Raw genomic sequence first — 112,260 nt, 5'->3', positions numbered from 1 at the left:
TGGCAACAAACCTTCCGCCTTACTTGGCTGCCTTCTCGTCGCCGGGCAGCACGTAGTCAGTGCCTTCCCAGGGCGAGAGGAAGTCGAAATTCCGGAACTCCTGCTTGAGTTCGACCGGCTCGTAGACAACGCGCTTGGCATTGTCGTCGTAACGAACCTCGACGAAACCGGTCGTCGGGAAGTCCTTGCGCAGCGGGTGCCCCTCGAAACCGTAGTCGGTGAGGATGCGGCGCAGGTCCGGATGATCGGTGAACAGGATGCCGTACATGTCCCAGGTCTCGCGCTCGAACCAGTCGGCGCCCGGGAAGACGGGACAGGCCGACGGGACCGGCTTGTCCTCGGCGGTCGCGACCTTGATGCGGACGCGCAGGTTCTGCCGGGGCGACTGCAAGTGATAGACCACGTCGAAGCGGTCGGCCCGCTTCGGATAGTCAACGCCGCAGATGTCGATCAGATTGACGAACCCGCACTGCACGTCGTCGCGCAGGAAGGTCAACAGCGCGATCAGGTTCTCCGCCTTCACCGTCAGGTTCAGCTCGCCGTAGCGCATCTCCGAGGAGGCGATGAGCGCACCGCGAACCTCGGAGAGGTAGGATGCAAGCTCGTTCAGGGCTTCACTCATTTGTCTCGTCCCTTCGCCTTACCGCTCGATGGTGCCGGTGCGGCGGATCTTCTTCTGCAGCAGAAGCACGCCGTAGAGCAGCGCCTCTGCCGTGGGCGGACAGCCCGGCACGTAGATGTCGACCGGCACGACGCGGTCACAGCCGCGAACCACCGAGTAGGAATAGTGATAGTAGCCGCCGCCATTGGCACAGGAGCCCATCGAGATGACGTAACGCGGCTCCGGCATCTGGTCGTAGACCTTGCGGAGCGCGGGGGCCATCTTGTTGGTCAGCGTGCCGGCGACGATCATCACGTCCGACTGGCGCGGCGAGGCGCGCGGCGCGAAACCGAAACGCTCGACGTCGTAGCGCGGCATGGACAGCTGCATCATCTCGACGGCGCAGCAGGCGAGACCGAAGGTCATCCACATCAGCGAGCCGGTGCGGGCCCAATTGATAAGCTCGTCGGTCGACGTGACCAGAAAGCCCTTGTCGGCGAGCTCGTTGTTGATCTCGCCAAAGAAGGCGTCATCGGCGCCGACCGGCTTGCCGGTGTTCGGATCGATGATGCCCTTGGCCTGCGGCGCAACGAGCGTCGTGTTGGACTGGATCACTCCCATTCGAGCGCCCCCTTCTTCCATTCGTAGATAAAGCCGACGGTCAGCACACCGAGGAACACCATCATGGACCAGAAACCGAACCAGCCGAGTTCACCGAACGAAACCGCCCAGGGGAAAAGGAACGCCACTTCGAGGTCGAAGATGATGAAGAGGATCGACACCAGGTAGAAGCGGATGTCGAATTTCATGCGCGCATCGTCGAAAGCATTGAAGCCGCATTCGTAAGCCGAGAGCTTTTCCGAGTCGGGCGCCTTGAAGGCGACGGCAAACGGCGCAATCAGCAGCGCCAGGCCGATAACAAGGGCAATACCGATGAAGATAGCGATCGGAACGTAGGAACTGAGCAGTTCAGTCATCATGTCCATCCCTGCTTGTATCGAATGCCGGGCGGCATTTCGGGCACAAGGCCAACAAGCCGAAAAGAGTGTTGCAACGAGCCGTGGTTAGCGCAGCCCGCCCGCTTGCGCAAGACCGACCGAGGGCTTTTCACCCGATACCGCCAGGACTTTACCAGCCGGTAAAAACCGTGTCTCGCCAATTCGGTTAATTATAACCTTGCGGCGCAACAAAACACCAAATTCTGGGAAAGGAAATGGCGCGAGTGACGGGGCTCGAACCCGCGACCTCCGGCGTGACAGGCCGGCACTCTAACCGACTGAGCTACACCCGCGCATAGATGGATCACTTCGAATGACCCTACCCGATCGATTCGCCTTGCGGCAAATGCCCGACCGGGCCGTTTGTTCGAGAATGGCGCGAGTGACGGGGCTCGAACCCGCGACCTCCGGCGTGACAGGCCGGCACTCTAACCGACTGAGCTACACCCGCACATTTCTCATTCAGGAGCCGAAGCCCCTCCCCGAGCGGCACTGGGCCGTTCGATGAGCGGCTAACTACGGGGTTCGTTTATTGGTGTCAAGCACGTTCGAAGACAATTCCGTGACGGATCGAAATTTGTTCGTCGCGGCCCACCTCTTCCTCGACAGGCGGTGGAAAAGCAAATCGGAGGGACATTTGAAAAAGCCCGAAAAGACTGGACTTCGCGCATGAGCACGAACAGCGGGCAGCAAAAAAATCAAAAAATCTTCACAAACACTCTTGCGGATTTTTCCCGATCCGCATAGATCACGGCCACCGACGCAGCGGGCTCGACCCGGCTAGCGGAAGGGCGATTAGCTCAGTTGGTAGAGCGCCTCGTTTACACCGAGGATGTCGGGAGTTCGAGTCTCTCATCGCCCACCATTTTTCTCCTTTACAGTCATGACGCTTCGCTTTGCTCATCGTGCAAGCTCGCCTCGCAGCCTTTGCTGTTCGGCGTGATCCAGCGAAAAGCGCCACATCAGTGCGATTGCCGCGAGTTTCGGCAGAATCGGCAGCCACGCATAGAGGATACCGAGCGTGTCGAGGGCTACGGCATCTTGCACCTGGCCGGCCGTCGTCGAAAAGCCGGCAAAGCCCAGAATCGGAAAAACTACCCCGGCCGAGAGCGCCAGCGACAGCTTGGTGATGAAACTCCAGGCCGCGAAATAGAGCCCGGATCGCTGCTCGCCGGAACGGACCGTGTCGTGGTCGATGACGTCAGCCTGGATCGCCGGCGGAAGTGCGAGATCGAATCCGAGGAGCACGCCGGTGACAACGCATATCGTTGCGAAGAGACCGACGTCCCCTTCCCCGAGAAAGCCGGCACCGGAAAAGACGAAGCAGGCGAGCGCCATCGAGACCGACCAGGCGCGATGCTTGCCCCAGCGGGAGGATGCCCATACCGCGACCGGCACACCGAGGATCGCGGCCAGAAAATAGGCAAACAGCAGCGGCCCTTCGTAACCGGGTGCGGCAAGCCGCTCAGTGACGAAATAGATGAACAGCGACGCGGGGACCGCATTGGCGAAGCTGTTGAGCAGGAAAGCGGCGCCCAACCGCAGGAAGGGTCGATTCGCTGTCAGATGCGAGAGGGTTTCGCGCAAAGTCAGGCGACGCACCGACCGATCTACGGGTTCCGGTACCCGCCAGGCGGCCAGCATGCCGGTCAGCGGCAGAAGCGTTACGATGAGAATGGCGATCCATGCGAGGCCGTGTAAACCGTCGGCACGCTCAAGCCCGCCGGCAAAGGGCAGCGAGATCGCCAGAAGCGAGCCGACCAGGGTCGCGCCCTCCCGCCAGGCGGAGACCCGCACGCGCTCGTGATACTCCCCGGACAGTTCGGCGCCCCAGGCGGTATAGGGCAGGATCGTCCAGGTGGTACCGATTGAAAGCGCCACTCCCCAGATCGCCAGATGCGCAAGGCCCGCATCGGCCGGGGGCCAGAACAGCATGAAGGCCGCAAGCGCCGTCAAGGGCAGCGAGGCGAGGAAAAAGCCGCGCCTGCGCCCGATCGGCGAAGACACGCGGTCGGCCAGCCAGCCGAAGACGGGATCGGTCACGGCATCGATCAGGCGGATGGCCAGGAGCACCACGCCGATGGCCTGGAGCGGCAGCGCAAAGCTTGCCGCATAGAAGCTCGGGACGATGATATAAAGCGGCAGCGCGATCGCGGCGAGCGGCAGCGCCGGTAGGGCATAGAAGAAGAAGACAGGCGTCGTCTGCCGGGTCTCGGGGGCAAAAATGGTCATGCGATATCTGCTCCCGCCGCCCTTTGAGCGGGCGCGTCTTAAGCATCTACGGCAAAAGGAGCAGAGCGGATCTTGCCGAAACGTCCTGTTGCCCGGCAATTTGAACATTCGCTAGCCGAGCACTCCCCGAAAGCCACGTGTCAAATGATTCGCAGGGCGGCACGCAAGACGGGCCGACGGGACGGATCGTGCCGCGCCGACCGCAAGAACAGGCGGACGGTAATCCGAATCACCAGACGCCCAACGAAAAGCAGTGCGGCCAACAGCGCACCCGCTATGGCGCTCGCGATTGCATAGAGGGCGGTGCCGACCTCGAGCATCCCTCGCCCCAGGAATTTCATCACGGCAAATGTGCCATCCCCGAAATGGGTTGCCACCCGTTGGAGCTTGCGCAGGTCCTTCGGCCCGTCGGCAATCGAAAGGGCCGCAAGGGCGCTGCGCATGCCGCCCCTGGCGTGGATCGTGCCGAGGACGGCCGCATCATCCGCGAGCGAGGCCGCAAGCTTGGCGTCGACCGAGCGAGCGGCAACCGTCTTCAGCCGCGACAGACCGAAGGCACCGTCATCAACCGCTGCGGCGAGCTCGGCCTTGAGGATGCGCGTATTGACCAAGCCTGATGCACTCTTCGCCAGATAGGTCCGCAGCGGACGGGAAATACGCCCGGCACGGTAGGCATTCTTCAAGACCGACAGTCCGGTATCCGGGAGGGCCGATGCGCCGGCAGTGCCAAACGTGGAGACGGTGAGGCCGACGCCGACGGCCGAGAGACCGAGCAGAACCGGATCATAGCCTTCCCCCTTGAGATAGCTCAGCCCCTGCATGGAGAAATCGCGCACATCTCCGACGCCGATCAAGTCGCTCGTCACGGAACCGGCAATTTCGGCGCCGCTGTCCAGCGAGCCGAAGACGAAGCCTTTCGCCACGCCACTGCCCGTCACCAAGGCACGGCCGATCCATGTACCCTCGGCCCGCTCCCGCAGATCCGCAGGCAACGCGTGCCCGTGGCGCAGGGCAAGATCGTAGAGCGCGACGGCCATGTCATGGTCGCCATCGGCGATGGCCCTTTCGATCTCCGAGACAAAGGAGGCGCTTGAAGCGGCATAGAGCCGGTATTCGGCAAGCGAGACCGGATCGATGATCCCCAGCATCAGGCCGGTGCGATGCACAACAGCCGCGGCGTTCCACACTGCGAGCCCGAGCGCCAGCAGCGAGACGAAACGCAAGATCTTCAACGCGGCAGACAGCAGTCTCACATCTTCATCCGGGAGTGCGGGCAACGGGCGCAGCCTTTTTCCCTAATCCCGTTTCACGGTGAATTTGCGGCGACACCCGTGAAGACCATGGCGCAACCGGCAATCGGCTGCGGGGCTTGACCTTGTCCGGAGGGACAGTGCTTGCTAACGGCAACGATGCAGAACGCCACAAACGAGGAGAGATTGGTGATGCGACAGCACTCTTTCGGAAGAACTGAATTCACCGTCGGCGACATCGGCTTCGGCGCCTGGCAGATCGGCGGCTCCTGGGGCGAAGTGTCCGAGGCCGACGGCCGTGCCGCACTCAACGCTGCGCTCGATGCCGGCGTGACCTTCATCGACACGGCCGACGTCTATGGCGACGGCCGTTCCGAACGCATCATCGCCGATGTGCTGAAAGCCCGCGGCGGCAAGCGGCCTATGGTCGCCACCAAGGCCGGCCGACGGCTCAGCCCCCATGTCGCCGACGGCTATACCCGAACCAATATTGAAGCCTTCGTCGACCGCTCGCTCATGAACCTCGATGTCGAGCGTCTTGACCTCGTGCAACTGCACTGCCCGCCGACGGAGGTCTATTATCGGCCGGAGGTATTCGAGGGGCTCGAGGAGATCCGCCGCGCCGGAAAGATCGCCAACTATGGTGTCAGCGTCGAAAGGGTGGAGGAGGCGTTGAAGGCGATCGAGTATCCCGGCGTTGTCAGCGTGCAGATCATCTTCAACATGTTTCGCCAGCGGCCGGCTGGATTGTTCTTTGCGGAGGCCAAGCGGCGCAATGTCGCGATCATCGCCCGCGTGCCGCTGGCCAGCGGCCTGTTGTCTGGCAAGATCACTGCAGCCACACAGTTTGCAGCCGAAGATCACCGAAACTTCAATCGTCATGGCGAGGCCTTCGATGTCGGCGAGACCTTCGCGGGGGTGCCGCTGGAAACGGGCCTGGAGGCCGTCGAGGCAGCGCGGGAGTTGGTCCCGGCCGACGCGACAATGGCCGCCTTCGCATTGCGCTGGATCCTGATGCACGATGCCGTCACGGTCGTCATTCCCGGCGCGCGCAATGCCGCCCAGGCCAACGCCAACGCGGCAGCATCCGACCTGCCCGCCCTTCCGGCCGATGTGATGGCCGCCGCGCGATCCGTCTACGACCGCCTCATCGCCCCGCACGTGCACCAGCGCTGGTAACGGCTGCCGTGTGGGCCTCAAAAAAACAGAGGAGGCCGGGTGATCGCTCACCCGGCCTCCAATCGTCTTGGGAGGACGATCTTGATCAGTTGGTGCCCTTGAGGTCGACCGGGAAGAACAGGGTCTCGCCGGAAGAGTCGTCAACGCCGTCGTTGTCGGTGACGGCAAAGGCCTTGCCTTCCGCGTCGAAGGCGAAACCTTCGAGCTTGTCGACGACGTAGCCGTTCGTGGCGGCCTTCAGGTCTGGCAGGAAGTCGTGGGCTTCTTCCTTCTTGACGAGCGGCAGTTCACCGCCGAGGGCTGCCGGCTTCAGATCGGCGATCGCCACACGGTAGAGCTTCTTGATCTTGGCGGCATTGCCGACCTGGTTGTCACGTTCGACGATGTAGACGTGGTCGCCATGGGCGGTGATTTCAGAGAGCCCGACCCAGCCTTCCTCGGCCTTGTCGAGCGGATAGCGCACAGCACCCCATTCCTTCGACTTCGGCTTGTAGGAGAGCAGCTTCACGGTGCCCTTTTCGTCATCGGCCCATTCGCGCTGGACGGCCATCCAGAGCGTAAGGTCGTCGCCTTCGCCGACGGAGGTGATGCCTTCCAGGCCGAAGCGGGTCTGGCCGGCGAGGAGTTCGACGGGGAAGCCGATCTCCGCCTTGATCTCACCCTTGGCGTCGACATTGTAGATGCCGTGGCCGACGAGCTTGGCAGGATCACCTTCGGAGGCGAGCCAGTAGCCGCCCTTGCCGTCGAGCGTGATGCCTTCGATGTCGAGCTTCTGTGCCGGCTGGCCGGCGCGGGTGACCGGCAGGGCAGCGGTGATGGCGGCCGGCTTGCTGGTCGCGTCGAGCGTGAAGATGGTCGGCTGCATGGCGTAGAAGCTGTCGTTGACGGCGTAGAGCGTGCCTGCCTTCTCGGCGTCGCCGACCAGACCGGACAGCGCGCCCCAGCCGATCGGAGCACCGTCGACGGTCTCCGAGCGCACCATCGGATAGGTCGCTTCACCTTCGCCGCGCTCGTAGATCATGACGTGCGAGCGAGGGCCGCCGTCTTCGCCGAGATCGACTTCATTGGCGGTCGCCAAGAGGTTGCGGCCGGGAATGGCGACGGCGCCTTCGGGCGAGACGCCGGAGGGCAGCAGCTGAACGAGTTCGGGCTCCGCTCCGGTATCCTTGTAGACGGCGGCAATGGAGGCGCGCTCCGAGAGCACGAAGAAGTATTTCTGGTCGCCGAAGGTGGCTGCTTCCAGGCCTTCGAGCTCGACGCCCTTGGACTTTGCGCGCTTGTCGGGGAAATGGCCGATGCGGGCAATCTCGAGCTCGAGCGACGGGCCGGATTCGAAGAGAACCTTGCCGGTCTTGTCGAAGATGGTGAAGCTGCGCGAACCGCCTTCATAGTCGCCTTCGTTGGCAACGACGAAACGGTTGTCGTCAAGCCACTTCAGAGCGTCGGGCTCACGCAGGACGCCTTCCTTCTTGCCGGTGAACTTCAGCGCACCGTCCGACTTGGTGTCGATGCCGGCCAGATCGATCGCGCCGGCAGAGAAATGCGTCTTCACCGCGCCGGTCTTGCCGTCGATGATGGCGATGTGGTTGTTTTCCTGCAACGTGACGGCGATCTCGCCGAGGCTGTTGATCGAGACGAATTCCGGTTCCGGATCTTCGGGTGCCACTTCGGCGATACCGGTCAGGTCGACATGCTTGACCGAGGCGCAATCGGCGACGCCGTCCTTCAACGACACGATCGCGAGATCGCCGGCCGGCATCTGCGGGATCTTGCCCTCGTCGACATCCTCGTCGCGTTCGTTCTCGATGGCGATCGCGGCAAAGCTCTTGTCGGCCGATACAGCGACGGAATCAGGCTGGCCGCCCAAATCGCAGGTGGCGTCGATCGCCTTGGATGCGAGATCGACGATGGCAAGCTTACCCGACGGCTTGGCCTTGCTTTCGGAGGTGTTGACGGCAACCAGAACCTTGCCGCCGACGACGGTGACGGAGGTCGGTTCGCCGTCCATCATCAGCGCGCCACCGGCCTTCGGTGCCTTGGCGTCGGAGATGTCGACGAAGCCGATCGCGCCGAGCGGGCTGTCGGAATAGACCAGCGTATTGCCGTCTTCACTTGCCGTGACGATCTCTGCGGACGTGGTCGAGAGCTTGTCCTTGTCGGCCGGCAGGTTCGCGGCAACGGGGAAGGACGAGATGCGGTTGAAAACCTGCTCGGCGCCGGCCGGTGCGGCGACGGAGGCGAGAAGGGCGGCGGTCAGGGCCGCGCGCGTAAAGCCATAGGTCATGGGAAAACCTCCTGTTTCCATTCGATAAGGAACAGGAGGCTTTTGCGTCATGCCGATGACAGGCGGATGACAACGGAAGGGATTGTCGGTGCCCTCCTTTGATTACCGGACCTGTCGCTCCCTGCGCAGTTCGGCCGTCATCAGGAAAAGCGATGCCCCGAGGATCAGCAGGGCGCCGAGCCAGAGATAGCCGGCCGGCGCATAACCGAAAACCAGCCAGCCGGCGAGCACATTGAGCGGGAGTTTCAGGTCATCGAAGGGTTGGACATAGGCGGCATCAGCCGCATTGTAGGCGAGTGTCAGCAGATACTGACCGACCACGGTCAGGAGACCGGCGGCCAGCAACAGCGCGAGCGCAAGCCCGGACGGAACAACAAAGCCGGACGCCAGGGCAAGGCCGGCATTGATCGGCGTCAGCAGCACCAGAAGCCAGACGGTGATGGTTTCCGGCGGTTCGAAGGCCGTCAGGTTCTTCATCAGAAGCGACGAACCGCCCCAGAGCAACGCGGACAGCACCGGCAGCAGGGCGGCCGGCGAGAAACTATCGGCCCAAGGCTGCAGGATAATCATGGCGCCGGCAAATCCGGTGAAAGTCGCTGCCCAGCGGGCACGGCCGACCGTCTCGCCGAGAAACAGGCGCGCCCCGATGATGATGAAGAAGGGAGAGGTCATCACGAGCGCGATCGCCTGCCAGATCGGCACCGACGCGAGGCCTGCGACCCAGGTCTGGACGCCGAGGGCCGCGAGGACGACGCGCAGCAGATGACGCCCGGCAAAACGCGTGCGCATCGATTTCCACCCCAGCCTGAAGAGCAGCGGCGCGGAAAGCACGAGGGCGAAGGCATATTGCCAGAACGCGGTTGCGGCCGGCGGAAAGGACAGGGTCATGGCAAGCCACTGGGTGGCGACGTTGAGCAACGCAAAGGCGATGCCGGCCAGAACCATATACGAGGCCCCGGCAAAAGCGCGGGAGCGGGAGAGCGACAAGGAGCTCTGATTCATGTCTTCATTCCTTCAAAAGGACCAACACAAATCAGGACGCATGAGGAAGCGTGTCACGGATCCGCCGGAGCGAACCGCTTCGCGGACGGTGCCGGTCGTGCAACCGGCAACCGTCATCGATCGCAACCACGTATCGCGCATGACGCACGATCACACGGCACTGCGATCACCTGCCTCATTCTCTTTCATCCGGACTATGACCGTCGGCTCCGGATTTCGACCGGATCTGCTGACCCTTCCGGCGCGTTGACGAAAGGCGCTCGCGGGCTCGGGAGAGATCTCCCCTACCGCCGGTGGGGACTTTCACCCCGCCCTGAGAACGAATGCCGGACGAACCGGCGGATTTTCGATACGGCAAGCTTCCGAACGAGGCAAGCCGACGCACGAAAAAAGCCCGGCACGAAGCCGGGCTTTAACATTCGGTGCGCCCGGTCCCTCCCCTTAGAGGAGCATACGGGCTAGACCGATCAGCTGTTTACAGCGTCCTTCAGGCCCTTGCCGGCCGTGAACTTCGGAACGTTGCGAGCCGGGATGTCGACTTCTGCGCCGGTCGACGGGTTACGGCCCTTGGAAGCTTCGCGGCGAGCAACCGTGAAAGCACCAAAGCCAGCGAGGCGAACGTCGCCGCCGTTCTTCAGCTCGGCCTGAACCGTTTCGAAAACGGCGTCAACGGCGGAAGCTGCATCGGCCTTGGTGAGGCCGGCCTTTTCGGCAACCGCGGATACGAGTTCGTTCTTGTTCATGTTTCCACCCTTTCTGATTGGTATGAAACGACTCAATGGATAAGTCGGGCGGAGAATACGTAAGCATCTGCCCTAGGCAACTGAAAAGCACCGCAATCGCCCGGAAAACAAGCCTTTTCCGGCTCTTTGCACAAAAAAGGCTGGCTTTTTTGCCAGCCTTTTTGTCGTCAATGTGCCAATTTGGCAAGAGTGAGGCAAAAAGGCCTCAATGGGCGATCGCCGACCCGGTTTCCTCCGCACCTTCGACGGTGCCGATAGCCGGAGTTTCAACCGTTCCGTCCCATTCAATCGGTTCAGGTACGCGCACGAGAGCGTGGCGGATGACCTCACCCATGCGGGAGACGGGAACGATCTCAAGACTGTTCTTCACGTTGTCCGGAATGTCCGCCAGATCCTTGGCATTCTCTTCCGGGATCAGAACCTTCTTGATGCCGCCGCGAAGAGCCGCGAGCAGCTTCTCCTTGAGACCGCCGATCGGCAAGACGCGGCCACGCAGCGTGATTTCGCCCGTCATTGCCACGTCCTTGTTGACCGGGATGCCGGTCATGATCGAGACGATGGCGGTTGCCATGGCAACGCCGGCCGACGGACCGTCCTTCGGGGTTGCCCCTTCCGGAACGTGCACGTGAATGTCGGACTTGTCGAAGCGCGGCGGCTCGATGCCGAAGTCCACGGCCCGCGAGCGGACATAGGACGCGGCAGCCGAAATCGACTCCTTCATAACATCCTTCAGGTTGCCCGTGACGGTCATCCGGCCCTTGCCCGGCATCATCACGCCTTCGATCGTCAGCAGTTCGCCGCCGACCTCGGTCCAGGCGAGACCCGTGACGATGCCGACCTGGTCCTCGCCCTCGGCTTCGCCGTGACGGTAACGCGGGACGCCGAGATAGTCGTGGATGTTCTCGGCGGTGACCGCGATCGACTTGACCTTGCCCTTGATGATCTCGGTGACGGCCTTGCGGGCGAGCTTCATCAGCTCACGCTCGAAGCTGCGCACACCGGCTTCGCGGGTATACTGCTGGATGATGGCGACGATCGCGCTGTCGGCAACCGAGAACTCCTCGGGCCGCAGGGCGTGTTCCCTGATCGCCTTGGGCAGCAGGTGCCGCTTGGCGATTTCCAGCTTCTCGTCCTCGGTGTAGCCGGCGATCCGGATGATCTCCATGCGGTCCATCAGCGGGCCCGGGATGTTGAGCGTGTTCGCCGTGGTGATGAACATCACGTTCGACAGGTCGTACTCAACTTCCAGGTAGTGGTCCATGAAGGTCGAGTTCTGTTCCGGATCCAGCACCTCGAGAAGCGCCGACGACGGATCGCCGCGATAGTCCTGGCCCAGCTTGTCGATCTCGTCGAGAAGGAAGAGCGGGTTGGACTTCTTCGCTTTCTTCATCGACTGGATGACCTTGCCGGGCATGGAACCGATATAGGTACGGCGGTGACCGCGGATCTCGGCTTCGTCACGCACGCCGCCCAGCGCCATACGGATGTATTCGCGTCCGGTCGCCTTGGCGATCGACTTGGCGAGCGAGGTCTTGCCGACGCCCGGAGGGCCGACGAGGCAAAGGATCGGGCCCTTGAGCTTCGTGGCGCGCGCCTGAACGGCGAGATACTCGACGATGCGCTCCTTGACCTTGTCGAGACCGAAATGATCCTCGTCGAGGATCTTTTCCGCCGCATTGAGGTCGACCTTGACCTTCGACTTCTTGCCCCAGGGCAGGCCAAGCAGCCAGTCGAGGTAGTTGCGGACAACCGTTGCCTCGGCCGACATGGGGCTCATGTGGCGAAGCTTCTTCAGTTCCGCGTCGGCCTTTTCCTTGGCTTCCTTGGACAGCTTGGTCTTGGCGATGCGTTCTTCCAGTTCGGCCATCTCGTCGCGGCCGTCTTCGCCGTCGCCGAGCTCCTTCTGGATCGCCTTCATCTGTTCGTTGAGGTAGTATTCGCGCTGGGTCTTTTCCATCTGGCGCTTGACACGCGAGCGGATGCGCTTTTCCACCTGGAGAACCGAGATTTCCCCCTCCATGAAGCCGAGCGCCTTTTCCAGGCGCGTCTTCACGCTCACCGTCTCCAGCATTTCCTGCTTCTCGGTGATCTTGATGGAGAGGTGCGATGCGACCGTGTCGGCAAGCTTCGAGTAATCCTCGATCTGGCTCGCGGCACCGACGACCTCGGGGGAGATCTTCTTGTTCAGCTTGACATAGTTCTCGAACTCCGAGACCACCGAGCGCGACAGCGCCTCGATCTCGACCGGATCTTCCGCCGGCTCGGCCAGGATCTGGGCGGTGGCTTCGTAGAACTCTTCGCGGCTCGTATAGGCTCCGATCTTCGCACGGGCGCGGCCCTCGATGAGGACTTTCACCGTGCCGTCCGGAAGCTTCAGCAGCTGAAGGACGTTGGCGACGGTGCCGACTTCGTAGATGGCGTCCGGCGACGGATCATCGTCTCCGGCATTGATCTGGGTTGCCAGCATGATCTGCTTGTCGGAACCCATCACCTCTTCGAGAGCGCGTATGGATTTCTCTCGCCCGACGAACAGAGGCACGATCATGTGTGGAAACACCACTATGTCGCGCAGAGGCAATACCGGGTAGATATTCCCTTCATTTGCTGCAGACGTTTTCGACATTTCAGTTCCTTTCCGACGTCCCGGCAGGGACCGGGACCTGGTGCCAGTCCCCTGAGGCAACTGGCACATCTCTTGCTCCTCCAACAAGTGGAGTTGCGCGACAATGAATTCAAGCCTGTCGAAACAGCGGCCGCCGGCAAATATGACAGCCACGCTACAGTCGGCTACTCAAAGCTACACGCGGGCTTGCGCGACGAACCCGATACGAACCTGCCCTGCCCGAGGGCGAACGACAGTCTGCAGCGAAGCACCTATCCCTTTGTAGACTAAGCCGTCCCCCTCGAAAACTGGAGAACGGCAAAATCACTGTTCTTCCCGATCATTTATCCACCCAAGACGAAAAAAGCCCGCCAAAGGCGGGCTTTTCAGATCAATCGATCAACCGGATCAGGCGGAGGCGTTGGCCTTCTCTTCCTGGCGATCGGCATAGATGTAGAGCGGACGCGAAGATTCGCGGGCGACGTCCTCGGAGATGACAACCTCGCGAACGCCTTCGAGCTCCGGCAGTTCGAACATGGTGTCGAGCAGGATCTTCTCCATGATCGAACGCAGGCCGCGGGCGCCGGTCTTGCGGACGATCGCCTTGCGGGCGATCTCGCGAAGCGCGTCCTCGTGGAATGTCAGTTCGACATCCTCCATCTCGAACAGGCGCTGGTACTGCTTGACGAGGGCGTTCTTCGGTTCCGACAGGATCTGGATCAGCGCATCCTCGTCGAGGTCCTCGAGCGTCGCCAGGACGGGCAGACGGCCGATGAATTCCGGAATGAGGCCGAACTTCACCAGATCTTCCGGCTCGAGGTCCCGCAGGACGGCGCCGACGCGGCGGTCATCCGGAGCAGCAACGCTTGCGCCAAAACCGATCGAGGTCTTCTCGCCACGGGCGGAGATGATCTTGTCGAGGCCGGCGAAGGCGCCGCCGCAGATGAACAGGATGTTCGTCGTATCGACCTGCAGGAATTCCTGCTGCGGATGCTTACGGCCACCTTGGGGCGGAACCGAAGCGACGGTACCTTCCATGATCTTGAGCAGAGCCTGCTGGACGCCCTCGCCCGACACGTCGCGGGTGATGGACGGGTTGTCAGACTTGCGGCTGATCTTGTCGACTTCATCGATGTAGACGATGCCGCGCTGGGCGCGCTCGACGTTGTAATCGGCAGCCTGGAGCAGCTTCAGGATGATGTTCTCGACGTCCTCGCCGACATAGCCGGCTTCGGTGAGCGTCGTCGCATCCGCCATGGTGAAGGGCACGTCGATGATGCGTGCGAGCGTCTGGGCCAGGTAGGTCTTGCCGCAGCCGGTGGGGCCGACGAGCAGGATGTTCGACTTAGCAAGCTCGACGTCGCCGCCTTTGGAGGCATGCGACAGGCGCTTATAGTGGTTGTGGACCGCGACCGAGAGGATCTTCTTGGCCTGCTTCTGGCCGATCACGTATTCGTCGAGGATCTTGATGATGTCCTGGGGCGTGGGAACGCCGTCTCGGGACTTCACCATCGAGCTCTTGTTCTCCTCGCGGATGATGTCCATGCACAATTCGACGCATTCATCGCAGATGAACACCGTCGGTCCGGCAATCAGCTTGCGGACCTCGTGCTGGCTCTTGCCGCAGAAGGAACAATAAAGGGTATTCTTCGAGTCACCGCCGTTGCTACCGCTGACCTTGCTCATGTCTTTATCCTTCCAGCACGCCGCACCTCCGACTAACGGAGGACGGTCACTCTCACCGCCCGGCGCCGGCCGCAACGCGCGGCCGGAACCTCACCCGATTTGGAGGTACTTGCCGATCCATTCAATCCAGTTTCAGGATCGGCGGCAACGAAAACCCCTTCAAATCGTCAGGCTACGTCATAAAAGCACAACATAGCCTTAATAGTACTAATAGCGCTTTCCCCACCAGATTAAACCCCTACGATAATCACAAGCGGTTCAGACGTCGGAACCGACTGTGGTCGCAGGGATCAAACTCAGGCCGCAGGCGCGCCTTCCATCTCTACGCGCGAGGTCAGGATCTTGTCGATCAGACCCCAGTCCTTCGCTTCACCGGCTTCCATGAAATGGTCGCGATCGAGGGTCTGTTCCACCTCTTCGAGCGTGCGGCCGGTGTGCTTTACATAAACTTCGTTCAGGCGACGCTTCATCTTGATGATGTCGCGTGCGTGGCGCTCGATGTCCGATGCCTGGCCCTGGAAACCGCCGGACGGCTGGTGAACCATGATGCGGGCGTTCGGGGTGGCAAAGCGCATGCCCTTTTCACCGGCGGCCAGTAGCAGCGAACCCATCGATGCAGCCTGGCCGACGCAGAGCGTCGAAACGGCCGGACGAATGAATTGCATCGTATCATAGATCGCCATGCCGGCGGTGACCACACCACCCGGCGAATTGATGTAGAGGGCAATCTCTTTCTTCGGGTTTTCCGCTTCGAGGAAGAGAAGCTGGGCGCAGACCAGCGAAGCCATGGTGTCTTCGACCGGACCGGTCAGGAAGATGATGCGCTCCTTCAGGAGGCGGGAAAAGATGTCATAGGAGCGCTCGCCGCGGTTCGTCTGCTCCACGACCATCGGCACCAGTGCCATGGCGGTATCAACTGGATTTCTCATGTCCGTCCTTTATCAACCTCATCCCCAAACACTCGATGCGCGGCGGGAATCAAACAAAAACCTGTCAATCCCTACATAGAGTGTCCGCACCCTGACATTCAAGACATGCGGCTCGGTTATCCTTAATGCCCCGGGTACTCAGGAAGACGCATAAACGCTCCCTTCTTTCATCACCATGCCGGCGGACACCGCAGACACAGCTATTGCAAAGCACTTGGTAAACCAATTGCTAATAAATACCCCCAAGCTTGCGCGAGCCTGCGAATGGCCACAATTCGGTAATCTCTCGTTAAAGGGACTGTCGCATCTTGCGACAATTCCAAAGGAACACAGGCAAGGCCTCAATCGTGCTCGACATAAAGACCGCATTGCTCCTGTGGGCGATGGAAGCCGCGACGCTGGCCGTGCTGCTGGCAGCCGTCTGGGTCCACGACCGGACCCAGCGTCATATCGCCCTGTGGGCGCTCGGATTCCTGTGCCAGGGCACGGGAATCGCCCTGGTCGGGTTCCGCGGCGCGATCCCGGACCTCGTATCGATAGAGGTTGCCAACGCGGTTGCCCTGCTCGCCTTCTTCTTCTGGATCGGCGGGCTTCTGCACCTTGCCAGGCAACCGCTTGCCGGCTGGGCGTCGATCCCGATGCTGCTTTGGATCGCCGGCGTGCTGGTACCGGCCATCCGCGACGATATCGCCTACCGGATCGCCCTCTACAATGTTGGCGCCGCCTGCGGCCACATGCTGCTCGCCGTGGTGGCCGCGCAGTTCGAGATCGCCAGGAAACGCTATCGCCGGCTGCTGACCGGAATCTGGACCGTACAGGCGACCACCGACCTGTTCGCCGCAGTGTCGAGCGCCATGGCGCTGCCATCCACGATCCAGGGCGCTCCGTTCGCCACAATGGTGGCGCTCATCAACCTGTTCGGCTTCCTGTCCGCCATCCTGATCGGTGCCAAGATTGTCATGGACCGCTCCGAAGAGCGGCTGCAGCACCTCATCCGAACGGATCCGCTGACGGGCGCCCTCAACCGTCGCGGGCTCACCGAAGCCTTTGAACGGGCTGCCGCCCCCGCACCCGGTGCCGCCCCGGACGTGGCGCTGCTGCTGTTCGACCTCGATCATTTCAAGCGCATCAACGATACGCACGGGCACCAGGCCGGCGACGCGGTCCTCGTGACGTTTGCTGAAATCTGCCGCAAGCTCACGCCGAAGGCCGCCATCTTCGGCCGCACCGGCGGCGAAGAATTTATGCTGGTGGCGCGGATCGCGGACATGCGGGAGGCGGCACTCATGGCCGAAGCCATCCGCATGGCGCTTGCCGCGGCGAAGATCGCTGCCAGCGAGCTCACGATCGACGTCACCGTCAGCATCGGTATCGCCACCGCAGCCGCCAGCGAAGCGGATCTAGACAAGCTGATGAGCGGCGCCGACCGGGCGCTCTACAAGGCGAAGGCGCGCGGGCGCAACCGAAGTGCCGTGCTCGTCGGCGAAAAGGTGCTCACCGTTCCTGCCCAGGGGCCGGAGGGCCTCGACGAGCAGACGGACCGCCAGGTCGCCGCACTTCGCAAACTGGCAACGAAGGCAACACTGCAGACCGGCCTGTCGAAGCCCTGATCGCCCTTTCCGGCGGCCACGGAATTCGATAGAGACAGGCTATGAGCACACTCCCCTTCCTCACCATCGACCGCGCTTCGCGCCGCGTCAGCCTCGACGGCCGCGATCCGTCCTTCTATTCCGACCCGAACAGGGTCTATGCCGCGCTGCATGCCGAGTGCCCCACCTTCTACTGGGAGCAGCAGAAGCAGTGGTTCTTCACCGGCTACGACCACGTCAACGGCCTGCTGCGCGACCGGCGCTTCGGCCGCCAGATCCTGCATATCGCAACGCGCGAAGAACTCGGCATGCCGGAGCCGGCCGCCCATACCCGCCATTTCGATGCCGCGGAGGCCAACTCGCTGCTTGAGCTGGAACCGCCGGAGCATACCCGCCTCCGGACGCTGGTGAACCGCGCCTTCGTGTCGCGACACGTCGAGAAGATGAAGCCGGAGATCGAGGAGCTGGCGAACCGGCTGATCGACGGCTTCGAGAAGGACGGCCGCACCGAATTGCTGTCCACCTTCGCCGACATAATCCCCGTCACGATGATTGCCCGGATGATCGGTATTCCGGAAGAAATGGGTCCGCAGCTGCTCAAATGGTCCCACGACTATGTCGGGATGTACATGTTCAAGCGCAGCCGGGCCGACGAGGACGCCGCCGACCGCTCGGCCAGAGAATTCGCGGACTATGTTCGGGGCATGATCGCCGAGCGGCGCGCCAATCCGCGTGACGATCTGCTGACGCACATGATCCACACCGAGCACAAGGGACAGTTCCTGACCGAGGACGAGCTGATCTCGACCACGATCGTGCTGCTCAATGCCGGTCATGAGGCAACCGTGCACCAGATCGGTAACTCCGTCCGGATCATCCTGGAGAGCGGACTTTCGACATCCGAGATGTTCCGCGACGAGGCGGCAACGGAGCGAACGGTCGAAGAAACGCTGCGCATCTGCGCCCCGGTCCATATCTTCCAGCGCTATTGCCTGGAGCCTGCGGAAATCGACGGGGTCCGCTTCGAGCGCGGCGACAAGGTCAGCATGATTCTTGCGGCTGCCAATCTCGACCCGGCCAAGTTCCAGGATCCCCTCACCTTCCGACCGGAGCGCAACGAAGCGCCCAACCTCTCCTTCGGCGCCGGGATCCACTTCTGCATCGGCGCACCGCTGGCGAGGCTGGAACTCAACATCGTGCTGCCGCTCTTGTTCAGGCGACTGCCCGGCTTGAGGATCGCTGCGCAGCCCAAGGTCAAGGACGTCTATCATTTCCACGGGCTTGAGCGGCTCGACCTTACCTGGTGACGGGACGGATCAGGCGGGCTGCGCCGCAGGCGTGCCCCCTGCCCCACGACGAACCAGGAGTACCGAGCCGGCGGCCAGCAGGCACATAAAACCAGCAATATAGACGGCCGGCAGGAAGGTCTCGAAGTCGGTGCGGATGAATCCCGCCCCGAAGGTTGCCGTCGCGGCTCCCAGCTGGTGGGCCGCGAACACCCAGCCAAAGACGATGTTGGCCCTGTCGCGCCCAAAATTGTCGACCGTCAGCCTGACCGTTGGCGGGACCGTCGCGACCCAGTCCAGACCATAGAAGACGGCGAACACGGACAAGGTGACGTAGTCGAAACCGGACACTGAGAGGAAGATCAGCGACAGCCCGCGCAGGCCGTAGAACCAGAACAGGAGCCAACGGTTGTCATAGCGGTCTGAGAGCCAGCCGGCGCCGAGGGTGCCGATGAAGTCGAAGATGCCGATCATGGCCAGCATTCCGGCAGCGGCCACGGGCACGATGCCGAAATCGCCGCAGAGCGAGATCCAGTGGGTCTGGATTAGCCCGTTGGTGCTCAGGCCGCAGACGAAGAAGGTGAAGAACAGAATCCAGAAGACCGGCTTGCCGACCGCGTCCTTCAAGACCAACAGCGGTGCCGCCAGCATGGCGGCAAAGCCGGTCGTGCGCTGCGGGGCGGGCTGGATCTCCCTGCCGCCATAGGGGGCAAGCCCGAGATCGGCCGGGTAGTTGCGCATGAAGAGCAGCATGCCGACAAGGGCAAACGCCAGCACGCCGACCGTCACCGACAAGGCGAAACGCCAGCCGAAGTGCTCGGTCAGGCTGGCCAGCAGCGGCAGGAAGATCAACTGGCCGGTAGCATTGCTGACCGTCATCAGGCCGACGACCAAGCCGCGGCGGGCGACGAACCAGCGCGTGGCGACGGTCGCCCCGAGCACGAGAGCAGTCATTCCGGTACCGATGCCGACCACGATCCCCCAAAGGGCGATAAGGTGCCAGAGCTCGGTCATGAAGAAGGAGAGGAATATGCCACCGCTGATCAGGCCGACGGCGACAGCCACGACGCTGCGGATACCGAAATAGTTCAGGAGTGCAGCGGCAAACGGCCCCAGAAGGCCGAACAATGCGAGCCGGATCGCCATCGCGGTCGAGATTTCCTCGGTCGTCCAGCCAAACTCCTTTCCGAGCGGGCCGATCAGGACGCCCGCGGAGCCCATGGCCCCGGCCGTCGCCAGCATCGTCAGGAAGGTCACCGCCACCACCACCCAACCATAGTGGACACCCCGTGCGGCGAGAAATACCGCCAGTCTTGTCGAGATCATGAGCAAGTGCCTTCTAACTTGCGGGTAGATACCCGCTTCAAATCAAAAAGAGAGACGAACTGAATCGTTAAAGCGTCTCGAGGCTTTCCAACAGTTGGTCAAGCACCACGGGATCGAACCTCTGTTCGAAGCGGGCCTGAACCGCATCCCAGGCAGGCGTTGCCTCGGCAAGCACCGAAAGCGCGGCAGGGGTCAGACTGAAAGCACTTTCACGTCGGTCATCGGTCTCGACCGTTTCAACGTAACCCATCCGCTCCAGCACACGTGTGTTGCGCCCCACCGTCGACCGATCAAGGTCGAGCGCGATGGCCAGATCGCTCAACGAAACCGGCTGCATGGCGCGAATTCGGCGCAACTCGCTGAACTGGTTGACCGAAATGCCGAAAGGCTCGAGGGCGGCATCGTAGATCGCCGTCACCTTCCGGGATGCCTTTCTGAGCGCGAGACAGTGGCAGACATGTTTCTTCATGGTGCGGGTATATACCCGCACCATGAAGAAAGCAACACCGGGAGGCACCAGCGTCAGGCGTCGACTTTCGCTTTCGAGGCCGAGGCATAACGCGACGCAGGACGGCTGAGAGTCAGATAAGGCCCCATGGCGTTGCGGGCGGACACGTAGGCTTCGTAGAGGCCATGATCCTCGAGCGACGGGATCGTGACAAGCTCGCCGCGATCGAAGCCGGCAAGTGCCGCATCGACGAGATCACCAACCTCCATGACCTTGGCCGGATCGATGTGATCGAAGGAACTGCCGACCCGATCGAAGATTTCCGTGCGGGTCAATCCGGGGAGGACGGCCTGCAGGCGGACACCCGTGCCCTGCAGTTCCTGTGCGAGCGACTCGGTAAGCGCCAGGACGAAGGCCTTGCTGGCGGTGTAGGTGCCGTTGAAGAACTGCGGCGCAAGTGCCACGACCGATGCCGTATTGATGATCGCCCCCGTGCCACGTGCAATGAACGCCTGGGCGGCAATCGTCGCGAGCCTGTTCGCGGCCAGCACATTCAATTCGACCATGCGATCGAGATAGTCGAGGTCATTCTCGTGTTTGAGCGGTCCCTTCGGCCCGATGCCGGCATTATTGACGAGAAGAGAAATCGCCGGGTCAGCGCGAAGGCGTTCGGCGACCTTCAACACCTCGGGACGCTGCGTAAGATCGGCCGCCAGGACGTCAGCCTTTACACCATAGGCTTCACTCAGGCGGGCAGCGAGAAGGGCCAGCCTGTCCGTGTCGCGGGCGACCAGAACAAGGTCATGACCCCGGCGGGCGAGTCGGTCGGCATAGGTGGCGCCGATGCCGGACGAGGCACCGGTGACAAGGGCAGTTCCAAGGGTGGTGGACATAGGCTTTTTCCTTAGGTTGGCATTTACTGGCATATGCCACTATATTTGTGCCATGCCTTTCGGCTTGCAAGCCCCCCTGCCGATTTTTTTCACGCAGAGCCGCAGATTTGGGCTAGTTGAGACGAGTTGGGATGGCGTTGCGATCGAAGAGGACACCATGAGCAACATTGAGGATGACGGCATCTGGCAGCATTGCAGCAGCAGCGCGGTGCGACGCGCGGCGCGGCAACTCGGACAGCTCTACGATGAAGTGCTGGGCGATAGCGGGCTGCGCGGCACCCAGTTCTCCCTGCTGTCCCAGATCGGCCACGCGGGCGACCCGACGCAGAAGGTTCTCGCCGACGCGATGGTGATGGATCTCTCGGCACTCGGCCACACCCTGAAGCCGCTTGTTCGCGACGGACTGGTCGAGCTGGTGCCGGACGAAAAGGACCGCCGGGCAAAAAGGGTACGCCTCACCGCCGCGGGCAAGGCGCGGCAGCGGGAGATGACGGAACGCTGGAAAATTGCCCAGGCACGATTCGACGCCGCCTTCGGCAAGGAGCGCTCAGAGGAGTTGCGGCGCACCCTCTCCTTCATCGCCTCGAAGGACTTTGCCGAGGCATTTCTCCTCGGCAACAAGGATTGACGGATCTCAAGGCACGGCAGAGACAGCCCGTACCTACATCCACGGCTTCGGATCGGCTTCGCTTTCACAGCCCATGGGAGGAAACGTGTTGCCGAAAGTCTGGTAGAGCCTGTCGCTCCGCATTTGCGCAGGGGCTCGGGCATGGAGCCAGACGGCGCGCGCGGAAGATGCGCGCGCCGGAATGCTGGTGTCAGAGCCGGATGACGTAATCCTTGCGAGTCGTTTCAACGACTTCCCAGGTTCCCTTGAAGCCGGGTCTGAGGACCAGACGATCGCCGGCCCGAAGATGGATAGGCTCGCCGCCATCCTCGGTAACGATCGAATGGCCCTCGAGCATGTGGAAATATTCCCACTCGTCGTAGGATATCCGCCACTTGCCGGGCGTCGACTGCCAGATGCCGGCATAGACACCACCCGGCGCCTCCTCGAAGTTCCAGGTGGTGAAACGCGGACTGCCGGAAATCAGGCGGTCCGCAACCGGCTCCCCCTCCTCCGGCAGAACCGTGGAGGGGTCGAATTTCAGAACATTGGACATTTGACCCCCTCGCCGCGGTTCTGGCCGCGGCTTCTCCATGTCAGACCTTCGACAGCGATTGCTCGAGGTCGCCGATGATGTCGTCTGCGTCCTCAATCCCGACCGACAGACGGACGACATCCGGACCGGCACCGGCCGCAATCTGCTGCGCCTCGGTGAGCTGGGCATGCGTCGTCGAGGCCGGATGGATGACGAGCGAACGTGTGTCACCGATATTGGCGAGATGCGAGAAGAGCTGAAGACCCTCCACCAGCGCCTTGCCGGCCGCATACCCCCCCTTCACGCCGAAGGTGAAGACGGCGCCCGCGCCCTTCGGAGAATAGCGCTTCTGCAGGGCATGGTTCGGGTCGCTGTCGAGGCCCGCATAATTGACCCAGGCGACTTTCGGATGCTGTTTCAACCAGGTGGCCACCTTGAGCGCGTTGTCGCAATGGCGCTGCATGCGAAGCGGCAGCGTCTCGATGCCGGTGAGGATCAGGAAGGCGTTCATCGGGGCGATTGCCGGACCGAGGTCGCGCAGGCCCAGCACGCGGCAGGCGATCGCGAAGGCGAAGTTGCCGAAAGCCTGATGCAGCACCACGCCGGAATATTCCGGCCGGGGTTCGGAGAGCATCGGGAACTTGCCGGATGCCGACCAGTCGAAGGTACCGCCGTCAACGATCACCCCGCCCATCGAATTGCCGTGGCCGCCGAGGAATTTCGTCGCGGAATGCACGACGATGTCCGCACCGTGTTCGAGCGGCCGCAGCAGGTAGGGGCTGGCCATCGTGTTGTCGACGATCAGCGGCAGGCCATGCGCCTTCGCCACCTCGGCAATCGCCGCGATGTCGACGAAGGTTCCGCCCGGATTAGCAAGGCTTTCGATGTAGATCGCCCTCGTCCGCTCGTCGATCTGCGAGGCGAAGCTCGCCGTGTCGGCTGGATCGGCCCAGCGCACCTGCCAGCCGAAGTTCTTGAAGGCGTGACCGAACTGATTGATGGAGCCGCCGTAGAGCTTCTTGGCGGCGACGAAATTGTCGCCGGGCTGCATCAACGTGTGGAAGATCAGCATCTGCGCGGCATGGCCGGATGCGACCGCAAGCGCCGCCGTGCCGCCCTCAAGGGCCGCAACGCGCTCCTCAAGCACGGCTTGAGTCGGGTTCATGATGCGGGTGTAGATGTTTCCGAATTGCTTCAGACCGAACAGGGCCGCCGCATGGTCGGCATCGTTGAAGACATAGGCCGTGGTCTGGTAGATCGGCGTCACGCGCGCGCCGGTCGCGGGATCGGGCTGGGCTCCGGCATGAACTGCCAGCGTTGCGAAACCCGGGTTATTCTTGGACATTTCTCGCCTCCACTTGTTTTTTGTCGGCGCGATCATAGCGACTGCCGGGCCATTGTCAGCCCGGAAATTTTCGCCTGCGGCGACACGTCGTCGTGAGATTTGTTGATCGAAATCAATGCAACCGGCGCGCCTCGTCCGCATCCTCACGTTACAAACCGGAGGCTGTCCATGAACACTGTCGTCAACGATCCGACTCGCACCGTTCTGTCGCGCGTCATCGGCTGGTTCGCCAAGGGATGGGAAAACAGCGCGGAGGCGGACATGATCGCCTCGCTGGACGATTTTACCATCCAGAGCATCGCCCATGACTGCGGCATCTCACCCGACCAGCTGATAGAACTGGCGAAGGCCGGCCCACACGCCGCTGACGAGATGCTTGAGATGATGCGGGCGCTCAACATTGACCCCGCGGAAGTCGAAATGCGACTGCGCGCCCAGTTCCGCGACATGCAGATCAACTGTGCGCATTGCGCTTCGAAGGGCGAATGCAGGCGGGATCTTGCCAACGGCAACGCGGCGGCGAACTTCGCGCAATACTGCGCGAATTCTCAGGACCTCAACGCATTGCGGGCAAGCCCGGACTTCCTGGCCGGCTGAATAGGCTAAAGGCCGAGGCGCGGCATTTCGATCGCCGGGCAGCGGTCCATGACGACGGCGATACCCGCGGCCTCGGCCTCGCGCGCGGCTTCATCGTCACGCACGGAGAGCTGCCCCCAGATCACCTTCGGCCGCGGCGAAAGCGCCACCGTTTCCGCGACCACCGCCTTGAGAAATTCGGAGGCACGGAACACGTCGACCATGTCGACCGGCTCCGGGACCTCGGCGAGCGTTCCGTAGGTCTTCTGGCCGAGGATCTCCTTACCCGCCTGCCCGGGATTGACTGGGATGACGTGAAACCCCTTCGACAGCAGGAACCGCATGACACCGAAACTCGGGCGTGCGGGATTGGGCGAGGCCCCGACAAGCGCAATCGTCCGCACCTTGCCGAGAAGGCTGGCGATATAGGCATCATCGTAGCGGTCGTGGTCGATGGTCATTATGTCCTCGTTCGCGTGCGATACGGAAAGCGGAATGCTTCACCCACGCCTTTATGTGGTGTGAAAGGGCAGCCCCGCAAGCGCGAGCATCGTCTTGAACGGTGTACCAGGCTTAGCAGCGACGCAACGATGCCCTATCTTGTATGGAAGACAGAGACAGATCCGATATGTTTCGAAACAGGAGGACCCCATGAAGACGCTTGCACTGATCGCCGTTTCACTGCTGGTCGCCTCCCCGGCCCTGGCAATCTCGCGCTACAACTCGCCCTCGATGACCTGCGAGGCGGCTCGCGCCGCAGTACTCAGCCAGCGCGCGGTAATCTTGCGCTACCCGTCGAAACGGGTTTCCGGCATGACGCTCTATGATCGCTATGTGCGCGACAACAACCAGTGCGACCCGCACCAGTATGCCGGGCGCGCGTATGTTCCGACGCGCGACAACCCGCGCTGCCCTGTCCTGAGCTGCCAGCCGCTGCCGGATGGCAGGTTCCTGATCCGCCGCCCGTGGATCCGTTTCTGAATCCGCGAAATGCCTGAGTGTCAGGCGGCGCTGAGAGGCCCCGGGGTTCGCCGGTGGGCCATCTCGTAGACGAGCGGGTATTCGGTCACGAGAGAACGATCCATCACCACCTTGATACCGGCGGCTTCGGCACGAGCCGCGGCGACTTCATCCCGGACACCGAGCTGCCCCCAGATTGCCTGCGGCAAATCAGGCAGCCTCAGGACTTCTTCCACGACGCCTGCGAAGCAATCGGAACGACGAAAGACATCGACCAGGTCGATGGGCTCCGGAATGTCGGCAAGACGGGCGTAAACGGTCTGCCCGAGAATATTCTCGCCCGCATGCTCGGGATTGACGGGAAACACGCGATATCCCTTTCCAAGCAGAAAGCCGGTGACCCAATGGCTCGGACGGTTGTCCCGCGTCGATGCTCCGACGACGGCTATGTTGTGCGCAGACGCAAGGATGCCAGCGAGATAGGCATCGGTATAGGAAACATGCTGCATGGACTCCTCCTCCCGGCTTGGCCGGATCTGGCAGAAATCCCGTCCTTTCACTGTCCCGAACCCAGAATATGAGCAGCATCTTAATTGAAGATGAGAGAGACTGTGAAAATGCTATCCTTCCAGCTTCTCCTTCGGGGAACGGTCAGTCCGGGAGGACGACATGCCCATGCTCATCGAGCGGGAAGAATGGATTGTGGGCAACCTCCCAGAGATGGCCATCCGGATCGGCAAAATAGCCGGAATAGCCACCCCAGAAGACCTTTTCCGGTGCCTTGACCAGCGTCGCACCGCAGGAGACGGCGAATTTCACCACCGCATCCACCCCGGTCGGGCTCGACACGTTGTGAGCCAGCGTCACGCCGGAGAAGCCGGGCTTGCCGGCATCGACGCCTGCGTCCTCCGCGAGGGCCTGACGACCAAAAAGCGCAAGCACAGTTCCCTTGAGCTGAATAAAGGTGACAGCGTCCTGCGACGCTGTCGACCTCTTCCAACCCAGCCGCTCGTAAAAGGCGGTGCTGACGGCCACATCGGCAACGCCGAGCGTGATCAGGGAAATGCGTCGATCAAGCGACATGCTGTCAATCCTCGTAACTGACCCTATAGGCGAACGGCACAAGACACGCTTCGTTCTCTTTAAATTCCATTTTTGTTCATGTCAATATTAGTATCGCCTCATGGTTGCGATCGGTGGCGCCACAATCATTGTTATAGACAACAGATAGCGCACCACCGAACTTTGCGTCCGGCGTTTCGACCCCAAAAGCGGGCCTCCCCGCTCGTTCACTCGCCCGTCCAATCGGGATGGCGCTTGCCGAGAAAGGCCCCGATGCCTTCGGCGGCATCCTTTGCCAGCATGTTCTCGACCATCACCTGAGCGGTATAGTCATAGGCGGCTTCCAGCGGCATCTCCAACTGGCGATAGAATGCCTCCTTGCCGATCTTCAGCGTCAGCGGCGACTTGGACGCGATGACGGAGGCATATTTGTCGACCACCTGAGTGAGATACTGCTTCGGCACGATGCGGTTGACGAGGCCGAAGTCCTTCGCGGTCGAGGCGTCGATCGTCTCTCCCGTCAGAAGCATTTCCATCGCCTGCTTGCGATGGGCGGCACGGCTGACCGCCACCATCGGCGTCGAGCAGAAAAGGCCGATGTTCACGCCGGGCGTACAGAAGGTCGCAGTGTCGGTGCAGATCGCCAGATCACACGACGCAACCAGTTGGCATCCGGCGGCGGTCGCCAGCCCGTCGATCTCTGCGATCACCGGTTTCGGCAGATGGGTGATCATGAGCATCAGATCGGCGCAAAGCCGCATGGTTTTTTCGAAGAAGGCGCGGCCTCGATCGGCGTCCACGCGGTGAGCGGTGATTTCCTTCAGGTCGTGGCCGGCAGAAAACAGCTGTCCGGATGCGGCCATCACCACGACACGAACGCCTGGGTCCTCCCCGGCTTGCGAAAGCGCGGCATGAAGCGCCTCCATCATGGCGATCGAAAGCACATTGGCAGGGGGATTGTTGAGCGTCAGGCGCAGGACGCCTCCCGCGCGTGAAGAGAGAACGAGGCCGGTTGCCGGTCCCTCGCCATCCCTTTTGAAAGACACAACTTCCGCCATCACGGCCTCCCTTTCCATTTGCACTCGGGTCAAAGCCTGCCATAAAAACGGCAGCGATTGAAAGACCCCGCACATAGAGACCGCCCGCATGCAGCCGATCATGACCGCCGACGAGATCAATGCCTTTCTCGAGACGGATTTTCCTCAGATTCATACCGACGGCCGCGTCTTTCATGTGACCGAAGTGGCCGCCGGCCGCGTGACCATGACCTTCGACCCGTCGGAACGGCACCTGCGGCCCGGCGGCACGGTGTCGGGGCCGGCGATGTTCGCGCTTGCGGATGTCGCTGCCTATGCGGCGGTTCTCGCCCATATCGGTCCCGTCGCGCTCGCGGTCACGACGAACCTCAACATCAATTTCCTGCGCCTGCCCAAGCCGCAGCTCATCCGCTGTGAATGCCGCATCCTGAAGCTCGGCAAGCGGCTCGCGGTGATCGACGCACTTCTCCTCCAGGCGGGAAGCGAGGAGCCCATTGCCCAGGCGACGGCCACCTATTCGATCCCGCCGCGTTGAGACGCCCCGAAACGGCTTTCAGAATGGAAAACAACGGCCCGGAACCGGCGCGTGGTGCATAGGGACTTGCGGTAAAATAATACCACACTCACAAAGCGTTGTTTTTGAACAATATTTTCCGATGACAGCAAAATCCGCCTCTCTTGACCCCACAAGACGGCCAGCTTATACAACGCCGAGTTTGCGGCCCTTCGGGACCGCTTTCTATTTTGTGCGCTCAGAAGCACGAAACAAAGCAACAAGAAACGCCCGTCGCGCTTCGGCAAGCCGGGTCCAAAACGGAAAGTGTCACCCATGTCTACCTTCGTTCAGAAGCCTGCAGAGGTGGAGAAGAAGTGGATCATCATCGATGCCGAAGGGCTCGTTGTCGGTCGCCTCGCCTCCCTCATCGCCATGCGCCTGCGTGGCAAGCACAAGGCCACCTACACCCCCCACGTTGACGACGGCGACAACGTCATCGTCATCAATGCCGAGAAGGTCGTTCTGACCGGCAAGAAGTACTCCGACAAGAAGTACTACTGGCACACCGGCTATCCGGGCGGCATCAAGGAGCGCACCGCACGCGCCATCATCGAAGGCCGCTTCCCGGAGCGTGTTCTCGAGAAGGCCGTCGAGCGCATGATCCCGCGCGGTCCGCTCGGCCGTCGCCAGATGAAGAACCTGCGCGTATACGCCGGCTCGAACCATCCCCATGAAGCACAGCAGCCGGTCGCTCTCGACGTGGCAAAGCTGAACAGCAAGAACGTAAGGAGCGCCTGATAATGGCTGACCTCTCTTCCCTGAAGGATCTCGGCGCTGGCCAGGAAGCTGCTGCTCCGGTTCACGTCCGTAAGGTCGACGCCCAAGGCCGCTCCTATGCGACCGGCAAGCGCAAGAATGCCGTCGCCCGCGTATGGGTCAAGCCGGGCTCCGGCAAGATCACCGTCAACGGCCGTGACTTCTCTGCATACTTCGCCCGCCCGGTTCTGCAGATGATCCTGCAGCAGCCGATCGTCGCAGCTGCCCGCACCGGCCAGTTCGACATCGTTGCTACCGTTACCGGCGGTGGTCTCTCCGGTCAGGCCGGCGCTGTTCGCCACGGCCTCTCCAAGGCCCTCACCTACTTCGAACCGGGCCTGCGCTCGGTCCTGAAGAAGGGCGGCTTCCTGACCCGCGACAGCCGTGTTGTCGAACGTAAGAAGTACGGCAAGGCCAAGGCCCGTCGTTCGTTCCAGTTCTCGAAGCGTTAATCGCTTCCGGACACGATCTTTCGAAAAGGCGGGGCTTCGGCTCCGCCTTTTTCGTTTTTTCGAGGCTTGGCGCCTTCTCGCGTCGTAGGTGATGCAGATTTCCCACTCTCGCCAAGTGTCACGCGCCGGCGCGGCGGCAATCCAAATAAAGTCCGTGCAGGAAGTCTCGCCCCGCGCCAAGATTGCCTCAACTCTCTGATACGTGAAGCCGGGCGGGCACTATTGCCGCCCTTTTGCGCTCCGCTTCGGAGACACGGTCTCGGGCCACGGGGGTGGGCAAGGAGGAAGGCGCAGGACTGAAAAGGTCCGCGCCTTCTTTGCGTTGAGCCACCGGCTTTCGCGAAGATCTCGAACGCAGAATTCTCTGGCAATTGCCGCGCTCGCCCGTAATATCCGGCCGAAAACGCAAGAGCCGCACACAGCGGCGCAAAGAGAGACATCCATGGCCGAGAAGACCATCGACCACGCCTTCACCACAACCGAACTCAAGTCCGCCGCGACCGACCCGACCTATGCCGGGGTCCTCTCCTTCATGCGCCGCCGCTACACCAAGTCGCTCGAGGGAACCGATGCCGTGGTCTGGGGCATTCCCTTCGACGCCGCCACCTCCAATCGTCCCGGTGCGCGCTTCGGACCTCAGGCGATCCGCCGCGCCTCCGCGATCTTCGATAACGACCCGCAATATCCCTTCGAGCGCGACCTCTTCGCCGACATGGCCGTCATCGACTACGGAGACTGCCTGCTCGACTACGGCAACCACTGGCTTACACCGGACACGATCGAAAAGGAGGCCGCGAAGATCCTTGCCGGCACCGGCTTCCTGCTGACGCTCGGCGGCGACCACTTCGTCACCTGGCCGCTGCTCAAGGCACATGTCGCCAAGCACGGGCCGCTGGCGCTGGTGCAGTTCGACGCGCATCAGGACACTTGGTTCGACGACGGCAAGCGCATCGACCACGGCTCCTTCGTCGGGCGCGCCGTGCGCGAAGGCCTGATCGATCCCGTCCACTCGATCCAGGTCGGTATCCGCACCCATGCGCCGGACGACTGCGGTATCCGCATCGTCTACGGCCACGAGGTGGAGGAGTTGAAGTCCGGCGAACTGGCCGAGCTGATCCTCGACCATGTCGGCGATCGTCCCGCCTACCTCACCTTCGACATCGACTGCCTCGACCCGGCCTATGCACCCGGCACGGGTACGCCGGTGGTAGGAGGACCGTCGAGCGCCAAGATCCTCTCGGTGCTCGCCAACCTCCGCAAGCTCGACATCCGAGGAGCCGACGTGGTCGAGGTCGCCCCGGCCTACGACCACGCAGACATCACCGCCATTGCCGGCGCAACGGTGGCAATGTATATGCTGGGCCTCCACGCGGAGCGCCGGGCGCTTCGCGGCTGAGACTTTGAATCACCGCATTCACGAATCGATTCCGGAAAACCACCCAAGCTCCTGACAGGAGAGGACAAAATGACAGCGAAGATCTTCATCGACGGCGAACATGGCACCACGGGACTGCAGATCCGCACCCGCATGGCCGGCCGCCGCGACGTCGAGCTGCTGTCGATTCCGGAGGCGGAACGACGCAATGCGGCGCTGCGCGAGGATCTGCTGAACAGCGCGGACATCGCCATCCTGTGCCTGCCCGACGACGCTTCGAAGGAAGCGGTGAAAATGGCGGCCGGAAACAATAATATCCGGATCATCGACACCTCCACCGCCTTCCGCATCGCGCCAGACTGGGCCTACGGCTTTGCCGAGATGGACAAGGCACAGGGCGACAAGATCCGCTCGGCCCGGTTCGTCGCCAATCCGGGCTGCTATCCGACCGGGGCGATCGGCCTGATCCGGCCGCTGCGCGCCGCCGGCATCCTGCCGGACGGCTATCCGGTGACCGTCAATGCGGTTTCCGGCTATACCGGCGGAGGCAAGCAGCTGATTGCGCAAATGGAAGATGCAAACCATCCCGAAGCCATCGGCGCCAACAACTTCCTCTACGGGTTGACGCTGAAGCACAAGCACGTCCCCGAGATGAAAACCCATGGGCTGCTCGACCGGGCACCGCTTTTTTCGCCGTCGGTCGGGCGCTTCGCCCAGGGCATGATCGTGCAACTGCCGCTCTTCCTTGACGACCTCAAGGACGGCACCGGCATCGAGGCAATCCATGCCGCGCTCGTGGCTCACTATGCCGGCCAGTCGATCGTGCACGTCGTTCCGCTCGACGAAAGCGCCAAGCTTGCGCGCGTCGACGCCGAAGAACTGGTGGGCCAGGACACGATGAAGCTCTACGTGTTCGGCACGCCGGGTGGCGCCCATGTGAACCTCGTCGCCGTGCTGGACAATCTCGGCAAGGGCGCTTCCGGCGCAGCGGTGCAGAACATGGACCTGATGCTCTCGGCGTAAGCGTGCCGGCGGGCATCTAAAAACGACGACAAGGAGTCTCGGATGCTCGACCATATCGGTCTGTCGGTTGCCGACTATCGCACGTCGAAAGCCTTCTATGATGCGGTCATGCCGTCGATCGGCGCGGCCTGCGTGATGACGGTCACCAGCGAGGAAACAGGCGGCGCCTACGAAGGGGCCGGCTACGGCGTTGCCGGCAAGCCATCCTTGTGGATCGGTTCCGGTGACCGCAGCAAAGGCCAGGTGCACATCGCCTTCACCGCCCCTGATCGTGCAGCGGTCGACGCCTTCTACACAGCGGCGATCGCAGCCGGCGGCACCGACAACGGCGGCCCGGGCCTTCGCCCTCACTACCATCCGAACTATTACGCCGCCTTCGTGCTCGACCCGGATGGGCATAACATCGAGGCCGTCTGCCACACGCCGGAGTGAACCCGGCAAAGCATCGACGCATTGTTCATTAGGAAGTCACGACGACCCGACATCCGTTCAACAATGCCGAACGATTCGTTGCCTGAATGGCGGATCGTCAGCGTGCAGAGTGATCGCTATATCTGTTGAACAAGCAGATGAGGCGCACCATGAACAACGAACGTTTTCCGGTCTATTTCATTCCGCACGGCGGAGGTCCCTGGCCATTCATGCAATTTCCGGCCGGCCCGGACGGCAAGGTTCCGTGGGCCGACCTCTCGGACTTCCTCAAAGGGCTCGACACTGCGGTCGGTCGCCGGCCGAAGGCGATCCTGATGATTTCGGGACACTGGGAGCACGAGGCAAAGCCGACCTTGAGCACGGCCGCGCATCCCGGCATGCTCTACGACTATTCCGGCTTTCCGCCGGAGACCTACCAGATCCGTTATCCGGCGCCTGGCGCCCCTGATGTCGCGCATCGCGCCCGGCAACTGCTGGAAGCTGCTGGCATTCCGGCAGCGGAGGACGACAAGCGTGGTTTCGACCACGGCGTCTTCATTCCGATGATGGTCGCCTATCCGGATGCCGACGTTCCGCTCGTCATGATGTCGATGAAGAACACGCTCGACGTCGAAAGCCATGTGGCGATCGGAAGGGCGTTGGAACCGCTGCGTGACGAAGACATCCTGATCGTGGCATCCGGCATGAGCTATCACAACATGCGGATGTTCTTCCACGACACACCGGAACACAAGCAACAGGCCGTCCGCTTCGATGACTGGCTGAGCGATGCCGTGGCGATCGCCGATGTTGACGAGAGAGCGGCACGGCTGGCGACCTGGGAACAAAACCCCGACGCCCGCGCCTGCCACGTTCCGGACCACGATCATCTCGTCCCGCTGTTCGTCGCGGCCGGTGCTGCCGGCAGCGATGCCGGACAGCATGTCTTTCGCGGAGAATTCCGCGGCAAGCCCTATTCGGGCTACCGCTTCGGCTGACGACTGGCCTTAAGTCCGTTCCGCGATCATCACCTCGGGCGGATAGGCCCCGATGAAACCGCGCCAGTGGGCGACCGCGAAACCGAGCACGACCAGCGACCCGCCCTGATGGGCGAGCGCGGCGTGCAGGGGAACCTGCAGCAGCAGCGTGGTGATGCCGAGCGCCGCCTGGATGGTGACGAGAACAAAGAGCAGAACGCTGCGGCGGGCATGCGTGGTCGATGGCGCCTGGCGCAGGCACTGGATCATGTGGACGAAGGCGGCGGCGAAAAGCACATAGGCCCCCAGCCGATGCACGAACTGCACCGTCTTGGCATTCTCGAACAGGTTCAGCCAGGCCGGGCTCTGGACGAACAGGTCGCTGGGAACCAGCGCACCGTCCATCAGTGGCCACGTGTTGTAGGCAAGGCCCGCGTCCAGGCCCGCGACCAGCGCACCGAGATAGATCTGGAACAAGGTCAGGAAGGCGAGCGCGGCCGCGAACCGTCTTGCACCATGCGACGGCTCCGGATCGTCGCTGTGAGGGGCGAGCGCCCGCATGATCCACGTGCATCCAGCGAAGATCAGACAGGCGGTGACGAGATGGGTCGCCAACCGGTACTGGCTGACATCGACACGCTCTGCGAGGCCGGAGGACACCATCCACCAACCGATGAAACCCTGGAATCCACCCAGCGCCAGAAGCCCCACCAGCGGCAGCCGGAGACGGCGCTCGATGCGGCCGGAAATCCAGAAGTAGAGAAGCGGAAGCGCAAAGACGAGGCCGATGCTGCGGGCAAGCAGGCGGTGGCCCCATTCCCACCAGAAGATCTTTTTGAACTCCTCGACGGTCATGCCCTTGTTGACCTGCTCATATTCCGGGATGCGCTGATAGAGGGCGAACTCTTCTTCCCATTCGGCGGCGGTCAGCGGCGGAATGGCGCCGTGGATCGGCTTCCACTCCGTGATCGAAAGCCCCGAATCGGTGAGCCGCGTCGCGCCGCCGACCAGCACCAGACAGAAGAGCGTCGCGAGAACGACGCCGAGCCAGATCCGGATCGCGCGACGATTGGCTTCCTGCCTCCCGATCCTCTGGCGCAGGGTATTTTCGTCGGCGATCATTACACTTGTCATTCGTCAATCCTCATTCAGGTGGTTGATTTGCATGACTTGCCCGTGCAAAACAACCCCGGCCGTTTGCGGCAAGCGGTCGCGTCCCGCCACCATCACGCGCGGAAAAGGAAGATAGACGATGCCCGTCAGGTTGCGCAAATTCATCGGCACCATCCTCATCCTGTTCATCGTGATCCTATACTCGATTCTCGCGACCAGCATTGCCTCCGCCTTTCTCGGCGCCTCGCCCTGGTGGGTCCACCTTCTCTACTTCCTGCTGTCCGGACTGCTGTGGATCCTGCCGGCCATGCTGATCATCAAGTGGATGGCCGGGCCTATCAAGAAGTGAGCCCCCAGTGCTCCAAATCGGCGACGCATTAACCGGGCGATAACCGCGTCACGCGGAAAAGCCGAAGGCAGCGTCGACGCTAACCGATTCTTCCCCTCCCCCTCGCTATGGTCGGACGATCACTTCATCCGATGGAGAGCGGGCGTGCAGATATCCAAGGTCGATATCCACAGTGTCGAGCGTGCGACTGTCGCGCCGGCCGGCCTCGGCGCGCTTTCCGCCCCCGCTACAGCCGCGCCGTTCATAGGCGGCGAAATCGAACTCAAGCTTCATGACCGCCTGGAGCCGCTCGAATCCGACTGGCGCCGGCTCGAGGCGGACAACCTCAACTCTTTGCATCAATCCTATGACTGGTGCAGCGCATGGGCGAAGACCCACGACAACACGCTCGCCATCGTGCATGGACGCCAGAACGGCCGGACCGTGTTCATCCTGCCGCTCGAGCTCGTCCGGCACGGGATGGTGCGGAGCGCCCAGTTCATCGGCGGCCGGTTCAACAACATCAACACGGGGCTGTTCGCGAAAGAATTTCGCGATCACGCGACCACCGAAGACGGTACCGTGATCGTCCGTGCCCTCACCCGGCTTCTCGCCGGCAAGGCGGACCTCGTCAACCTGACCAATATTCCGCTGGACTGGCGTGGCGCGCGGCATCCGCTCGCGGGCCTTCCGGCGATCGAAAACCAGAACCACGCCTTCCAGCTGCCGTTGACCGACGATTTCGAGCAGACCATCGCCCAGCTGAACGGCAAGCGGCGCCGCAAGAAGTACCGCAGCCAGTGCCGCAAGATCGAGGCAGAAGGCGGCTTCGACCACTTCATCGCCCGCACCGGACCTGAGAAACAAGCGCTCCTTGCCACCTTCTTCGACCAGAAGGCGATCCGTTTCAAAGCGCTCGGCATCCCGAACGTCTTCCAGTCACCGGAGACGCAGGCGTTCTTCCGCATGTTGCTCGAAGTGGACCGAGGCAGCCTCGACACGCCGCTCGAGCTTCATGCCATCCGCCTCAAGGGCGCACTTGAGGGCAAGATCGCCGCGATTGCCGGACTGTCGCGCAAGGGCGACCACGTCATCTGCCAGTTCGGCTCGATCGATGAAAGCCTCGTCGCCGAGGCAAGCCCGGGTGAACTGTTGTTCTGGCTGATGATCGAACGCTGCTGCGAAGAAGGTGCAGCGCTCTTCGACTTCGGTCTGGGTGACCAGGACTATAAGCGGCGCTGGTGCACCGTCGAAACGATCCAGCATGACATCCTGCTGCCGATCAGCGCCGCAGGACGGATCGCCTCGATCGCGCAACGCGGCGTGACGCGCGCCAAGGCCGTGATCAAGGGCAATCCGCAGCTCTATTCGGTCATCCAGCGGATGAGAGCTCACGCCGACAGTGTTCCGGCCCGCTCGACCGGCTCAGAAGACTGATCAGGCAGCGTCACGCCGGCCGATCTTGCGCGCGGCCGGTGTTTCTCCGGTCATCAGGACCAGATCCGCATAACCGACCTTTTCAAAGGCGGCCATGATCTCGACGAGCTCCTGTTCGTCGGGCTTCGGCGCGGAAAGGATGATTTCGTGGGCACCGTTGCGGCTCAACCGCGAGACGCCTTCGGCATTGGCCGGGCCGCACTCCACCAGCACCAGGTCATAGGCGTCGGCAAGTGCATCGGCGATCATCGACAGGCGATCGGCACCACGCATCGCCTGACGCACGTCCGAATTGCCCTGCGGCACGATATCGGCACCCGACAGGCGATCCGGATGGATCGTCTCAGAGAAGGGTGCGACACCGCAGAGAAGATCGGTGATGCCCGGCAGGTCCTTGCGGGCCGCCATCAGCCAGGTCGGGCAGGCAGAGCCGGTCATGTCGATCACCACCACCTTGCGGCCGATCTCATCGAGGTGACGCGCCAGCATAACGGTTGCCGTCGAACCATCGTCGCCGGAGGGGGATATGGCAAAGGCAATGCGGGCACCGGACTCGACGAGATAGTCGGCAATCGACTCGATCGAGAATTCGTCACCGGTGGCGACATCCTCTGCCTCTTCGACCTCAGGAGCGAGATCCAGCGTCTGCTCCATCGCATCCGCCAGTTCCTCGTCCGGCTGGACCGACAGGAGGCTCGCCGGAATGTCGTTGCGCGCGACTGCCGGCTTTGCCTGCGGTGCAGCTGCAACGGCCGCGACCTCGACGACCTCTGCGGCCCGCGGCTCGACGGGCGCCGGCGGCAAGGCCACCGAGCCGGCAACGGGGCGAAGCGCCCGGCCACTGAACAGTTCGACGATCATGACGATCACGGCGCTCAGCACCAGTGCGGCAAGGGCCGCCACGATGGTGATCGGCAACACTTTCGGGAAACTTGCCTCGCGCGGCTCTACGGCCTTGGAGATGACGCGGGCGTCGGCAGGGCTTGCATCCTTTTCGAGGCGCGTGGTCGCTTCCCGATAGCGGGCAAGATAGGTTTCGAGCAGCTGGCGCTGGGCCGTGGCCTCGCGCTCGAGCGCCTTCAGGTCGACCTCGTCGGTACCGGCACGGGCGCTGTCGGCCTTCACGGTGTTCAGCTGCTGGATCAGCTGGGTTTCGCGCGAACGGGAAACGGCCGCCTCGTTTTCGAGGCTCGCGACAACCTTGGCGGATTCGGTGGTGATCTGGTCACGGATACCCGACAGTTGCGCGCGCAGTGCCTTCATCTGCGGATGGCCTTCGAGCAGCGAGGTCGAAAGGTCGGCGATCTTGCCGCGGATTTCGGATTCGGTTGTCTTAAGACGCTGGATGTTTTCCGAGCCGGTGACGGCTTCGAGCGTTTCCGTCGACTTGCCGGCCTTCAGCGCGGCACGAACGTTCTCGGCTTTCGCCTCGGCATTCGCGCGCTCACCCCGGACGCGGGCGAGTTCGGCGGAAATGTCGCTCAGCTGCTGGGAGGAGAAATTGGTTGTCTCGCTCAAAGGCATCAGGTCGGCGGAAGCGCGATACTCCGCGACCTTCTTCTCTGCCTCCCTCACCTTCTCGCGCAGATTGGCAATCTCGGGCTCCAGCCAGCGGGCCGCTTCCGAATTGCTGTCGAGTTTCGCGCCGCTCTGCAGCGAGCGGTAGACGTCGGCGATCGCATTGGGGATCGCGGCCGCGAGTTTCGGGTCCTTCGAGGTGAACTGGATGCCGATGACACGCGACTTCTCGACCTGATAGACCTGCAGCTTTTCCTGAAAAGCCTTGAGCACGCGGTCTTCCGGCGCCAGATCGAGCGGGTTCTTCTTGAGGCCCAGCATGACGAGCAGATCGGAGACGGCCGAAGGATTGGTGTCGGGATCGAACTCCTCAAGCTCATAGAGCTTCATGTCGCGGGCGACCTGCTTGATGAGGTCGACCGACTGCAGGAGCTGCACCTGGCTAACGATGTTCAGTTCGTCCGGCATGGCGTCGGCGGTCGCCGGCGCATTCGCCTGGGCGGTGAAGCTCGGCTCGCGCGGCTCGATCAGGATCCGCGTTTCGCTGCTGAAACTGGGGGCAATGATGCTCGCGCCGGCAAACGCCAGGCCGCCGGCGAGCGCCGTCACGGCCAATATGCGCGCCTTGCGCTGCCACACGGCCCGAAAGAGCTGTGCGAGATCGATATCTACGTCCTGATGACCGTTGCCTACGCTCGACATGCCTAACTCCCGGTACATTTCTCGCGGGAATGTAAAGGATCATGGTAACCCAAGCGTTAATTCGCCGAGATTGCGAATGGCGGCGCTCGTCGCGAGTAAATTGCGGTCGCGGCGGCAGGAAGCTGTCGACCTTTACCAGCCGTTAACCCTAACCGAATGATAACGGCGTTATCGAATTCTTTCATCGGGAGCGCAGAAGCGCATGTTATCGGCTGGCACCAGGGGAATGATGCTGCTCGTTGTCGCGCTGACCGCGGCCGTGCTTGGCGGCTGCGCGACCTACAAGCCGGCGCCGAAGGTCTTCCATGAAGCGACCATCCAGCCCTACCGCCTCGACAGCGGCGACAGGCTGCGCGTCACGGTCTTCGAACAGGCCAGCCTGACCAACACCTATACGGTCGACCAGGCCGGATACATCGCCTTCCCGCTCGTCGGCCAGGTGGCCGCCCGTGGCGCCACCGTATCGCAACTCGAAGGCGCTCTTGCCCAGAAGCTGCGCCAGGGCTTCCTGCGTGATCCGGACGTCACCATCGAGATCGATCGCTATCGCTCGATCTTCGTGATGGGCGAAGTCGGACAGCCGGGCCAATATACCTATGTACCGGGCATGACCGTACTCAATGCCATCGCGATCTCCGGCGGCTTCTCAACCCGTGCCAACCAGCGCGACGTCGACGTCACCCGCAAGATCAACGGAAACATCCTGACCGGCCGTGTTCCGATCACGGACCCGATCCTCGCCGGCGACACCATCTATGTTCGCGAGCGGCTGTTTTGATCCATGCCGAACGGAAAGCCGTTGCGCATCCTCCACTGTTTCCGGTCGCCCGTCGGAGGAATCTTCCGGCATGTGCGCGATCTCGCCGAGCAGCACAGTCGTGCCGGCCACGAGGTCGGGATCCTTTGCGACAGCACGACGGGCAGCGGACACGAGGACAAGCTGTTCGAACAGATCAGGCCCTATCTGTCACTCGGCCTCCATCGGATGCCCATCCAACGCGCGATCGGGTTTTCCGACGCTGCGGCGCTCTACAAGAGTTTTCATGAAATCAAGAGTTTGAAGCCGGACGTTCTGCACGGCCACGGCGCCAAGGGCGGCGCAGTGGCCCGCATCATCGGCTCAGCCTTGCGGGTAAGAAGGTATCGCGTCGCCCGCTTCTATTCGCCCCATGGGGGCAGCCTGCACTTCGATCCATCGTCGCTCTCCGGGCGCGGCGTCTTTGCACTCGAACGGGTCTTCGAACGGATGACGGACGCCATCCTGTTCGTCTGCGACTTCGAGAAGAACACCTACATCAGCAAGGTCGGGGTGCCGCGCTGCCTGCATCGCACGGTCTACAACGGCATCAGTGACAGCGATTTCGCCCAAATCCCGGCCCGCTCCGACGCGGTTCATTTCATCTACGCCGGCATGCTCCGGGACCTCAAGGGGCCGGACGTCTTCATCGAGGCCTTCGCCCAAACAGAACGCCTGGTCGGGCACCCCTTGAGCGCACTGATCGTCGGAGACGGTCCCGACCGCGACAAGTACAGGGACAAGATCACGCAGAGCGGTCTCGGCCGCCGGATCGGCCTTCTGCCCGCCATGCCGGTCAAGGACGCCTTCTCGATGTCGAACATCGTCGTCGTGCCGTCACGCGCGGAAGCCATGCCCTATATCGTGCTCGAGGCTCTGGCCGCCGGAAAGGCGCTGATTGCGACCCGGGTCGGCGGCATTCCGGAGGTGCTCGGCGCCGACAGCGACGCGTTGGTGGAACCGGGCGATCCCGCCGATCTCGCGCGTGTCATGGCGAAGGCCGTGACGACGCCGGAGTGGCACGGTGCGACCATGCCCGATCCCGTCGCCTTTCAGGCGAAATTCTCAGCCTCGGCGATGGCACGGCAGATCGCCGCCCTCTACGAGCAGCGGCTCGCGCCGATCTGACGGCCGTTCACCGCCTTAGGCTTCGACCACGGCCGCTTTTTCAGCCAGGCGCTTCAGCGGGGCGTAGTCGTCCGGCGTCAGGGTTTCGCGCTCCAGCAGAAGCTTTGCTCCGGCCTCAAGCTCGCCGATCCGCCCCTGCAACGCGACCTTGGCCCGTTCATAGGCTTCGTCGATCATCCGACGCACGGCAAGATCGACCTCCCGTGCCGTGGCCTCGGAGTAGTCCTTCGCGCGCATCCGCATTTGACCGTCATCCAGCCATTGCTGGCGCTGGGGCTCCAGCACCGCCTGACCGACGGACTGATCCATGCCGAACCGGGTCACGATTTCCCGGGCGATGTCCGTCACCTTGGCGAGATCGTCGGCGGCACCGGTCGAGATTTCACCGAAGACGATGTCCTCGGCAGCCCGTCCGGCCAGCAGCACAACCATGCGGTCCTTCAGTTCACCCGCGGTGATCAGGAACCGGTCCTCGGTCGGTCTTTGCAGCGTGTAGCCGAGCGCGCCGATCGAGCGCGGGATGATCGAGACCTTCTGGACCGGATCGGCGGTCGGCAGGCCGGCCGCGACCAGCGCGTGGCCCATCTCGTGATAGGCGACCCGGCGGCGCTCCTCGGCATTGAGAATGCGGCTGCGGCGCTCCGCCCCGGCGACGATGCGCTCGACCGCCGCGACGAAGTCCGCCATTCCGACTTTCTCCGCTCCCCGACGGGTGGCAAGGATCGCGGCTTCGTTGATCAGGTTGGCGAGGTCGGCACCGGTGAAGCCGGGCGTTAGGCCGGCGATCTCGTCTACGCTGACGCCAGGCTCGATGGTGACGCTCTTCATGTGCACCTCGAGGATCGCCGCCCTGCCCTTGCGATCGGGCCGGTCGATGACGACCTGGCGGTCGAACCGTCCGGCACGCATCAGGGCCGGATCAAGGATCTCGGGCCGGTTGGTGGCGGCAAGCAGAACGATGCCGACGCGCGGGTCGAAGCCGTCGAGTTCGGCGAGCAGCTGGTTCAGCGTCTGCTCCTTCTCGTCATTGCCGCCGAAACCACCGAACGAGTTGCGAGCGCGCCCAAGCGCGTCGAGTTCGTCGATGAAGATGATGCAAGGGGCGGCCTGGCGGGCCTGCTCGAAGAGGTCGCGGACCCGGGCAGCGCCGACGCCGACGAACATCTCGACGAATTCGGAGCCGGAAATCGAGAAGAAGGGCACGCCCGCCTCCCCGGCCACGGCCCGTGCCATCAGCGTCTTGCCGGTACCCGGCGGCCCGACCAGCAGGATGCCCTTCGGAATGCGGGCGCCGAGGCGGCCATAGCGATCCTTGTCCTTCAGGAAAGAGACGATCTCCTGAAGCTCTGCTTCCGCTTCGTCGATGCCGGCAACGTCGTCGAAGGTCACGCCGGTCTTGCGTTCGAGATAGATCTTGGCGCGCGATTTGCCGATGTTGATCAACCCACCCATGCCCTGCTTCTCGGCGATGCCGCGGAAGAAGAACGACCAGAGCGCGAAGAAGACCATCACCGGGAGGATCCAGGACAGGAGCGTGGTCAGCCAGTTGTTCTCGGTGGCGCCGGTGATCTTCACTCCGGCCTTTTCGAAGAGCGCGGCGAAGGCCGGATCGACCCGGTTGGCGACGAAATATTTGCGCCCATCGACCGGCTCCCTGAACTCACCCTCCACGCGGCTCTCGGTCAGCGTCACGGACACGATCCGGCCCTCGTCGACCAGGCGCATCATCTCGCTGTAGCTGAGCTGGGCATAGTCGCGGTAGCCGATCCAGGCCTGGAACGCCATCAGGAGCGCGAAGGCGAAGAGGAAGTAGCTGAGATTGAAGACGTGTTTCTTTTCCATGAGCGAGCGTCCTGTTGCGGTGCCGGCCGTCGGCCATTCCACCTCATGACACGATCCGTGTCACGCTTCGGTGATCCGTGTCAAACCGCAGGCAACCGGTGAGTGCGGCGCACGTGTGCCGATCTGACCCAAAACTGGCCGATCCGTGGGCCGTTCCCGGCCGGTTCTCAAGCGTTTCTTAGCAACTCCCGTTTATGCTCGCGCGTGAAAAAGCGGGATATTGCGATGAACCAGATGGAAAAGCCGGAACAGTTCGATATCGACGCCTTGCGCAGGAAGGTTTCCGAGACCGCCGCGGCGTCCCCGACGCCCGGCGAAGAGACGGACATCAATCCGCTGGCGAAACAGATCGCCGCGCAGTTTCGCGAAGAGAATTACTCCCCTTCGATCATCACCGGCCAGTTGCGGCTGCTCGAATTTCTCAGCCTTTTCGCGATCGGGCTTGCCGTGCACTATCTGCTTGCGGACGATCCTTCGTCGCGGTTCCTGACCGACCTCGTGATCGGGCTTCTCGGGTCCGGCTTCGCCGTGCTGCTGCTGCAGGTCGCCGACTGCTACCAGGTCTCGGTGCTGCGTACGCCGCTGCGCTCGATGGGGCGCATCGCGATCAGCTGGACGGTGGCGACGGCGATGATCGCGCTTGCCCTCTTCCTGTTCCGCGACGGCGGTTTCGGTTTCCGCGACTGGCTCGTCTACTGGTATGGCGCAGGCATCGCATTCCTCTTCATCGAACGCAGTCTCGTCGGCTTCGGCATTCGCCGCTGGGCCCGGAACGGCATCATGGAGCGGCGTGCCGTGGTCGTCGGCGGCGGCAAACCCGCCAAGGATCTAATCCGCGCGCTCGAGCAGCAGCCGGAAAACGACATCCGCATCTGCGGCATCTTCGACGATCGCGGCTCCACCCGCTCGCCGGACGTGGTTGCCGGTTATCCGAAGCTCGGCACCATCGCCGAACTGGTCGAGTTCGCTCGCCTCACCCATATCGACATGCTGATCATCGCCCTGCCGCTCAGCGCCGAGGCGCGTATCCTCCAGTTGCTGCGCATGCTCTGGGTGCTCCCGGTCGACATCCGACTCGCGGCACACTCCAACAGCCTGCGTTTCCGCCCGCGCTCCTATTCCCATGTGGGCGCCGTGCCGATGCTCGATATTCTCGACAAGCCGATCCGCGACTGGGATTCGGTCGCCAAGCGTGGCTTCGACATCTTCTTCAGCCTCGTTGCTCTCATTCTGCTCTGGCCGGTCTTCATTGCGACGGCGATCGCCGTGAAGGCCACCTCCAAGGGACCGGTCTTCTTCATCCAGAAGCGGCATGGCTTCAACAACGAGGTGATCAACGTCCTGAAGTTCCGTTCGATGTATACGGACATGAGCGATCCGACCGCACGGCTTGCGGTTACCAAGGGCGATCCGCGCGTCACCCCGGTCGGCCGCTTCATCCGCAAGTCCTCGATCGATGAACTGCCGCAGATCTTCAACGTCCTCAGGGGCGATCTCTCGCTGGTTGGCCCCCGCCCCCATGCCGTCATGGCCCAGACCCACGACCGGCTCTATGCGGAAGTCGTCGAAGGTTATTTCGCACGCCACCGCGTCAAGCCCGGCGTCACCGGCTGGGCGCAGATCAACGGCTGGCGCGGCGAGGTCGACAACGACGACAAGATCAAGTTCCGGACCGCCTACGATCTCTTCTACATCGAGAACTGGTCACTGCTGTTCGACCTGAAGATCCTCTTCCTCACGCCGTTCCGCCTGCTCAACACGGAAAACGCCTATTGAGCACGGTCGACCTCGACGCGCCGCCGGTGTTTCGGCCGCAGCTTGCGGCCTGGACGCTGCTCGGCTCCGGCATGGTCGCCTGCGGCGTCTTCCTGTCGGGTTTCGTCATCTCGGAGCCGGCCCCTTATGAACTGCTGATGGTGACGCAGATCGCCCTCTGGTTCCTGCTGGGTCTGAGGATTTCGCGCGCCGTCGCACCGCTTCTCGCTTTCCTCCTCGTCTTCAATGTCGGGGGCATCCTGTCGCTGACGGTGATGAAGGACCTTGGCGGCGGGCCGATGTATCTCGCGGTCTCCACCTTCCTGGCGCTCACCTCCGTCTTCTACGCGGCGATCATCGAAGACCGGCACCAGCGCCTCGAGCTGATTTTCAAGGCCTGGGTGGCAGCCGCGATCATCACCGCGCTTCTCGGCATCCTCGGCTATTTCCATGCCTTCCCGGGTTCCGAAGCCTTCACCCTCTACGATCGCGCCAAGGGCGCCTTCCAGGATCCGAACGTGTTCGGCCCGTTCCTGATCGCACCGGCCCTCTACCTGATGCACGGCCTTCTGACCGGCAAGCTCCTCCAGGCGCCGTTGAAGGTCGCCGGCCTGCTGATCATCGCACTCGGCGTCTTCCTGTCGTTCTCCCGCGCCGCCTGGGCGCTCTTCCTGTTCTCGGCCGTGGCGCTGGTGTTCATCCTGCTGCTCAAGGAACGCACGGGTGCCTTCCGGCTGAAGATCCTCTTCCTCTCGCTCACCGCGGTGCTCGTGCTCGTCGTCGCGCTGGTCGTCGCCTTGCAGTTCGAGCAGGTGCGCAACCTCTTCCTCGATCGCACGACGCTGGTGAAGGAGTATGACGGCGGCCATCTCGGCCGATTTGCCCGCCATCGAATCGGTTTCCTGATGTCGATGGAACGCCCGCTCGGCATTGGCCCGATGGTGTTCAGCGAGATCTTCCCCGAGGACGAGCACAATATCTGGCTGAAGTCGCTGACGACCTATGGCTGGCTCGGCTTCGTCTCCTATGTCTCGATGATGGTCTGTACACTGACCATAGGTTTCCGTCTCTTGCTCCGGGATCGGCCCTGGCAGCCGCATCTGATGATCGCCTGGATCGTTATCGTCGGCCATGTCGGCATCGGCAACGTCATCGACACCGATCACTGGCGTCACTTTTACGTCCTGCTCGGCATCGTCTGGGGTTGTGGCGCTCTCGAATGGCGGCACCAGCGCGCCTTGCGACGTGGCGGATCGGTCGTCTGATCCCATGCAACCGAACGACAAGCCCTTGCGCATTCTCGAAGTGCTCGAACCGAGCGGTGGCGGCTCGGGCCGGCATTTCGTCGATCTCTGCGCCGGCCTCGCCGCCCACGGCCAGGCCGTCACGGCGGTCTACTCGCCCGTCCGCGCAGAGGCCCGATTCGTGCGCGAACTGATGACGCTCAATCTTCAAAGGGTCATCGCCCTGCCGATGCTGCGGGCCGTCGGACCGAAGGATTTCGAGGGCTGGCGCGCGCTCCACCGCATCATCCGGAGCGAAGGGCCTTTCGACATCATCCACGGCCACAGCTCCAAGGCCGGCGCCCTGACGCGGCTTCGCCTGCCCGGCCCCCATGTACCGCGCATCTATACGCCCCATGCCTTCCGGACGATGGATCCCAATCTCTCGCCCAAGGGCCGCTTCGTCTTCGGCCAGATCGAGACCCTACTCGGCCGCTTCTTCTCCGACCGGGTGATCGCCGTCTCGCGGAACGAATACGACCACGCGCTTTCGCTCGGGATCCCGCGCGACGTGTTGCGGCTGGTGGTGAACGGCGTCGGCGACGTTCCGTCCGGCCGCCGCGCAGAAATCCGATCCCGCTTCGGCCTCGCCGACGACGCCCTCGTCTTCGGCTTTGTCGGCCGGCTCTCAGCCCAGAAAGCCCCGGAAAGACTTATTTCGGCATTTTCTGTAATCGCCGCCGACGTGCCTCAAGCGCGACTGTTGATCATCGGAAGCGGCGAACTGGAAGATGCGGTCCGCCAGCAGATCTCGGTAACAGGGCTGACCGATCGGGTCGTGATCGACGCCGACCTTCCTGGAGCCGAGGCCTTGCAGGCGCTCGACGCGCTGGTGATGACGAGCCGCTACGAGGCGATGTCCTATGTCATGCTGGAGGCTGCCGCTGCCGGCCTGCCCCTCGTTCTCACCGATGTCGGCGGCGCGTCAAACGTGTTGGACAGCGGTGTGAACGGCCTTCTCGTGCCGAACAGCGACGATCCCGCCCCGATTGCCTCGGCCATGCGGGCACTCTCGAACGACGCGACACGGGGCCGTTTCACTGCGGCGGCGCGCGAGCGGCAGGGTCGCTATGGCGTCGATGCCATGGTGGCGCAGACTCTTGCCGTCTACCGCGAGGCGCTGGCGCCCTGAACGATCAGGGACCCGATTGATTTTTCACGCGCTTCCTCCATATTTCCACTCATGATCACACCAGCACAGATCCGCGCCGCGCGGGCGCTAATCGGACTGAGCGTCGACCAGGTATCGGCGCTCTCAGGCGTGTCCGCCTTCGTGATCATCCAGGTCGAAGAGGAAAGTGCCGCGAGCCTCGACCAGAGCGCCATGCTTGCGCTTCGTGCCGGCCTCGAAAAGGCAGGGATCGCCTTCATCGCGGACGGCGATTGTCCTCCCGGCGGGATGGGTGTCCGGCTGGCGGAACGCCACGACACCGATGAAGGGCTCCGCCCTGAAAACCTGAACGCCGCCAACGACGACTGAAACGCGCTCCCTCCAGGGAACAAATTCGGCCGCACCGATTTATCCGCCTGTCAAACAGACAGGAGCACTTCATGAATCGGAATAACGGTCTCTATCTCGTCATCGGCGCCCTTGCCGTCGTCGTCATCGGCCTCGGCGCCTATGTCTATCGCGAGGAGACGAAACCCCAGGGCGTCGAACTGAGCATCGGCCGCGACGGGGTGTCGATCCAGGAGAACTGACAGGCTGGCGGACCTGTGCACTCCCAGGAACATCACAAGTGTATTGCCCGGCTCGAAGCCGGGGCTCCTCATGTCATCGTGATGAGTGGCCGAAAATTAGATCGAGGCAATGAACGTGCGCGCCATATGCTGTGGCGCGCCGAAACCGCCTTCCAGCATGAAGGGCATCGCCTCCTGCGCTCCGGGTGACTTTCGCTGGAGGACCGGAAGGCCGTGAGCCATTCCATCGATCAGGCAGAATTCGATCAGCGGCCGGCCCGATGCGTCGTACCAGGTCTTCACCGGATGACCCTCAGCCGTCGAAAGCCTGCCCTCCCCCTCCTCCAGCCCGTAGATATCGAGCCATTGGGCAAGACTGGCACGGGCATTGGCCACGGAGACGACACGATCAGCCGTTCCGTGCCAGATCGACACCAGCGGACGGTTTTCGATTTCCGGCGTCACCGTGCGCACGAGGTCGCCCCATTCGCGGCCGGAACGGCTGACGCCGGACTTCATCACCGAGAGCGCGGTCATCGCATCGCGCGCTGCGCCAAAGGGCAGGCCACCGACAATCTGGCCTGCGGCGAAGAGCTCCGGATAGGTTGCCAGCAAGGCGGACGCCATCGCTCCTCCGGCAGATAAACCCTGAACGAAGATGCGCCGCCGATCGACGCCGTGGCGCTCGCAGGCGTTGTCGATCATCTGGCGGATCGACATCAGCTCGCCGCGATCACGGGCCACCGCGCTCGGCCTGAACCAGTTGAAGCACAGGTTGGGATTGTTCGACTGGCGCTGTTCCGGATAGAGCAGAACGAACCCATGATCGCGCGCGAGGCCACTCCAGCCGCTGCCCTTGTCGAAATCGGCGGCGGTCTGGAGACAGCCATGGAGAACGACGACGAGTGGCGCTCCCGGCTTCAGCTTCGGCGGAACGTGTTCCAGCATCCGCAGGTGGCCGGGATTGGTGCCGAAGCCGGTGATTTCCTGGAGGCGCACGCTGGACGGACGTGCGCGCCGCGGGCGCACAGGCTCAAGGCGTGGCATGGCAGGCGCTGCCTTCAATATCTTCTTCTGAAGTGCCTTCTGTCGACGCAACACATAGGACAGCGGCATGGGGATCTTGAGGCGCATGGAAAAAGCATTCCTTCTGCAAATCGAAGTATCGCTCCCGCAACGTCGGCCGCCATGCGCTCCGGCTCCCCACCGACGACCAGATTTTCATATAGTGCTGCGATGCAGCATTTATAGGGCAAGAAGGCCTAGAAAAACAAGAAACTGCCCGAGAGGGCAGTGTGCCGTTTCTCTATTTCATTTGAATTTTGCTGGGATATCAAGATTTTAATGGTCGGGGCGGCCGGATTTGAACCGACGACCCCTTGACCCCCAGTCAAGTGCGCTACCGGGCTGCGCTACGCCCCGACCTGCTTCTTGCAAAGCACGTTCTCCTTAATGGCAAGGTCACGCACACGCAAGGGGGAAAAGGCGAGAAATTGCGGACGGGCCGGTTCTCGTCACCGAACCTGATCGAGCAGGCGCTTGCATTCGAGGAGATCGAAGAGGGCTTCCTGCAGGAGCGCCCGGTCTTCCTTGCCGACAGCCGAGCCCTTGCCGACCGATATTTCCGGCATGTCGTCGTCGCTGCCGCCACCGAAGCCGAAGAATCGCCCGCTGACCTTGGCCTTGGGACGGCCGACGATCTGATCCTCCTCGGGCGGGCCGAGTTTCGGATCGTCGACCTTGGCGGACCCCGCTGCGACCAGCGCCTCCATGGTGGCGAGATCGCCGCTGGCGATCGCCATGACGAACTTGTTGCCGTTGGTCTTCAGGAGTTTCTGCACGCCCTTGATGGTGTAGCCCTGATCATAGAGCAGGTGACGAATGCCCTTCAGCAACTCGACGTCGTCGGGGCGGTAATAGCGGCGGCCGCCGCCACGCTTCAGCGGCTTGATCTGCGGAAAGCGGGTTTCCCAGAAGCGCAGGACGTGCTGCGGCAGGTCGAGATCGTCGGCGACCTCGCTGATGGTGCGAAAGGCATCGGGGCTCTTGTCCAACTGCATCTTGCCGCTCCTCATGGGAAATGCGGCACCGTCGCCGCGACTCGCCGGCCATTTCAACGATTTGCGCTGGAACTTTCAAGCGCTGCGACAAGCTCGCCGCAGCACTCCACGCTTTTCGGCGTCAGCTGGCCGGGTTCTGCGGCTTCTGCTTCGCCTTGCGCTGCAGGTGCGAGCGGAGTATCCGCTGCTTCAGCACGTTCGACGCCTTGAAGGTCATCACGCGCCGCGGGGAGATCGGCACTTCCTCGCCGGTCTTCGGATTGCGGCCGATACGCTCGTTCTTGCTACGCACCTGGAAGGTCGCGAAGGACGACAGCTTCACAGTCTCTCCGCGGACGATGGCGTTGCAGATCTCATCGATCACCGTCTCGACCAGCTCGGCTGATTCGGTCCGCGATAGCCCGACCTTGCGAAATACCGATTCCGCCAAATCTGCTCGCGTCACTGTCTTGCCGGCCATGGTTCTCGTCCGCTTAAATCAATGATCTTGTTGAATTCGCCAGAGAGTATTGCCCTTGCGCGTGACGGTCAAGCGCTTGTTAAAAATCCTTTATTTCGCGCCGGCCGCTACCAGCGCACAAGGACGGCACCCCAGGTGAAGCCGCCGCCCATGGCTTCAAGCATCACCAGATCGCCCTTCTTGATCCGCCCGTCACCGGCGGCAACCGAAAGTGCGAGCGGAATGGAGGCCGCCGAGGTGTTGCCGTGCAGATCGACAGTGACCACGACCTTTTCAAGCGGAATGCCGAGCTTCTTGGCGGAACCGTCGATGATGCGGCGGTTGGCCTGGTGGGGCACCAGCCAGTCGATATCGCCGGCGGTCGTGCCGGTTGCGTCAAAGGCAGCTTCGATGACGTCGGTGATCATGCCGACGGCATGCTTGAAGACCTCGCGGCCTTCCATGCGCAGATGGCCGACGGTTCCAGTCGTCGACGGACCACCGTCGACATAGAGCTTTTCGCGATGGGCGCCGTCGGAGCGCAGGTTCGAAGTCAGCACGCCACGGTCTGCGACGGTCCCCTCGCCTTCCACCGCCTCAAGGATGAGCGCGCCTGCGCCATCACCGAAGAGCACGCAGGTCGTACGGTCGGTCCAGTCGAGAATACGGGAAAAGGTTTCAGCGCCGATCACCAGCACGCGCTTCACCATTCCGCCACGGATATGCAGGTCGGCCGTCGACATCGCGTAGACGAAGCCGGAACAGACCGCCTGGACGTCGAAGGCGAAACCGTGGTGCATGCCGAGACGGTTCTGGATGTTGACGGCGGTGGCCGGGAAGGTGTTGTCCGGCGTCGAGGTGGCACAGATGATCAGATCGATATCGGCAATCGTCAGTCCGGCATTATCGAGCGCCTTCTGGGCGGCTTCGGCGCCGAGCGAGGCGGTTGTTTCACCTTCGCCCGCGATGTGGCGCTGACGGATGCCCGTGCGCTGCACGATCCACTCGTCCGAGGTTTCCACCAGGTCTTCCAGGTCGCGATTGGTCATCACCCGCTTCGGGAGCGCCGCCCCGAAACCGCGAACAACAGAACGGATCATTGTGTCTTCCTACCCCGTCGATTCATGCCGCTTCCGGACCCGCCGAAGACGGATGCCGTGCATGATATTTTTTTAGATCGTTTTCGATTTTCTGCGTGAGCCCGTTGCGGGCCATGTCGTATCCGACGTCGATCGCAGCCGCAAAGCCCTCGGCGTCGGTGCCGCCGTGGCTCTTGATGACGATGCCGTTCAGGCCGAGGAATACGCCGCCATTGACCTTGCGCGGGTCCATCTTCTCGCGCAGGCGGTCGAAGGCGCCCTTGGCAAGCAGGTAGCCGAGCTTGGCCAGCAGTGTGCGCGACATCGCGGCCTTCAGATACTCAGCGATCTGGCGTGCGGTGCCTTCGGCGGTCTTCAGGGCGATGTTTCCGGTAAAGCCCTCGGTGACGACGACGTCGACCGTTCCCTTGCCGAGATCATCGCCCTCGACGAAACCATAATAGTCGATCGTGTCGAGGCCAGCCTCACGGATCAGGCGACCGGCCTCCTTGACCTCTTCCTGGCCCTTGATCTCCTCGACGCCGACATTGAGCAGGCCAACCAGCGGACGCTCGACCTCGAAGAGCGCGCGCGCCATGGCACCGCCCATCAGGGCGAAATCGAGAAGCTGCTGCGAGTCTGCGCCAATTGTCGCACCCACGTCCAGAACGATGCTTTCGCCCGAAAGCGTCGGCCAGATCGCGGCGATCGCGGGACGTTCGATGGTGGCCATGGTGCGCAGGCAGAACTTGGCCATCGCCATCAGGGCACCTGTATTGCCAGCCGAAACGACGACGTCGGCCTGACCGGTCTTCACCGCCTCGATCGAGCGCCACATGCTGGAGATGTAACGGCCGCGGCGCAGCGCCTGGCTCGGCTTCTCGTCCATGCCGACCGCGACTTCGCAGTGATGGAAGACCGACTTTTCCTTGAGTTTCGGGTATTGGGCGATCAGCGGGAGACAGCGCTCCTGCTGGCCGAACAAGACGAACTCGATGTCGGGATGGCGTTCCAGCGCCTTGGCAGCACCGGGAATGACGACCTCGGGACCGAAGTCGCCTCCCATGACGTCAAGAGAAATTCTGATCACTTATACCTGATCCTTCTTTTTCGCTGCCGGGCGAAATTTTGGCCAAAATACCGGTTTTGCCGTGCCGCACAACCCATTTCACCGTGGCTCCGGGCGTGCTCAGTCCTTTTTCCAGTCCTTCAGCACAGCAAACGGCGACGGTTTGCGATCATCCTTCGCTTCGCTCTCGACATGGCCGGCAAACTCGACGCCCGGCTTCTTCGGATAGGGATCGATTGCGAGTGCAGCAAATTCCGCGACAAGCGCCCCGGCATCGATCGTGTCGCCGACGAAGCTCTCCGGCAGATCGGGACCATCGGGGTCGAGAACCATCTCGCCGGCCTCGTCGGTGACGATGCGCGCCAGCTTGGATCCTTCCGGTACGAAGATCTGATCGATGTCCTGCTCGATCACCGACACCACGGGTTCGAGGGTGACGACACAGGCCTGGACGATCTCGCCGGTCACATGCCCCTTGATGCGGATCCCGTCCTTCTTCCAGCGATTGATCTGCAGGTCGGCAGCGAGCCGGTTCACCGCCTCGATACGCCACAGGGTGGCGAGTGCGGCGCATTCCCTTGCGTCGGCCTCGACATGGACCTGAACGGGATTGGCCGAGATATGGCCGACCTTGACCTTGTAAGAAAACGCCGCGTCGGCGGCATCCTTCCTGTGCGAACTCATGTCAGAGCGAACCTCCAGGTACATCGAGCCGAACGGAGCCGGTCTCGATGACCTCTTCATCGACGGTGCGGAGCTGGCGCTCGGCGTCCATCATCCAATCGGCAAGGTGCATCAGATCCGGAGCGCCCTCGCCTGCTTCCGGATATATATTGCGCCGCAGGGCCGCCGCCAACAGGCCGTGATCATCTTTGTCCAGCGCATCGGCATAGGATTCGAGCCGGCCATAGAACATGCCGGCCAGCTTTTTCATCCGTTTCGGCACACCCTGGTCGCCGATGCCGAGTTCGCGGATGGAATGATCAACATCCTCGAAGAAGGCGTCGACAATTTCCTGGGCAATCTCCTGCCCGCCGCGCGCGGACTGCCGTGTGCGACGAAAAAACAGAATCAGGACGAGCGAGAGCATCTCGAAACGGCCCATCACCGTGTCGGGCACGCCAAGTTCGGCATAGAAGACCGGCGTCCTCGCTGTCGAGGTGAGTGCCGCATACTGGCGCTCGACGATGATCCGGTTATGCTTTTTTTGCCGGAAGAAGCCGAATACCATCCCATTTCACCAAAAAGAGCCGAGGGAACGGGCTCGCCTGCCTCGGGTCGTGTTGCATGATTGCGAAAGCTGGTTTACCGAAGCAGACGTGAATTGCAATGCCGTTTCTGCCAACTGGCCCGATCCTCGCGGCCATCTCCGGGCAGCCCGTTGTTTCGACCCGACAGGGCTGCCGCAGCGGATGCTTCGTCCCCGGAAAGGCCACAATGGTATAGCAACAGGTTTTTCGGTCGCCCCTCCGGGCGACCTTTGTCTAGAGACATTGGAGACGTGTGGTTGGAAATGCGGTATTTCAGATCGGACAGGAAAGTTCTCGGCTGCACTGCCCTCGCGCTCGCCCTCACGGTCGGTGGCCTTGCCGGTTGCACCACCTCCGAAGTCTTCCATAACGGATATGTCGTCGACCAGGACGCGCTGGCGCTGGTTCCGGTCGGCTCCAGCCGCGAGCAGGTCCTGCTTTCGCTCGGCACGCCGTCGACCACGGCAACGTTCGACGGTGAAGTCTTCTACTACATCTCGCAGAAGCGCACCCGTTCCGTCGCCTTCATGAAGCAGCGCCTGGTGGACCAGCAGGTCCTGGCGATCTATTTCGACAAGGACGGCATCGTCTCGCAGCGCGCGAACTACACGCTGAAGGACGGCAAGGTCTTCGACATGATCTCGCGCACCACGCCGACCGGCGGCAAGGACCTCACCTTCCTGCAGCAAATCCTCGCAGGCGGCGGCGGCGCAGCGAACTCCGTCAAGAACATCTTCGGCGGCATGTAACGTTATCCGCCATCCGGGCATCAAAAAACCGCGGAAGTTTCCTTCCGCGGTTTCTTTTTGTCGGTATGTCTCCCGGCTGCCGATCAGCCCGCCAGAATGGCGAGCAGCAGAAGGGCGACGATGTTGGTGATCTTGATCGCCGGGTTGACGGCCGGGCCGGCGGTGTCCTTGTAAGGGTCGCCGACGGTATCGCCGGTCACCGAGGCCTTGTGGGCATCGGAACCCTTCAGGTGCTTGACGCCGTCCTTGTCGACGAAGCCGTCCTCGAAGCTCTTCTTCGCATTGTCCCAGGCACCCCCGCCGGAGGTCATGGAGATCGCGACGAAGAGGCCGTTGACGATGACCCCCAGCAGGGATGCGCCGAGCGCGGCAAAGGCCGAGGCCTTGGACCCGGAAATCAGCAGCACGCCGAAATAGACGACGAGCGGCGCCAGAACCGGCAGCAGCGACGGCACGATCATCTCGCGGATCGCCGCCTTGGTCAGCATGTCGACCGCGCGGCCGTAATCCGGACGCTCGGTGCCCTGCATGATGCCCGGCTTTTCCTTGAACTGGCGGCGGACCTCCTCGACGATCGAGCCGGCGGCGCGACCGACGGCGGTCATGGCGATGCCCCCGAACAGATAAGGGATCAGGCCACCGAAGATCAGGCCGGCCACCACATACGGGTTGGCGAGGCTGAAGGAGATGTCACCCATGTCGGCGAAGTAAGGATACTTGTCGCTGTTGGCGGCAAAGTACTGCAGGTCGTTCGAGTAGGCGGCGAAGAGCACGAGGGCACCGAGGCCTGCCGAGCCGATCGCATAGCCCTTTGTCACGGCCTTGGTCGTGTTGCCGACCGCATCGAGCGCGTCGGTCGACTTGCGGACTTCTGGCGGCAGGTGGGACATCTCGGCGATGCCGCCGGCATTATCCGTCACCGGACCGAAGGCATCGAGGGCGACGATCATGCCGGCAAGGCCGAGCATGGTGGTCACCGCGATCGCCGTGCCGAAGAGGCCGGCCAGCTGATAGGTCGCGATGATGCCGCCGACGATGACGATCGCCGGAAGCGCCGTCGATTCGAGCGATATGGCCAGCCCCTGGATGACATTGGTGCCGTGGCCGGTCACCGATGCCTGGGCAATCGAGTTGACCGGACGCTTGTTGGTCCCGGTGTAGTATTCGGTGATGACAACGATCAGCGCCGTGACCACGAGGCCGAGAACGCCGCAGATGAACAGGTTCCAGCCGGTGATGTCCATACCGGCAACCGTGCCGATCGAGCCCCAGCCGATGGTGAGCGAGGTCGCCGCACCGAGACCGACAATCGACAATGCGCCGGTCACGATCAGGCCCTTGTAGAGGGCGCCCATGATCGAGCCGTTGGTGCCGAGCTTGACGAAGAAGGTGCCGATGATCGAGGTGATGATGCAGGCGCCGCAGATCGCGAGCGGATAGATCATGGCGATTTCGATCGACGGAGTCGCGGCGAAGAAGATCGCGGCGAGAACCATGGTCGCGACCACCGAGACGGCATAGGTCTCGAACAGGTCGGCAGCCATGCCAGCGCAGTCGCCGACATTGTCACCGACGTTGTCGGCGATCGTCGCCGGGTTGCGCGGGTCGTCTTCCGGAATACCGGCCTCGACCTTGCCGACGAGGTCGCCGCCGACGTCCGCACCCTTGGTGAAGATGCCGCCGCCGAGGCGGGCGAAGATCGAGATCAGCGAAGCGCCGAAGCCGAGCGCGACGAGCGAGTCGATCACCTCGCGCGAACCGCTCTCATGGCCGAGCACCACGGTCAGAATGTAGAAGTAGATGGAGACGCCGAGCAGGGCGAGACCCGCCACCAGCATGCCGGTGATCGCACCGGACTTGAAGGCGATGTCGAGACCGGCGGCAAGGCTCTGCGACGAGGCCTGAGCGGTGCGGACATTGGCGCGCACGGAGACATGCATGCCGATGAAGCCGGCTGCACCGGAAAGTACGGCGCCGATCAGGAAGCCGATCGCAGCGGTTGCGGAAAGAAGGATCCAGGCGGCAATAAAGACAACGACACCGACCACCGCGATGGTGAGGTATTGACGGGCGAGATAGGCCTGCGCCCCTTCACGGATATAGCCAGCAATTTCCTGCATGCGGGCATTGCCCTGGTCGGCGGCAAGAACCGAGCGCGTCGCCCAGATCGCATAGACCACCGAAAGCAAGCCGCAAAATATAACGCCTAAAAGCACTGTCATTCGCAATACCTCCCGTATTGCCCGCGCCTCACTCCTCGCGGGCGGTGACGTCCGACTAGGCCCCTCCTCCAGAGGTCTCCAGACTTGCGGCGAGATTGCGTTGCAGATTCATTAACGTCAAGCCCCGCCGGTGTCGCAGGGATGGCCGCTCAGGCGGGGTCTTTGCGGGCAGCTGCGCGTAGCTGGAGAAGCACCAGAACCAGGCACAGGATGGTGACCGGCCAGATTACCAGGTTCATGATCGACCAGCCGAAGGCCGAGAAAACCTTACCCGACGAAAAGGACGAAAGGGCCACCGTTCCAAAGAGGACGATGTCGTGGAAACCCTGAACCTTGTCGGCCTCCTGAGGCCGGTAGCTGGAGGCGACGATGGCCGTCGCGCCGATGAAGCCGAAGTTCCAGCCGATGCCCAGCAGCACCAGCGCGAGCCAGAAGTTCCACAATTCGACGCCCATATGCGCGACGACGGCGCAGACCATCAGGATCAGCAATCCGGCGATCACCACCTTCTCCGTGCCGAATCGCGAGATCAGCATGCCGGTGAAGAAGCTTGGGGCGAACATGGCGATGACGTGCCACTGGATGCCGAGGGTGGCGAGTTCCGACGAAAAGCCACAGCCGACGACCATGGCGAGCGGCGCCCCGGTCATCATGAAGGTCATCAGTGCGTAGGTGCTGATGCCGCAGATCATGCCCGTCAGGAAGCGCTGGGTCATGACGATCTCGCGCAGCGGACGCGGCGGCTCGACACCAGGGCCGGCCTTCGACGCGGTATCGGGAAGCTTGAGGAATGCGAGTACGCCGATTGCCAGAAGCATGAGCGGCACCATGCCCATGAAGGCCCCGGCAAAGGTCACCGGCTCCATCCAGTCCTTCAGCCAGATGGCAAGCTGCGGCCCAACGATCGCCGACACGATGCCGCCGGCGAGAATCCAGGAGATCGCCCTGCCCTTGAAGAAGCTCGGCGACGCATCGGCCGCGGCAAAACGGATCTTCTGGGTGAACCCGCCGGACAGGCCGATCAACAGCAGGCCGAAGGCGAAGAGCCAGAAGTCGGAGCGGAAGAGCGCGAGGGCTGCAACGGTACCGCCGATCGCTCCCATCAGCGCGCCGACCATGAAGCTCTCACGCCGACCGAGGAAACGGGACGCCGCGGCAACAACGACCGCGCCGATCGCGACGCCAATGTTGAAGCCGGTCAGAGGCGCCGTCGCCAGGGATTTGTCGGCGCCGAGCAGCTGGAAGCCGGCAAGGCCTCCGACGGCGAAACTCAAGGGGCCGGCCGAACCGAGGATCGCCTGGGCAGCGGTGAGGATATACACATTGCGCTTGGCCGAACGCAGCTGGCCGTCCAAACCTTGCGTGTCTGCCGCACCCATGTCGTGATCCTTGCTGTTACTTCTTGGCGGGGCCGCGGACCTGCTTGGCGATGCGGTCGAGGACGGCGTTGACGAGCTTGGGCTCCTCGTCCTCGAAGAAGGCGCGGGCGATCTCGACATATTCCGTGACGATCACCGGAACGGGCACGTCCTTGCGCTCCAGCAGTTCGAAGGTGCCGGCGCGCAGAATGGCACGCACGGTAGAGTCGATGCGCGACAGCGCCCAGTCGTCCTGCAAGGCCTTGGCGATCATCGGATCGATCACCTTCTGGTCGCGCACGACGCCAGCCACGATGGAGCGGAACCACGAGGCGTCGGCCTTCAGGTAGGTGTCGCCGTCGAGCTCCTGGCCGAGGCGATGAGCTTCGTATTCGCTTACCACTTCCAGTACGCCGGTGCCGCCGATATCCATCTGATACAGCGCCTGAACCGCGGCGAGGCGCGCCGCACCCCGCTGGTTCGCGGTCTTTACCGGCTGGTTTTCTTCCGTCGACATATTCGTTCAGTTACCCAGTTTCTTCTTGAGCGCGATCATCGTCAGCGCCGCGCGTGCGGCAAAACCGCCCTTGTCCAGTTCGGAGCGGCGGGCGCGAGCCCAGGCCTGCGCCTCGTTTTCGACCGTCAGGATGCCGTTGCCGATCGGCAACGACTCGGAGACGGCCAGGTCCATGAGCGCACGCGAGGATTCGTTCGAGACGATGTCAAAATGATAGGTCTCGCCGCGAATGACCATACCGAGTGCAACGAAGCCGTCATACTGGACACCTTCCTCGTCGGCCGCGTCGAGAGCCATGGAGATGGCCGGCGGAATTTCGAGCGCGCCCGGAACGGTTGCGATGTCGTAGGTCGCGCCGGCTTCGTCGAGAGCGGCCTTGGCGCCTTCGAGCAAAGCGTCGGACAGGTCATCGTAAAACCGTGCTTCGACGATGAGGAGATGCGGTGCAGATTTCTTCTTAGCCATGATCTCGACCCCGGTTTTCAGGAGATTTCGGCGCAGTGCCGGACAGAGGGCGGTCAAATCACGGCGCACCGGCCTTGGCAAGTGTTTTTCGGGCGGATGCCGCGAATGACATGTGTCGACGTTCTAATTTGCCGCCGCGTCACCGCAAACCCGGCCCCGGGAACAAAAGGCCTGACCGCCTGTTGTTAGCAGGAGCGTCACGTTCCGGGGCGCAGATCACACAACAAGGAGCACGGCCGAACGGTCGTAAGGAGGTACATCATGGGTCGCGGTATTTTGCTCTGGCTGCTCGGGGTTCCGATCCCGCTCATCATTCTCATCATGCTGTTCTGGCGCTAGGCTGGCCGGAAGGTCCGCGTGCCCACAAATGGGCCGCGGATGCCTCATCAGCGACCGTCTCGTTCGAAGACGCAGAGGCGATCGGCTCCCCAAACAGCCGATCGGATCTTGCGGAATCCGGGCGGCACGGTGCCGGGCGTGACTGGCGAGGGGATGCCGCCCTCCCCGACCGTTCCGCTCCCTTCGTAGAGATGGATCTCATCGACGAGATCGGCGGAAAGCCATTCAGCGGCGACCCGGGCACCACCCTCGACCAACACCGAGGAGATCCCGCGATCGGCCAGCGCGGAAAGCAATGTTTGGGGGCGGTCGACCTCAAGCACCTCGACGCCTTTAGCCTGAAGGGACGCCTTTCGGTCGGCATAACCGGGAAGCGGCTGCCCGTCGCCGACGACGATGACCGGCACCGTCGAGGCACTCGACGCGAGCTTGGAATCCACGGGCAACTCAAGCCTGCGATCAAGCACGATGCGGATCGGGGAATAGACTTCCAGACCCTCCAGACGAACGTTCAACAGCGGATCGTCGGCCAGCGCCGTACCGATGCCGACGAGGATAGCGTCGGTTTGGGAACGGAGTACCTGAACCTGTCCACGTGCCACCGGACCAGTGATCGCAACCTGGCCGGCACCCTGCCGGCCGATCATGCCATCCGTTGAAACGGCAAGCTTCAGAATCACTTGCGGGCGCGCCTTCGTCTGGCGGGTGAGATACCCCGCAAGTGCGCGCCGCCCCTCTTCCTCAAGCACACCTGTGGTTACTGAAATTCCGGCCTCCTCCAGCATCCGCAGCCCGCGGCCCGAGACACGGGTGTCCGGGTCGGTGACGGACACCACGACACGGGCGACACCGGCGGCGATCAGCGCATCGGCGCAAGGCGGCGTCCTGCCGTGATGGGAACAGGGTTCGAGGGTGACGTAGGCGGTTGCGCCGTGGGCGTGTTCTCCAGCATCGGCCAGCGCCTGCGGTTCGGCATGCGGCCTTCCGCCGGGAGCGGTCACCCCTCGCCCGACGATCACGCCGTCCTTGACGATCAGGCAACCGACGGACGGGTTGGTCGAGGTTCGGCCGAGATTCCAGAGAGACAGGCGGATCGCCGCCGCCATGAAACGCGCATCGTCCGGCACCGAGGCCAAGGACTACTCGCCGCTGTCGCGGGAGATCTTGGCGCTGATCTCCTTGATGAGGTTCTCGAAGTCCTCGGCGTGCGAGAAATCGCGATAGACGGACGCGTAGCGGACGAAGCCCACGTCATCGAGGCTCTTCAGAGCCTCAAGCACCTGCAGGCCGATCTCCTCGGAGGAGATCTCCGTCTCGCCGGAACTTTCCAGGCGCCGCACTATGCCCGACACGGCGCGCTCGATCCGTTCGTTGTCCACCGGGCGCTTGCGCAGGGCGATCTGGAACGAACGAACCAGCTTGTCCCGGGCGAAAGGCACCTTCCGCCCGGTCTTCTTGATGACCATAAGTTCACGCAGCTGCACGCGCTCGAAGGTCGTGAAACGGCCACCACAGTCCGGGCATATCCGACGCCGGCGGATGGAGGTGTTATCCTCCGCCGGGCGGGAATCCTTGACCTGGGTGTCGTCCGAACCGCAGAACGGGCAGCGCATGCGCTTTCCTTACATGTAGGGGTACATCGGGAAGCGGTCGGTAAGCTTGACCACCTTCTCGCGAACGGCAGCCTCGACGGCCGCGTTGCCCTCGTCGGAATTGGCGACCTTCAGCCCGTCCAGAACCTCGACGATCAGGTTGCCGATTTCCTTGAACTCGGCTTCCTTGAAGCCACGGGTCGTGCCGGCCGGCGTGCCAAGGCGGACGCCCGAGGTGACGAAGGGCTTTTCGGGGTCGAACGGGATGCCGTTCTTGTTGCAGGTGACGTAAGCGCGTCCGAGGGCGGCTTCCGCACGCTTGCCGGTCGCGTTCTTCTTGCGCAGGTCGACGAGCATCAGGTGGTTGTCGGTGCCGCCCGAAACGATGTCGAGGCCACCGGCCTTGAGCGTCTCGGCGAGAGCCTTGGCGTTCTTGACGATCTGGGCTGCGTAGTCCTTGAACTCAGGCTTCAGCGCTTCGCCGAAGGCGACGGCCTTGGCAGCAATGACGTGCATCAGCGGGCCGCCCTGGAGGCCCGGGAAGACGGCAGAGTTGATCTTCTTCGCAATATCCTCATCGTTGGTGAGGATCATGCCGCCGCGCGGGCCACGCAGCGACTTGTGGGTCGTGGTGGTGGCAACGTGGCAATGCGGGAACGGCGACGGATGCTGGCCACCGGCGACGAGACCGGCGATGTGGGCCATGTCGACCATCAGATAGGCGCCGACTTCGTCAGCAATCTCGCGGAAACGCTTCCAGTCCCAGATGCGGGAGTATGCGGTACCACCGGCGATGATCAGCTTCGGCTTGTTTTCACGCGCCTTCTTTGCGACTTCGTCCATATCGAGCAGGTTGTCGCCTTCGCGAACGCCGTAGGAGACGACGTTGAACCACTTGCCGGACATGTTGACCGGCGAACCGTGGGTCAGGTGACCGCCGGAGTTGAGGTCGAGGCCCATGAACGTGTCGCCCGGCTGCAGCAGCGCGAGGAAGACGGCCTGGTTCATCTGCGAACCGGAGTTCGGCTGAACGTTGGCGAAGTTCACGCCGAACAGCTTCTTGGCGCGCTCGATGGCGAGCTCTTCGGCAATGTCGACGAACTGGCAGCCGCCGTAGTAGCGCTTGCCCGGATAGCCTTCGGCATACTTGTTCGTCATGATCGAACCCTGTGCCTCAAGAACGGCACGGGAGACGATGTTTTCCGAGGCGATCAGCTCGATTTCGTGACGTTGGCGACCCAGTTCCTTCTCGATCGCGCCGAAGATTTCCGGATCGGTGTCGGCAAGCGTACGGGAAAAGAAGGCATCGGTGTTCGACATGACTGCAGGCTCCTGACGGGTTGATGCCAAGGGGTCTTAACGCTCACTTTGGGCAAGGGCAATACGGGACGCGACATTTGCGCATCAAAGAGCGATCCCGGTCGATCCAGGGCAAGTTTCGTGGCGCCGGGAGCGGGTGCGCCCTGGCAAGCGACGCCTTCTACCGTCTGAGGGGACGGACTTTGCGCCGGCGCCGGGAGAGACCCACTGGGCGGACGAAAAGCGTCGGCCCTGCCCTCAAGAGGCCTTGCGCAGCTGACGCTCGCGCAGGAAATTCTCGAGTTCGTCGAGCGGCATCGGCTTGGCGAAGGCATAGCCCTGCAGGACGTCGCAACCGAGTTCCCGCAGGACCAGCGCTTGTTCCATGGTCTCGACGCCCTCGGCGACGACCTCGATGCCCAGCGACTTGCCCATCTCGATGATCGAAGACACCAGGTGGCGCTTCTCCGGAGAGACGAGGATGGGGGCGACGAACTGCCGGTCGATCTTGAGGCGCTGCGGGCTCAGCCTGAGCAGGCTGACGATCGATGCGTGACCCGTGCCGAAATCGTCGATCTCGATCTCAATGCCGAGCGCCTTGATCTGCTCGATATTGGAGGAGAGCGTCTCGTCGGTCTCGTCCAGGAAAACGGATTCGACGAGTTCGAAGGCAACGGTCCCGGGCCTGATGCCGACCGCCTTCAGGCTCTCGATCAGGCCGCGGTCGTTGAGACGGCGCGCCGATACGTTGACCGCGACCTTCGGGATGACAAAACCGAGATCCGCCCAGCGGTCGAAATGCTTCGTCGCACTTTCGAGGATGAGCCGGTCGATGACGTCGAGGACGTTGATATCCTCGGCGATGCCGAGGAAGTGGGCCGGAGCCAAAACGCCTCGCACGGGATGCTGCCAGCGCACCAGCGCCTCCACCCCGACGATCTCGTGGGTCCGGGCGCAGAATTGCGGCTGGTAGTAGCTGATGAATTCCTTCTGCTCGATGCCACGCAGGATATCGTCGGCGGTCTGCTTCGCATCGACGATCTCGCGCTGGATCTCCTCAGAGAAGAATTCGGCGGTGCCCTTCATGCGCTGCTTCACCCGATAGAGCGCGATGTCCGAGTTCACGAGCAGGCTCTTCGGATCGACCTCATCGCCCATGGCGACGGCAATCCCGACACTCGCACCGACGCGGCAGAGATGCCCCTGATACGGCACCGGCTGGCAAATTCGCTCGATCAGTGCGTTGGCCAGCTCGGACAGATGACGCGTGTCGTCGTCCGACACCTGGCGGACGATGATGAACTCATCGCCGCCGACACGGGCGATAAAGTCGTCGGGGCGGGTGGCGGCGCGGATCAGCCTGGCCACATGGATCAGCATCTCATCGCCGGCAACATGACCCATCGTGTCGTTGATCTGCTTGAACCGGTCGAGGTCGACATGGAGGAGCGCGATACCACCGCCGTCCGCAGCGCATCTCTTTGCATGATGTGCCAGCACAAGATCGAGTGAGCGCCTATTGGGCAGACCGGTCAGCGCATCATGGAGCGCGTTGAACTCAAGTATCGCCCTGGTCGCCTCCAGTTCCGCATTGCGTGCCTCGGCAAGATTCTTCGCCTTTTCCAGTGCAATGTTGGCGCGCTCCATGTCGGCCTGGGCGTGCGTCAGCTCACCCAGCGTGCGCTCGTGCCGGGCGACCTCACGGATCAATTCGGACCGGCTGTCGACGACGGTTGCGTAGTAGCTCGCCATGAAGAAGGCATAGACGGTTGCGCTGAAGGCCGAGGCCATGCCGGCATAGACCATGTTCGTCAGAGGGACATTGTCGGGGAAGGTTTCCCCGGACAGGACATAGGCCGCGAGAAAGAGCGACAGGCCGGCCAGAAGCTGGGTCATCACTGCAATTCGCGAAAGTACGGTCGCTCCCATGTAGAAGAAGGCGAGCATGGGCATCAGCACGTACCACATCAGGAAGGGCGAGCTGGCGCCGCCGTAGTGGTAGGATCCCCACAGGATTGCGAAGTTCAGGTTCAGGATCGAAAGATGGGCAAGCACCGCATAGGCATGCGGAAAGAGCTTGATGAGGCCGAGAAAGAGCCAGAAGCCGAAAATCGACGCCGCAAGCACCGGAACCTGCGGCCAAGGCGCCGGGTCGATCAGCCAGAGACTGATCGGGATCGGCGAACCGGTGATCGGCCCGAACATATGACTGATCAGGAACATGCGGACACGCTTGCGCGTGTGCACATCCTTTCTCAGATGCGCCGGCGTCAGCCAATCGATGGCTGCATCAAGCCGGTTTGCGAGGGTCATATCTCCGCCTTTCCAATACAACGTATCGGCTAGTATACGACATAATCATTTCGGCCAGGTGAATCGCGATTCGCACATCATTGCCGATGCTTAGCGCAAGAGCGGATGCGACCGGGGGACGAGAATCCGAAAAGATGAAGGGTGCGATCATACCGGATCGAGCTCCTCTGCCCCGGTCCTGACCACTCGCCCCGCGGCCAACAGACCGAGACGTTCCAGATCCGCGCGTCCCGCCTTCACGGCCTCGTCCAGGGCGGCGATCATGCGCTCGACGTCATCGGCGGTGTGGCCCGCCATCACCTGGAAGCGGAAGCGCGATTCCGATTTCGGCACCGCCGGATATTCAACCAGATTGGCGAGACCACCGCTCCCGGGCAGCCGTCGCGCAATCAGCCTGCCCAACGCCTCGCCTCCGACGAAAACCGGAACGATCGGCGACGGGGAGCCAAGCGCATGAAGCCCGGTGCGCTCCACGGCGTGGCGAAGGTGGAGGATGTTGGCCATCAGGCGGTTGCGGAGAATACCCCCCTCGTCCGAGCGGACAATGTCGAGCGCCGTGAGGACCACCGCCGCCTGTACGGGAGACAACGCATTCGAGAAGGTCTGCGTGGCGCTGTAGTATTTGAGGTACTCCGCCCCTGCCCGCGATTTCACCGCGATGAAACCACCGTTTGAGGCGAAGCTCTTGGAAAAGCTGCCTATCAGGATGTCTGCGGCATCCAGGAGGCCGGCGGCCGCTAGGTTGCCGCGACCGTCCGGCCCCATGCAGCCGAAATCATGGGCGCAATCGACGAGCAGCGTCGCGCCATGGTCATCGCAAGCGGCGCGGACGGCCGCGAAGTCCGGCACGTCGGAATGCATGGAGAACAGGCTTTCGGTGACGACGAGGATACCGCCCCCCGCATCCTTTTCGCGGATACGCTTTAGCCGTCGCTGGAGCGCTTCCGTGCGCAGATGTGCAAAATGTTGGATGCTGCCGGTTGCAGCGCGCGCGCCCTCCTGCAGGCAGGAATGGGCAAGAGCATCCATCACCACATGGTCATGGGAACGCACGAAACCTTGAACGGCGGCAAATCCCGCCGACCAGCCGGTCGGGTACAGCACGATCTCCCTCCCCCCGAGAAATTCCGAGAGCGCCTGTTCCAGGGCGAGCGAGTTCGCGGTGTTGCCGAGCAAGGCAGCGGAACCGGCACTGTGGACGCCGTATCGCTCGACCGCCTCGATCGCCGCCTGCTTGATCCGTGGATGGGAAGACAGGCTCAGATAGTCCTGGGATGCGAAATTGGTGCCCTGGAAGGGTTCACCGGCGTCATTGCGCACGCGGCAATGCGTGGAAGGCGCGCCTTCCGTCGAGCGTGCATAGGGCCACAGGCCATGCTGCCGCCGCCCGTCCTGCCAGGCAAAGAAGTCGTCCGCGCGCCGCAAAAGTTCGCGATCTGCCGGAGCCCGGAAATCCTTGAGGCTGCCCGTCAAAGTGGCAAAAGGCAATTCCTCTTCTGGCTTCATCGCGTCCATCTCTTCCCCGCGCGCCATTGTCGATCGGCACATGGGTAGACTGTATTTTTATGGGAAAATGGCCGCAATCCTAAAAGCTGACAGTGCAGATGCGTGAAATTCTTAACGGTTCCAATCACGATGCAATACAATTGCCAATTGCCAAACCATTGAAACTAAAAATGGAAAAGGCCGCACCCATGGCGCGGCCCCTTGCAACTACGGATCGCAGTCTTATGAGGTTATTGCGGCAAGATGTCGTCGTCGACCGAACCGCCAACCTGCTCGACACCGATGTTTGTCTGAAGCGCCAGCTGTGCATTGCCGTCCAGTTCGTAAATGTCGTCACGGAACTGCACGACCTTGTCCTTGGCGGACCAGGCAGAGATGTAAACCCAGTGGACGCCGATCTCGTCGGCCAGCGGAATCGGCGTATTGACGCGGGTCGCGATGACGCGCTCGATTTCCTGACGGCTCCAGCCGGGGGTGTTCTTCAGCAGCCAGACGACCAGATCGCGGACGTTCTGGACACGCACGCAACCGGAAGACTCGAAGCGCATCAACTTGTTGAACAGACCCTGCGTCGGGGTGTCGTGCATGTAGACGCCGTCCGGGCTCGGGAAGTTGATCTTCGTCGAGGACATCGCGTTGATCTTGCCCGGATCCTGGCGGAACATCAGGTTCGGTGCCTTGGGTGCGAACCAGTCGATGGTCTCCGGAGCCACTTCCTGGCCATTGCCGTCAATCAGGCGAATGCTGTTGCGGGTCAGATAGGTCGGATCCTTGCGCATCATCGGGACGATGTCTTTTTCGACGATCGAGCGCGGCGAGGTCCAGTAAGGGTTCAAGATGACATCGCTGACCTTGGAATCGAGCGTCGGTGACGGACGGCTGATACGGCCGACGATCGCGGTGTTGCGCAGCGCCACGCGGTCGCCCTCGACGGCTTCGACATAGGCGGCAGGGATATTGACCACGATGTAGCGGTTCTCCAGCTGCTTGCCCATCATCTCCTGGAAACGCTGCATGTTCACGTTCAGCTGCATCAGGCGGGTATCGGCCGACACGTTGAGCGCCTTGATGGTGAATTCTCCGAGCACACCGTCTTCGGGCAAGCCATGACGCGCCTGGAACCGCTTGACTGCACCATCGACATAGGTGTCGAAAGCATTCGACATGCCGGCCGAGCGATCGAGATCGCCGGTGATCATCAGGCGCTGGCGCAGTTGCTGAACGGACGGATCGACGGCCCCGAGCTTGAGCTTCACCGTAGGATTGACCTGAGGCCAGCCACCATTCGCGACGATCGCCTGATAGTCGGCGATCGCCTGCTGGATGTTGAAGAGATTGGTTGGGCTCAGCATCGGCGTGTTGGACACGACTGAGACGGTCGTCCGCGAAGCCTGCGCGTCGAACTGGTCGTCCCAGTTGCCGCGCCGCGGAGCGGTGATCACTTCATCGATCGCCGTCTGGGCGACTGCCTGACCGGCTACGGCAGCGACACCGGCTGCTCCGACGCCCCGCAGCAGGGCTCGACGGGACAAGGCAACGTTTCCAGACTTTTTCGACATTTTTCCTACCGTTTTCCAAATTGAACGACACATACCTTCCTTACGGCGGTATGGTTAACAAATGGACGATTTCCGCCCGCGCCGTGGTGAGCTAGCACCCTCGACCACGGCATGCATGCAGCTTTTTGCATGCATGGCCGGTCCCATATCAATATGGCCAATTCGTGGCTCGGCCCCTTGCCTGCGTTGTCACATTTCTGTCATACATCATGTCGTTATTTTCATTCACGACACAGAAATACTATGGCTTCCAAAGATTTTCGACACAAGTTCGGGCGCAGACTCGACATTAACGAGTGCCATTTCGAAACCGCCGGATCACTAAAACGTGTCTATACGCATCCGGACATGCCGGATGTGGTGTTGAAGATCGTCGATCCCGAGCGAACTCATGGCGACGGCCGCCTCAAAGGCGAGAGCTTCATCAAACGCAAGAACCCGCTCGGCGTCTATCGCGGCTTCAGGCGCGAACTCACGCAATATCTCATTCTGAGCCGTCGCTGGAACGAAGACGTCTGTGGCGCCCCGCCCTTGGCGGTGCCTTGTGGCCTTCAGCCAACCACGGCAGGTCTGGCTCTCGTGACCGAGAAGATCATCAATGCGGACGGGGAATTGGCCCCTACCCTCGAAAAACTGTTTCAGACAGGAGCAGTCGAGCTAAAGCACCTGGAGGCGCTCGAGCGGTTCTTCGAGGCCTGCATCGCCATGCATGTCGTGCTTTCCGACATGCACATGCGGCAGTTCCTTTACAGCGAGGTGCGTTCGGGGCGTCCGGAATTTGTCGTTATCGACGGCATTGGCGAGAAGAACATGATCCCGCTGCGGTCGCTGAGCGTGCGCCTGAACGGACGGCGCCTGGGCAAGGCCCGGGACCAGATCTTCCAAGAGATCTTTGCTCGATATCCGGCGCTTCAACGCCAATGGACCGGAAGACGCGCTGACGCGTCCCGGTCCGAATTGGTCAGAGGTCCAAGCGCCGAGAGGCGATGAAGGCTCCGCGCGGCCGCTGCATGACTGGAGGAAGTGCAGCGGCGCTTCAGCTCTCGTGGATTAGAGCTTGTAGCTGATGGTGTCGTTCCAGAAGCGGTCGAGACGCTGCAGGAGCTTGTTCATCTGGGTGAACTCGTCCGAACCGATGCCGCCGACCTTCTGGATCGAGCCGATATGACGCTCGTAGAGCTTGGCGACGGTCTCGGCGACGTCCTGACCGGCTTCCGTCAGGCTGATGCGGACCGAACGACGGTCGATGCGCGAGCGCTGATGGTTGATGAAGCCGAGGTCGACGAGCTTCTTGACGTTGTAAGACACGTTCGAGCCGAGATAGTAGCCGCGCGAGCGCAGCTCACCGGCGGTCAGCTCGGAGTTGCCGATGTTGAAAAGCAGGAGTGCCTGGATGGCATTGACGTCGCTGCGACCCTGGCGGTCGAACTCGTCCTTGATGACGTCCAGAAGACGGCGGTGGAGACGTTCAACGAGGTGCAGGGATTCCAGGTAGAGGTTGCGGATCGCTTCTTCCTGGGGATCGATCGATGCCGGCTGCGGCTTCAGTTTCGTGTTCATGTCGGTCTGCCTCACTGTTTTGGGTGGCGGCTGTTGTTTTCTCCCGCCTTGGTGAGGACCATATCCAATGCATATAAAATTCTATTTAAAACGCAGCCTTAACAGGAGCTTACCAAGCGGCCACATCCCATCAGGGTAAATCAACCCTTATCTCTTCCCCCTTGTGGCGCATTTCGAGCCACAGGGCGAACCGGAAGACGATATAGACCGCAGCCACCACCGCGTGCATGGTGACGGCAAGAGAGTTATGGCCGAAAGTGGGGGACCAGAGCCCGTACATGAGCACCTGGGTCCCTGCCCCGAGCGCCCAGATGACGGGCCCCCAGGATACACAGAGCCAAAGGCCGAGGGCCGCGATCGGAAAGAGAACGGCAAGGCTCGTGCCGACGACCTTCCATGGCAGCGCGATCAGATCGAAACGGCCGGAACCGCTCGCCGAGTAGCCGACCAGCATGCCCCAGTATTGGAGTGCGAACCAGAGGCACGCCACCGCCACCATCCGCAGGAAGATCACGAACAGCGTTTCCGTCAGACTGCGTTTCGGTGCGCTTTGAGAATCAGGTTCCATGCGCGGAGGATAAGCGCAAGCAGCCCCCTTTCGCCAGCCGCAGCCGCGACGAAGCGCGCGCTTCCGCTTTGGCAAAGGCTGGCTTAAGTGCTATCCAGCCAAAACTCAAAAGACGCAAACGAGGAATTCGCCATGCAGGACAAGACACATCTGGTCGACGACATCACCGGTCACCGCCGGATGCGCCGCAACCGCAAGGCCGACTGGACACGCCGCCTGGTTCAGGAAAACCGCCTGACGGTCGACGACCTCATCTGGCCGATCTTCGTCATCCCCGGCGAGAACATCGTCGAGCCGATCGCCGCGATGCCCGGCGTCAACCGCATGACGGTCGACAAGGCCGTCGAAGCGGCCAAAGCCGCGGCCGATCTCGGCATTCCGGCTCTCGCCACCTTTCCCAACGTCGAAATGAACCTGCGTGACGAGACGGGATCTCAGATCCTCGAAGCCAACAACCTGATCAACCGCACGACGGCCGCCATCAAGAAGGCCGTGCCGAACATCGGCGTCATCACCGACGTCGCGCTCGACCCCTTCACCAGCCACGGGCATGACGGCATCCTGCGCGGCAGCGAGATCGCCAATGACGAAACCGTCGACCAGATCGTCCGTGCGGCGGTCCTCCAGGCCGACGCGGGTTCGGACATCATCGCGCCGTCCGACATGATGGACGGCCGGATCGGGGCGATCCGCCGCGGGCTCGACGCCGCAGGCCACCAGTCGGTCGGCATTATGTCCTACGCGACCAAGTTCGCCTCCTGTTATTACGGCCCCTATCGTGAGGCGATCTCGACAGGCGGCCTGCTGAAGGGCGATAAGAAGAGCTACTACATCGACCCGGCCAACGGCACCGAGGCGATCCGAGACGCCGCCCTCGACGTCGAGGAAGGCGCCGACATGCTGATGGTCAAGCCGGGCCTGCCCTATCTCGACATCTGCTGGCGGATGAAGGAAGCCTTCGGCCTGCCGGTCTTCGCCTACCAGGTGTCCGGCGAATATGCGCAGATCAAGGCTGCCGCAGCCAATGGCTGGATCGACGGAGAGCGCGCGATGCTCGAGACGCTCCTATGCTTCAAGCGTGCCGGCTGCGACGGCATCCTCACCTATTTCGCCATGGACGTGGCGAAATATCTTTCCCGGCAGGGCTGAGGCGTGTCCCGGCGGATTGTTTTTCGCCGGGTGCTTCCCATATCCATGTTTCGAAACATTTGCGGGAGCAAACCATGACCCTCGACCCGAACCCGATCTATGCGGCCCCTGAGGACTGGCGCGCCTATAGCGGCGTGCTGTCTCGGCGCGTCTTCGCGTTCCTCATCGACTATCTGATCGTCGCAGCACTTTGGGTACCGGCGGCCGTGCTCGTCTTCTTCATCGGCGTGCTGACGCTCGGATTGGGGTTCTTGCTCTATCCCATCCTGTTCTTTATCGTCGCCGGCCTCTATTTCGGCCTGTCGCTCTCCGGCCCGTCGCAGGCGACGCCCGGCATGCGGGCGATGGGGATCGCCATGGTCCGGCTCGATGGTCGACGCATCGATTTCGTCACCGCCATCGCCCATCTCGCGCTGTTCTGGATCCTCAATTCGATCCTGACACCGCTGATCCTGCTTGCCGGCCTCTTCATCGAGCGCTCGCGACTCGTTCACGATCTGCTGCTCGGCACCGCGACAGTTCGGACAGCCTGAGGTGGATCGATATGCGGACCGGGCGTCCATATGGCCGGTTTTCGGCATATTCCGGGGCCAGAGTTCATTCGCATTTCGCTAAGAGTTGACGTTTTCCAATCTTGCGCCATGCTATTCATTATATTCGTGGCGGCAGGCTAACGACCGGAGCGCAATGAACACCCAGACGTCACCTTCCCCGCAATTCTATTTGACGGCGCCCGCGCCGTGCCCCTACCTGCCGGGAGAAATGGAACGGAAGGTCTTCACCCACCTCGTGGGGCCGCGCGCCACGGAAATGAACGACCTCCTAACCCAAGGCGGCTTCCGACGTTCGCAGAACATCGCCTACCGCCCCGCCTGCGAGGCGTGCCGGGCGTGCATTTCCGTTCGGATCGTCGTCGACGAGTTTGTTCCAGGCCGTTCCTTCAAGCGCATCCAGGCGATCAACAGCGACGTCGTGTCGACCGTCCTCCCGGCGCAGCCTTCAACCGAACAGTTCTCGCTGTTCCGTGGCTATCTCGACCACCGCCACCAGAGCGGCGGCATGTCGGACATGTCCGCGCTCGACTATGCGATCATGGTCGAGGATACGCATGTGCAGACGCGTATCATCGAATATCGCCTGCGCAGTCCGGGCGATGGCCTCAGCCTTCAGCCGAAGGGCGAACTGATCGCCGTCGCGCTTTCCGACCAGATGAGCGACGGCCTGTCGATGGTCTATTCCTTCTTCAACCCGGCGCTGTCGAAGCGCTCGCTCGGGACGATGATGGTGCTTGACCACGTCAACCGCGCAAGGTCGCTCGGCCTGCCGCATGTCTATCTCGGCTATTGGGTGCGCGGCTCGCACAAGATGGACTACAAGACACGCTTCCTGCCCCAGGAGCACTTGACCAACCAAGGATGGGAACGCTACGAGCCCGGTGCGGACGTCACCGGGCAAGCTAGCGATGAATCCTGATACTCGTGCCGGTCGTCGGACCGGTCTTCTGATTGCCGCGGCAGGCGGCCTCTTTCTCTCCTTCGATATTCCTCTGGTCCGACTGGCTGATGGCGGCCTCTGGCCGGTTCTCGGACTTAGAAGCGTGGCAATCGTGCTCGTCGCTCTCATCGCGATCACAGTGATCCGCTTCATGACAGGCCAGTGGCAGGCCTTCCGCCTGACGCGCGCCTCGCTGCTCGGTGGGCTCTTTTACGGCTTGAGCACAATGGCCTTCGTCGCGGCCGTCTATCACACGACATCGGCTAACGTGGTTTTCATCGTGGCATTTTCGCCGATGATCGCGGCGATCCTTTCCTGGCTCTTCCTCAACGAGAAACCGAGCCGCTCGACGCTGATCACCATGGGCGTCATGTTGCTCGGCGTCGGCCTCATCGTCGGGAGCGGCATTTCCGCCGGGCACCTTTTCGGCGACCTGCTCGCGGCGGTGGCCGCAGCACTGATCGCCGCCGCACTCACCGTCGGACGCGCGTCGCGGCAGCCGATGGGTTTTGTCCCGCTGCTCGCCGCAGCAATTCCGGGGGCTTTCAGTCTGCTGTTCGGCTGGAACGAAGGCCTGCTTGCGATGGAGGCCCCGGTCTGGGCGATCCTCGACGGCGCGGTGATGATGCCGCTTGCCTTCTGGCTGCTCGCAACCGCGCCGCGCTACCTGCCGGCGGCCGAGGTGGGCATGTTCTACCTCCTGGAGACGATCCTCGCTCCGGTGTGGATCTGGCTCATCTTCACGGAAATGCCGGGCAGCGCGACACTGATCGGCGGCGCGATCATTCTTCTCGCCCTGTTCTTTCATTCTCTCGCCGGCATGCGCTCGCGTCCGCAAGGCTGACGATCGGCCCAAACTTGGACGCTTGGGGCGCCTCGCCAAGCTCGCCTTCCCGGCTATTGTCACGCGACCATTCGCATCGACCAGCGCCGGGACCCACCCTTCATGACCTATCTGCGTTCGGAAACCGTCGTTGAGGTCAACGACTTTTCGGAGATGCTGCTCAAGCACACGACGCTCCGGCTGTGCCCGGACTATCTCGCCGAATTCCGTCGGCATGTCGACCCGATCACCTATCGGGCCAATGAGACCGTCTTTACCCAGGGCGAGTTCGGTGAGTTCGCGCTGCTGGTCGCCGAGGGTGAAGTCGAACTCTACGACATCGAAACCGACGAGACGATCTCGATCGCCGGCCCGGGATCGCTGGTCGGCGAGCTCGACCTGATCGGCGACGAACCGCGCGGCGCGTCCGCCCGCGCCGTCGGCCCCGTTCGCGGCTGGGTCATCGACCGGATGGACTATGCGCAGTTTCTCGACGACCGGCCGGAGCTCGAGACGCTGTTCTTCCGCAAGATCTACGCGCAGCTGTCGGCGAGCCACTCGAAGCTGAAGCAGCAGTTCTCCGCCCTGGAAGATGCCGACCGGCGCTACCATGCGCTGGCCTTCATGTTCGTCACCATCGTCTTGATGGTGAACTGCTATGCGCTGGTCAACGGGCTCCTCCTCGGCGGTCTCCGCGCCGCCCACCAGGAGGCGATGGTCTTCTGGACGGCGCGCGTCATGGAACTCTGGGGCGCTTTCATCCTCTGGGGGCTCACCAGGCGTTGCGGTCTCGACCGGCACGACATGGGCATTCGAACGACCAACCTGCTCCCCTCGTTCGTGGCCGGCATCGCGATCAGCATTCCGGCGCTGGGGGCCATGGCCTATTTTCGCACAGAACTCTATCCGGAGCTCAACGGCACGCCGCTCTTCGATTTTCGACTGATGACGCTCGACACCTATACCTACATTCTGGTGTCTGCTCTGCAGGAGTGGATCTGCCGCGGGGTCTTCCTGACCTCGATCGCCAGCCTGATGCCCGGGCGGTCCCGGCCGATCGCGGCGATCGCCATTTCATCCCTGGTCTTTTCGACGCTTCATCTGCACTACAGCGCCTCGCTCGCGGTCGTGGCGCTGGTGACCGGCATCGTCTGGGGCTGGCTCTTCCTCAAGTACCGCAGCCTCGCCGGGCCGATCATCTCGCACTTCATTCTCGGCAATGCGGCGACCCTGATGGGCCTATGGGCCATCTGGAAGGCGGGTTGAAACGCAGGACGCCGGCCCTGCGTCCTGCGTCCCCGAAGCCTATCTGTCGACTATTCTAGCCGGAGAACTTGCCGCTGCGCGGGAAACCCTTGGGCACGGCGCGACCGGCGGTAGCCCTGTCGCCCTGCCATTCGAGGAGTTCGTCCTTGGTCTTGGTGAAGACCCGGCCGGCACTGTCTTCCCAGTTCAATCCCTCGGCGATCGCGAAGCACTTGATGTCGGAAATGCCGCCGTCCTTGTAGCGCTGCAGGCGCACACCCTTGCCACGGCTCATCTCCGGAACCTGGGCGAGCGGGAAGACCAGGAGCTTGCGGTTCTCGCCGACGACGGCGACATGATCACCAGAGACGGGTACGACCAGCTTGGTCTCGTCGGGCATGCCGACATTCATCACCTGCTTGCCTTTGCGGGTATTGGCGACGATCTCGCTTTCGGCGACCACGAAGCCGTTACCGGCCGTTGAGGCAATCAGCAGTTTGCGGGCCGGATCGTGGACGAAGGCGGTCAGGACGTCCTGATCGTTCTCCATGTCGACCATGATGCGCAGCGGTTCGCCGTGGCCGCGACCGCCGGGCAGCTTGTCGCCGCCGAGCGTGTAGACCTTTCCCCCCGTCGTCACCAGCAGGATCTTGTCCGTCGTCTGGGCCGGGAAAGCCACGCGCAGGGCATCGCCTTCCTTGAAGGTCAGACCGGCCGTGTCGGAAATGTGGCCCTTCAGCGCGCGGATCCAGCCCTTTTCCGAGATGACGACGGTGATCGGTTCCTTCTCGATCATCGCCTGCTGGATCGCCTCGATATCGGCTTCCGGCGCAGTGGCGAACTGCGTGCGGCGGCGGCCGAGCTCGGTCGCCTTGGCATACTTCTTCTTGACCTCGCCGATCTCCCAGGAAACGGTCTGCCACTGCTTCTCGTCGGAGGCGAGCAGCGACTCGATCTCGGCCTTCTCGGCCGACAGTTCCTCATGCTCCTTGCGGATCTCGAACTCTTCGAGCTTGCGCAGGTTGCGCAGCCGCATGTTGAGGATGGCTTCGGCCTGGATGTCGGTGAGGTCCCAACGGGCGATCATCACCGGTTTCGGCTCATCCTCCTCGCGGATGATGCGGATCACCTCGTCGAGGTTGAGATAGGCGATCAGCAGGCCGCCGAGGATTTCGAGACGGCGGTCGATCGCGGCGAGCCGGAAGCGCGAGCGGCGGACCAGGACATCCTTGCGGTGTTCCAGCCACTCCGTCAGCACTTCGTTCAGTGCCATCACCTTCGGCACCTTGCCCTGCGACAGCACGTTCATGTTGAGCGGAATGCGGCTTTCGAGCTCGGTCAGCTTGAACAGCGATTCCATCAGGATGGTCGGATCGACGGTGCGGCTCTTCGGCACCAGGACAACGCGCACGTCCTCGGCGGACTCGTCGCGAATATCCTCGAGCAGCGGCAGCTTGCGGGCGATCAGCAGCTCGGCGATCTTCTCGATGAGGCGAGACTTCTGAACCTGGTAGGGGATCTGGGTGACGACGATCTGGTAGCCACCGCGGCCGAGATCCTCGGTCTCCCATTTCGCCCGCACACGGAATCCGCCACGGCCGGTGCGGTAGGTCTCGAGCATGCTTGCGCGGCTCTCGACGATGATGCCGCCGGTCGGGAAATCGGGGCCTTCGATGCCACCCTTCTGCGGATTGGCCGGGTCGGCGAGAAGCTCCTCGACGGGCGCGCCCGGGTTCTTGATCAGGTAGAGTGCCGCATCGCAGAGTTCATGGGCGTTGTGCGGCGGGATCGAGGTCGCCATGCCGACGGCGATGCCGGACGAACCGTTGGCCAAAAGGTTCGGGAAGGCGCCCGGCATGACCACCGGTTCTTCGTCTTCCTCGTTATAGGTCGGGCGGAAATCGACGGCATCCTGCTCGATGCCTTCGAGCAGCAGCGCTGCGACGTCGGTCATTCGCGCTTCGGTGTAACGATAGGCAGCTGCGCTGTCGCCGTCGATATTGCCGAAGTTGCCCTGGCCGTCGACGATCGGATAGCGTTGCGAGAAATCCTGGGCGAGGCGCACCAGCGCATCGTAGACCGACTGGTCGCCATGCGGGTGGAACTTACCGATGACGTCACCGACGATACGGGCGCATTTCTTGAAGGCGGAATTGGGCCGGATGCCCATTTCGCTCATCGCGTGAATGATACGGCGATGCACCGGCTTCAGTCCGTCGCGCACGTCGGGCAGCGCCCGGTGCATGATCGTCGATAGCGCATAGGCGAGGTAGCGCTCCTCGAGCGCCGCCTTCAGATCGACCGGCACAATGTTGTCGCCGCCCTCGCCGGGCGGAATGATCGTTTTCCCCATAGCTCCTGACTAGACGAGAAGGCCGCGAACGGCAAGGAATCCCGGCATTCTGCTTGTGGATTACCGGAACTGTGACATGCGTCACGGGGTCATTCTCCTCGCACTTCGGTAACGATGAAAGCGGTGGAAGTTTTTACCGGTGACCATATAAAGGACATCTCGCGCGTGGCTGATCCAAGCATTCAACCAATTCACGAAAGGACCGTTTGATGACCACATCCCGCACCACCAGGCTCCTGATGGCCGGAGCCGCCTTTGTAGCGCTGTCCGGCCCGGCCTGGGCGCTCGACGGTCAGGACCTGCTCGCCAAGATCAATGCCGCCTATGCAGCCGGCAGCGGCGTGCTGAAGGCCGAGGCAGTCGAGGTCAACGGCAACGACGTCCTTCTCAAGGGAACCACCTTCACGCCGACCGGACCGGACGAAAAGTCGGTCAAGCTCGGCGACCTGACCCTTCAGGACGTGACGGAAGAAGATGGCGGCGCCTATCACGTCGACCGCATCGAGTTTCCCGAAATCAACGTAACCGAGGACAAGGGCAGCTTCTCGGTGAAGGACCTCTACCTTGCCGGCGTCACCGTGCCGGGCAGCACGGCCGCCCAGGGCCTTGCATCGATGATGCTCTATGAGGAGGCCCACAGCGGCCCGCTCAGCGTCATTGCGGACGGCAAGCCGATCTTCTCGGTCTCCGAGGCGAGCGCCACGATGGAACTGGCGGACGACGAATCCTCGCTCTCCTTCGAGGCATCCATCTCCGGCATCAAGGCAGACCTCACGGTCACGGATGATCCCAAGAGCAAGGAAACCATCGAGGCGCTCGGCCTGCAGCAGCTCGACGGCGAAATCACCCTTTCCGGCAGCTGGGAACCGGCTTCCGGCGCCCTCGAGGTCGAGGACTACACCTTCGACTTCGCCAATGTCGGCAGCCTGTCGCTCTCCTTCGCGCTCTCCGGCTACACCATGGATCTCGTCAAGCAGCTGCAGGAAACCGCCCGCACGATGCAGGCCGATCCCAAGAACGAACAGGCCCAGCAGGCCGCCGGCATTGCCATGTTCGGCCTGATGCAGCAGATGTCGTTCACCAGCGCCCATATCCGCTTCGACGATGCCGGCATCACCAAGCGCGGCCTCGACTTCGCCGGCAAGCAGCAAGGCACGACCGGCGAGCAGATGGCCGAAATGGTCAAGGGCATGGTTCCGATCCTGCTCGCCCAGGCAAAGCTCGGCGCGCTGCAGAACGAAGTCTCGACCGCGGTCAACACCTTCATCGACAAGCCCGGCAACCTGATCGTCGCCGCCGAGCCGGAAAAGGAAGTCCCCTTCCCGATGATCATGGGTGCCGCGATGGGCGCACCGGAGACCGTTCCGTCGCTGCTCGGCATCAAGGTCACCGCCAACGAGGAATAATTCGGCACATCGTCCCCGCCGCTCCAGCGAGTGGCGGGACGACCGCCGGAATTCCTTCGACGCATACAAGAAAGCCCCGGAAAGCTGTCGCTTCCGGGGCTTTTCCTTTGTCCGGTCCGTCGAGAGACGATCAGTCCTTCTTCGGGGTCGGCACGACGCGCAGCGCCAGTTCGCGCAGCTGCGTCGGCGTTGCCGGCGACGGGGCATTCATCAGCAGATCCTGGGCCTGCTGATTCATCGGGAACAGCGAGATCTCGCGCAGGTTCTTGGCGCCGACGAGCAGCATGACCACACGGTCGATGCCGAAGGCGCAGCCGCCGTGCGGAGGCGCGCCATACTGGAAGGCGCGGTAGAGGCCGCCGAAGCGCTCTTCCACGTCCGCCTGACTCAGACCCACCTTTTCGAAGGCCTTCACCATCAGTTCCGGCGACTGGTTACGGATCGAGCCCGAGGCAATTTCGAAACCGTTGCAGACGGCATCGTACTGGTAGGCTTTGAGCGACAGCGGATCCTGGCTTTCGAGCGCTTCCAGACCACCCTGCGGCATCGAGAAGGGGTTGTGGGCGAAGTCGATCTTCTTTTCTTCCTCGCTCCATTCGTAGAACGGGAAATCGACGATCCAGCACAGTTCGAAACGGTCACGGTCGACGAGGTTCAATTCCTCACCGGCGCGGGTGCGGGCTTCACCGGCAAACTTGTAGAACTTGGACGGCTCGCCGGCGACGAAGAAGCAGGCGTCGCCTTCGTCGAGGCCAAGCTGGGTGCGAATCGCTTCGGTGCGCTCCTCGCCGATGTTCTTGGCGAGCGGGCCGGCGCCTTCAAGGACGGCACCTTCCTGGCGCCAGAAGATGTAGCCGAGACCCGGCTGGCCGGTCGACTGGGCCCAGGCGTTCATGCGGTCGCAGAAGGCGCGCGAACCGCCGGTCTTGGCCGGGATCGCCCAGACTTCGACCTTCGGATTGGACGCGATCATGTTGGCGAAGACCTTGAAGCCCGAACCGGCGAAATGCTCGGTCACGGACTGCATCTCGATCGGGTTGCGCAGGTCCGGCTTGTCGGAGCCATACTTGCGGATCGCGACGTCGTAGGGAATACGCGGCCACTGCTTGGTGACCGGCTTGCCTTCGGCGAACTGCTCGAACACCTGGGTCATGACCGGCTCGACGGTTTCCCAGATGTCTTCCTGGGTGACGAAGCTCATCTCGAGGTCGAGCTGGTAGAACTCGCCCGGCAGACGGTCGGCGCGCGGGTCTTCGTCACGGAAGCACGGCGCGATCTGGAAGTAGCGGTCGAAGCCGGCGACCATCAGCAGCTGCTTGTATTGCTGGGGCGCCTGGGGCAGCGCGAAGAACTTGCCTTCGTGGATACGGCTCGGCACGAGGAAGTCGCGCGCACCTTCCGGCGACGAAGCCGTCAGGATCGGGGTGGTGTATTCGGCAAAGCCGGCATCGCCCATGCGGCGGCGCATGTCGGAAATGATCTGCGTGCGCTTGACGATGTTCTTGTGCAGCGTGTCGCGGCGCAGGTCGAGGAAGCGGTACTTGAGGCGCACGTCCTCCGGATAGTCCGGCTCGCCGAAAACCGGCAGCGGCAGTTCCTTGGCGGCCGACAGGACTTCGATTTCCTGGGCGTAGAGCTCGATCTCGCCGGTCGGCATGTTCTTGTTGACGGTGTCTTCGGTACGGGCCTTGACGAGGCCGTCGATGCGGATGACCCACTCGCCGCGGACAGTTTCGGCCAGTTTGAAGGCCGGGCTGTCCGGATCGGCGACAACCTGGGTAACGCCGTAGTGGTCGCGCAGGTCGATGAAGAGGACGCCGCCGTGGTCGCGAACGCGATGGACCCAGCCGGAGAGCCGGACGGTGGAGCCGACATCAGACTTGCGGAGAGCGGCACAGGTGTGGCTGCGGTAACGGTGCATGGTTTTATCCTGCATTTTCTTCGGGGAGTGATCCGGCAAGGGCACGGATTCTCGGACTTTAAATCGCGCGGACAAGCGCATGGTGCGCCCGATTTGTCAAGGCTGAAGGCAAGCGGGAGGCCGCCCTGCCCGACCGACAATCGATTTTCGTGATGACTGTATTCATGACGCGAACTGTTTTCGCCGCGCGTGCCCGGATAGAAGGGTTGTGGCACCGGGGAGGAACCGAGTCGTGCCATCACCAGCCGAGATAGACCGCATGTCATCGATCCGTCCGCTCATCCCCCTGCTCATCACCGCCGGAATCCTGATCGGCGGCAACGGGCTGCAGGGGACCTTCATCTCGCTGCGGGCGTTGGAGGAAGGTTTTTCGACGTCGATGATCGGCGTGATCGGCACCGGCTACAATATCGGCTTTGCCATCGGCTGCATCTACATTACCCGCGTCATACGCGCGGTGGGGCACATCCGGACCTTCTCGGCGCTCGCGGCGATCGCATCCGCCGCCTCGATCTGCATGGTGCTGTTCATCCACCCGTCCAGCTGGTTCGCCATGCGACTGGTCCAGGGCTTGTGCTTTGCCGGCCTGTTCGCAGTCGTCGAGAGCTGGCTCAACGCGCGGGTGACCAATGCGACGCGTGCGCGCACGCTGTCCCTCTATCGCTTCGTCGACCTTGGCGCCGTCACGCTTGCGCAATACATGATCCCGGCCGTCGGCATCGGCGGGTTCGAGCTGTTCACCATCATATCCATGGCGCTCACCCTGTCGCTGGTACCGATCTCCTTTGCCGACCGCTCCAGTCCCGAACCGCCGGAGCATGTCCGCTTCAACGTCCGGGTTCTGTGGAAGGTTTCACCTCTCGCGACCGTCGGCTGCATCGTCGTCGGACTGACGAATTCCAGCTTCCGTTCGCTCGGCCCCATCTATGCCGACGGCATCGGCATGTCGGTAACCTCGATCGCCACCTTCATGAGCGTGGGCATCTTCGCCGGCGTCGTGCTGCAATATCCGCTCGGGCACTATTCCGACAAGCTGGACCGCCGCCTGATCATACTGATCGCCACCTTCGGGGCGTTTGCGGCAGGGTTGTTCCTGACCTTCGTCGCGGGGACGAACGCCCTGCTCAACTTCGTCGGCATCTTCTTCTTCGGTGCCTTCGCCATGCCGCTCTATTCGCTCTGCTCGGCCCATGCCAACGATCACGCGGCCCCCGGCCAGCATGCCCTCGTCTCGGCGGGCAGCCTGTTCTTCTGGTCGCTCGGCGCCGTCATCGGCCCGCTTTTTGCGTCCTTCATGCTCGACATGTTCGGCCCGCGCGCGCTGTTCATCTATATGGTGGTCGTGCTCCTGGGGTTCATGGTCTACACACTCAGCCGCATGATGGTGCGCGAGGGCGTGCCGACAGCCGAGCGCAGCATGCGGTTCCGCAACCTGTTGCGTACATCGACCTTCTTCAACAAACTTGCCGCGCCGCCGTCGGAGAAGGACTGAGCCATCCTGCGGCAGTTTGGCCACATAAGCCATATTGCTGAAAGCGGAAGTCAACTTTAAACAGGGCCGATCATTCACGACCCCGGGGGCTTCGATGGCCATTATCACTCGCCGAAATCTGCTGAAGGCTTCCGCCGTCGCGGGTGCCTATGGTGCCGGGATGATGCTTGCGCCGCGCCTCACTGCCCTCGCCGCCGCGGAACCGATGCCGCTCGAGGCGCGGATCATCGAGGCGTCCCTCGACGGACGCGGCAAGACACGCAACGTGATGACCTATGTAGGCGCCAAAGCCGGCAACGACCCCATGCCGCCGGTGCTGCGCGCACGGCGCGGGGAGAAATTCGCAGCCCGCTTTGTCAATCATCTTGAGGAGCCGACCACCGTCCACTGGCACGGCCTCAGGATCGAGAACGCCATGGACGGAGTACCGTTCATGACCCAGCCCTACGTCTATCCGGGCGACAGCTTCGACTATGCTTTCACGCCGCCCGACGCCGGAACCTTCTGGTATCACCCCCACTGCAACACGCTGACCCAGATCGGCCGGGGGCTCGCCGGAATGCTGATCGTCGAGGATCCCGCCGATCCCGTCTTCGATGCCGAGATCGCGCTCAACCTGCGCGACTGGCGGCTCGGCGGCGACAGCCAGTTCATCGAGCAGTTCAAGGCACGCGATGCAGCCAAGAGCGGCACGTTCGGCACCGTTCGCACCGCCAACTGGCAACCTTCGCCGACCTATGACGCACCGTCCGGCGGCCTCGTGCGCGTTCGCATCCTCGTCGCCGACGTGACGCGCATCTACAATCTGAAGCTTGCGGGCGCCGAAGCGCTGATCATCGCGATCGACGGGCAACCGGTACCGGTGACGATGCCGCTCGACATGGCCGTCGTGTCACCGGGACAGCGGATCGACCTCGTGATCCGCATGCCCGACAGCGAAGGGGCGATCGTCGCGCTGGAAGACATCCGGCCCTCGACGCCGAAGACGGTCGCCAGCCTGCGCAGCGTCGGCGCATCGCTGAAGCGAGAACTCGGCGATACGAAGCCGCTTGCCGCCAATCCTCAGCCGGAGCCCGACCTTTCCTCCGCCATTCCCGTTCCGCTGGTGCTCAGCGGGACGGCCGAGGAAGCCGCCCGCGATTCGATCTGCGGCACGCTCGGCTATTCCTTCTGGGCGATCAACAAGGTGGCCTATCCTGGCGACGGCCCCGATCCGCTGGCTCCGCTTGCCGAAATGAAGCTCGGTCGGACCTACCTGCTGAACCTCGAAAACGTCACGCCGCATGCCCATCCGATCCACCTGCACGGCATGAACTTCCACGTCATCTCCTCGTCGACGCGCAAGGTCCTGCCGCTCGTCTCCGACACCTACCTGATCCTGCCGGACGAAAAGGTGCAGCTGGCCGTGGTCGCCGACAATCCGGGCGACTGGGTGTTCCACTGCCACATCATCGAGCACCAGAAGACGGGCATGACCGGCTACATGCGGGTGGCCTGAGCGCTTCGGAGATTGACAGCGGGTCCGGCGTCAAGCCTCATGCGCGGCCGCCTCAAACCGCTGCGAAGGAGTAGCGCCCGTGTCCAGCCTTGCCGCCACCATGACGATCCTCGAGCCGTATCCGGGTCTCTTTGCCTATTATGACGGGCGGATCGCCGGCAAACGCCTGCATTCGGAGGAACCGAACTGGCTGGACGACGGCGCCTATTCGCTCGGCGTCGCCTCCTACGCGCTCGTGGCCGGCGAACGGGCGATCATCTACGATACACACATTTCCTTCGACCACGCGCGGGCGATCCGCAGCCATCTTGAGGGGCTCGGCGTGACGTCCATCCAGGTGGTGCTGAGCCACTGGCACACCGACCACATCGCCGGGAACGCGGTCTTCGCCGATTGCGAGATCATCGCCAACAGGCTGACGGCGAAGACGCTGATCGAGAATGTGAAGACGCTCGCCAACAAGACCCCGCCGATCAATCCGGTCGTCATGCCGAACCGGCTGTTCGAAGGACAATTGACGCTTCCGCTCGGCGACCGCGTCGTGGAACTGCTGCAGTTCGACATCCACAGCGCCGACGGAACGGTGCTCCTGCTGCCGGACGAGGGTGTGCTTCTCGCCGGCGACACGCTGGAAGACACGGTCACCTATGTTTCAGAACCCGAAGACATCCCCACCCACATCGTCGAACTCGGGCGGATGGCCAACCTGCCGATCCGGCGGATCCTGCCGAATCACGGCGCTCTGGAGTGCATCGCGGCGGGCGGTTACGAGCCGAGCCTGATCGATGCCAACCGGGCCTATCTCGAACGGCTTCAGGCGCTCGCCGAAGCCGGTGTGACCGAGGATGTCGCCCTCCGCGATTTCGTGGCCGACGACATCGCATCCGGCCGGATCATCTATTTCGAACCTTACGAGAGGGTACACCGCGCCAATGTTACAGCGGTGCTGGGTGCACGGGCCGCCGCCTCTGGTATCTGAGCCCGGGCGATCGCCAAAATACGCCTGCCCGCGCTTGCGGCCGGGGACCAATCGTGCGGTCGTATTGACATCGCCGGTCGAAAGGAGAACTAAGGTTGATCAACTATTTTCCATGACCGAGCCCAGATGATCGAGACAACAGCCGCGTTAGAAGAAGCCTGCATCCAGCTGGCCAAATCGGATTTCATCACCATCGATACGGAATTCCTGCGGGAGACGACGTTCTGGCCGGAGCTATGCCTGATCCAGATGGCGAGCCCGGATGTCGAAGTCATCGTAGACCCGCTGGCGAAGGGCCTCGATCTTGCCCCCTTCTTCGCACTGATGGCGGACAGCTCGGTGATCAAGGTCTTCCATGCCGCGCGGCAGGACATCGAAATCATCTTCCACCTCGGCAACCTGATCCCGCATCCGATCTTCGACACCCAGGTCGCGGCCATGGTGTGCGGCTTCGGCGACAGCGTCTCCTACGACCAGCTGGTGCAGAAGGTGAAAAACGTCCACATCGACAAGACCTCGCGCTTCACCGACTGGAGCCGCAGGCCGCTGTCCGATAAGCAGCTCGACTATGCGCTTGCCGACGTCACGCATCTGCGCGACGTCTATCTGGCGCTGAAGGCGCAGCTCGAACGCGAAGGACGGGCGGACTGGCTGACCGAGGAAATGGCGATCCTCGAATCGCGCGAGACCTATGATCTCCACCCGGACGATGCCTGGCAGCGACTGAAGATGCGGCTCCGCAAGCCGCAGGAACTGGCCGTCATGCAGTATGTCGCCGCTTGGCGCGAACGCGAGGCCCGCAATCGCAACGTTCCCCGCTCGCGCGTCCTGAAGGACGACGCGATCTACGAGATCGCCCAGCAGCAGCCGAAGGACATCGACGCGCTCGCCCGGCTCCGCACGATCCCGAAGGGCTGGGAGCGTTCGGCATCGGGCGCGGCCATCCTCGAACATGTCAATGCCGCGCTGGCGCTGCCGAAATCCGACATGCCGCACGTGCATCGCCACACCCATGCCCCGGAAGGCGCCCAGGCCGCCGTCGAGCTTCTCAAGGTGCTGCTCCGCCTCACTTCGGAAAAACACGGCGTCGCTTCCAAGGTGATCGCCAACACCGAGGATCTGGAAAAGATCGCGGCAGAAGGCGAGAAGGCCGACGTTCCGGCCATGCACGGCTGGCGGCGGGAGCTGTTCGGCGATGTCGCACTGAAGCTGATTTCCGGCGGCGTCGGCCTGCGCTTCGTCGACAAGCGCGTCGAAGCGGTGGAATTCTGATCCTGTGGCCGCCGTGACGCTTCGGCGGGCGACCCCGGACGACATCAGCTATATCATGATGGTCGAGCGACTGCCGGGCTACGACTATTTCATCGGCAGGTTAGACGCCGACCAGCACGCGCGGCAATTGAACGATCCGGCGATCGACTACTTCATCGGTGAAGACGAAGCCGGCACGCCGATCGGCTTCACGATCCTGAGCGGCCTCGACAATCGCGACGGCAACATTTGCATCAAGCGTATTGCGGTCGCGGTCCCGGAGCGTGGGCACGGTTCGCGCATGCTGGACGCCATGGTCGACCATACGTTCTCGACGACACCTGTTCATCGGCTCTGGCTCGATGTCGTGAAGGACAATGCCCGCGCCTGGAAGGTCTACCGCAAGGCGGGATTCAAGGACGAAGGCGTTCTGCGCGAAGCCGCGGTCATGCCCGACGGGCAGCGCGCCGATCTCGTCATGATGTCAATGCTGCGCCCCGAATGGGCTGCGCGCACTTAAGGCCCGCTCCATGGAACTCCCCGCCCCGCTCAAGGCCGCCGTCGAACAGATGCTGGCGCACGAGCCGATCGAGCGTCTGGCCCGCGCCAGCGAAAAGCTTTCCGACCGCTATCGCCGCGAGGTCCGCGACGGCAGGTTCCACCTCGACGGGGAACTCGCCGCCAAGGCCTATCTCGCCACCCGCCTGCCAGCGACCTATGCGGCCGTGCGCGCCGCCCTCGGCATGGTCGAGGAGGCCGCCCAGGATTTTTCCCCGAAGAGCCTGCTCGATTTCGGTGCCGGTCCCGGCACGGTATTCTGGGCAACGGCGGACAGCTGGCCGGATCTCGAAACGGCGCGGCTGGTAGAGGCGAGCCCCGCGATCCGGTCGGTCGGGGAGGCGCTGGCAAAGGCCTCGACCGTTTCCACCACCTGGCTCGCCGGCGACATTACCGGAACGATTCCGACACTTGAAGCGGCAGACCTCGTAACACTCGCCTATGTGCTCGACGAGATCGCCGAGACGGCCATTCCCACGGTGACGAGGCGGCTATGGGATCTGACCGCGCATACGATCGTCATCGTCGAGCCCGGCACGCCGGCCGGCTGGCGGAGAATTCTCACTGCGCGCCAGACCCTGGTCGATGCCGGCGCCAATATCGTCGCCCCCTGCCCCCATGCCCGGGACTGTCCCATCGAAGCGCCGGACTGGTGCCACTTTTCACGACGCGTCGCCCGCTCGCGCCTGCACAGGCTCTCCAAGGGAGCGGAGGTGCCGTGGGAAGATGAGAAATACATCTTCATCGCCGCGTCGCGCCTTCCCGCCGAGCCTCCGGTCGCCCGGGTGCTCGCGCCCCCGCGCGTGTCGGGCGGCGTCGCCCGGCTGAAGCTCTGCAAGGCCGAAGGTAATGCAGCGGAGATGACGGTGAGCCGCCGCGACGGCGCGGTGTTCAAGGCTGCCCGCCGGGCGGACTGGGGCGATGCGTTCGATCCGGCTGCCGGCAGCGGCCACGACGACGAATAGGCCCCGCGAGGCAGGCAACGATGCCTGGACGAGTTCCGGCAATATGCCAGACCACTGGCTGAAACTGCTTCGAGCCTGAGGACAGTCACCGAAACTTCATCGAACGTAGATCGCCCTGACACGGGCGATCCCTAACCATGCCGCGTCTGAAACCGTCTCACGAATGGTGACGCCATGAAAAAACAACTCTTTGCCTCCGTATCCCTTTTCCTCATCGCCGCCCCCGTTTTCGCCGACGAGACCGCCTTCCCGGCCAAGCTCGTCAACCATGCGATCCTGCCGGCCAACACGATCATCGCCGCCCCGGCCGACGCGCCGGCGCACCTGAAGACCTCGGGCAAGTTCACCACCGCCGACCGCAAGCGCGCCGAAGGCCTCGGCACCGTGCCCGGCAAGGACGGCGTTCGTCCGACCGGGCTCTCCATGCCGTTCGACGGTCAGGCCATGCAGGGCTTTTCCGGCATCAAGACCATGGAAGACGGCACGTTCTGGAGCCTGTCCGACAACGGCTTCGGCTCGAAGATCAACTCGTCCGACTCCATGCTGATGCTGCATCACATCAAGTTCGACTGGGATGTCGGCAAGGTCGAGCACCTGGAAACCGTGTTCCTGTCCGATCCTGACAAAAAGGCGCCCTTCCCGATCGTCATGGAAGGCGCCGAACAGCGCTATCTGACCGGCGCCGACTTCGACGTCGAATCGATCCAGCCGGTCGCCGACGGCTTCTGGGTGGGCGAGGAATTCGGCCCCTACATCCTCAAGTTCACCAAGGACGGCAAGCTGACCGATGTCATCGCGACCAAGGCCGGCGAGACCGACGTCAAGTCGCCCGACAATCCGACGCTCGTCGTTCCGGCCAACCCGACGGCCAAGATGCCGGCCTTCAACCTGAAGCGCTCCGGCGGCTATGAAGGCCTTGCCATGTCGAAGGACGGCTCCAAGCTCTACGGCCTGCTCGAAGGCCCGCTCTATCTGGAAGACGGCTCGGTCGAGAAGGCCGACGGCCTGACCGCTCTGCGCATCATCGAGCTCGACACCGCCTCGAAGGCCTGGACCGGCCGGTCCTGGCTTTATCCGCTGTCCGAAGGCGGCGAGGCGATCGGCGACTTCAACATGATCGACGCCACCACCGCTCTCGTGATCGAGCGCGACAACGGCGCCGGTGCGGCGGACAAGGCCTGCGCCGACCCCAAGGCGCCGGCGGCAGACTGCTTTGCGGCTCCCGCCAAGCACAAGCGCATCTACAAGATCGAGATGACCGACGAGAATGCCGGCAAGGCCGCCCGCAAGATCGGCTACATCGACCTGATGAAGATAGCCGACCCGGACAACAAGAAGCGCCAGGGCGGCGGCGAAGGCTTCTATGACATGCCCTTCGTCACCATAGAGGACGTCGATGTCATCGACGCCACGCATATCGTCGTCGGCAACGACAACAACCTGCCCTTTTCGGCCGGCCGCTCTCTCGACAAGGCGGACGACAGCGAATTCGTCCTGCTCGAAGTTGGTGAATTCCTCGCCGCGAAGTAAAAGACCGAAGGCCGGCGGCGTTCGTGCCGCCGGCCTCTCGTCATCAAAGATAGAGCACGGTCGTCGAAGTGTTGCCGAAGGACTGGGTCTTGCCGGTTTGATCGTAAACCGAATAGTCGATGGAGTAGTCGACCGGCGAGACGCCGCTCTTCGAAGCAGAACCCGTTTGAGACGATTTGCCCAGCAGGTCGGGACTGCTATAGTCCAGGTTCCAGGACGACTTCTCGGATGCGACCGGCGAGGTCACCTTCCAGGCAGCATTGGCGGCATTGCCTTGCTGGCCGGACTTCTGGAAGACTGCGTAGTTCGCGGAGTTGTTCGAATTGTTCGTGATCGTGATGCTCGACATGAAATTTGCCTCGTTCCATTGAATGGCGGCAAACTACGACTGACGGACGCGAATACAACGACCGCAATTGGACCTATTTCCCGAACGAAAACACTGCGTTAACAGAACACTGCGCCATTCGTTACAATGCGACAGATCGCGCCGCCGGGCTTCGTGGCAACGCGACATTGTTCCGCGCCGTACGGAACTACTCGAACCTGAAGGCGAGCCGCTTGCCGGTCAGTCGCGCGAGCTGCTGCAGGCGACCGTCGAGGCGCTCGCCGCCGAAGTCGCGATAGGCCGATGGCACGACAAACTCCAGGTCGAGATCGGCACGGTTCGCCTTGCGGAAGGTGAGGTTGTGCACGATGCCCGGCATCGACGCCGAGAACAGATAGACGACCCGCAACAGCCCACCCAGAAGCTTGGCCCGCTCCAGCAGCCGCGTCGTGGCGATCGTCGCGAGCGGCCCGGTCTGGCCGTCGTCGTTCAGACCTTCGAAGCGATAATAATTGGCGAGCGCGATGAAGGCACGGCCCGGATGGGTGATGCCGACGAAGGACGAATGCGCAATGATGTTCAGCGCCTGGAGGCCGCGATAGTCCGGATGGGCGCGCCAGCTGATGTCGGCTAGCAGGCAGGCAGCCTGGCGATAGCGGGCCTCCTCCTCCGTCTCCACGACGTCGAAGTAGGGCATCATGCGGCCTGTCCACTCCGCCAGTTCGCGGGCATGCTCGGGCGATCGGGCGCGCAGGATCGCCAGTTCGTCCGCCGCAGTCAGCAGGGGATCGAGGTTCCGATCCTCTTCGGATAGCAGCGAATAGAGATAACCCTCGCGCACACCTTGCGCGGAGAAGGAGACGCTTGCCGGCTTCATCACCTCGATGGTTTCGCGCATGGCGATCGCACCGAAGGGGATCAGCGCCCGGCGGCTTTTCGAGATCGACGACCAAGCCGGATCCCGACTGTTTGCACCCGCGATGATCTCGTCGAGGAAGGTGGCGATCTCATCATAGGGAAGGTCGTAACCCTGCATCATGTGCAGCGGATACTTGCGCATCTCCATGTGGAGCTTGGCGATGTTTCGCCAGGTACCGCCCACGGCGTAGAAGATCCGTCCCCTGCCCTTTTCCAGCAGGGTGGCCGATTTCAACAGCTTGCGGGCGATCGTTCGCGCCTTGGGCAAGGAGCCGCCCGCCGTCTCGGAGAGACGCAGGCCGCCGAGCGGCATGGTAATGCCGGTACCGAGTTCGCGCCCCTTGATGTCGATCAGTTCGAGCGAGCCACCGCCAAGGTCACCGGCAATGCCGTCCGGATCGTGGAAACCGCTGACGATGCCGAGCGCGGAATAGAGCGCTTCCTGCTCTCCGGTCAGGACCTCGATATGGGTTCCGAGGATCTCTTCGGCCGCACGGATGAAATCCGGACCGTTCTGCGCTTCACGGGCCGCAGCGGTCGCGAGCACATACATTGCGGTCGCCCGCGCCTGGCGCGACAACGCACCGAACCGCTTCAGCGAGGCGAGCGCACGGGCCACACCTTCATCGTCCATGCGACCGGTGGTGGCCAGTCCCTTGCCCAGACCGCAAAGGACCTTCTCGTTGAACAGCACCGTCGGCGCTCTCGACAAGCCTTCATAGATGACCAGTCGGATCGAGTTGGAACCGATGTCGACAACGGAGACAGGGGCTATGCCAGGCAACCGCCCCTGCGCTTCAGATCTTGTCATGAAGTACCAGTTTTATTGTTTCCTGCCGGAAATGATGCCGGCAATCAGTTTCGGCGCGCTTTCTTTCAGCGATTCTCCCCGACCCGAAAGGCTCGGATTGGTCATGAAATAGTGCTGCGCGTTAAAAGGTTCCTCGCCGGGCCGCACATCCATGCGCCGCGACGTTCCGTCGGGCAATATCTCGTAGCTCTGCTGGTTGTCAATCAAGTTACCAAGCATGATCTGTGAAAGAACCTGCTCATGGACGGTGGGGTTGACGAGCGGCACGAGCGTCTCGACCCGGCGGTCGAGATTGCGCGGCATCATGTCGGCCGAACCGATGTAGACCAGCGCCTTTTCCGACGGCAGGCCGAAGCCGTTGCCGAAGCAGAAGATGCGGCTGTGCTCGAGGAAGCGGCCGACGATCGACTTGACGCGAATGTTGTCGGAGAGGCCCGGAACGCGCGGGCGCAGGCAGCAGATGCCACGCACGACGAGATCGACTTCGACGCCGGCCTGGCTGGCGCGATAGAGCGCGTCGATGATCTCCGGATCGACCAGCGAGTTCATCTTCATCCAGATCGCGGCGGGCTTGCCGGCCTTGGCGTGGCAGATCTCCTCCTCGATGTGACGCAGGATGCGCGGACGAAGCGTATAGGGCGATACTGCAAGCTTCATGCTTTCTTCCGGCTCGCCGTAGCCGGTGATGAAGTTGAAGATGTTCGCCATGTCGTGGGCGATCTTCGGATTGCAGGTGAAGAAGGAAAGGTCGGTGTAGATCTTTGCGGTGATCGGGTGGTAGTTGCCCGTGCCAAGGTGGCAGTAGGTCCGGAGCTTGCCGTCCTCGCGGCGCACCACCATAGACATCTTGGCGTGGGTCTTAAGCTCGATGAAGCCGAACACGACCTGTACGCCGGCGCGTTCGAGGTCACGCGCCCAGCGGATATTGGCCTCCTCGTCGAAGCGGGCCTTGAGTTCGACCAGCGCGGTCACCGACTTGCCGGCATCGGCGGCGTCGATCAGGGCACGGACGATCGGGCTGTCGTTCGAGGTGCGGTAAAGCGTCTGCTTGATGGCAAGGACGTCCGGGTCGCGCGCCGCCTGCAGCAGGAACTGGACGACGACGTCGAAGCTCTCATAAGGATGGTGAACCACCATGTCCTTTTCGCGGATCGCCGCCAGGCAGTCACCCGCATGCTCGCGTACGCGTTCCGGGAAGCGGGCATTGTAGGGTTCGAAACGCAGGTCGTCGCGCGGCGCCTTGGCGATCTCGGAAATGGTGTTGAGTGCCAGGAGACCCGGCAACACGGCAACGCGGTTTTCCGGAACACCGAGTTCGTGCACCACGAACTGGCGAAGGGCGACCGGCATCTCGGAATCAATCTCGATACGGATCACCGAGCCTCGACGCCGGCGCTTGAGCGCCGTCTCGAAGAAGCGCACCAGGTCTTCGGCTTCTTCCTCGACTTCGATATCGCTGTCGCGAATGATGCGGAAGGTGCCGAAACCCTTGACCTCGTAGCCCGGATAGAGCCGGTCGATGAACATGCCGACCATGTCTTCGAGCGTGATGTAGCGCAGCGTCGTCTTGTCGTCGGGCAGTCGGATGAAGCGGTCGAGCGTCGGCGGCAGGCGCAGCAGCGCCGTCATTGGCTCCTGGGTGCGCTTGCTCTCAAGCTGCAGGCCCATGGAGAAACCGAGGTTCGGAATGAAGGGGAACGGATGGGCCGGATCGATCGAGAGCGGCGTCAGCACCGGGAAGATGGATTCCTCGAATTCCGATGCGAGCCAGGTCTTGTCTTCGGCGGAGAGCGCCGCCGGACGGACGATGAGGATGTCTTCCTTGGCGAGATATTGCTGGAGAACCGCAAGCGACGCCTGCTGCTCCATCTGCAGGTTGTCGATTTCCTTGAGGATGTCGTCGAGCTGCTCGTGCGGCGTCTTGCCGTCCGGGCTCTTGATGGTGATGCCTTGGCGCACCTGACCTTCGAGGCCGGCCACGCGCACCATGAAGAACTCATCGAGGTTGGTCGCCGAGATCGACAGGAACCGCACACGTTCCAGAAGCGGATGGGCGGTGTTCAGCGTTTCTTCGAGGACTCGTCGATTGAACTGCAACCACGAGAACTCGCGGTTGATGAAGCGCAGCGGGCTCGAGGACAGGTCTTCCGGTGCCATGCCCTCCACGAGGTCGGAGGTCGTCGTCTCGGTCACCACAGAATCCATTGTCCATCCCTCAATTGCCGTAGCGGCCGCAAATATAACAGTTTGACGACAATCCTGTGACAATTACCCGAGGTCTTCGGCCTCGTAGAGTTCGCCCAGAACTTCGGCCGCGAGCGCCCGCGTGATCTTCGTGCGTCGCGACAGCGCAAGCCGGTCGATCCGGTCGACCACCTCCTGCGCCGCGGAGCAGGACCGCTCCATGCGTTGAACGATATAGTCGACGATCTTGTCGTCAATATTAAGCTGGCGGTCGGCAAACAGCTTGACGATCACCTGGGACAGGAGCGCCTCGTCGGGGCTGCCGATCTCCACCATGGTGGCCGCCTTCAGCCGCGACCTCAAATCGGGAAGCACGACCGGCCAGGAGAGAGGCCAGGTGCGCGACGTCATCAACAGGCTGTTGCCGTGTTCGCGGACGCTGTTGATGACATGGAAAAGTTCGACCTCATCGAAGCCGGCGCTGTCGGCATCCTCGAACAGCACGGGGCCGGCGGAGGCGACCTCCGCAGCAGAGCCGCCCGCGACCGGCTGGATGGCGGCCGCGCCGGACTGCTCGCGCCAGATTTCGGCAAGATGTGACTTTCCGGATCCTGCCGGGCCGGCGAGGATCACGACGGGGGACGGCCATTGCGGCCAGCTGTCGATCAGGGCGACCGCCGCGGCAAGGCGATCGGATACCAGCAGGTCTTCTCGGCCGCTCGCCGTGCCGTGGTCGAAGGCGAGCGGCAGTTGCTCGGCTGTCCTTCGCCGCGTCGCGACCTTCTTCATCTCACGCATTCACTTCTCTGAAACGCCGGGATCGGACTTCACCTCGATGATGGTCGACTGCCCGTAATACAAATCGCTCTCAAGATACCGCGACAGAGCGAAACGGACAAGAACGCCGACCGAGGCCGCAGCCGGGACGGCGACCAGGACGCCGACGAAGCCGAAGAGAGCACCGAAGGCAAAGAGGGCGAACATCAGCCATACGGGATGCAGCCCGACGCTTTTTCCCACCAGTTTGGGCTGCAGGATGTTGCCCTCGATGAACTGTCCGGAGAAGAAGAACACCACGACGATGATCAGGTGGACATAGTCCGGCCAGAACTGAACGAGCGCGACACCGCCGGCCAGCACCAGACCGACGGTCGAGCCGACATAGGGGATGAAGCTCAGCATGCCGGTAAGGAAGCCGATCAGCAGGCCGAAATTGAGGCCGATCAGCGAAAGGCCGACGGCGTAGTAGATACCGAGGAAGAGGCAGAGCGAGCCCTGTCCGCGCACGAAGCCGGCAATGGTGCGGTCGAGTTCGGTGGCGATCTCGCGCACTGTTGCGACGTGATTGCGCGGCACCCAGCCATCCACCTTGGCAATCATGCGGTCCCAGTCCAGCAACAGGTAAAAGGCGACGACCGGCGTGACGACGAGAAGCGAGGCGATGTCGAGGAGCGCCTTGCCGGAGTTCCAGATCTGCTCGAGCAGGGTGCCGATGAAGCCGACGCCCTCGGACAGATACTTGGAGAAGTTCGCCTTGATCGTGTCCATCTGGCTGTTCAGCCATTCCGGCAGCCAGGCGGCATTCGAGGTGGCGATGAAGGTCTGCAACTGCGAGACATAGCCCGGTACGTGCTGGATGAATTCATTGAGCTGGCTTGCCAGAACCGGGATGATGATCATCAGCGAGAGCACGAAGACGATGATGAAGGTGACGAGGATCACCACGGTCGCCATCAGGCGCGACAGCCCAAGACGTTCCAGGCGATCGGCAACGGGATCGAGGAAGTAGGCGAGCGCCATGCCGGCGATGAACGGCAGCAGGATCGTCCGGAACATCATCAGGAAGACGACGAAGACGGCGAGTGCTGCGAACCAGAACATTGCCTGACGCTTCAACCCGCTGCCGCTGATGTGCTGAATCATGGTCCGCCCTTCCCTTCCGATACGGTCACCGCTTTTCTGCGCCGCACTACTAACAGGAAACAGGAGATAGGTCAGGCCGAAAGCGAAGGTCAAGCGCACGCGATCCGAAGGTGCCACGAATGAAGATGGCAAAAGTGCCGGAAAACCGCCTGATCGGAGCCTGCCGGCTTGCATCCGAAGGCTCTTCATGCAATTGCCACCCGCAAATATCGACACCCATCGGAGGCACGAGATGAGCCAGTCTGAACGCAATGGTTTGACCTACAGCGACGCGGGCGTCGACATCGATGCGGGCAATCTCCTGGTCGAGAAGATCAAGCCTCATGTACGGTCCACCCGCCGTCCCGGCGCCGACGGCGAGATCGGCGGCTTCGGCGGCCTGTTTGACCTGAAGGCCGCGGGCTTCACCGATCCGGTTCTCGTCGCAGCCAATGACGGCGTCGGCACCAAGCTCAAGATCGCCATCGACGCCGGCCTGCACGACACGGTCGGCATCGACCTTGTTGCCATGTGCGTCAACGACCTCGTGGTCCAGGGCGCCGAGCCGCTGTTCTTCCTCGACTATTTTGCCACCGGCAAGCTCGACCCCGACCAGGGTGCGGCCATCGTCGGTGGCATCGCGGCCGGCTGCCGCGAGGCTGGCTGTGCGCTGATCGGCGGCGAAACCGCGGAGATGCCGGGCATGTATTCCGGCGGCGACTATGACCTCGCGGGCTTTGCCGTCGGCGCTGCCGAGCGCGGCAAGCTCCTGCCGGCCGGCGACATCGCCGAAGGCGACGTGATCCTCGGGCTCGCATCCTCCGGTGTCCATTCCAACGGCTTCTCGCTGGTGCGCAAGATCGTCGGCCTGTCCGGCCTGACCTGGGATGCAGCCGCTCCCTTCGACACGACAAAGACGCTCGGCGCGGCCCTGCTCGAGCCGACCCGCATCTATGTGAAGCCGCTACTCAAGGCGATCCGCGAGACCGGCGCCCTCAAGGCGCTTGCCCACATCACCGGCGGCGGCTTCCCGGAAAACATTCCGCGCGTGCTGCCGAAGCATCTTGCCGCTTCGATCGATCTTTCCGCGATCAGCGCGCCGCCGGTCTTCTCCTGGCTGGCACGGGTCGGCGGCGTCGCCCAGAACGAGATGCTGCGCACCTTCAACTGCGGCATCGGCATGATCGTCGTCGTCGCCGAGAAGGACGCCGCCCGCGTCGCCGAAGTCCTTGCCGCCGAAGGCGAAAAGGTCGTGACGCTTGGCCGGATGATCGCCCGCGCCGAAGGTGAAGCCGGGACCCGCTACGAAGGCACGCTCGCCCTATGACGACGGCCCGCAAACGCGTCGTCGTCTTCATTTCCGGCGGCGGCTCGAACATGGTGGCGCTGGCAGATGCCTGCGCCGCACCCGGCTTTCCGGCGGAAATCGTCGCCGTAATCTCCGACAAGGCGACGGCCGGCGGACTTGCCAGAGCCGCCGAACGCGGTATTGCGACCCATGTGTTCGAACGCCGCTCCTACACCGGCAAGGCCGAGCACGAGGCGGCGATCCTCGATGCACTCGACGCGTTGTCGCCGGACATCATCTGCCTTGCGGGCTATATGCGCCTGCTCTCCGGCGAATTCATCAAGCGCCATGAAGGCCGGATCCTCAACATCCACCCGTCCCTGCTGCCGCTCTTTCCCGGCCTGCACACCCATCAGCGTGCCATCGATGCCGGCATGATGATCGCGGGCTGCACCGTGCATTTCGTGACGGAAGGCATGGACGAAGGCCCGATCGTCGCCCAGTCAGTCGTGCCCATCGTGCCCGGCGACACCGCCGACAGCCTGGCCGCCCGAGTGCTGACCGTGGAACATCGCACCTATCCGCAGGCGCTGCGGCTGCTGGCCGAGGGAGCCGTGGGCATGGGCGCCGACGGCCGGGTAAAACGAAACGCTTACGCCGGCGATCCGGGAGCGAAGCTCGTTTCGCTCTGACGAGGCCTTGCCGCTGAAACGCAGCGGCAAAATTTGGGCCCTTTATTGGACACCACAAGACTCAGAAGTGGACGCTCCAGGCGATTGATCAAGTTGGTCAGATCCATAGGGTGGCGGCGATCGCAGCCATCACGCATGGAGACATTTTCATGACCAAATCATTTGCCCGCATCGCTCTTGCGGCCGGCGTCGCCTTCTGTCTGCCGACGCTCGCGTCTGCCGAGGACACAATCTTCACCTCGCCCGACGGCGCCTTCTCGCTTTACGGCGGTATCGGGCTTGCAAACATCAAGGCCGACGAGTTCGTCTATGACGGTTCCCACAAGGTCAGCGAGCTCAACTGGGAAACCAAGGGCATGGTTCTCTACACGCTCGGCGCCGATGCGCAGCTCGACAAGAACTGGAAGATCAAGGCAGCCGTCAACATCGGCACCGGCGGCGACGGCCACATGGTCGACTACGACTGGATGGACTACAGCAACAGCGACTGGACCGATCGCTCGATCCATCCCGATACCGAACTCGCACATTATTTCAGCGGCTCGATCGAGATCGATCGCGAGGTCTATTCCAACGACACCACGAATTTCAGCGTCGGTCCCGGTTTCCGCTATACCGATGTCAAGTGGGACGCCGTCGGCGGTTCCTACATCTACAGCACCACCGGCCATTTTCGGGACGATGTCGGCAGCTGGCCGGACGGCGATCCGGGTATCAGCTACCAGCAGAAGATCCCGGTCGGCTTCCTGGCCGTCAACGGCGAACACACGATCGGTGCCCTGACGCTCAGCGGCGGCCTGCAGGGCGGCCTGAGCTTCGGCATCGACGACATCGACGATCACTGGAAGCGCGACCTTCGTTTTTACGACAGCATGGGCGTCGCCCCGATGCTTGCCGCCAATGTCAGCGCCGACTACAAGATCACGCCCTCGGCCTCGCTTTACCTCGCCGGCTCGTTCGAACAGGTCTTCCACCGTCGTGGTGACATGAAGATCGTCGACACGACGAGCGCGACGGCCGATTCCTACGAATCCGACTCGGCCGGTGCATCCTATCAGGCGATGTCGATCTCGTTCGGCCTCAAGGGCAAGTTCTAGGGTTTCCGAGCCCCCCGCGGGCAGCGCAAGCTGTCTGCCGGCCGCGGACGTTCCTTTGCGCGTTCGCGGCCATTCTTCTTTTCAAAGACTACAACTGCCCGCGATTGAGCGCGGCCCATTGCAGCAGCATGATGGTCTTGGCGTCGATGATGCCGCCCGTTCCGATCATGGCCAGCGCCTCGTCCAGGGACAATTCGGTGATTTCGATGTCCTCGTCTTCCTCGGCAAGGCCACCGCCCTCGGCGACCTTGTCGGCAGCCGAGATGCGCGAGACATAGAAATGGACCTTCTCGGTGACCGCGCCCGGCGACATGTAGGCACTGAACAGGAAGCGCGGTGACGCCGCCCGGTAGCCTGTCTCTTCCATCGCCTCGCGGCAGACGGTCGCGACAGGATCCTCTCCATGTTCCATCGAACCCGCCGCCGCCTCGAGCAGGAAGGGCTTGTCCCCCATCAGGTGAACGGGGATGCGGAACTGGCGGACCAGCACCACTACATCGCGATCCGGGTCATAGAGGAGAACGACGACCGCCTCGCCGCGGTCGAAGACCTCCCACTGCAGTTCGACCGCGGTATCGTCCGGGCGGATATAGTCGAACACGATCCGGCGAAATTCGCTCCAGCCCTTCCACAGAAGCTCGTCCTTGCGGATGGCGATCCTGACGCGATCGAAGCGGCTCATCCGGCGGCCTTTTCCAGCCAGACCTTGTTGTCGTGGAAGGCCGCGCCCCCATGCGGGGCCGTGGCATCGGCTCCAGTCAGCACGTTGATGCCCTCGCCGTCGAGATGCGCCTTGTTGGGCCACAAGCCCTCCGCCACCAGAACGCCCGGCTTCACCGCGTCGGTGACGCTCGCATGGATGCGCAGCGTTCCGCGCCCATTGCCGATGCGGACGACGGCGCCGTCGGCGATCGAAAGTCGTGCGGCGTCGGCCGGATTGACCATCACCTGCGGCCGCCCCTCCTTCTCGCGGGACGTCGTCGTCTCGGCAAAGGTGGAGTTCAAGAAATTGCGGGCGGGAGAGGTCGCAAGCCGGAACGGATGTTCGGCGTCCGCCACCTCGATCAGGTCCACCTGGTCCGGGAATATCGGAAGGGCCGCGACGGGTCCGAGATTGCCGACGGACGCCGGAGGCTTGTTCGGCGCCCTGCCGTTCTCCCAGTCGGGGCGGAACCGGAATTTTCCGTCTGCATGGCCGAAGCCGTCGAGATAGTGGGCGGCCCGGAATTCCGGCTGGCAGTCGAACCAGCGCTCTTCCTTCAGCGTGTCGTATCCCGCCCAGCCGCTCGCCTTCAGCATGTGATCGATGTGCTCGTATTCGGAAAGGCCGAAGCCGGGCCGATCGGCGACGCCGAGCCGCTTGGCCAGTTCCTCGATGACGAAGAGGTTGGTGCGAACGGTTTCCGGCGGCTCGACGATCTTCGGTCCGAGCAGGATGTGGCTGTGGCCGCCGCCCCGGTAGACGTCGTCATGCTCGACGAACATGGTGGCCGGCATGACGATGTCGGCGACATCGGCCGTCTCGGTCATGAAATGCTCGTGCACGGCAACGAACAGGTCTTCCCGCAGGAAGCCCTGCTTCACGAGCCGCTGCTCGGGTGCGACATTGACGGGGTTGGTGTTCTGGATCAGCAGGGCGGTCACCGGACCGCGTTGACGCAGGGCCTCGGCGTCGCCCGTCAGCACACGGCCGATCTGCGACTGGTCCAGCATGCGGATGTCCGGATCGGCATAGGCGGTGCCCATCAGCTCCGACTTGTTGAGCCGGAAGATGTCGCCGTTGTTGTGGAATGCCCCGCCACCTTCATACTGCCAGGAGCCCAGCACCGTTGCGATGGAGAGCGCCGCATGCATGGCGACGGAACCGTTGCGCTGGCGGGCAAAACCGTAGCCGAGGCGGAAGAAGGTCTTCTTCGTGGCGCCGATCAGGCGGGCGAAGGCTTCGATCTCCTCGACGGTCAGGCCCGTGATCCCGGCGGCCCATTCCGGTGTACGCGACTTCAGATGCGCTTCGAGACCGGCCGGATCGTCGGCATACTTCTCCATGTAGGCGCGGTCGGCATAACCGTCACGGAAGGCGATGTGCATGACCGCGCAGGCGAGCGCCGCGTCGGTGCCCGGCCGGACGATCAGGCCCATGTCGGCCTGCTTCATCGTCGGGTTGTCGTAGATGTCCACCACGACGATCTTCGCGCCCCGTTCTTTGCGGGCCTTCATCGCGTGGGTCATCACGTTGACCTGGGTCGCGACCGCATTGGTGCCCCAGATCACCACGCAATCCGCCTTGGCGATCTCGCGCGGATCGGGTCCGCGCAGCGCCCCTGTGCCAAGCACGTAGCCGGTCCAGGCCATGTTGGTGCAGATCGAGCCGAAGAATCCCGAATAGCGCTTGGCGTGGCGCAGGCGCTCGATAGAATCGCGCTGCACCTGACCCATCGTGCCGGCATAAAAGTAAGGCCATATCGCCTCGGACCCGTGGCGGGCCTCGGCCTTGACGAAAGCGTCGGCGATTTCGTCCATCGCGTCGTCCCAGGAGATTTCCTGCCAGACGCCTTCGCCCTTTGCACCCTTGCGGCGCTTCGGTGTCAGCAGGCGGTCGGGATGATAGAGACGCTCGGCATAACGGGCGACCTTGGCGCAGATGACGCCGGCCGTATAGGTGTTGTCGGCCGAACCGCGCACCCTGCCGATACGCCCGTCGGGGCCGAGATCGACGTTCAGCGCGCAGGCGGATGGACAGTCGTGCGGACAGACCGTATGACCGGTGGTCCGGATAGGGCTCGCGATATTCATGACGTTTGTATATTGCATGGGCCGACGGCTCAAAAGCCCCATTCCGACAAATCATCGAACCCATCAGGACGACAGATGAACTACCGCCACATCTACCATGCGGGCAATTTCGCAGACGTGCTGAAGCATGCGGTTCTGGCGCGGCTGATCGTCTATCTGCAGCAGAAGGACAAGGCCTTCCGCCTGCTCGACACCCATGCGGGCATCGGGCTCTACGATCTGTCGTCGGAAGAGGCGCAGAAGACGGGAGAATGGCGGGACGGCATCGGCAAACTCCTCGACGCGGAATTACCGGAGCCGGCCGCCAGCATCCTGGCACCTTATCTCGACGCCGTCCGGAGCCTCAATCCGGAGGGTGACATCACGCTCTACCCCGGCTCGCCCAAGCTCGCCCGCATGCTGTTCCGTCCGCAGGACCGCCTGTCGGCGATGGAACTGCATCCCGACGACTGCCGCCGGCTCGCCCGGCTGTTCGAAGGCGACTTTCAGGTTCGCGTGACGGAGCTCGATGGTTGGCTGGCGCTCGGCGCGCATCTTCCGCCGAAGGAGAAGCGCGGTATCGTGCTGGTCGATCCACCGTTCGAACTGGACGGCGAATACGAACGGCTGGCCGACGGGCTGGCGAAGGCCTATCGGCGCTTTTCCTCCGGCGTCTACTGCCTCTGGTACCCGATCAAGAAGGGCGCGCCGATCGCCGCCTTCCACGAGGCGCTGAAGGCACTCGAAATCCCGAAGGTGCTCTGCGCCGAGCTTTCGGTGAAGAGCGACCGCGATCAGACCGGCCTTTCCGGCACCGGGCTCATCATCGTCAATCCGCCGTTCACGCTGAAGGACGAGCTGCACGCCATCTTGCCAGAACTAAAGCAGGTGATGGCCCAGGACCGCTATGCGTCGCACCGCTGTTTCTGGCTGCGCGGCGAGGAGTGAATCCAGGTTCTCACGAAGCCCGGCAGACCGCCGCGGCGGCCATCTGATCCCTTGACCTGGGCGGGCTTTGACAACATTCTGACGACAAAAGGGAGAGCCTCCATGTTCGCCAGATCGATCATCAGCACCGCGCTTTCGCTCACCGCAATCCTGCCCCTGATGCTCGCGACCGAGGCAAGCGCGGCGACGCCGTCCTGCGAACAGGCTGCTGCAACCGTCAACGGCCGCTTCGCCCGGAACATTCGCAGCTACCTGCAGACGGATCTTTCGATCGCCGAATTCGGGCCGATCACAGAGAACCGCCTGGAGCTGACCGACGAGACCCACCGGGTGGAGCGCCGCTACTGCCACTCGACGGTCACGACCAGCGACGGCGCCCGCCGCCAGCTCTGGTTCCTGGTCGAGGGCACCTGGGGCTTTGCAGGCGTCGGGCATTCCGTCGAGTTCTGCACGAGCGGCCTCGATCGGTGGCACGTCTACGGCGCGCACTGCAAATCCTTGCGCTGAACGCGATTTCTCATCATGCAACGCTATCTGGGGTTCATCGCCCTGTTCCTCGTCGTGGCGGGCGCGCTGGCCTACCAGTTCCTGACTGACCGCCCGGAGCAAGAAGGCGCTCCGTCGGCCAAGGTGACGGAAGCGACAAAGCCGGCTGCACCGCGACCGACAGCCCCTCCTCCGCTCGCCAGCCCGCAAACACCGAAGCCCATCAAGGCGATCCCGCAGGGCACCGGCTTCGACTTCTATGTGCTGGCCCTTTCCTGGTCGCCGACCTTCTGCCAGTCGCCAGACGGCGCGGACAACCCGGACCAATGCGGCACCTCGCGGCGTTACGGTATGATCGTGCACGGCCTCTGGCCGCAATACGAGCGCGGCTATCCCGAGGAATGTCCGACGGACGAGCCGAAGCGCGTCGCGGAAAGCCTTGGCCGGCAGATGTTCGACATCATGCCATCCATGGGGCTGATCGGCCATGAATGGCGCAAGCACGGCACCTGTTCCGGCCTCAGCCAGCGAGACTATTTTTCCGTGACCAGGGCAGCCTTCGAACGCATCGCACTGCCGGCCTCGCTGCAATCGGCGCGAAAGGAAACCCGGGTCGCGCCCGAGGCGCTCGAGCAGCAGTTCACCGCGGCCAATCCCGGTCTCACGGGGCGCGGCATGGCGGTGACCTGCGAAGGGGGAAAGCTCGAGGAGGTGCAAATCTGCCTGACCCGCGACCTTACCTTCCGCGCCTGCCCGGAAATCGACAGGAACGGCTGCCGCCAGCGATCGATATCCATTCCACCGATCCTCGAGACACGATAGGTTCCCCCCACACCAACCTCAGCCAGGACATGCCGATGAAGCTTCTTTGCGCGCCCTCCTCCCCCTATTCCTCCAAGGTCCGAATGGCAGCACGCCACCTCGGCATCGAGATCGAGGAAATCAACGTCAACACTCGGGACGACCCGGCCGCGCTGATCGACGCCAACCCGCTCGGCAAGATCCCGACGCTGGTCACCGACGAAGGTCAGGCGATCTTCGACAGCCGGACGATCATGCATTATTTCGACCGGATCGCCGACAAGCCGCTCTATCCGAAGAAGAAATCCAAGCGCACCGAAGCGGAAGTGCTGGAAGCGCTCTGCGACGGCATTGCCGACTGCCTGCTCGAGATCGTCTATGAGCGGCGCTTCCGCCCGCCGGAACTGATCAGCCAGCCCTCGATCGACCGCCAGTGGAGCAAGGTCGTCCGCGGCCTTGATCATCTGAACGCGAACATGCCGAAGTTCGGCAAGGCGCTTCACGGCGGACATTTTTCCCTCGGCGCCCTCATCGGCTACCTGATGCTGCGCTTCCCCGGGGAATGGGAAAACGGACGCACGCGGCTTGCCGCCTGGCCGAGCAAGTTTGCCGAACGCTTCGAGCCGTATCACGAGATGAAGCCGCGCGCCTGACAGGCGCCGCGACGCGAAAGACAACAAAAAAGCCGGGCTCTCGCCCGGCTTTTTCATGGTACCGATCCAGGAAGGATCAGAACTTGACGCCCATACCGACCTTGACGCTGTGGTCGTCGAAGCCCTTCGTGACGGTCGCGCCGTCGAGGTCGAAGTCGCGCTTCTGGTAGTCGCTGTAGCGGTATTCGACGCGAGCGGTGATGTTGTCGGTCACCATGGCTTCGACACCGGCACCGACGGTGTAACCAGCGGCAAGGCGCTCGTCGTTGTCGGTTGCGCTTTCCAGCTTGTGGTTGGCGGCAGCAACACCGGCCGTACCATAGATCAGGAAGGGGTTCATGTCGTAACCGACGCGACCACGGATAGAACCGTTGACGCCCTGGGTGCCAGTGTAACCGGCGCCGGCATTGCCGTCTTCGCCGTTGTAGCCGAGGTCGGCTTCAGCACCGTATACGATCTGGCCGTTCTGCATGTTGTAGCCACCGTAAACCGAACCACCGAGTGCCTTGGCATCGCGGTCGTCGCTGCCGGTGAAGCGGCCGAAGTCATAGGTCACCGCACCGCCAACATATGCGCCGGACCAGTTGCCTGCCGGTGCTGCATAGGTTTCGGTTGCAGCCGGAGCCTCCGGAATCTGGTCGACAGCATCGGCAGCCTGTGCAGCCTGAAGAGCCATCAGGCTCGTAGCGGAAGCCAGAAGAATCATAGTGAGGGTACGCATACTTGTCTCCTTTCAGTTCAGAGCCGCTCTTAAATCTAACCAACGGCGGCTCGAACGATTGATGTAAATCCCTGCCCGTTCCGAGGGCTAACATGGTTTCCAATTGAGGAAATGAAAGAGCCGAATTGTGAATTCATTGTGGCACAGCGATGACGAAATTTGGATGTTGCTTAACGGCAACAAATAAACAGTTAACCATATCATAGCGACTAGCGCGTTTTACTCAGTTTTTCGCAAGTTAAACTTAAGTTAAACGAAGACTTTCACCGCATTAACCTGAGAAAAGAATTTTGACGCGGCTATTCACAGCAAGGTTTCAAGCCATATATGCGCAGCGACGCAACAAGAGATCAGGCTGACACCCATGACAGGAAGCATACTTAGGACCGCCCTCGTGACCGGCTCGGCCAAAAGACTTGGCCGCGCGATCGCCGAGGATCTGTCTCGTCACGGTTTTGCCATTGCAGTGCACGCAAACCATTCGATCGACGAGGCGGAAGCGTTTGTCGCCTCGATCCGCGATCAAGGCGGGCGGGCCGTCGCGCTGCAGGCCGATCTGAGGGATGGCCAGGCCGCGGCCTCGCTGATGGCGAGGGCGAACGCGGCGCTCGGTCCGGTCGACCTGCTCGTCAACAGCGCCTCAGCCTTCATCGAGGACAGCGCGGAGACCTTCGAAGCTGAAACGTTCGACCGGCATTTCGACCTTCATGTCCGGGCGCCGGCGATCCTCTCGGCGGAGCTGTTGCGGCAGTTGCCGGCCGACAGCAACGGGCTGATCGTCAACATCATCGACCAGCGGGTGCTCAACCCCTCGCCGCGCTTCTTCTCCTATGGACTGTCGAAGGCCACCCTTCATGCCGCGACCTATACAATGGCCCAGGCCTTCGCACCGCGGGTCCGCGTCAACGGCATCGGTCCGGGACCGACGCTTCGCAGCGCGCGCCAGACGGAGGCGGACTTCCAGGCCCAGATCGACGCATTGCCGATGGAGCGCGGCCCGGAACTTCGGGAATTCGGGCAGACGATCCGCTTTCTTTTTGACACGCCGTCGATCACCGGCCAAATGATTGCACTCGACGGCGGACAACATCTCGCCTGGCGCGCGCCGGGCGCAATGGAGATCAATGAATGACGGGAGGAAAGCTGCCGGACGGCGGCATTCTCTATGACGGCACAGAGGAAGACGACGAGGACGTCGTTTCCGAAGTCGATTCTCCGCGCCCAGCGGCGGCGGTCGACTGGAGCGTCACGAACCTCAACGAAACCGGCCTGACCGGTGCCGACCTGATCGGCGAATTCGTCAAGCAGTTGCCCAACAGCCCCGGCGTCTATCGCATGTTGAATGCCGCCGGCGACGTGCTTTATGTCGGCAAGGCGCGCAGCCTGAAGAAGCGCGTGAGCAACTATGCCCAGGGACGCCTGCATTCCAATCGCCTGACGCGCATGGTGCGCGAGACGGCCAACATGGAGTTCGTCACGACCCGCACCGAGGTCGAGGCGCTGCTGCTCGAAGCGAATCTGATCAAGCGCTTGCGGCCGCGCTTTAACGTTCTGCTGCGAGACGACAAGAGTTTTCCCTATATCCTCATCACCGGCGACAGCCGGGCACCGGCGATCTACAAGCACCGGGGCGCTCGCAGCCGGAAGGGCGAGTATTTCGGCCCCTTCGCCTCGGCAACCGCGGTCGGCCGGACGATCAACTCGCTGCAACGCGCCTTCCTGCTCAGGACCTGCACCGACAGCGTCTTCGAAAGCCGAACCCGGCCCTGCCTGCTGTTCCAGATCAAGCGCTGTTCCGCGCCGTGCACGCATGAAATTCCTGACAGCGGCTATGCCGAACTCGTACGGGAGGCCAAGGACTTCCTCTCCGGCAAGAGCCAGAACGTCAAGGCGGCGATCGCGTCGGCGATGAACGAGGCTGCCGAAGATCTCGATTTCGAGCGCGCCGCCGTCTATCGCGACCGCCTCGCCGCCCTCAGCCACGTGCAGAGCCACCAGGGCATCAATCCTGCCAGCGTCGAGGAGGCGGATGTCTTCGCCATCCATCACGAGGGCGGCCTGACCTGCATCCAGGTCTTCTTCTTCCGCGCCGGGCAGAACTGGGGCAACCAGGCCTATTTCCCCAAGGCCGACCCGCAAATGAGCAGCGCCGAAGTGCTCAATGCCTTCCTGGCGCAGTTCTACGACGACAAGCCCTGCCCGCGGCAGATCCTGCTTTCCGAGACCATCGAGGAACAGGACCTGCTGGCGACGGCACTGACCGAACGGGCCGGCCACAAGGTGCAGATCCTGGTGCCTCAGCGCGGCGACAAGAAGGACGTGGTCGACCACGTGGCCGGCAATGCCCGCGAGGCACACGGACGCAAGTTGGCCGAAACGGCCTCGCAGTCCCGGCTGCTCCAGGGTTTCGCCGAAACCTTCGGTCTTGCCTATGTGCCGCGGCGCATCGAGATCTACGACAACTCGCACATCATGGGCACCAATGCCGTCGGCGGCATGGTGGTCGCGGGACCGGAAGGCTTCGTCAAGGGTCAGTATCGCAAGTTCAACATCCGCTCGACCGACATCACGCCGGGAGACGACTTCGGCATGATGCGCGAGGTGATGACGCGGCGGTTCTCGCGTCTCCTCAAGGAAGAAGGCAAGCCTGACCGCAGCGTCGCGCCCGACGATTCGGCCGAAGCGGCCTTTCCGGCCTGGCCCGATGTCATCTTGATCGACGGTGGCCAGGGGCAGATGACGGCCGTCAGGGCCATTCTCGACGAACTCGGGATCTCCGACTGCGTGACCGCCATCGGCGTCGCCAAGGGCGTCGACCGCGACGCCGGGCGCGAGCGGTTCTTCGCGCTCGGCAAGCCGGACTTCACCCTGCCGCCGCGTGATCCGGTGCTCTACTTCATCCAGCGTCTGCGCGACGAGGCCCACCGCTTCGCCATCGGTTCGCACAGAGCGCGCCGCAAGAAGGAGATGGTCAAGAACCCGCTGGACGAGATCTCCGGCATCGGGCCGACGCGCAAGCGCGCGCTCCTCCAGCATTTCGGCACGGCGAAGGCCGTCTCGCGGGCCGCCCTTTCCGATCTGACCGCGGTCGAAGGCATATCCGAGGCCGTGGCGAAGCTGATTTACAACCACTTTCACGAAAACGCCGCAGATTGACGTAAGGAAGGGCGACTTCCCGGCGGAAAACCTTAAAGACAATTAAGAAAAGTTGTGTTGACGGTCGCGACGGGAAACCGTCATCTACAGTCCAAATCATTTGACAGACAGGGCATCATGGCTTCGCGCGCTTACAACATTCCCAATCTCCTCACTTACGCCCGCATCGTCGCCGTGCCGTTGATCGTCGTGTGCTTCTTCATCGAGGGGAAGCTCGAGAGCTCGGATTTTGCCCGCTGGACCGGATTGTGGCTGTTCATCATCGCCTCGATCACCGACTATCTCGACGGTTATCTCGCCCGCATCTGGAACCAGACGTCCAATATCGGCAAGATGCTCGACCCGATCGCCGACAAGCTGCTGGTCGCCTCCGTGCTGCTGCTGATGGCAGCCGACGGGACGATTGCCGGCTGGTCGCTGTGGGCCGCGATCACCATCCTGTGCCGCGAGATCCTCGTCTCGGGCCTGCGTGAATATCTCGCCGCCCTCAAGGTTCCCGTTCCGGTCACCCGCATCGCCAAGTGGAAGACGACGGCGCAGATGTTTGCGCTCGCCTTCCTGCTGGCGGGTCCTGCCGGTGACAAGGTGCTGCCCTACACCACCGAGGTCGGCATCTCGCTTTTGTGGATCGCCGCCCTCCTGACCATCTACACCGGCTACGACTACTTCCGCGCCGGCCTGAAGCACATGGTGGACTGAGATGGTCAAGCTCGTCTATTTCGCCTGGGTGCGCGAGCGGATCGGCAAGGGCGAGGAAGAACTCAAGCTTCCCGCAGAGGTAAAGACTGCGGGCGACCTGATCGCCCATCTCGCCACACTGGGCGAGGAATACGAAAACGCGCTGCAGTTTCCCAAGGCGATCCGCGTTGCGATCAACCAGGAACATGTCGAGCATGACGAGCCGATTGCCGGCGCCCGTGAGATCGGCCTTTTCCCGCCGATGACAGGCGGCTGAACGCATGCGACCGGAAAGCCCGTCTGTTCCGGTTCGTGGTGGCAAGCCGGTTGCACTGCGACGCGACAAGGTCGAAGGACTTCAGAGATGACCCCGCTCACCGTACGTGTCCAGTCGGAGGACTTCGACCTATCGGAAGAAAGCCGGGCACTGACCGAAGGGCGCACCGATGTCGGTGCCGTGGTGTCCTTCGTCGGTCTTTGCCGCGACGAGGCGGGCTCGCTTTCCGCGCTTGAACTCGAGCATTATCCCGGCATGGCGGAAGCCGAGATCCGCCGTATAGGCGAGACCGCCATCGCCCGTTTCGGCCTTCTCGGGCTGACCGCCGTCCACCGCCACGGCAAAATAGCGCCGGGCGGGCAGATCGTGCTGGTCATCGCCACCGCACCCCATCGTCAGGCCGCCTTCGACGGCGCCAACTTCATGATGGACTACCTGAAGACCTCGGCACCCTTCTGGAAGAAGGAGCATCGCAAGGATGGCTTCAGCGGTGACTGGGTCTCGGCCAAGGATGCCGACGACCGCGCCCGCGACCGCTGGAAGGACTGAGCCGGCCTACATCCGATAGATGTAGAGCCTCGTCTTGCGGCCGTCGTTGACGTCGACCATCGCATAGGGCGGCTGGTCCGGTACCGCGAAACTGTTGCTGACGAAGAGCGTGCCCGGCCGCATCTCGGCCTTGGCCTTGGCGAACATCTTCGGCATCGGCACCGGCGAAAGGAAGCAGTAGACGACGTCGTGCGCCGAAAGGTTTTCGTCCCATATGTTGCGATAGACGAATTCGGCGTTCGGAAGGTTCTGAAACTTCAGCCTCAGCTTCGACGCCAGGAAAACCAGGGGTGCGGTTTCGACGCCCCGGACGCGCAGTTTCGGATGGGTCCGGGCGAGGAAGGTGACGACGCCGCCCATGCCGCTGCCGAGGTCGACGAAAGATTTTGCGCCGTGGTCGGCGACGATCCCGCTCAAGGAACGCCACGTCTTGCGGTTGGTGAGATAGAGCGGCACCTGTTCGGAGGCGCTGTTCCAGTAGATCAGCGCGCAGACCGCGAAGGCGGCGAGATAGGCCCATGCCGGAACGACGGCGTTGAAGGCGACGGCCAGCGGAAGAAGGATCTGGATCGGGATCCAGAAGGCCGAAAGGCCAAGCACCCTGCCCAGCAGCGCCGCGGCAAGGCCCTGGGCAACCAGCAGAAGCGGACCGGCGACCGGAAGATACGGTCGAAGATAGAGAACGAGCGCCAGGACCAGCCCTTGCGACAGGGCCACCTTCAGCCAGGGAAACAACTGCCGGCGAATGCTATTCATGGCGTCCGTTGCGCTTTGATGGTGTCTGGTCACGAACCGGCTCGACCGGTTCCTCTCCGACATAAAGCGCGCGGCACTGCCGCCGTCAATCGCATCCCCCTCCACTCTCCACGGGAATGCGCCACGCCTCCCCTCAAACCGGCGCCTCGCCTCAGATCCGTGCCTCGCGGCGGAAGAGGACGGCAAGCAGGATCAGTGCCGAGAAGAGCGCGACATCGCGCCACACCAGGGGAAGATACGAACTCCAGAAGGTTTCCGCGGCCCCGTAGCACGCGGCCCCCAGAGCCGACCGCAGCGGCACCGCATAGCCGCCGATCGCCGCCACCAGTACGACCTTCAGGCCGAACATCATGCCGGACGAAAAGTCCATCGTGCCGTAGTAGGAGGTGGCGAGCACGCCGCAGACCGTCGCGACGAGTGCGGCCGAGAGATAGGACAAGGTGAACACGGCATCGGAGTCGATGCCTGTCAGTCGGGCCGCATCCGGATCGTCGGCCACCGCACGCCAGACACGCCCTGCCCGGGTGCGCTCCAGCAGGAGATGGCCGATGAAGACGAGGCAGGCCATGATTGCCGCATTGCCAATCTGGATCACGGTCAGCCCCACCTCGAACGCGCCCTGCCGAAGGAAGATGATCCGGGTGTTGAGGAAGGGCGACAACCAGAGTTCGCGGCTGTCCATGGCCAGGCGCATGGCCTCGGAGAGCAGGATCAGCAGGGCGAGCGACGCGACGATGACCGCGTTGGGCGAATGCTTGTGCAAGGGCCGCATCACGTATCGCGCGATGCCGGCTGCGGTCACCAGCGTATAAAGCAGGGACAGGACGGCGGCGAGCGCGAGCGCCGCCGGCAAGATCAGAAGCAGGCGATCCCAGGCGAACTGGGCAAACAGCAGGAAGACCTGACCGGAAAAGGCGAAGAGCGCACCGTAGGTGATATCGGGGCGGCGCGTCATGCCGAAGATCAATGCATAGCCGAAGGCCAGCGCCCCATAAAGCGCGGCGATCGGCACGGCATTCGCGAACTGCTGCACAAGATAGATCATCATCGTCTCCGTGCGCATTTTATAACTGGTAAAAACCGTTTTACCAGTTATAATTTCATCATGACCTTTTCCTGGACTCCCCATCGTTTCGCCGGGGGCGCACTCGCGCTCGATGTCGCCAACAGCGTGATCCTGCGCTTCGACGACACGCGGCGTATCGACCGCTTTTCCGAGCCGGAGCAGCTGCAGGCCTTTCCCGCGGCGGCCGCGGAATTCTCCGCCGAACGGGCGCTCTTCGGTCGGCTCGAACCTGTCGCGGAGGAGAACACGGAGGGTTTCATCCGCCTGCGCGAAGCGATCGACCGGCATTTTCGCGCCCGGGTGGCCGGACTGGATGACCGGGCAAGCCTCGCCGACCTGCTCGAGGCCGCCGCCGCCATGCTGCGTGCCGCCGGTTCGGAAACCGCACTGGAAGCGGCCGTCGCGCATTCCGCCCTCCGGCTCATCTCGATGCCGGAGGAGGATCGCCTCAAGATCTGTGGCAATTGCGGATGGCTGTTTATCGACAAGAGCCGCAACCGGAGCCGCACCTGGTGCGACATGGCCGTGTGCGGCAACCGCATGAAGGCGCACCGCCACTATCAGCGCACCCGCAAGGAGGGCACACAATGACGAAGGTCCGGGACATGCTGTCGCTCGTCCTTGCTCTCCTGGCGCTTTCGGGTTGCCAGCGCGAGGATGCGGAAGAGCCGCTGGTCGTCTCCGGCAAGGTGTTCATCTTCAACTACCGCGTGGCACAGGCAACGGCCGTGATCACGCTGGCACGCAACGGCACGCTACCCGACGACAGCTATGTGGAGACGACGTTCGAGAATCCGGCGGGCGGCGCACCCCATGTGACGAAGTCGAGGATCTTCCCCTTCTGGAAGAAGGTCACGCTCGAAAGTCCGCCGATGCGCTGCGTGCGCAAGGACCACCCTTACGCGGTGTCGATCCGGATCGTCGACGGCGGCGGACGGCAGTTGCAGGCCATCGACACAACCGTCGTTTCAAGCCTCGACCAATCCATCCTGCCGACCAAACCGCTGGTCGTCGGGCCGGTCTACACAAAGAATCCGGAGGTTTTCAAAGCCGATGGGACCACCGACTATGCGCAGGACACCGCCTGCCCGAAATGAAAAAACCGGGGCCTCTCGACCCCGGTTCCATCAATGTTCGCAAGGTCTTGAGAGACCCCGCTCAAAGCTTGATTCAGCCGACGATTTCGGTGTCCGCGAACCAGTACTTGATTTCCTGGGCAGCGGTTTCCGGGGCGTCCGAACCGTGAACCGAGTTCTCGCCGATCGACAGGGCGAACTGCTTGCGGATCGTGCCTTCGGCGGCCTGGGCCGGGTTGGTGGCGCCCATGATCTCACGGTTCTTGAGGATGGCGTTCTCGCCTTCGAGGACCTGAACGATGGTCGGACCGGAGGTCATGCCTTCAACCAGTTCGCCGAAGAAGGGACGTTCCTTGTGAACGGCGTAGAAGCCTTCAGCTTCGCGCTTGCTCATCCAGACGCGCTTGGAGGCGACGACGCGCAGGCCGTTGTCCTCGAAAACCTTGGTGATGGCGCCCGTCAGGTTGCGCTTCGTTGCGTCCGGCTTGATCATCGAAAAGGTGCGTTCAATCGCCATCGGTGTAGTCCTTTTGTCTTATGGGAAAGTGGGCGGTTTCTACCCGCCTCAAGCCCTGAAAACAAGGGGTGTGGACGAATTTCACGCGAGCGTCATACTATTCGCCGCCATCCGACGACAATGCCGGCCGAACCACGGCAATCGCGCCACGCCAACCAACGGGAGCAGTCCATGCAGAAGTTTTCCGAGAGTGCGCAGCGCTCCTTGCGCGCATTGCCCGAGCTCGCCGTTCACTGCTCGATCCTGCAGGCATCGACGGGCCAGTTCCGGCAGTTTCTGATAGACCAGCCGGCCATCATCCTTGTTCGCCATGGATGGAAGCGGGTCCTGACTGAACAGACAGAAGTGACGGCACACCCCGGCGAGGCGATCTTCCTGCCGCAGGGCCTGGAATGCACGGTGATCAACGGAACCGGCGAAACCGGCGCCTATCATTCCGACGCCTATGCGCTCACGCCGGGGCTCGTGGCGCGTTATGCCGATCCGAGCCTCAAGCCGACGGGCGACCCGACCTTGCTCGAACCGGACCAGGGGCTGCTGGGCGCACTCGACCGCGCGGGCCAGACGATCGCGCAAGGGGCGAAGACGGACAGCTCAGTGCATCGCCATATTCTCGGCGAACTGGTCATCCGGCTGCAGGCGCTCGGCATCGGCCTGCTGCCCGACAGCCGCGAGAGCCTCGCACTGCGCATCCGCACGCTCGTGCGCACCGATCTCGCAGCAGACTGGCCGGCAGGCACGGTCGCGCAGGCCGTCGGCATGAGCGAGCCGACGCTGCGGCGCAAGCTCGCGCTCATAGGAACCAGCCTGAGCGACATCATAGCGGATGTACGAATGACCGCCGCCCTCGGGCTGCTGCAGGCGACGGAACTGCCGATCAACCGGATCGCCCTCGATGTCGGTTATGAATCCGCCTCGAAGTTCGCGGCCAGGTTCCGGGCCCGGTTCGGCCTCTCGCCCCGCGATATCCGGGTCCCGGCGGATGAGCGCTCCGGAGCAGACTTCGAGCGCCCCAGAGCCGCGGCTGAGTGATCCGGGGACTATTCTTGTGCTCCAAATCGAAAAGGAGCCGATCATGTCATTCAAAACCTTCATTGCGGTCGCCGGACTGAGCACACTCTGCAGCGTCCCTGTGCTCGCCGCCGACTTCACGCTTGCAAGTCCCGACATCACCGACGGCGGCAAGCTCGGCGAGGCACAGGTCGCCAACACGTTCGGCTGCGCAGGCAAGAACGTGTCGCCGGCGCTTACGTGGCAGAATGCGCCGGCCGGCACCAGGAGCTTCGCCGTCAGTGCCTATGATCCCGATGCGCCGACCGGTTCCGGCTTCTGGCATTGGGTGATGTTCAACATCCCGGCAGACAGCACCGGACTTGCGGCGGGCATCACGCCCGACAGCGGCGCGCCGAAAGGAGCGGTTCAGAGCCGAGCCGATGCCGGCTTTGCCAGCTATCTCGGTGCCTGCCCGCCCCCGGGTCAGACCCACCGCTACGTCTTCACCGTCACGGCGCTGTCGGTCGACAAGCTGGAACTCGACCAGAACGCGAGCGGCGCTCTCATCGGTTTCATGACGAACGCAAACGCTCTCGCCAAGGCGTCGATCACCGTCACCTACGGCCGCTAAGCCGACCCGGTCCGGCGTTTCTCAGGCGACCGCCCTAGCCTGCCCCTCAT

110 protein-coding genes, 4 tRNA genes and 1 riboswitch (2 of these 115 running past the window's edge) are annotated in these 112,260 nt (G+C 62.7%); of the genes, 54 read left to right on the top strand and 60 right to left on the bottom strand.

Features of this window, described 5'->3' with window-relative positions; all coding sequences use genetic code 11:
- The 6 genes from ACX93L_RS14545 to ACX93L_RS14520 form a co-directional block, all read right to left on the bottom strand.
- On the bottom strand, position 1 holds a 1-nt sliver of the coding sequence (locus ACX93L_RS14545; protein ID WP_459405523.1) for an NADH-quinone oxidoreductase subunit D. 1,190 nt of this gene lie to the left of the window's left edge; a 1-nt sliver of its 1,191-nt coding sequence is all that appears in the window; the start codon is cut by the window's left edge — 1 of its three bases falls inside, at position 1; the stop codon falls past the left edge of the window.
- An 18-nt stretch (positions 2–19) separates the two neighbouring features.
- Entirely contained in the window at positions 20–622 is a 603-nt protein-coding gene (locus ACX93L_RS14540) for an NADH-quinone oxidoreductase subunit C (RefSeq protein WP_459405522.1), read from the bottom strand.
- Positions 623–640: 18 nt separating this feature from the next.
- Positions 641–1,222: a NuoB/complex I 20 kDa subunit family protein gene (locus ACX93L_RS14535; protein WP_169588824.1), complete on the bottom strand. Its 582-nt coding sequence runs from the start codon at positions 1,220–1,222 to the stop codon at positions 641–643.
- Positions 1,213–1,578: an NADH-quinone oxidoreductase subunit A gene (locus ACX93L_RS14530; RefSeq protein ID WP_169588826.1), complete on the bottom strand. Its 366-nt coding sequence runs from the start codon at positions 1,576–1,578 to the stop codon at positions 1,213–1,215. Before ACX93L_RS14530 ends, ACX93L_RS14535 begins: the two co-directional genes overlap by 10 nt.
- A gap of 237 nt (positions 1,579–1,815) precedes the next feature.
- Positions 1,816–1,892, bottom strand: a tRNA-Asp gene (locus ACX93L_RS14525).
- Between the two features lie 81 nt (positions 1,893–1,973).
- Positions 1,974–2,050: transfer RNA gene (locus ACX93L_RS14520), tRNA-Asp, on the bottom strand.
- A gap of 338 nt (positions 2,051–2,388) precedes the next feature.
- Here ACX93L_RS14520 and ACX93L_RS14515 point away from each other — a divergent pair.
- Positions 2,389–2,464: transfer RNA gene (locus ACX93L_RS14515), tRNA-Val, on the top strand.
- Positions 2,465–2,499: 35 nt separating this feature from the next.
- Here ACX93L_RS14515 and ACX93L_RS14510 read toward each other — a convergent pair.
- On the bottom strand, positions 2,500–3,831 hold the full coding sequence (locus tag ACX93L_RS14510) for an MFS transporter (RefSeq protein WP_459405521.1): 1,332 nt from the start codon (positions 3,829–3,831) through the stop codon (positions 2,500–2,502).
- Positions 3,832–3,971: 140 nt separating this feature from the next.
- On the bottom strand, positions 3,972–5,084 hold the full coding sequence (locus ACX93L_RS14505) for a hypothetical protein (RefSeq protein ID WP_459405520.1): 1,113 nt from the start codon (positions 5,082–5,084) through the stop codon (positions 3,972–3,974).
- 189 nt (positions 5,085–5,273) lie between these two features.
- On the opposite strand from ACX93L_RS14505, the gene ACX93L_RS14500 reads away from it, so the two are divergent.
- Entirely contained in the window at positions 5,274–6,260 is a 987-nt protein-coding gene (locus tag ACX93L_RS14500; protein ID WP_459405519.1) for an aldo/keto reductase, read from the top strand.
- Positions 6,261–6,345: 85 nt separating this feature from the next.
- Here the strand turns inward: ACX93L_RS14500 and ACX93L_RS14495 are convergent, their stop codons facing one another.
- From ACX93L_RS14495 to clpP, 6 genes are all read right to left on the bottom strand, one after another.
- The gene (locus tag ACX93L_RS14495; RefSeq protein ID WP_459405518.1) at positions 6,346–8,544 is read right to left on the bottom strand and encodes an esterase-like activity of phytase family protein; all 2,199 of its coding nucleotides are present in this window, start codon (positions 8,542–8,544) and stop codon (positions 6,346–6,348) included.
- Between the two features lie 102 nt (positions 8,545–8,646).
- On the bottom strand, positions 8,647–9,546 hold the full coding sequence (locus ACX93L_RS14490) for a DMT family transporter (protein WP_459405517.1): 900 nt from the start codon (positions 9,544–9,546) through the stop codon (positions 8,647–8,649).
- 173 nt (positions 9,547–9,719) lie between these two features.
- Positions 9,720–9,871: riboswitch (FMN riboswitch) on the bottom strand.
- Between the two features lie 142 nt (positions 9,872–10,013).
- The gene (hupB, locus tag ACX93L_RS14485) at positions 10,014–10,289 is read right to left on the bottom strand and encodes a DNA-binding protein HupB (protein ID WP_099057464.1); all 276 of its coding nucleotides are present in this window, start codon (positions 10,287–10,289) and stop codon (positions 10,014–10,016) included.
- Positions 10,290–10,494: 205 nt separating this feature from the next.
- Positions 10,495–12,912, bottom strand: a complete 2,418-nt coding sequence (lon, locus tag ACX93L_RS14480) for an endopeptidase La (protein ID WP_459405516.1) — start codon at positions 12,910–12,912, stop codon at positions 10,495–10,497.
- A gap of 387 nt (positions 12,913–13,299) precedes the next feature.
- On the bottom strand, positions 13,300–14,577 hold the full coding sequence (gene clpX / locus ACX93L_RS14475) for an ATP-dependent Clp protease ATP-binding subunit ClpX (protein WP_169588840.1): 1,278 nt from the start codon (positions 14,575–14,577) through the stop codon (positions 13,300–13,302).
- Between the two features lie 296 nt (positions 14,578–14,873).
- Positions 14,874–15,506: an ATP-dependent Clp endopeptidase proteolytic subunit ClpP gene (gene clpP / locus ACX93L_RS14470; protein WP_169588842.1), complete on the bottom strand. Its 633-nt coding sequence runs from the start codon at positions 15,504–15,506 to the stop codon at positions 14,874–14,876.
- 347 nt (positions 15,507–15,853) lie between these two features.
- On the opposite strand from clpP, the gene ACX93L_RS14465 reads away from it, so the two are divergent.
- Positions 15,854–17,116: a GGDEF domain-containing protein gene (locus ACX93L_RS14465; protein ID WP_459405515.1), complete on the top strand. Its 1,263-nt coding sequence runs from the start codon at positions 15,854–15,856 to the stop codon at positions 17,114–17,116.
- Between the two features lie 41 nt (positions 17,117–17,157).
- A complete protein-coding gene (locus ACX93L_RS14460; protein ID WP_459405514.1) occupies positions 17,158–18,402 on the top strand; it encodes a cytochrome P450 in 1,245 nt (414 codons plus the stop codon).
- 9 nt (positions 18,403–18,411) lie between these two features.
- On the opposite strand, the gene ACX93L_RS14455 is transcribed toward ACX93L_RS14460, so the two are convergent.
- The 3 genes from ACX93L_RS14455 to ACX93L_RS14445 form a co-directional block, all read right to left on the bottom strand.
- The gene (locus tag ACX93L_RS14455) at positions 18,412–19,707 is read right to left on the bottom strand and encodes an MFS transporter (protein ID WP_459405513.1); all 1,296 of its coding nucleotides are present in this window, start codon (positions 19,705–19,707) and stop codon (positions 18,412–18,414) included.
- 67 nt (positions 19,708–19,774) lie between these two features.
- A complete protein-coding gene (locus ACX93L_RS14450; protein ID WP_459405512.1) occupies positions 19,775–20,200 on the bottom strand; it encodes a MarR family winged helix-turn-helix transcriptional regulator in 426 nt (141 codons plus the stop codon).
- Between the two features lie 29 nt (positions 20,201–20,229).
- Entirely contained in the window at positions 20,230–21,048 is an 819-nt protein-coding gene (locus ACX93L_RS14445) for an SDR family NAD(P)-dependent oxidoreductase (protein WP_459405511.1), read from the bottom strand.
- A gap of 157 nt (positions 21,049–21,205) precedes the next feature.
- Between ACX93L_RS14445 and ACX93L_RS14440 the strand changes: the two genes are divergently transcribed.
- Positions 21,206–21,676: a MarR family winged helix-turn-helix transcriptional regulator gene (locus ACX93L_RS14440; RefSeq protein WP_459405510.1), complete on the top strand. Its 471-nt coding sequence runs from the start codon at positions 21,206–21,208 to the stop codon at positions 21,674–21,676.
- Positions 21,677–21,866: 190 nt separating this feature from the next.
- On the opposite strand, the gene ACX93L_RS14435 is transcribed toward ACX93L_RS14440, so the two are convergent.
- Together ACX93L_RS14435 and ACX93L_RS14430 are read right to left on the bottom strand one after the other, a co-directional pair.
- The gene (locus tag ACX93L_RS14435; RefSeq protein ID WP_459405509.1) at positions 21,867–22,211 is read right to left on the bottom strand and encodes a cupin domain-containing protein; all 345 of its coding nucleotides are present in this window, start codon (positions 22,209–22,211) and stop codon (positions 21,867–21,869) included.
- Positions 22,212–22,251: 40 nt separating this feature from the next.
- The gene (locus ACX93L_RS14430; RefSeq protein ID WP_459405508.1) at positions 22,252–23,535 is read right to left on the bottom strand and encodes an O-acetylhomoserine aminocarboxypropyltransferase; all 1,284 of its coding nucleotides are present in this window, start codon (positions 23,533–23,535) and stop codon (positions 22,252–22,254) included.
- A gap of 168 nt (positions 23,536–23,703) precedes the next feature.
- On the opposite strand from ACX93L_RS14430, the gene ACX93L_RS14425 reads away from it, so the two are divergent.
- A complete protein-coding gene (locus tag ACX93L_RS14425; RefSeq protein WP_459405507.1) occupies positions 23,704–24,132 on the top strand; it encodes a DUF6455 family protein in 429 nt (142 codons plus the stop codon).
- Positions 24,133–24,137: 5 nt separating this feature from the next.
- On the opposite strand, the gene ACX93L_RS14420 is transcribed toward ACX93L_RS14425, so the two are convergent.
- On the bottom strand, positions 24,138–24,566 hold the full coding sequence (locus ACX93L_RS14420; protein WP_459405825.1) for a CoA-binding protein: 429 nt from the start codon (positions 24,564–24,566) through the stop codon (positions 24,138–24,140).
- 196 nt (positions 24,567–24,762) lie between these two features.
- On the opposite strand from ACX93L_RS14420, the gene ACX93L_RS14415 reads away from it, so the two are divergent.
- Positions 24,763–25,092 (top strand): hypothetical protein, encoded by a 330-nt coding sequence (locus ACX93L_RS14415; protein ID WP_459405506.1) that lies wholly within the window; start codon positions 24,763–24,765, stop codon positions 25,090–25,092.
- 20 nt (positions 25,093–25,112) lie between these two features.
- Here ACX93L_RS14415 and ACX93L_RS14410 read toward each other — a convergent pair whose 3' ends face one another.
- The 3 genes from ACX93L_RS14410 to ACX93L_RS14400 all read right to left on the bottom strand — a co-directional run bounded on the left by ACX93L_RS14410 (position 25,113) and on the right by ACX93L_RS14400 (position 27,191).
- The gene (locus ACX93L_RS14410; RefSeq protein ID WP_459405505.1) at positions 25,113–25,580 is read right to left on the bottom strand and encodes a CoA-binding protein; all 468 of its coding nucleotides are present in this window, start codon (positions 25,578–25,580) and stop codon (positions 25,113–25,115) included.
- Positions 25,581–25,722: 142 nt separating this feature from the next.
- Positions 25,723–26,154, bottom strand: coding sequence for a VOC family protein (locus ACX93L_RS14405; RefSeq protein WP_459405504.1), 432 nt, complete (start codon positions 26,152–26,154; stop codon positions 25,723–25,725).
- Positions 26,155–26,360: 206 nt separating this feature from the next.
- A complete protein-coding gene (locus ACX93L_RS14400; RefSeq protein WP_459405503.1) occupies positions 26,361–27,191 on the bottom strand; it encodes an enoyl-CoA hydratase in 831 nt (276 codons plus the stop codon).
- A gap of 88 nt (positions 27,192–27,279) precedes the next feature.
- Between ACX93L_RS14400 and ACX93L_RS14395 the strand changes: the two genes are divergently transcribed.
- From ACX93L_RS14395 to ACX93L_RS14365, 7 genes are all read left to right on the top strand, one after another.
- Positions 27,280–27,705 carry a PaaI family thioesterase gene (locus ACX93L_RS14395; RefSeq protein ID WP_459405502.1) on the top strand — a complete coding sequence of 142 codons (426 nt, stop codon included), beginning with the start codon at positions 27,280–27,282 and terminating at the stop codon, positions 27,703–27,705.
- A gap of 294 nt (positions 27,706–27,999) precedes the next feature.
- Positions 28,000–28,464 (top strand): 50S ribosomal protein L13, encoded by a 465-nt coding sequence (rplM, locus tag ACX93L_RS14390; RefSeq protein WP_459405501.1) that lies wholly within the window; start codon positions 28,000–28,002, stop codon positions 28,462–28,464.
- A 2-nt stretch (positions 28,465–28,466) separates the two neighbouring features.
- Positions 28,467–28,934, top strand: a complete 468-nt coding sequence (gene rpsI, locus ACX93L_RS14385; RefSeq protein WP_459405500.1) for a 30S ribosomal protein S9 — start codon at positions 28,467–28,469, stop codon at positions 28,932–28,934.
- 442 nt (positions 28,935–29,376) lie between these two features.
- Positions 29,377–30,330: an agmatinase gene (gene speB, locus ACX93L_RS14380; protein ID WP_459405499.1), complete on the top strand. Its 954-nt coding sequence runs from the start codon at positions 29,377–29,379 to the stop codon at positions 30,328–30,330.
- Positions 30,331–30,399: 69 nt separating this feature from the next.
- Positions 30,400–31,332, top strand: coding sequence for an N-acetyl-gamma-glutamyl-phosphate reductase (argC, locus tag ACX93L_RS14375; protein WP_459405498.1), 933 nt, complete (start codon positions 30,400–30,402; stop codon positions 31,330–31,332).
- 42 nt (positions 31,333–31,374) lie between these two features.
- Positions 31,375–31,764 carry a VOC family protein gene (locus ACX93L_RS14370; RefSeq protein WP_459405497.1) on the top strand — a complete coding sequence of 130 codons (390 nt, stop codon included), beginning with the start codon at positions 31,375–31,377 and terminating at the stop codon, positions 31,762–31,764.
- 149 nt (positions 31,765–31,913) lie between these two features.
- Positions 31,914–32,741 carry a DODA-type extradiol aromatic ring-opening family dioxygenase gene (locus ACX93L_RS14365; RefSeq protein WP_459405496.1) on the top strand — a complete coding sequence of 276 codons (828 nt, stop codon included), beginning with the start codon at positions 31,914–31,916 and terminating at the stop codon, positions 32,739–32,741.
- A gap of 9 nt (positions 32,742–32,750) precedes the next feature.
- Here ACX93L_RS14365 and ACX93L_RS14360 read toward each other — a convergent pair whose 3' ends face one another.
- A complete protein-coding gene (locus ACX93L_RS14360) occupies positions 32,751–33,854 on the bottom strand; it encodes a COX15/CtaA family protein (protein WP_459405495.1) in 1,104 nt (367 codons plus the stop codon).
- Between the two features lie 118 nt (positions 33,855–33,972).
- Here ACX93L_RS14360 and ACX93L_RS14355 point away from each other — a divergent pair, with 118 nt between their 5' ends.
- Together ACX93L_RS14355 and ACX93L_RS14350 are read left to right on the top strand one after the other, a co-directional pair.
- Positions 33,973–34,182: a DUF2842 domain-containing protein gene (locus tag ACX93L_RS14355; RefSeq protein ID WP_169588874.1), complete on the top strand. Its 210-nt coding sequence runs from the start codon at positions 33,973–33,975 to the stop codon at positions 34,180–34,182.
- 144 nt (positions 34,183–34,326) lie between these two features.
- A complete protein-coding gene (locus tag ACX93L_RS14350) occupies positions 34,327–35,598 on the top strand; it encodes a GNAT family N-acetyltransferase (protein ID WP_459405494.1) in 1,272 nt (423 codons plus the stop codon).
- On the opposite strand, the gene ACX93L_RS14345 is transcribed toward ACX93L_RS14350, so the two are convergent.
- Positions 35,599–37,818, bottom strand: coding sequence for a GumC family protein (locus ACX93L_RS14345; RefSeq protein WP_459405493.1), 2,220 nt, complete (start codon positions 37,816–37,818; stop codon positions 35,599–35,601). It abuts the gene before it with no gap.
- Between the two features lie 202 nt (positions 37,819–38,020).
- Here ACX93L_RS14345 and ACX93L_RS14340 point away from each other — a divergent pair, with 202 nt between their 5' ends.
- Both ACX93L_RS14340 and ACX93L_RS14335 read left to right on the top strand, forming a co-directional pair.
- The gene (locus ACX93L_RS14340; RefSeq protein ID WP_459405492.1) at positions 38,021–38,596 is read left to right on the top strand and encodes a polysaccharide biosynthesis/export family protein; all 576 of its coding nucleotides are present in this window, start codon (positions 38,021–38,023) and stop codon (positions 38,594–38,596) included.
- A 3-nt stretch (positions 38,597–38,599) separates the two neighbouring features.
- Positions 38,600–39,742 carry a glycosyltransferase family 4 protein gene (locus ACX93L_RS14335; RefSeq protein WP_459405491.1) on the top strand — a complete coding sequence of 381 codons (1,143 nt, stop codon included), beginning with the start codon at positions 38,600–38,602 and terminating at the stop codon, positions 39,740–39,742.
- A gap of 15 nt (positions 39,743–39,757) precedes the next feature.
- On the opposite strand, the gene ftsH is transcribed toward ACX93L_RS14335, so the two are convergent.
- Positions 39,758–41,584: an ATP-dependent zinc metalloprotease FtsH gene (gene ftsH, locus ACX93L_RS14330; protein ID WP_459405490.1), complete on the bottom strand. Its 1,827-nt coding sequence runs from the start codon at positions 41,582–41,584 to the stop codon at positions 39,758–39,760.
- A 225-nt stretch (positions 41,585–41,809) separates the two neighbouring features.
- Here ftsH and ACX93L_RS14325 point away from each other — a divergent pair, with 225 nt between their 5' ends.
- The 5 genes from ACX93L_RS14325 (at position 41,810) to ACX93L_RS14305 (ending at position 46,323) form a co-directional block, all read left to right on the top strand.
- The gene (locus ACX93L_RS14325; RefSeq protein ID WP_459405489.1) at positions 41,810–43,360 is read left to right on the top strand and encodes an undecaprenyl-phosphate glucose phosphotransferase; all 1,551 of its coding nucleotides are present in this window, start codon (positions 41,810–41,812) and stop codon (positions 43,358–43,360) included.
- Complete coding sequence (locus ACX93L_RS14320; protein ID WP_459405488.1) at positions 43,357–44,604, top strand: O-antigen ligase family protein; 1,248 nt, start codon at positions 43,357–43,359, stop codon at positions 44,602–44,604. Before ACX93L_RS14325 ends, ACX93L_RS14320 begins: the two co-directional genes overlap by 4 nt.
- 4 nt (positions 44,605–44,608) lie before the next feature.
- Positions 44,609–45,754, top strand: a complete 1,146-nt coding sequence (locus tag ACX93L_RS14315; protein WP_459405487.1) for a glycosyltransferase — start codon at positions 44,609–44,611, stop codon at positions 45,752–45,754.
- Between the two features lie 51 nt (positions 45,755–45,805).
- Entirely contained in the window at positions 45,806–46,102 is a 297-nt protein-coding gene (locus ACX93L_RS14310; protein WP_459405486.1) for a hypothetical protein, read from the top strand.
- A gap of 71 nt (positions 46,103–46,173) precedes the next feature.
- On the top strand, positions 46,174–46,323 hold the full coding sequence (locus tag ACX93L_RS14305) for a hypothetical protein (RefSeq protein ID WP_169588891.1): 150 nt from the start codon (positions 46,174–46,176) through the stop codon (positions 46,321–46,323).
- 96 nt (positions 46,324–46,419) lie between these two features.
- Here ACX93L_RS14305 and ACX93L_RS14300 read toward each other — a convergent pair whose 3' ends face one another.
- From ACX93L_RS14300 to ACX93L_RS14265, 8 genes are all read right to left on the bottom strand, one after another.
- Positions 46,420–47,436, bottom strand: a complete 1,017-nt coding sequence (locus tag ACX93L_RS14300; RefSeq protein ID WP_459405485.1) for an extracellular catalytic domain type 1 short-chain-length polyhydroxyalkanoate depolymerase — start codon at positions 47,434–47,436, stop codon at positions 46,420–46,422.
- Positions 47,437–47,647: 211 nt separating this feature from the next.
- Positions 47,648–47,724 (bottom strand) — tRNA-Pro (locus ACX93L_RS14295).
- A 92-nt stretch (positions 47,725–47,816) separates the two neighbouring features.
- Positions 47,817–48,356: a MerR family transcriptional regulator gene (locus ACX93L_RS14290; RefSeq protein WP_459405824.1), complete on the bottom strand. Its 540-nt coding sequence runs from the start codon at positions 48,354–48,356 to the stop codon at positions 47,817–47,819.
- 127 nt (positions 48,357–48,483) lie between these two features.
- Entirely contained in the window at positions 48,484–48,822 is a 339-nt protein-coding gene (locus ACX93L_RS14285) for an integration host factor subunit alpha (protein ID WP_169588895.1), read from the bottom strand.
- Positions 48,823–48,929: 107 nt separating this feature from the next.
- Complete coding sequence (locus tag ACX93L_RS14280) at positions 48,930–49,901, bottom strand: beta-ketoacyl-ACP synthase III (protein ID WP_459405484.1); 972 nt, start codon at positions 49,899–49,901, stop codon at positions 48,930–48,932.
- A gap of 22 nt (positions 49,902–49,923) precedes the next feature.
- Complete coding sequence (gene plsX / locus ACX93L_RS14275) at positions 49,924–50,970, bottom strand: phosphate acyltransferase PlsX (RefSeq protein ID WP_459405483.1); 1,047 nt, start codon at positions 50,968–50,970, stop codon at positions 49,924–49,926.
- Between the two features lie 99 nt (positions 50,971–51,069).
- Entirely contained in the window at positions 51,070–51,633 is a 564-nt protein-coding gene (locus tag ACX93L_RS14270; RefSeq protein ID WP_459405482.1) for a YceD family protein, read from the bottom strand.
- A 1-nt stretch (position 51,634) separates the two neighbouring features.
- Entirely contained in the window at positions 51,635–52,180 is a 546-nt protein-coding gene (locus ACX93L_RS14265) for a ubiquinol-cytochrome C chaperone family protein (RefSeq protein WP_459405481.1), read from the bottom strand.
- A 270-nt stretch (positions 52,181–52,450) separates the two neighbouring features.
- Between ACX93L_RS14265 and ACX93L_RS14260 the strand changes: the two genes are divergently transcribed.
- Positions 52,451–52,948, top strand: a complete 498-nt coding sequence (locus ACX93L_RS14260) for an outer membrane protein assembly factor BamE (protein ID WP_169588905.1) — start codon at positions 52,451–52,453, stop codon at positions 52,946–52,948.
- A gap of 83 nt (positions 52,949–53,031) precedes the next feature.
- Here the strand turns inward: ACX93L_RS14260 and ACX93L_RS14255 are convergent, their stop codons facing one another.
- The 10 genes from ACX93L_RS14255 to ACX93L_RS14210 form a co-directional block, all read right to left on the bottom strand.
- Entirely contained in the window at positions 53,032–55,170 is a 2,139-nt protein-coding gene (locus tag ACX93L_RS14255) for a sodium-translocating pyrophosphatase (RefSeq protein ID WP_459405480.1), read from the bottom strand.
- 149 nt (positions 55,171–55,319) lie between these two features.
- Entirely contained in the window at positions 55,320–56,549 is a 1,230-nt protein-coding gene (locus ACX93L_RS14250) for an MFS transporter (protein ID WP_459405479.1), read from the bottom strand.
- Between the two features lie 16 nt (positions 56,550–56,565).
- A complete protein-coding gene (nusB, locus tag ACX93L_RS14245) occupies positions 56,566–57,045 on the bottom strand; it encodes a transcription antitermination factor NusB (protein WP_169588911.1) in 480 nt (159 codons plus the stop codon).
- A gap of 6 nt (positions 57,046–57,051) precedes the next feature.
- Positions 57,052–57,510: a 6,7-dimethyl-8-ribityllumazine synthase gene (ribH, locus tag ACX93L_RS14240; RefSeq protein WP_459405478.1), complete on the bottom strand. Its 459-nt coding sequence runs from the start codon at positions 57,508–57,510 to the stop codon at positions 57,052–57,054.
- Positions 57,511–57,896: 386 nt separating this feature from the next.
- Positions 57,897–58,985 carry a bifunctional diaminohydroxyphosphoribosylaminopyrimidine deaminase/5-amino-6-(5-phosphoribosylamino)uracil reductase RibD gene (gene ribD, locus ACX93L_RS14235; RefSeq protein WP_459405477.1) on the bottom strand — a complete coding sequence of 363 codons (1,089 nt, stop codon included), beginning with the start codon at positions 58,983–58,985 and terminating at the stop codon, positions 57,897–57,899.
- 3 nt (positions 58,986–58,988) lie between these two features.
- A complete protein-coding gene (gene nrdR / locus ACX93L_RS14230) occupies positions 58,989–59,462 on the bottom strand; it encodes a transcriptional regulator NrdR (RefSeq protein WP_169588917.1) in 474 nt (157 codons plus the stop codon).
- Between the two features lie 9 nt (positions 59,463–59,471).
- Positions 59,472–60,761, bottom strand: a complete 1,290-nt coding sequence (glyA, locus tag ACX93L_RS14225) for a serine hydroxymethyltransferase (protein WP_459405476.1) — start codon at positions 60,759–60,761, stop codon at positions 59,472–59,474.
- Between the two features lie 237 nt (positions 60,762–60,998).
- Positions 60,999–63,053: a putative bifunctional diguanylate cyclase/phosphodiesterase gene (locus ACX93L_RS14220; RefSeq protein ID WP_459405475.1), complete on the bottom strand. Its 2,055-nt coding sequence runs from the start codon at positions 63,051–63,053 to the stop codon at positions 60,999–61,001.
- Positions 63,054–63,200: 147 nt separating this feature from the next.
- Positions 63,201–64,559, bottom strand: a complete 1,359-nt coding sequence (locus ACX93L_RS14215) for an aminotransferase class I/II-fold pyridoxal phosphate-dependent enzyme (RefSeq protein WP_459405474.1) — start codon at positions 64,557–64,559, stop codon at positions 63,201–63,203.
- A gap of 230 nt (positions 64,560–64,789) precedes the next feature.
- Positions 64,790–66,118: a L,D-transpeptidase family protein gene (locus tag ACX93L_RS14210; RefSeq protein ID WP_459405473.1), complete on the bottom strand. Its 1,329-nt coding sequence runs from the start codon at positions 66,116–66,118 to the stop codon at positions 64,790–64,792.
- Positions 66,119–66,361: 243 nt separating this feature from the next.
- Here ACX93L_RS14210 and ACX93L_RS14205 point away from each other — a divergent pair, with 243 nt between their 5' ends.
- Positions 66,362–67,108, top strand: a complete 747-nt coding sequence (locus ACX93L_RS14205) for a YrbL family protein (protein ID WP_459405472.1) — start codon at positions 66,362–66,364, stop codon at positions 67,106–67,108.
- 60 nt (positions 67,109–67,168) lie between these two features.
- Here the strand turns inward: ACX93L_RS14205 and ldtR are convergent, their stop codons facing one another.
- Both ldtR and ACX93L_RS14195 read right to left on the bottom strand, forming a co-directional pair.
- Entirely contained in the window at positions 67,169–67,678 is a 510-nt protein-coding gene (gene ldtR / locus ACX93L_RS14200; protein ID WP_169588929.1) for a transcriptional regulator LdtR, read from the bottom strand.
- 130 nt (positions 67,679–67,808) lie between these two features.
- Positions 67,809–68,246, bottom strand: a complete 438-nt coding sequence (locus ACX93L_RS14195; protein ID WP_169588931.1) for a DUF6163 family protein — start codon at positions 68,244–68,246, stop codon at positions 67,809–67,811.
- Between the two features lie 132 nt (positions 68,247–68,378).
- On the opposite strand from ACX93L_RS14195, the gene hemB reads away from it, so the two are divergent.
- From hemB to ACX93L_RS14170, 5 genes are all read left to right on the top strand, one after another.
- A complete protein-coding gene (hemB, locus tag ACX93L_RS14190; RefSeq protein ID WP_459405471.1) occupies positions 68,379–69,395 on the top strand; it encodes a porphobilinogen synthase in 1,017 nt (338 codons plus the stop codon).
- A gap of 74 nt (positions 69,396–69,469) precedes the next feature.
- Entirely contained in the window at positions 69,470–69,928 is a 459-nt protein-coding gene (locus ACX93L_RS14185) for an RDD family protein (RefSeq protein ID WP_169588936.1), read from the top strand.
- Between the two features lie 154 nt (positions 69,929–70,082).
- Entirely contained in the window at positions 70,083–70,868 is a 786-nt protein-coding gene (locus tag ACX93L_RS14180) for an arginyltransferase (RefSeq protein ID WP_459405470.1), read from the top strand.
- Positions 70,858–71,733: a DMT family transporter gene (locus ACX93L_RS14175; protein WP_459405469.1), complete on the top strand. Its 876-nt coding sequence runs from the start codon at positions 70,858–70,860 to the stop codon at positions 71,731–71,733. The genes ACX93L_RS14180 and ACX93L_RS14175 overlap by 11 nt, the downstream gene beginning before the upstream one ends.
- A gap of 102 nt (positions 71,734–71,835) precedes the next feature.
- Positions 71,836–72,978, top strand: coding sequence for a cyclic nucleotide-binding domain-containing protein (locus tag ACX93L_RS14170; RefSeq protein ID WP_459405468.1), 1,143 nt, complete (start codon positions 71,836–71,838; stop codon positions 72,976–72,978).
- Between the two features lie 55 nt (positions 72,979–73,033).
- Here the strand turns inward: ACX93L_RS14170 and parC are convergent, their stop codons facing one another.
- Positions 73,034–75,310: a DNA topoisomerase IV subunit A gene (parC, locus tag ACX93L_RS14165; protein WP_459405467.1), complete on the bottom strand. Its 2,277-nt coding sequence runs from the start codon at positions 75,308–75,310 to the stop codon at positions 73,034–73,036.
- Between the two features lie 209 nt (positions 75,311–75,519).
- Here parC and ACX93L_RS14160 point away from each other — a divergent pair, with 209 nt between their 5' ends.
- Positions 75,520–76,716, top strand: a complete 1,197-nt coding sequence (locus ACX93L_RS14160) for a hypothetical protein (protein WP_459405466.1) — start codon at positions 75,520–75,522, stop codon at positions 76,714–76,716.
- A 130-nt stretch (positions 76,717–76,846) separates the two neighbouring features.
- Here the strand turns inward: ACX93L_RS14160 and aspS are convergent, their stop codons facing one another.
- Positions 76,847–78,637 carry an aspartate--tRNA ligase gene (gene aspS, locus ACX93L_RS14155; RefSeq protein ID WP_459405465.1) on the bottom strand — a complete coding sequence of 597 codons (1,791 nt, stop codon included), beginning with the start codon at positions 78,635–78,637 and terminating at the stop codon, positions 76,847–76,849.
- Between the two features lie 259 nt (positions 78,638–78,896).
- On the opposite strand from aspS, the gene ACX93L_RS14150 reads away from it, so the two are divergent.
- The 7 genes from ACX93L_RS14150 (at position 78,897) to ACX93L_RS14120 (ending at position 86,910) form a co-directional block, all read left to right on the top strand.
- A complete protein-coding gene (locus ACX93L_RS14150; protein WP_459405464.1) occupies positions 78,897–80,129 on the top strand; it encodes an MFS transporter in 1,233 nt (410 codons plus the stop codon).
- Positions 80,130–80,223: 94 nt separating this feature from the next.
- Complete coding sequence (locus tag ACX93L_RS14145; protein ID WP_459405463.1) at positions 80,224–81,627, top strand: multicopper oxidase family protein; 1,404 nt, start codon at positions 80,224–80,226, stop codon at positions 81,625–81,627.
- Between the two features lie 79 nt (positions 81,628–81,706).
- Entirely contained in the window at positions 81,707–82,606 is a 900-nt protein-coding gene (locus tag ACX93L_RS14140; protein ID WP_459405462.1) for an MBL fold metallo-hydrolase, read from the top strand.
- 126 nt (positions 82,607–82,732) lie between these two features.
- Positions 82,733–83,878, top strand: a complete 1,146-nt coding sequence (gene rnd / locus ACX93L_RS14135; protein ID WP_459405461.1) for a ribonuclease D — start codon at positions 82,733–82,735, stop codon at positions 83,876–83,878.
- Between the two features lie 4 nt (positions 83,879–83,882).
- The gene (locus ACX93L_RS14130; RefSeq protein WP_459405460.1) at positions 83,883–84,377 is read left to right on the top strand and encodes a GNAT family N-acetyltransferase; all 495 of its coding nucleotides are present in this window, start codon (positions 83,883–83,885) and stop codon (positions 84,375–84,377) included.
- A gap of 10 nt (positions 84,378–84,387) precedes the next feature.
- The gene (locus ACX93L_RS14125; protein WP_459405459.1) at positions 84,388–85,380 is read left to right on the top strand and encodes a small ribosomal subunit Rsm22 family protein; all 993 of its coding nucleotides are present in this window, start codon (positions 84,388–84,390) and stop codon (positions 85,378–85,380) included.
- A 174-nt stretch (positions 85,381–85,554) separates the two neighbouring features.
- Positions 85,555–86,910, top strand: coding sequence for an esterase-like activity of phytase family protein (locus tag ACX93L_RS14120; RefSeq protein ID WP_459405458.1), 1,356 nt, complete (start codon positions 85,555–85,557; stop codon positions 86,908–86,910).
- Between the two features lie 43 nt (positions 86,911–86,953).
- Here the strand turns inward: ACX93L_RS14120 and ACX93L_RS14115 are convergent, their stop codons facing one another.
- From ACX93L_RS14115 to ACX93L_RS14095, 5 genes are all read right to left on the bottom strand, one after another.
- Positions 86,954–87,259 carry a hypothetical protein gene (locus ACX93L_RS14115; RefSeq protein ID WP_459405457.1) on the bottom strand — a complete coding sequence of 102 codons (306 nt, stop codon included), beginning with the start codon at positions 87,257–87,259 and terminating at the stop codon, positions 86,954–86,956.
- A 187-nt stretch (positions 87,260–87,446) separates the two neighbouring features.
- Entirely contained in the window at positions 87,447–88,967 is a 1,521-nt protein-coding gene (gene ppx / locus ACX93L_RS14110; RefSeq protein ID WP_459405456.1) for an exopolyphosphatase, read from the bottom strand.
- 12 nt (positions 88,968–88,979) lie between these two features.
- Entirely contained in the window at positions 88,980–91,172 is a 2,193-nt protein-coding gene (locus ACX93L_RS14105; RefSeq protein WP_459405455.1) for an RNA degradosome polyphosphate kinase, read from the bottom strand.
- Positions 91,173–91,235: 63 nt separating this feature from the next.
- Positions 91,236–91,949: a DnaA regulatory inactivator HdaA gene (gene hdaA / locus ACX93L_RS14100; RefSeq protein WP_459405454.1), complete on the bottom strand. Its 714-nt coding sequence runs from the start codon at positions 91,947–91,949 to the stop codon at positions 91,236–91,238.
- Positions 91,950–93,074 (bottom strand): AI-2E family transporter, encoded by a 1,125-nt coding sequence (locus tag ACX93L_RS14095; RefSeq protein ID WP_459405453.1) that lies wholly within the window; start codon positions 93,072–93,074, stop codon positions 91,950–91,952. It abuts the gene before it with no gap.
- 232 nt (positions 93,075–93,306) lie between these two features.
- Here ACX93L_RS14095 and purM point away from each other — a divergent pair, with 232 nt between their 5' ends.
- From purM to ACX93L_RS14080, 3 genes are all read left to right on the top strand, one after another.
- Positions 93,307–94,380, top strand: a complete 1,074-nt coding sequence (gene purM, locus ACX93L_RS14090) for a phosphoribosylformylglycinamidine cyclo-ligase (protein ID WP_459405452.1) — start codon at positions 93,307–93,309, stop codon at positions 94,378–94,380.
- Positions 94,377–95,033, top strand: coding sequence for a phosphoribosylglycinamide formyltransferase (purN, locus tag ACX93L_RS14085; protein ID WP_459405451.1), 657 nt, complete (start codon positions 94,377–94,379; stop codon positions 95,031–95,033). The genes purM and purN overlap by 4 nt, the downstream gene beginning before the upstream one ends.
- A gap of 149 nt (positions 95,034–95,182) precedes the next feature.
- Positions 95,183–96,130 carry an omptin family outer membrane protease gene (locus tag ACX93L_RS14080; protein ID WP_459405450.1) on the top strand — a complete coding sequence of 316 codons (948 nt, stop codon included), beginning with the start codon at positions 95,183–95,185 and terminating at the stop codon, positions 96,128–96,130.
- A gap of 88 nt (positions 96,131–96,218) precedes the next feature.
- On the opposite strand, the gene ACX93L_RS14075 is transcribed toward ACX93L_RS14080, so the two are convergent.
- Entirely contained in the window at positions 96,219–96,812 is a 594-nt protein-coding gene (locus tag ACX93L_RS14075) for an NUDIX domain-containing protein (RefSeq protein WP_459405449.1), read from the bottom strand.
- Positions 96,809–98,941: a molybdopterin-containing oxidoreductase family protein gene (locus tag ACX93L_RS14070; protein WP_459405448.1), complete on the bottom strand. Its 2,133-nt coding sequence runs from the start codon at positions 98,939–98,941 to the stop codon at positions 96,809–96,811. The genes ACX93L_RS14075 and ACX93L_RS14070 overlap by 4 nt, the downstream gene beginning before the upstream one ends.
- A gap of 57 nt (positions 98,942–98,998) precedes the next feature.
- On the opposite strand from ACX93L_RS14070, the gene ACX93L_RS14065 reads away from it, so the two are divergent.
- The 4 genes from ACX93L_RS14065 to ACX93L_RS14050 all read left to right on the top strand — a co-directional run bounded on the left by ACX93L_RS14065 (position 98,999) and on the right by ACX93L_RS14050 (position 101,790).
- On the top strand, positions 98,999–99,850 hold the full coding sequence (locus ACX93L_RS14065) for a 23S rRNA (adenine(2030)-N(6))-methyltransferase RlmJ (RefSeq protein ID WP_459405447.1): 852 nt from the start codon (positions 98,999–99,001) through the stop codon (positions 99,848–99,850).
- A 102-nt stretch (positions 99,851–99,952) separates the two neighbouring features.
- Positions 99,953–100,357, top strand: coding sequence for a hypothetical protein (locus tag ACX93L_RS14060; protein WP_459405446.1), 405 nt, complete (start codon positions 99,953–99,955; stop codon positions 100,355–100,357).
- A 15-nt stretch (positions 100,358–100,372) separates the two neighbouring features.
- Positions 100,373–101,158: a ribonuclease T2 family protein gene (locus ACX93L_RS14055; RefSeq protein ID WP_459405445.1), complete on the top strand. Its 786-nt coding sequence runs from the start codon at positions 100,373–100,375 to the stop codon at positions 101,156–101,158.
- Positions 101,159–101,193: 35 nt separating this feature from the next.
- Positions 101,194–101,790: a glutathione S-transferase gene (locus tag ACX93L_RS14050; protein WP_459405444.1), complete on the top strand. Its 597-nt coding sequence runs from the start codon at positions 101,194–101,196 to the stop codon at positions 101,788–101,790.
- A 76-nt stretch (positions 101,791–101,866) separates the two neighbouring features.
- Here ACX93L_RS14050 and ACX93L_RS14045 read toward each other — a convergent pair whose 3' ends face one another.
- The gene (locus tag ACX93L_RS14045) at positions 101,867–102,511 is read right to left on the bottom strand and encodes an outer membrane protein (protein WP_169588988.1); all 645 of its coding nucleotides are present in this window, start codon (positions 102,509–102,511) and stop codon (positions 101,867–101,869) included.
- 364 nt (positions 102,512–102,875) lie between these two features.
- Between ACX93L_RS14045 and ACX93L_RS14040 the strand changes: the two genes are divergently transcribed.
- The 5 genes from ACX93L_RS14040 to ACX93L_RS14020 all read left to right on the top strand — a co-directional run bounded on the left by ACX93L_RS14040 (position 102,876) and on the right by ACX93L_RS14020 (position 107,171).
- Positions 102,876–103,643, top strand: a complete 768-nt coding sequence (locus ACX93L_RS14040; RefSeq protein WP_459405443.1) for an SDR family oxidoreductase — start codon at positions 102,876–102,878, stop codon at positions 103,641–103,643.
- A complete protein-coding gene (gene uvrC, locus ACX93L_RS14035) occupies positions 103,640–105,667 on the top strand; it encodes an excinuclease ABC subunit UvrC (protein ID WP_459405442.1) in 2,028 nt (675 codons plus the stop codon). Before ACX93L_RS14040 ends, uvrC begins: the two co-directional genes overlap by 4 nt.
- 117 nt (positions 105,668–105,784) lie before the next feature.
- Positions 105,785–106,366: a CDP-diacylglycerol--glycerol-3-phosphate 3-phosphatidyltransferase gene (gene pgsA / locus ACX93L_RS14030; RefSeq protein WP_459405441.1), complete on the top strand. Its 582-nt coding sequence runs from the start codon at positions 105,785–105,787 to the stop codon at positions 106,364–106,366.
- Position 106,367: 1 nt separating this feature from the next.
- Positions 106,368–106,622: a molybdopterin converting factor subunit 1 gene (gene moaD, locus ACX93L_RS14025; protein ID WP_459405440.1), complete on the top strand. Its 255-nt coding sequence runs from the start codon at positions 106,368–106,370 to the stop codon at positions 106,620–106,622.
- A gap of 87 nt (positions 106,623–106,709) precedes the next feature.
- Positions 106,710–107,171, top strand: coding sequence for a molybdenum cofactor biosynthesis protein MoaE (locus ACX93L_RS14020; protein WP_459405439.1), 462 nt, complete (start codon positions 106,710–106,712; stop codon positions 107,169–107,171).
- Positions 107,172–107,177: 6 nt separating this feature from the next.
- Here the strand turns inward: ACX93L_RS14020 and ACX93L_RS14015 are convergent, their stop codons facing one another.
- Positions 107,178–107,927, bottom strand: coding sequence for a class I SAM-dependent methyltransferase (locus tag ACX93L_RS14015; RefSeq protein ID WP_459405438.1), 750 nt, complete (start codon positions 107,925–107,927; stop codon positions 107,178–107,180).
- A 151-nt stretch (positions 107,928–108,078) separates the two neighbouring features.
- Entirely contained in the window at positions 108,079–108,972 is an 894-nt protein-coding gene (locus ACX93L_RS14010; protein ID WP_459405823.1) for a branched-chain amino acid ABC transporter permease, read from the bottom strand.
- Between the two features lie 60 nt (positions 108,973–109,032).
- On the opposite strand from ACX93L_RS14010, the gene ACX93L_RS14005 reads away from it, so the two are divergent.
- Together ACX93L_RS14005 and ACX93L_RS14000 are read left to right on the top strand one after the other, a co-directional pair.
- Positions 109,033–109,584: a CGNR zinc finger domain-containing protein gene (locus tag ACX93L_RS14005; RefSeq protein ID WP_459405437.1), complete on the top strand. Its 552-nt coding sequence runs from the start codon at positions 109,033–109,035 to the stop codon at positions 109,582–109,584.
- A complete protein-coding gene (locus tag ACX93L_RS14000) occupies positions 109,581–110,090 on the top strand; it encodes a hypothetical protein (protein WP_459405436.1) in 510 nt (169 codons plus the stop codon). The genes ACX93L_RS14005 and ACX93L_RS14000 overlap by 4 nt, the downstream gene beginning before the upstream one ends.
- 73 nt (positions 110,091–110,163) lie before the next feature.
- Here the strand turns inward: ACX93L_RS14000 and ndk are convergent, their stop codons facing one another.
- On the bottom strand, positions 110,164–110,586 hold the full coding sequence (gene ndk, locus ACX93L_RS13995; protein WP_169589008.1) for a nucleoside-diphosphate kinase: 423 nt from the start codon (positions 110,584–110,586) through the stop codon (positions 110,164–110,166).
- 171 nt (positions 110,587–110,757) lie between these two features.
- Here ndk and ACX93L_RS13990 point away from each other — a divergent pair, with 171 nt between their 5' ends.
- Positions 110,758–111,618, top strand: a complete 861-nt coding sequence (locus ACX93L_RS13990) for a helix-turn-helix transcriptional regulator (protein WP_459405435.1) — start codon at positions 110,758–110,760, stop codon at positions 111,616–111,618.
- A 43-nt stretch (positions 111,619–111,661) separates the two neighbouring features.
- Entirely contained in the window at positions 111,662–112,210 is a 549-nt protein-coding gene (locus tag ACX93L_RS13985; RefSeq protein ID WP_459405434.1) for a YbhB/YbcL family Raf kinase inhibitor-like protein, read from the top strand.
- Positions 112,211–112,231: 21 nt separating this feature from the next.
- Here ACX93L_RS13985 and ACX93L_RS13980 read toward each other — a convergent pair whose 3' ends face one another.
- A protein-coding gene (locus tag ACX93L_RS13980) for a glutathione S-transferase family protein (RefSeq protein ID WP_459405433.1) crosses the window boundary here: on the bottom strand, positions 112,232–112,260 show its 3' end. It continues 655 nt past the right edge of the window; only the last 29 of its 684 coding nucleotides appear in the window; its start codon lies beyond the right edge, outside the window; its stop codon occupies positions 112,232–112,234.

It is taken from the genome of Rhizobium sp. CAU 1783 (assembly GCF_054551725.1).
Note: the sequence above shows the minus strand (reverse complement) of the source record. Positions and strands in the feature narration are given on the sequence as shown.

Excerpts from the sequence above, each read along its gene's own strand:
- ACX93L_RS14540 (WP_459405522.1), bottom strand. The coding sequence starts at position 622 with ATGAGTGAAGCCCTGAACGAGCTTGCATCCTACCTCTCCGAGGTTCGC.
- ACX93L_RS14535 (WP_169588824.1), bottom strand. The coding sequence starts at position 1,222 with ATGGGAGTGATCCAGTCCAACACGACGCTCGTTGCGCCGCAGGCCAAG.
- ACX93L_RS14530 (WP_169588826.1), bottom strand. The coding sequence starts at position 1,578 with ATGACTGAACTGCTCAGTTCCTACGTTCCGATCGCTATCTTCATCGGT.
- ACX93L_RS14510 (WP_459405521.1), bottom strand. The coding sequence starts at position 3,831 with ATGACCATTTTTGCCCCCGAGACCCGGCAGACGACGCCTGTCTTCTTC.
- ACX93L_RS14500 (WP_459405519.1), top strand. The coding sequence starts at position 5,274 with ATGCGACAGCACTCTTTCGGAAGAACTGAATTCACCGTCGGCGACATC.
- ACX93L_RS14495 (WP_459405518.1), bottom strand. The coding sequence starts at position 8,544 with ATGACCTATGGCTTTACGCGCGCGGCCCTGACCGCCGCCCTTCTCGCC.
- ACX93L_RS14490 (WP_459405517.1), bottom strand. The coding sequence starts at position 9,546 with ATGAATCAGAGCTCCTTGTCGCTCTCCCGCTCCCGCGCTTTTGCCGGG.
- hupB (WP_099057464.1), bottom strand. The coding sequence starts at position 10,289 with ATGAACAAGAACGAACTCGTATCCGCGGTTGCCGAAAAGGCCGGCCTC.
- lon (WP_459405516.1), bottom strand. The coding sequence starts at position 12,912 with ATGTCGAAAACGTCTGCAGCAAATGAAGGGAATATCTACCCGGTATTG.
- clpX (WP_169588840.1), bottom strand. The coding sequence starts at position 14,577 with ATGAGCAAGGTCAGCGGTAGCAACGGCGGTGACTCGAAGAATACCCTT.
- clpP (WP_169588842.1), bottom strand. The coding sequence starts at position 15,506 with ATGAGAAATCCAGTTGATACCGCCATGGCACTGGTGCCGATGGTCGTG.
- ACX93L_RS14460 (WP_459405514.1), top strand. The coding sequence starts at position 17,158 with ATGAGCACACTCCCCTTCCTCACCATCGACCGCGCTTCGCGCCGCGTC.
- ACX93L_RS14455 (WP_459405513.1), bottom strand. The coding sequence starts at position 19,707 with ATGATCTCGACAAGACTGGCGGTATTTCTCGCCGCACGGGGTGTCCAC.
- ACX93L_RS14450 (WP_459405512.1), bottom strand. The coding sequence starts at position 20,200 with ATGGTGCGGGTATATACCCGCACCATGAAGAAACATGTCTGCCACTGT.
- ACX93L_RS14445 (WP_459405511.1), bottom strand. The coding sequence starts at position 21,048 with ATGTCCACCACCCTTGGAACTGCCCTTGTCACCGGTGCCTCGTCCGGC.
- ACX93L_RS14440 (WP_459405510.1), top strand. The coding sequence starts at position 21,206 with ATGAGCAACATTGAGGATGACGGCATCTGGCAGCATTGCAGCAGCAGC.
- ACX93L_RS14435 (WP_459405509.1), bottom strand. The coding sequence starts at position 22,211 with ATGTCCAATGTTCTGAAATTCGACCCCTCCACGGTTCTGCCGGAGGAG.
- ACX93L_RS14430 (WP_459405508.1), bottom strand. The coding sequence starts at position 23,535 with ATGTCCAAGAATAACCCGGGTTTCGCAACGCTGGCAGTTCATGCCGGA.
- ACX93L_RS14425 (WP_459405507.1), top strand. The coding sequence starts at position 23,704 with ATGAACACTGTCGTCAACGATCCGACTCGCACCGTTCTGTCGCGCGTC.
- ACX93L_RS14415 (WP_459405506.1), top strand. The coding sequence starts at position 24,763 with ATGAAGACGCTTGCACTGATCGCCGTTTCACTGCTGGTCGCCTCCCCG.
- ACX93L_RS14410 (WP_459405505.1), bottom strand. The coding sequence starts at position 25,580 with ATGCAGCATGTTTCCTATACCGATGCCTATCTCGCTGGCATCCTTGCG.
- ACX93L_RS14405 (WP_459405504.1), bottom strand. The coding sequence starts at position 26,154 with ATGTCGCTTGATCGACGCATTTCCCTGATCACGCTCGGCGTTGCCGAT.
- ACX93L_RS14400 (WP_459405503.1), bottom strand. The coding sequence starts at position 27,191 with ATGGCGGAAGTTGTGTCTTTCAAAAGGGATGGCGAGGGACCGGCAACC.
- ACX93L_RS14395 (WP_459405502.1), top strand. The coding sequence starts at position 27,280 with ATGCAGCCGATCATGACCGCCGACGAGATCAATGCCTTTCTCGAGACG.
- rplM (WP_459405501.1), top strand. The coding sequence starts at position 28,000 with ATGTCTACCTTCGTTCAGAAGCCTGCAGAGGTGGAGAAGAAGTGGATC.
- rpsI (WP_459405500.1), top strand. The coding sequence starts at position 28,467 with ATGGCTGACCTCTCTTCCCTGAAGGATCTCGGCGCTGGCCAGGAAGCT.
- speB (WP_459405499.1), top strand. The coding sequence starts at position 29,377 with ATGGCCGAGAAGACCATCGACCACGCCTTCACCACAACCGAACTCAAG.
- argC (WP_459405498.1), top strand. The coding sequence starts at position 30,400 with ATGACAGCGAAGATCTTCATCGACGGCGAACATGGCACCACGGGACTG.
- ACX93L_RS14370 (WP_459405497.1), top strand. The coding sequence starts at position 31,375 with ATGCTCGACCATATCGGTCTGTCGGTTGCCGACTATCGCACGTCGAAA.
- ACX93L_RS14365 (WP_459405496.1), top strand. The coding sequence starts at position 31,914 with ATGAACAACGAACGTTTTCCGGTCTATTTCATTCCGCACGGCGGAGGT.
- ACX93L_RS14360 (WP_459405495.1), bottom strand. The coding sequence starts at position 33,854 with ATGACAAGTGTAATGATCGCCGACGAAAATACCCTGCGCCAGAGGATC.
- ACX93L_RS14355 (WP_169588874.1), top strand. The coding sequence starts at position 33,973 with ATGCCCGTCAGGTTGCGCAAATTCATCGGCACCATCCTCATCCTGTTC.
- ACX93L_RS14345 (WP_459405493.1), bottom strand. The coding sequence starts at position 37,818 with ATGTCGAGCGTAGGCAACGGTCATCAGGACGTAGATATCGATCTCGCA.
- ACX93L_RS14340 (WP_459405492.1), top strand. The coding sequence starts at position 38,021 with ATGTTATCGGCTGGCACCAGGGGAATGATGCTGCTCGTTGTCGCGCTG.
- ACX93L_RS14335 (WP_459405491.1), top strand. The coding sequence starts at position 38,600 with ATGCCGAACGGAAAGCCGTTGCGCATCCTCCACTGTTTCCGGTCGCCC.
- ftsH (WP_459405490.1), bottom strand. The coding sequence starts at position 41,584 with ATGGAAAAGAAACACGTCTTCAATCTCAGCTACTTCCTCTTCGCCTTC.
- ACX93L_RS14325 (WP_459405489.1), top strand. The coding sequence starts at position 41,810 with ATGAACCAGATGGAAAAGCCGGAACAGTTCGATATCGACGCCTTGCGC.
- ACX93L_RS14315 (WP_459405487.1), top strand. The coding sequence starts at position 44,609 with ATGCAACCGAACGACAAGCCCTTGCGCATTCTCGAAGTGCTCGAACCG.
- ACX93L_RS14310 (WP_459405486.1), top strand. The coding sequence starts at position 45,806 with ATGATCACACCAGCACAGATCCGCGCCGCGCGGGCGCTAATCGGACTG.
- ACX93L_RS14305 (WP_169588891.1), top strand. The coding sequence starts at position 46,174 with ATGAATCGGAATAACGGTCTCTATCTCGTCATCGGCGCCCTTGCCGTC.
- ACX93L_RS14300 (WP_459405485.1), bottom strand. The coding sequence starts at position 47,436 with ATGCGCCTCAAGATCCCCATGCCGCTGTCCTATGTGTTGCGTCGACAG.
- ACX93L_RS14285 (WP_169588895.1), bottom strand. The coding sequence starts at position 48,822 with ATGGCCGGCAAGACAGTGACGCGAGCAGATTTGGCGGAATCGGTATTT.
- ACX93L_RS14280 (WP_459405484.1), bottom strand. The coding sequence starts at position 49,901 with ATGATCCGTTCTGTTGTTCGCGGTTTCGGGGCGGCGCTCCCGAAGCGG.
- ACX93L_RS14270 (WP_459405482.1), bottom strand. The coding sequence starts at position 51,633 with ATGAGTTCGCACAGGAAGGATGCCGCCGACGCGGCGTTTTCTTACAAG.
- ACX93L_RS14265 (WP_459405481.1), bottom strand. The coding sequence starts at position 52,180 with ATGGTATTCGGCTTCTTCCGGCAAAAAAAGCATAACCGGATCATCGTC.
- ACX93L_RS14255 (WP_459405480.1), bottom strand. The coding sequence starts at position 55,170 with ATGACAGTGCTTTTAGGCGTTATATTTTGCGGCTTGCTTTCGGTGGTC.
- ACX93L_RS14250 (WP_459405479.1), bottom strand. The coding sequence starts at position 56,549 with ATGGGTGCGGCAGACACGCAAGGTTTGGACGGCCAGCTGCGTTCGGCC.
- nusB (WP_169588911.1), bottom strand. The coding sequence starts at position 57,045 with ATGTCGACGGAAGAAAACCAGCCGGTAAAGACCGCGAACCAGCGGGGT.
- ribH (WP_459405478.1), bottom strand. The coding sequence starts at position 57,510 with ATGGCTAAGAAGAAATCTGCACCGCATCTCCTCATCGTCGAAGCACGG.
- nrdR (WP_169588917.1), bottom strand. The coding sequence starts at position 59,462 with ATGCGCTGCCCGTTCTGCGGTTCGGACGACACCCAGGTCAAGGATTCC.
- glyA (WP_459405476.1), bottom strand. The coding sequence starts at position 60,761 with ATGTCGAACACCGATGCCTTCTTTTCCCGTACGCTTGCCGACACCGAT.
- ACX93L_RS14220 (WP_459405475.1), bottom strand. The coding sequence starts at position 63,053 with ATGACCCTCGCAAACCGGCTTGATGCAGCCATCGATTGGCTGACGCCG.
- ACX93L_RS14215 (WP_459405474.1), bottom strand. The coding sequence starts at position 64,559 with ATGAAGCCAGAAGAGGAATTGCCTTTTGCCACTTTGACGGGCAGCCTC.
- ACX93L_RS14210 (WP_459405473.1), bottom strand. The coding sequence starts at position 66,118 with ATGTCGAAAAAGTCTGGAAACGTTGCCTTGTCCCGTCGAGCCCTGCTG.
- ACX93L_RS14205 (WP_459405472.1), top strand. The coding sequence starts at position 66,362 with ATGGCTTCCAAAGATTTTCGACACAAGTTCGGGCGCAGACTCGACATT.
- ldtR (WP_169588929.1), bottom strand. The coding sequence starts at position 67,678 with ATGAACACGAAACTGAAGCCGCAGCCGGCATCGATCGATCCCCAGGAA.
- ACX93L_RS14195 (WP_169588931.1), bottom strand. The coding sequence starts at position 68,246 with ATGGAACCTGATTCTCAAAGCGCACCGAAACGCAGTCTGACGGAAACG.
- hemB (WP_459405471.1), top strand. The coding sequence starts at position 68,379 with ATGCAGGACAAGACACATCTGGTCGACGACATCACCGGTCACCGCCGG.
- ACX93L_RS14185 (WP_169588936.1), top strand. The coding sequence starts at position 69,470 with ATGACCCTCGACCCGAACCCGATCTATGCGGCCCCTGAGGACTGGCGC.
- ACX93L_RS14180 (WP_459405470.1), top strand. The coding sequence starts at position 70,083 with ATGAACACCCAGACGTCACCTTCCCCGCAATTCTATTTGACGGCGCCC.
- ACX93L_RS14175 (WP_459405469.1), top strand. The coding sequence starts at position 70,858 with ATGAATCCTGATACTCGTGCCGGTCGTCGGACCGGTCTTCTGATTGCC.
- ACX93L_RS14170 (WP_459405468.1), top strand. The coding sequence starts at position 71,836 with ATGACCTATCTGCGTTCGGAAACCGTCGTTGAGGTCAACGACTTTTCG.
- parC (WP_459405467.1), bottom strand. The coding sequence starts at position 75,310 with ATGGGGAAAACGATCATTCCGCCCGGCGAGGGCGGCGACAACATTGTG.
- ACX93L_RS14160 (WP_459405466.1), top strand. The coding sequence starts at position 75,520 with ATGACCACATCCCGCACCACCAGGCTCCTGATGGCCGGAGCCGCCTTT.
- aspS (WP_459405465.1), bottom strand. The coding sequence starts at position 78,637 with ATGCACCGTTACCGCAGCCACACCTGTGCCGCTCTCCGCAAGTCTGAT.
- ACX93L_RS14150 (WP_459405464.1), top strand. The coding sequence starts at position 78,897 with ATGTCATCGATCCGTCCGCTCATCCCCCTGCTCATCACCGCCGGAATC.
- ACX93L_RS14145 (WP_459405463.1), top strand. The coding sequence starts at position 80,224 with ATGGCCATTATCACTCGCCGAAATCTGCTGAAGGCTTCCGCCGTCGCG.
- rnd (WP_459405461.1), top strand. The coding sequence starts at position 82,733 with ATGATCGAGACAACAGCCGCGTTAGAAGAAGCCTGCATCCAGCTGGCC.
- ACX93L_RS14125 (WP_459405459.1), top strand. The coding sequence starts at position 84,388 with ATGGAACTCCCCGCCCCGCTCAAGGCCGCCGTCGAACAGATGCTGGCG.
- ACX93L_RS14120 (WP_459405458.1), top strand. The coding sequence starts at position 85,555 with ATGAAAAAACAACTCTTTGCCTCCGTATCCCTTTTCCTCATCGCCGCC.
- ACX93L_RS14115 (WP_459405457.1), bottom strand. The coding sequence starts at position 87,259 with ATGTCGAGCATCACGATCACGAACAATTCGAACAACTCCGCGAACTAC.
- ppx (WP_459405456.1), bottom strand. The coding sequence starts at position 88,967 with ATGACAAGATCTGAAGCGCAGGGGCGGTTGCCTGGCATAGCCCCTGTC.
- ACX93L_RS14105 (WP_459405455.1), bottom strand. The coding sequence starts at position 91,172 with ATGGATTCTGTGGTGACCGAGACGACGACCTCCGACCTCGTGGAGGGC.
- hdaA (WP_459405454.1), bottom strand. The coding sequence starts at position 91,949 with ATGCGTGAGATGAAGAAGGTCGCGACGCGGCGAAGGACAGCCGAGCAA.
- ACX93L_RS14095 (WP_459405453.1), bottom strand. The coding sequence starts at position 93,074 with ATGATTCAGCACATCAGCGGCAGCGGGTTGAAGCGTCAGGCAATGTTC.
- purM (WP_459405452.1), top strand. The coding sequence starts at position 93,307 with ATGAGCCAGTCTGAACGCAATGGTTTGACCTACAGCGACGCGGGCGTC.
- purN (WP_459405451.1), top strand. The coding sequence starts at position 94,377 with ATGACGACGGCCCGCAAACGCGTCGTCGTCTTCATTTCCGGCGGCGGC.
- ACX93L_RS14080 (WP_459405450.1), top strand. The coding sequence starts at position 95,183 with ATGACCAAATCATTTGCCCGCATCGCTCTTGCGGCCGGCGTCGCCTTC.
- ACX93L_RS14075 (WP_459405449.1), bottom strand. The coding sequence starts at position 96,812 with ATGAGCCGCTTCGATCGCGTCAGGATCGCCATCCGCAAGGACGAGCTT.
- ACX93L_RS14070 (WP_459405448.1), bottom strand. The coding sequence starts at position 98,941 with ATGCAATATACAAACGTCATGAATATCGCGAGCCCTATCCGGACCACC.
- ACX93L_RS14065 (WP_459405447.1), top strand. The coding sequence starts at position 98,999 with ATGAACTACCGCCACATCTACCATGCGGGCAATTTCGCAGACGTGCTG.
- ACX93L_RS14060 (WP_459405446.1), top strand. The coding sequence starts at position 99,953 with ATGTTCGCCAGATCGATCATCAGCACCGCGCTTTCGCTCACCGCAATC.
- ACX93L_RS14055 (WP_459405445.1), top strand. The coding sequence starts at position 100,373 with ATGCAACGCTATCTGGGGTTCATCGCCCTGTTCCTCGTCGTGGCGGGC.
- ACX93L_RS14050 (WP_459405444.1), top strand. The coding sequence starts at position 101,194 with ATGAAGCTTCTTTGCGCGCCCTCCTCCCCCTATTCCTCCAAGGTCCGA.
- ACX93L_RS14045 (WP_169588988.1), bottom strand. The coding sequence starts at position 102,511 with ATGCGTACCCTCACTATGATTCTTCTGGCTTCCGCTACGAGCCTGATG.
- ACX93L_RS14040 (WP_459405443.1), top strand. The coding sequence starts at position 102,876 with ATGACAGGAAGCATACTTAGGACCGCCCTCGTGACCGGCTCGGCCAAA.
- uvrC (WP_459405442.1), top strand. The coding sequence starts at position 103,640 with ATGACGGGAGGAAAGCTGCCGGACGGCGGCATTCTCTATGACGGCACA.
- pgsA (WP_459405441.1), top strand. The coding sequence starts at position 105,785 with ATGGCTTCGCGCGCTTACAACATTCCCAATCTCCTCACTTACGCCCGC.
- moaD (WP_459405440.1), top strand. The coding sequence starts at position 106,368 with ATGGTCAAGCTCGTCTATTTCGCCTGGGTGCGCGAGCGGATCGGCAAG.
- ACX93L_RS14020 (WP_459405439.1), top strand. The coding sequence starts at position 106,710 with ATGACCCCGCTCACCGTACGTGTCCAGTCGGAGGACTTCGACCTATCG.
- ACX93L_RS14015 (WP_459405438.1), bottom strand. The coding sequence starts at position 107,927 with ATGAATAGCATTCGCCGGCAGTTGTTTCCCTGGCTGAAGGTGGCCCTG.
- ACX93L_RS14010 (WP_459405823.1), bottom strand. The coding sequence starts at position 108,972 with ATGATCTATCTTGTGCAGCAGTTCGCGAATGCCGTGCCGATCGCCGCG.
- ACX93L_RS14005 (WP_459405437.1), top strand. The coding sequence starts at position 109,033 with ATGACCTTTTCCTGGACTCCCCATCGTTTCGCCGGGGGCGCACTCGCG.
- ACX93L_RS14000 (WP_459405436.1), top strand. The coding sequence starts at position 109,581 with ATGACGAAGGTCCGGGACATGCTGTCGCTCGTCCTTGCTCTCCTGGCG.
- ndk (WP_169589008.1), bottom strand. The coding sequence starts at position 110,586 with ATGGCGATTGAACGCACCTTTTCGATGATCAAGCCGGACGCAACGAAG.
- ACX93L_RS13990 (WP_459405435.1), top strand. The coding sequence starts at position 110,758 with ATGCAGAAGTTTTCCGAGAGTGCGCAGCGCTCCTTGCGCGCATTGCCC.
- ACX93L_RS13985 (WP_459405434.1), top strand. The coding sequence starts at position 111,662 with ATGTCATTCAAAACCTTCATTGCGGTCGCCGGACTGAGCACACTCTGC.